Consider the following 115,343-nt stretch of genomic DNA (forward strand, 5'->3'; position numbering starts at 1 on the left):
CCCGCGAAGTCGGCGAGGGGGGCGAGGACGGGCATGGCGAGGGTGGCGTGGCCGGAGGTGGAGGGGATGAGGAAGGCCAGGGGGAGGTTGACCACGAAGACGAGGATGGCGAAGAGGCCGGCGGAGGCCCCGGAGACGGCGCCCTCGATGGAGTGGAGGACGGTGTCGGTGATGCGGGCGTTGTTCATGATGCAGGTGACGCCGCGGGCCAGGACGATGACGAGGGCGGGTGAGACGAAGTCCGCCACGCCCTGGACGAAGGTGGAGCTCAGGCGCTGCTCCCCCATCCGGGCCAGGCAGCCGACCAGGAGGGAGGCGGCCACGAACAGGGCCGCCAACTGGGGGAAGGACCAGCCGAGTTCGAAGGCGTAGGGCTGGGCGTCGGTCTTGCCGGTGAGGGCGCCGGACCACGGGATGACCGAGAAGATCATGAAGGCGAAGACGAGGACCACGGCGATCAGGACGAGTTGGTGGGTCCGGGTCAGCGGAGGCGGTTCGTCGGCGTTCTCGGGGGTCTGTGCGTGTTCGCGGTCGCCGGGGCGGAAGCCGGTCAGCGAGCGGGCCGGGTCGGCGCGGACGCGGCGGGCGTAGCGGATGACGTAGGCGATGGTGACGGCGGTGAGGACCAGCCACATCAGGACGCGGAGCATGATGCCGTCGCCGAGGGAGATGTCCGCGCCGGAGGAGGCCACACCGGTGGCGAAGGGGTTGACGGTGGAGCACAGGACGCCGACGCCGGCGCCGAGGATGATCGCTCCGGTGGCCACCAGCCGGTCGTAGCCGAGGGCGAGCATCAGGGGGACGACCAGTCCGTAGAAGCCGAGCGTCTCCTCGGCGAAGCCCTCGACCGTTCCCAGGAGCGAGAAGACGATCATCACCCCGGCGATCAGGAGGCCGCCGCGGTCGCGCAGGCGGTGGGCCAGGCGGCCGATGCCGCGGTCCAGGGCGCCGGTGGCGAAGACCACGGTGATGAAGGCGCCGATGGCGAGGATGAAGAGGAAGACGCCGGCGCTGCCGTAGAGTTCGCCGGTTTTGTCGGGGCCGACCTGGCCGGTGTGGTCCCGGATGCCGTACAGGCCGTTGACGGGGGCGAGGAAGAGTTCGCGCAGCCGGGTGAGAACGCTCTGGCCGCTCGGTTCGCGGTGGTAGGTGCCCTGTTCGGGCTTGCCCGCGGCGTCGCGTTCGTAGCTGCCGGACGGGACGAGGAAGGCCAGCAGCCAGACGACGAGGGTCACGACGACCAGGACGGTCAGCGCGCTGGGGAAGGTGAACCGGCGGCGGGTGGGGGTCTCGGGGGCCAGTGCAAACACCTCTCCGTGGCGCGGTGACGCCGGCGCGGGGACGTACGGGGCCGGGGCAGCATATAGGGCATAGAGGGGTGATTTGCCGCTATCGGGGTGCGGTTGACCCGTGAGGGGGATGTGGCGGAAGAACGCCAGAAGGGGGCGGGATATCTATACGACGACGGACGAGTCTGGTAGGAAAGCTTCCTAACGATTGGGGAATCGCCCTGAACTCCCCGACGGACCGCCCCCCTTTCAGGAGGACACCATGCGTGCCCGCACGATAGGCAAGACGCTCCGCACCCCGGTCACCGGCATCACCCTGGGCCTGGCCCTGCTGGCCGTCCCCGCGACCGCCGTCGCCACCGCCGCCCCCGGCCCGCAGGCCCCCGCCGCCGCCCAGGCCCCCCGTCCCGGCGCCACCATCCCCTTCGCGGCGCGGGCGGCCAAGGGCCTGGACGACCCGGCGAAGAAGGAGATCGCCATGAAGCTGGTCTCCAGCGCGGAGAACTCCTCGCTGGACTGGAAGGCGCAGTACGGCTACATCGAGGACATCAAGGACGGCCGCGGCTACACCGGCGGCATCATCGGCTTCACGTCCGGCACGCACGACATGCTGGAACTCGTCGAGCTCTACACCCAGCGCAAGCCCGGCAACGTCCTGGCCAAGTACCTGCCCGCGCTGCGCAAGGTGGACGGCACCGACTCGCACGCCGGGCTCGACCCCAACTACACCAAGGACTGGAAGAAGGCCGCCCAGGACCCCGTCTTCCAGCAGGCCCAGAACGACGAGCGCGACCGGGTGTACTTCAACCCCGCCGTCAAGCAGGGCAAGGCGGACGGCATCGGGGTGCTCGGCCAGTTCGCCTACTACGACGCGATCGTCATGCACGGGGACGGCTCGGACAAGGCGAGCTTCTCCAACATCCGCAAGCGGGCGCTTGCCAAGGCCAAGACGCCGGCCCAGGGCGGCGACGAGAAGACCTACCTGAACGCGTTCCTCGACGCCCGGGTGTGGGCGATGAAGCAGGAGGAGGCGCACGAGGACACCAGCCGGGTGGACACCGCCCAGCGCGTCTTCCTGAAGAAGGGCAACCTCAACCTGGACCCGCCGCTGGACTGGAAGGTCTACGGGGACTCGTACCACATCGGCGAGTGATCGGCTGATCGTCAGATCGGTCTGCGGGCCGGTCTCCGACGGGCGGTTCGTGCACGGCGGCGGGTCGTCGCGTGTGCGGGCCGTCCGTCTTTGTGTGCGGGCCGTCCGCCCTTGTCTGCGGGCCGCCCGCCCTTTTCTTCTCCTTCGTCGAACGGTCGTGTCTGCGACAGGCCCTCTGTTGAGAACGGATCGCCGACCCTTTTCCGGGGCGGCCCTTCTCCTGCTTCGCGCCACGGCACGCGTAGGCCCGACGGAACCGGCCGCCCCTCGGTTTCGCCGGGCTTTTGACGTTCCGGGGGCGGTTGCGGATGTGTTCGATGTTCCGGGGGCGGTTCCGGATGTGCTTGATGTTCCGGGGGCGGTTTCGGATGTGTCGTAAGCGGTCCCGGCCCCGGTGACATCCGAACGCCCGGGCGGCCCCGGGCCCACCACCCGTATCCCGGTGGCGCCCAGGGCCGGTCCCGTGAGCCGTCAGTGTGCCGGGGCCACCTCCGGTTCCGTCGCCCCGGGGCCCGGCTGGGGCGGCAGGGCGTCCACCTGCCCGCTGCTCTTGCGCTTGCCGAGGTGGTTGAAGGCGAGGTTGAGGAGGATGGCGACGACGCAGCCGGTGCTGATGCCGGAGTCCAGGACGACGAGCAGGTCCTTGGGGAAGTTGTGGTAGAACTCCGGCGCCGCGATGGGGATCAGGCCGATGCCCACCGCCGCCGCGACGATCAGCGCGTTCTCGCCCTTCTCCATGGCGGCCGTGGCGAGCGTCTGGATGCCGCTGGCGGCGACCGAGCCGAAGAGGACGATGCCCGCGCCGCCGAGCACCGGCAGCGGGACGAGGGAGATCACCGAGGCGGCGATCGGGCACAGGCCCAGCAGGATGAGGATGCCGCCGCCGACGGCGACGACGAAACGGCTGCGGACCTTGGTCATCGCGACCAGGCCGATGTTCTGGGCGAACGCGCTGCACGCGAAGCCGTTGAAGAGGGGGCTGATGGCGGTGCCGAGCGCGTCGGCGCGCAGGCCGCCCTCGATGGTGCGCTCGTCCGCCGGGCGGTCGACGATCTTGCCGAGGGCGAGCATGTCGGCCGTGGACTCGGTCATGCAGACGAGCATGACGATGGCCATGCTGATCATGGCGGCCACCTCGAACTGCGGCGGGCCGAAGTGGAAGGGTGTCGGGAAGCCGACGATGTCCGCGTTCGCCATCGCGCTGAAGTCGGTGATGCCGACCGGGATGGCGATGACCGTGCCGATGATCAGGCCGAGGAGGATCGAGATCTGCCGGAGGAAGCCGCGTAGCACACGCCGCAGGATCAGCACGATGACGAGCGTCAGCGCGGCCATGCCGATGTTGGTCAGCGAGCCGTAGTCGGGGGCTTTGGCGTTGCCGCCCTGGGACCAGTTGAACGCCACCGGGAGCAGGGAGACCCCGATCAGGGTGATCACGGTGCCGGTGACGACGGGCGGGAAGAAGCGGACGAGCCGGGAGAAGTACGGGGCGACGAGGAAGCCGAGGACACCGGCCACGATCACCGCGCCGAAGATGACCGGGAGCGCGTTCTCCGGGCTCTGGGCCTTGCCGATGGCGACCATCGGGGTCACGCCGGCGAAGGAGACGCCGTTGACGAAGGGCAGTTTGGCGCCGATCTTCCAGAAGCCGAGGGTCTGGAGGAGGGTGGCGATCCCCGCCGTGAAGAGGCTGGCGCCCATCAGGAAGGCGGTTTCGGTGGGACTCAGCCCGCAGGCCGGTCCGACGATCATGGGCGGGGCCACCACGCCCGCGTACATGGCGGCCACGTGTTGCAGGCCGCTGGTGAACATCTTGAACGGGGGGAGCGTTTCGTCGACCGGGTGCTTCCGGTCGGCCGCCGGCTTCAGCCGGGAGATTGCGGCCACTGCGGGCCTCCTGTCGATTTCTGGCGCCGCCGGGGTACGGGGGCGCCTCTGCTGTCACGGAGGTCGAGCCATGTGGTGCCGGTGCACAGAGCCGCGCTTGTGGTGCGGGTGCGGTAGAGGGGGTTTCCCTGGGTGTGCGGTGTGAGGGGGTCGCGTGGGTGGTGCGGTGAGGGGAGTCGCGCTGGTGGTGCGAAGGGGGTGGGTGTTGCGGTGGTGCGGGCCGGATGTGGGGGTCCGGTGGTGCCTGCCGGATGTGGGGTCCGGTGGTACGGATCCGGGCGGGCGCCCGGCCGTGCGAGAGGAGCGAATGCCCCGGTGGTGCCTGCCGGACGTGGGGGCCCGGTCGTACGAGGCGGGCGTGATGCCCGGTGGTGCCTGCCGGGCGTGGGGGCCCGGTCGTACGAGGCGGGCGTGATGCCCGGTGGTACGGATCCGGGCGTGGAACCCGGCGTTACGAACGAACCAGGCCCGAAGGCCCGGTCGTATGACGAACCGGACCCGAAGGCCCGGCAGTGCGAACCGGACCCGCGGGCCCGGTAGTCCATGGCGGACCCGGAGGCCCGTAAACCGCACCCGGGGGCGCGGGCGTGGTGCCCGCGCCCCCGGGGTCGGGCGCTCGTGGATCCCGCTCGGATCCACGAGCCCGGCCGGAAGCCGTCCCTTCCGACCGAGTTCGAGGGACCGGCCGTGGGCCGGGGTCAGCCCGCCGCGGCGGTGCGGGCGAGGCGCTGGGCCTCGGCGCGGGCGTTGCGGGCGATGGTGTCCTCGTCGACGCGGGTGAGGTGGTTGCCCTCGACCACCGGTCGGCCGTTGACCAGGGAGAGGGTGACCGGGGCCGCGGCGCCGAAGACGAGGGCGGTGACCGGGTCGGCGATGGTGGAGTGGCCGAGGCCGTCGAGCTTCCACAGCACCAGGTCGGCGAGCTTGCCGACCTCCAGGGAGCCGATCTCGTCGGCGCGGCCCAGGACGCGGGCGCCGCCGTACGTGCCCAGGCGCAGGGCCTGGCGGGCGGTGAGCGCCGACTCGCGGTGTGCGCCGAGGCGGTTGATCAGCAGGGCGTTGCGGAGTTCGGTGTGCAGTTCGCCGGACTCGTTGGACGCGGTGCCGTCCACGCCCAGGCCGACCGGGACGCCCGCCTTGAGCATGTCGGGGACGCGGGCGATGCCGGCGGCGAGGCGGGCGTTGGAGGAGGGGCAGTGGGCGACGCCGGTGCCGGTGCGGGCGAAGGCCTCGATGTCGGAGTCGTTCATGTGGACGCAGTGCGCCATCCACACGTCCTCGCCGAGCCAGCCGGTGGACTCGAAGTAGTCGGTCGGGCCCATGCCGAACAGCTCGTGGCAGAACTTCTCCTCCTCCACCGTCTCCGAGCCGTGGGTGTGCATCCGCACGCCCTTGCGGCGGGCCAGGGCGGCGCCCTCGCGCAGGAGTTCGGTGGATATGGAGAACGGGGAGCAGGGCGCGGCGGCGATGTGGACCATCGAGCCGAAGGAGGCGTCGTGGTACCGGTCGATGGCCTCCTCGGTGCCGAGCAGGGCGCCTTCGGTGGTCTCGACGGCGAAGTCCGGCGGCAGTCCGCCGTCCTTCTCGCTGCGGTCCATGGAGCCGCGGGCCAGCGTGAAGCGCACGCCGACCTCGGCGGCGGCGCGCACCTCCGCGCCCACCAGGTCGCCCGCCCCGCGGGGGAAGACGTAGTGGTGGTCGGAGGCGGTGGTGACGCCGCCGCGCGCCATCATGGCCAGCGATCCCTGGGCCGCCGCGTGGACCATGGGCTCGTCGATCCGCGCCCAGGTGGGGTACAGGGCGACGAGCCAGTTGAACAGGTTGTGGTCGGTGGCCAGACCCCGGGTGATCCACTGGTAGAAGTGGTGGTGGGTGTTGACCAGGCCGGGGGTGGCCAGGTGGCCCGTTCCGTCGATGCGGCGGACCACATTGGCCAGCCCGGTGGGGGCGGGTCCCGCCCCCACGGACTCGATGGTGTTGCCGGCGACGACGACGTGTCCGGTGGCGTACTCGGTGTCGTCGGCGTCGACGGTCGCGATGGCGCAGTTCTCGATGACGATGCGCTGCGTGCTCGCGCTGTCAGGGGTTGCCGATGCAGCCATGCTGCTTCCTCTTGCTTTCCTGCGGTTCGGGCACGGCAGGGCCCTACGGGATTTGAGTGCCGGAGCCGGACGAGGCGGCTGACAGTACCGCCGTCCGTGAGGTGCCCCGGGTGCCGAGGTGGTGGAAGAACAGGTTGAGGACGACCGCGACCAGCGCGCCGGCGCTGATGCCGGAGCCCAGGACGGTCTGGGCCCAGGCGGGGAAGTCCGCGTAGAAGGTCGGCGCGGCGAGCGGGATGATGCCCGCGCCCAGCGACACGGCGACCAGGATGATGTTGGAGCTGTCGTCGAGCCCGGCCTCGGAGAGGGTGCGGATGCCGCTGACCGCGATGGAGCCGAAGAGCACGATCCCGGCGCCGCCCAGGACGGGCATCGGGACGAGCGAGACCACGGCGCCCAGGACGGGGAACGCCCCGAGGACGATGAGGACGGCGCCCGCGACGGCCACGACGTAGCGGCTGCGCACCCGGGTCAGCGAGACGACGCCGACGTTCTGGGCGAAGGCGCTGGTGGGGAAGCCGCCGAAGACGGGGCCGATGAGGGTGGCGATGCCGTCGGTGCGCAGGCCGCGGGTGATGGTCTTGCCGGTGCACTCGCGGTCGCAGATCTCGCCGAGGGCCAGCATGCCGGCGGCGGACTCCGTCATCAGGACGAGCATGACGATGCACAGCGAGATCACCGCGGCGGGCTCGAACTCCGGCGGGCCGAACGCGAAGGGGCCGGGCAGCGCGGCGATCGGCGCGTCCCGCAGCGAGTCGAAGCTCGCCATGCCGAAGGGGATCGCGGCGAGGGTGCCGATGACCAGGCCGAGGAGGAGCGCGACCTGCTTGAGGAAGCCCTTGCCGAACCGCTGGATGAGCAGGATCACCACGAGGGTGAAGGCGGCCAGGGCCAGGTACTTCATGGCGCCGAAGTCGGCGGCCTCCTTGTCGCCGCCCTGCGCCCAGGCCACGGGGACGGGCATCAGCGTGACGCCGATCAGGGTGATGACCACACCGGTGACCAGGGGCGGGAAGAATCTCAGGAGCCGCCCGAAGAAGGGGCCGATGGCCAGGCAGAAGACGCCGGCGACCATCACCGCGCCGTAGATGGCGGGGAGTTGGTGCCCTTTGGCGCTGGTCTCGGCGATGGCGAGCATGGGGGTGATGCCCGCCGAGGACGCGGCGTTGACGAAGGGGAGGCGGTTTCCGACGAATTTGCGGATGCCGAGGGTCTGCAAAAGGGTGGCGATCCCGGCGATGAGCAGGCTGGCCGCGATCAGCCGGGTCTTTCCGGCGGTGTCCAGGCCGACGGCCTGGCCGATGATGAGCGGAGGGGTGACCACGCCGGCGTACATGGCGGCGATGTGCTGGAGAGCGGCGGGGACGAGCCGCTTGGGTGCCAGCTTTTCGTCCACCGGGTGGACGGGGTGTTTCTCGACGTGCGATTGCTGTGCCATGGGTCGTTCCCCTCAAGAATTCGCGTCCCCCTCCCCACATCTGTGCGGGGAGGGGGAGGCGGGGCACGGCGCGGCGTGAGCCTGTCGTATCAGTAATTCAGCAAGGCGTCGGCATGACCGGAATCAGCGTCAGTTGCCGGAATCAGAGGTTCGTCAGATCCACCGGGATCTCGGGCTCCACACCGTCGCGCAGGACAGTGGCTTCGATGAGGCCGTACGGGCGGTCCGCCGCGAAGTACACCTCATTGTCGTTCTTCAGACCGAACGGCTCCAGGTCCACCAGGAAGTGGTGCTTGTTCGGCAGGGAGAACCGCACCTCGTCGATCTCGGCGCGGTTGTTGATGATGCGCGACCCCATTTGGTACAGGGTCTGCTGCAGCGAGAGGCTGTAGGTCTCCGCGAACGCGTGCAGCATGTGCTTCTTGACCTGTTCGTACGAGCGCTCCCAGTTGGGCATGCGCTGCTCGTCGTCGGTCCAGTTGAAGCGCCACCGGCCGGCGACCTGGGTGGCCAGGATGCGGTCGTATGCCTCCTGGAGGGTCGTGTACTTGTCCTTGACGTAGCCCCAGAACTCCGAGTTGGTGGAGTTCATCACGACGAGGTCCTTCAGGCCGGAGATGACCTGCCACTTCTCACCGTCGTAGGTGATCTCGGTGAGGCGGGTCTCCTGGCCCTTGCGGACGAAGGAGTGCTTGACCTCTTCGGCGCCGATGAACTTGGAATTGGCGTCGGAGGTCTCGATGCGCTCCCAGGCGTATTCCTCGATGCGGATGCGCGCCCGGTGGATCGGCTCCTGGCTGGTGACGAAATGCCGGGCCAGGTGGATGCCGAACTGCTCGGCCGACTCGATCCCGTATTCCTTCGCGAAGGCGTACACGGTGTTCTTGGTCGTGTCGGTCGGCAGGACGTTGGCGTTGGAGCCCGAGAGGTGGACCTCCTCCATGTCGCCGGAGAGGGCGACGGAGACGTTGAGGTCCTTGATGTGGTGCGTGTCGCCGTCTCGGGTGATCTTTACGACGCGGTTTTCCGCCTTGCCGTACTGGTTCTGGCCGAGAATCGTGGGCATGTCGGTGCTAGCTCCCTCGGTATACGGAGTAGCCGAACGGGTTGAGCAGCAGCGGTACGTGGTAGTGCTCGCCCGGCTTGACGGCAAAGGTGATTGCCACCTCCGGGAAGAAAGCTCCGCTGTCCCTTACGCGGGGGGCGTCCTGCTGTTCCTCGGCTTGCTTGTCGGACACATTCGAGAAGTACGCCTCGGTCTCGAATTCCAGGCGTACGTGGGTGGTTCCCTCCGGCAGGGCCGGAAGGTCCTTGCAACGTCCGTCCGCGTCCGTCTTCGAGGACCCGTGCAGGGACCACTCGCCCGCGCTGCCGGAGCGCGCGGAGAGCGTGAGGGCGACGCCCTCGGCGGGGCGGCCCACGCTGGTGTCCAGGATGTGCGTGGACACCGAGGTCGGCGTGCCGGCCGGCTCGCTGCTCATGCGGTGGCTCCTTCACTGGCGAACTCCGCCGCGAGGCGGGTGAGACGAATACGGTTGATCTTGCCCAGCTCGGTCCGGACGATCTCGCGTTCCTGGTCCGGCGTGTTGCCGATCCGGGCGCGCACCGCGTCCCGCATCTGCTCGCCGGTCAGACCGGTGGCGCAGATCAGGAACACGTGTCCGAACTTCTCCTGGTAGGCCAGGTTCAGTTCGAGCATCTCGGCCTTGAGTTCCTCCGAGGCGTCGGCCATGCCGCGCTGTTCGCGGGAGGAGGTGGGGTCCCCGGGCTTGGGCCGTCCGATGGGCGGGTGCCCCGCCATCGCCTCGGCGAGGTCCGCCGCGGTGAGCTCCGCCATGGCGGCGTCGCTCGCGGCGAGCAGGGCTTCGGCGGAATCGTACGGCCGTTGTTCGAGGATCCTGGCCCCCCACGCCTGGCTGGCACACGCTTCGTGCAGTGCGGCTCGCGCCTCACCGGCGTCGGCGGTGTTGAACCGGGTGAGCCCCGGCGTTGAACTCGAAGACACGGGAAAGCCTCCGTGGCCTGGTACTGGGTCGGGCGCTGCTTGGCTGGAAACAGCTAAGACCTCCGGCAACACGACGTCAACACTTTGTTGAAAACTCGGCAACACAAAAGCCGCCGCCCGTACGAACGGACGACGGCTTGTCCTATTTGCCCAACGCAGCAAGGGCTGTTGACGATCAGTCGTGAGTCTTCGCGGCGTTTTCCCGGTTGAGGTAGTTGTAAACGGTGAAGCGGCTGACACCGAGCGCGGAGGCCACCGTCTCCACGCCGTGCCGCACCGAGAACGCGCCACGTGTCTCCAGGATGCGCACCACCGACTGCTTGGTCTTGCGGTCCAGCTCCGGCAGCGGCATCCCGTGCCGTCGCTCCAGCTCGGCGAGTATGTGATCGAGGGAGTCCGACAGGTGCGGCAGCCGCACCGCGACCCGGTCCTCGCCCTCCCAGGCCAGCACCACGTCGTCGCCCTGCGCCAGCTCGGGCGCCACCATCCGGGCGCCCATGGCGTCCACGAGCGGCTTGATCGCCTGGACGAATGGATGATCGGCGGACTCGGTCACGTCTGCTCCCCCTCGGGCTCCGTGATCACATTGACCTGCAGGGAGACCCGGGTGGCCCCGGCCTCCAGCGATCCGCGCAGCAGCTCCGCCACCACGTCGAGCACCTTGTCGGCCTCGCCGTCGGCCGTGTTGCCGAACGGGCCGACGTCGACGGCGTCCAGGGCAGCGCCCAGGACGATCTCGCGCGCCGCGACCGCGTGGGCCGGCGCCTCGTCCAGGTCGAACGGCTCTGTCGTGAACTCCACTCTCAATCGCACACCGGCCAACCTACTGCGCACGTCGGGCGCGCCACCAGAAATTGCCCCCGGCCCCCCTTGACAGCTCCCGAGATCCTTCGGCAGTCTTCCACGCAGTAGAAATTAAGTTCCGCAATACGGAAGGGGCGCTCACCCCTCATGGGCCTCACGGACACCCGCTTCAACGTCAACCTGTCCATCCTGTTCACCGAGCTCCCGCTCCTGGAGCGCCCCGCCGCCGCCGCGGCGGCCGGCTTCACGGCGGTCGAGCTGTGGTGGCCCTGGGTCGACGCCCCGGTGCCCGAGCAGGCCGAGCTGGACGCCCTCCGGGACGCGCTGAACGCGGCCGGCACCCAACTGGTGGGCCTGAACTTCTACGCGGGGCAGCTTCCCGGCCCGGACCGCGGCGCGCTGTCCATCCCCGGCGAGGAGTCGGAGAAGTTCCGCGCCAACATCGACGTGGCCGCCGACTTCGCCCAATCCCTGGGCTGCACCGCGCTGAACGCCCTGTACGGCAACCGCGTCGAGGGCGTGGACCCCGAGGTCCAGGACGAGCTCGCGCTGGAGAACCTGGTCCTGGCGGCCCGTGCCGCCGACCGGATCGGCGCGATCCTCCTGATCGAGGCGCTGAACAAGCCCGAGTCGCCCGCCTGCCCGATCGTCAGCGCCCCCAAGGCCGTCGAGATCGTGGACAAGGTCAACGAGGCCACCGGCCTGGGCAACGCCAAGTTCCTGATGGACCTGTACCACCTGTCCATGAACGGTGAGGACCTGCACCAGGTCATCGACGCGTACACCGCCAAGACGGGCCACGTGCAGATCGCCGACAACCCCGGCCGCGGCGCGCCGGGCACCGGCGACCTGGACTTCACCGACCTGATCGACCGCCTGAAGAAGAACGGCTACGAGGGCTGGATCGGCCTGGAGTACAAGCCCGGCGACCGCCCGAGCGCCGGCGCCTTCGAGTGGCTGCCCGCCCCGCTGCGCGCCGCCCAGCACTGATCCCCCGGACCCGCGGACTGATCCCCCGCCCCACGGCACGAGAGGTACGAGTACCCCGATGAGCACCCTCCCCAAGATCGCTTGGATCGGCCTCGGCATCATGGGCTCCCCCATGGCCGAGAACCTGATCAAGGCCGGCTACTCCGTCACCGGCTTCACCCTGGAGCAGGAGAAGCTGGACCGGCTCGCCGCCAACGGCGGCACCGCCGCCGGCTCGATCGCCGAGGCCGTCAAGGACGCCGACGTCATCGTCACGATGGTGCCCGCCTCCCCGCAGGTCGAGGCCATCGCCTACGGCCCCGACGGCATCCTGGAGAACGCCAGGTCCGGCGCCCTCCTGATCGACATGTCCTCGATCACCCCGCAGACCTCCATCGACCTGGCCAAGAACGCCAAGGAGAAGGGCATCCGCGTGCTGGACGCCCCCGTCTCCGGCGGCGAGGCCGGCGCCATCGAGGCCGTGCTCTCCATCATGGTCGGCGGCGAGCAGGCCGACTTCGACGCCGCCCGCCCCGTGCTGGAGGCCCTCGGCAAGACCATCGTCCTGTGCGGCCCGCACGGGTCGGGCCAGACGGTCAAGGCCGCCAACCAGCTCATCGTCGCCATCAACATCCAGGCCTGCGCCGAAGCCGTCGTCTTCCTGGAGAAGTCCGGCGTCGACCTCACCGCCGCCCTCGACGTCCTCAACGGCGGCCTGGCCGGCTCCACCGTCCTGACCCGCAAGAAGGACAACTTCCTCCAGCGGGACTACAAGCCGGGCTTCCGCATCGACCTGCACCACAAGGACATGGGCATCGTCACCGACGCCGCCCGCACCGTCGGCGCCGCCCTGCCCGTCGGCTCCGTGGTCGCCAACCTCGTCGCCTCGCTCCGCGCGCAGGGCGACGGCGGCCTGGACCACTCCGCCCTGCTGCGCGGCGTGCAGCGGCTGTCCGGGCAGTCGGTCGAGGGCTGAGCCCGGTGGCGGCGCGGCGCGTCCCCGCCGTCCGGACGGCCGTCGAGACCATGAAGGACGAGGGCGTGCACCACGTCTTCGGATGCGCCGGCCCCACCGGCCCCGCGCTGAGCGCGGCGGTCGAACGGGCCGCGGGCATCGACCTCCTGCGGGTGCGCTCCGTACAGGGCGCCACCCACATGGCCGGCGGCTGGGCCCGGACCCTCGGGACGCCCGGCGTCGCCCTGGTGCCCTCCGGCCCGGAGGCGCTCCACCTGCTCGGCGGCCTGTACGCGGCGCGGGCGGACGCGGTGCCGCTGGTCTGCGTGACCGAGCACCCGGCGCCCGTCACCACCCGGTCGTCCGAGCACGCCGACACGTGCGCGGACTGCTCCGGCCCCGCGCCGGACGGTCCGCCCCCGGTGGACACCGTCGAACTCGCCCGCCCGGTCACCAAGTGGGCCGTACGGATCGAGGACGCGGACCGGGTCCCCGGGGTCTTCCGCAAGGCGTTCCGGATCGCCCGCCAGGGGTGCCCGGGGCCCGTGCTGATCGACCTTCCGGCCTCCGTGGCGGGGCGGGAGATCGCGTGGCGGGAGACCGTGCGGGGGGACATCGCGCGAGGGGATGCTGCCGGTGACCGACCGCCGGTTGCGTTCTCGTCCGGTGCGCCGGTTCCGTTCTCGTCCTCTGTGTCGTCTGCGTCCTGTGTGTCGCCTGCGTTCTGTGTGTCGTCCGCATCCGGTGCGCCGCGTGCGTCCCCGTCCTCCGGGGACGGGGCACTGGCCGCCGCGCCGGGTCTCCCGGTGACCGCCGCGTGGCTGCACCGGGATCTGGCGGAGCTGTTCGGTCCGGACGCGTACGTCGTCGCCGAGTCCCACCGGCAGCCGCCCGACCGCACAGGCCGTCAGGCCCGGACGGGCCATCAGGTCCACGCGGCCCGTCAGGTCCGCGGCCGGTCGGGGGTGCCCGGCTGGGAGCTCCCGGCCGCCGCCGGGGTCCGTGTGGCTCTGGGGACGCGGGAGGCCGAGGTGGTCGCCGTCGTCGACGGCCACGGCCTCCGGCACGGCGCCGACGCGCTGGCGGTCGCGGTGCGCTACGGACTGCCGTACGTCCTGGTCGTGCTCAACGGCGTCGCGGGCCCCGCTCCGGCGCGCGGCCGGCACGTGGACGACCTGGCGGAGGACGCGTACGGCACCGACCACCTCCGGCTCGCGGCGGCCCACGGCTGCCCGGGCCGCCGGGTGGCCGACCCGGCCGAGCTGCGCGCGGCCCTCCTGTGGGCCCGTAAGGAAGCCGTCTCCGTGCGGCGGCCGGTGGTGATCGAGCTCCTGTGAGACCGGTCAACGCCACGATCCCGTAGGCCGCCCGGCCGACGGACCGCACCACCGGGGGACCCGTCCCCCACCCCCCTGACGAGGGGTTTTCACCCCCGTCCACAGACTTCCGGCGGCGGCGCCGACACCTGTCCTGTCGCGCCCAGGCGCCGCCGTCGGAGGACCATCAGCCACTTTTCAACAAAGTGTTGACGTTTGGCTGGAGCGCTCCCTACGCTCCATAGCGCTCCAGCATGCGGAAGTCGACTTCCGCGCTCTCGTACGGAAGGTCACCATGTCGAAGCCCACGCCGACGACGCGCCACCTCACCACGGAGGCGGGCGCACCGGTCGCCGACAACCAGAACTCCGCCACCGCCGGCGTCGGCGGTCCGGTCCTCCTCCAGGACCAGCACCTCCTGGAGAAGCTCGCCCGCTTCAACCGGGAGCGCATCCCGGAGCGCGTCGTCCACGCCCGCGGCTCCGGCGCGTACGGCTACTTCGAGGTGACCGACGACGTCACCGCGTACACCCGCGCCAACTTCCTGAACACGGTCGGCAAGCGGACCGAGCTGTTCATCCGCTTCTCGACGGTGGCCGACAACCTCGGTGGCCCGGACGCCGCCCGCGACCCGCGCGGTTTCGCGGTGAAGTTCTACACCGAGGAGGGCAACTACGACCTCGTCGGCAACAACACCCCGGTCTTCTTCATCAAGGACCCGCTGAAGTTCCCCGACTTCATCCACTCCCAGAAGCGCGACCCCTTCACGGGCAAGCAGGAGCCGGACAACGTCTGGGACTTCTGGGCGCACGCCCCCGAGGCCACCCACCAGGTCACCTGGCTCATGGGCGACCGCGGCATCCCCGCGTCCTACCGCCACATGAACGGCTACGGTTCGCACACCTACCAGTGGACCAACGCCCAGGGTGAGGCGTTCTTCGTCAAGTACCACTTCAAGACCAACCAGGGCATCCGCTGCCTGAGCGCCGAGCAGGGCGCCGAGCTGGCCGGCAAGGACCCCAACAGCCACCAGACCGACCTGCTCCAGTCCATCGAGCGCGGCGTGTACCCCTCCTGGACCCTGTACGTGCAGGTCATGCCGGCGGCCGAGGCGGCGGACTACCGCTTCAACCCGTTCGACCTCACCAAGGTGTGGCCGCACGCGGACTACCCGCTCCAGCGCGTGGGCCGCCTGGTCCTGGACCGCAACCCCGACAACGTCTTCGCCGAGGTCGAGCAGGCCGCGTTCTCCCCGAACAACTTCGTGCCCGGCATCGGCCCCTCCCCGGACAAGATGCTCCAGGGCCGCCTGTTCGCCTACGCGGACGCGCAGCGCTACCGCCTGGGCGTCAACCACACCCAGCTCCCGGTCAACGCCCCCAAGGCGACCAAGGCCAACAACTACGGCCGGGACGGCCTGATGGCCTCCAACGCCTACGACCGGCACGCGAAGAACTACGAGCCGAACTCGTACGACGGCCCGGTGGAGACCGGTCTCCCCCTCTCCGCCCCGCTCGCCGTCAACGGCCACGTCGGCACCCACGAGGCGCCCGCGCACACCAAGGACGACGACTTCTTCCAGGCCGGTGAGCTCTACCGCCTGATGTCCGAGGACGAGAAGAACCGCCTGGTGGCCAACATCGCCGGCGGCCTCGCGCAGGTCAGCCGCGAGGACGTCATCGAGAAGAACATCGCGCACTTCGCCGCCGCCGACCCTGACTACGGCAAGCGCGTCGAGGCCAAGGTCCGCGAGCTCCGCGAGGACTGAGCCCTCTTCGGAGGCCGCCTCCGCCCGTGAGGGCGGGGGCCCACCGACTGCGCGAGGACTGACGGGAGGTCGGTTCCCTCGCGCTCCGTACCGGCCGGTTCGCTGAGGGGTGGCCGGCCGGTACGGACAGGTAGCGCGGAGCTCCGCGGCACTGGGGAGAAGCCAGTGCGGTGGCAGTGCCCGCCCCGGCAAGGAGGGGCGAGCCGTCTCCCGGCCGCGGAGCCCGCGTCCTGTACCGATTCCCTCACCGCCCCGCACCGATTTCCTCACCAGGACTCCGTCCTCACCACAACTCCGTCCGGCGGCGCGAAGTCCCGTCGCGCCCATTTCCTCGTGCTGCCGGACGGCGCAAGCACACGGAGGGCCCGGAATCCGTTACGGTCGCGGATTCCGGGCCCTCCGTGGCGTTCCGGCCCGGCCCGCGGTGCGTTCCCGGCTCCTGTTCGCAGGCCGTTGGCGGACGGGCCCGCAGGGCGTTGGCGGAGGCGCCCGCAGGATGTCGGCGGAGGCGCCCGCCTCGTGACGCGGTGCCGGTCTCGGCGTAAACCCCCTCCCCGAACGCGCTCTTCGAGCAGAATATGGACGGCAGAGGCAGCGCCGATCGGTCTGCCGGTCCACTTCGCCAGGAGCCCACCATGGCCGAGAGCGTGCCGGTGCGATGCCCGACGTGCCGCCGCGAGAACGCCTTCACGCCGCCCACCTTCCCGTGCGCGTGCGGCGCTCCTCTGACCCTCCCCGTCCTGCGCGGCGGCGTACCCGCTGAGATCCTGCACCGCACCTGGCGGTCCTCGTGGGTCGAGGTCCGCTGTGAGACCTGTGGCCGACGGGATCAGTGGCCCGCGCCGGAGTCCGGCTGCGTGTGCGGCACGGTGGTCAGGGTGCCCACCACGCCCGTGCCGCCGGAGCCGGAGGGCGCCCCCGCCGGCTCCGTCACGGCCGCGACCGCCCGCCGGACCCCGCCCCGCGTGCCGCTCGTCCGGCCCGCCTTCCGCCCCGTCACCATCCGCACGGCCCGGGACTGCGTCACGGCGGCGGCCCAGTATCTGAAGTGGCTCGGTTTCACGGACGTCGAGTGCACCCAGGAGCCCCCCGGCGCCGGGGTGGACCTGCGCGGGAAGGGCGTGGTGGCGCAGGTCGATCCGACGACGCACGGGACGCTGCTGCGGGACATCGAGTGCGCCTGGCTCAACGGGCTCCACGACTCGGCCCTCACGGTCTTCTTCTCCCTGGCCGGTTACGCCCGTGACGCCCGGGCCCGCGCCGACGCCCTGCATGTGCCGCTCTTCGTCATGGACCTCACGGGGACGCCGCAGCCGGTGAACGATCCGGCGGATGAGCTGATTCGGTACGGGTCGGTGTCGTAGGGGGAGTGCGGTTTCCCTGGGCTGCCCGCTCCTCTGGCCGGTCCGCTCGCCTGGGCTGCCCGCTCGTCTGGCCGGTCCGCTCCTCTCGTCTCTCGTCGGTCGCATCCCTTTTCGCCGGTCGGTCCCGTCCTCCTTCTCCGGTCGGTCTCGTCTTTCTGCTCCGCTCGGTCGCTCGAAATCCGGCTGCTGTCGCGCTCGTGGGCTGCGACGATGCGCGCATGAACGTTCAGCTCGCCGCCGACCGCGACCCGCGCCCCTCCCCCGTCCGCATCCGACCCGCCACCGAGCGGGAGTTGCCGGCGCTCCAAGCCATCGAGCGGGCGGCGGGTGAGCCCTTCCGGTCTCTCGGGATGGATGCCATCGCGGATGACGAACCGCCCACCCTGGAGGAACTGGTCGGCTACCAGCGCGCGGGCCGGGCCTTGGTCGTGTGCGTCGGGGATGACGACGTTCCGGTCGGTTACCTGCTGTGGGAGCCGGTCGATGGCCTGGCGCATATCGAGCAGGTGTCGGTGCGTCCGGACGTGTCGCGGCGCGGGCTCGGGCGCGCGCTCATCGAGCGGGTCGCCCGGGACAGCGGCCTGCCCGGCCTGACGCTCACGACCTTCCGTGACGTTCCGTGGAACGCGCCTTATTACGCGCGGCTGGGGTTCCGCGTTCTGGCCGCCGACGAAGTGACTCCCGGGCTGCGTGCCGTTCGGGAGCACGAGGCGGCCATCGGGCTGGACCGGTGGCCTCGGGTGTGCATGCGGCGGTGAGTGCGTGCCGGGGTTGATCTGTCGCGTCGTCGGGCCCGGCCCTCCGTCCGCCTGAACGGGTCCGGTGCGGCCCGGCCGGTTTTCCGCCGCCGTTCGTCTCGCCTGGACGGGCCGATTCCCCATCCCGGTCCGAACGGCCGCTTGCCGCGTCCCGGACCGGTCGAGACGATCGCTCGATGACGCCACCTCCCTCGTCCCAGCCCTCCTCTCCCACGCCCGTCCGCCCTCCTGCGCAGGGGACCCACCGGCGGAACGGGGACGCTGGAGCGCGCCCGGCCGTCTTCCGGACCGTCGGAGTCGTGGTGCTCTCCGCGCTCGCCGTCCTCGTCACGGTGCTCGGCCTGAGATACGCCGGCTGGGACACCGGGGAGGCGCGATTACCCGGTGACGTGGCCACCGCGCTGCTGCGGGCGGTCCTGCTGGCGGCGCTCTGTCTGCACGTGGGCGAGTTGGCCACGGCGCGGATGGCACGGGCCGTGCCGTTGACACCGCGGCCCGAGCCGCGGAGCTGGGCCCGGGGCGCCGCGTGGATCGGGGTGGGAGCTGCGGTGGGGCAGCTCGTGCTGCTGGCCGGGACCGGTTCGCTGGTCGACGGTCTGACGTCGCCGGATCTTGAGGAGACGTACGGCACGCGGCCGGGTGCGCTGGCCCTCCTGGAGGCCAACGGTTTTCTGCTCGCGGCCGTGTGTGCGGCGGGGCGCCGGCCGGGGTGGGCGGCCGTTCCGCTGGCGGCCGTGATTCTCGGGGAGGCGCTGCGGGCGCATCCGGAGACGGATACCCCGGAGATCGGGACGGCGTTGACGGTGGTGCACCTTACGGCCTCCGCGTTGTGGGCCGGGGGGTTGGTGCATGTCCTGCGGACCATGCGCGTGTGGCGTCGGACGCCTGGGGCGGGGCGGGCGTTGCTGTTGCGGTATGCGCGGGTGGCGGTGGTGTTGCTGGTCGCCGTCAGCGTGACGGGGACGTTCAGTACGTTACGGCGGTTGCCGTTGTCGGTGGTTTTCGATTCCGCTTACGGGCGGACGTTGTTGGTCAAGCTGGGCTTGATGGTGGTGGTGTGTGCGTTGGCGCTGGTCGCGCGGATGCGGCTTGCGCGGGATCGGCGGGATGCGAGGTCCGCTGCGCGTCCTGCGCGGGCGGAGGTTGTTGTTCTGGTGGTGGTGCTTCTCGTTTCGGCCGTTTTGACGGCTGTGCCGGTGCCGGTGGGGTTGGCGGGGTGAGATGTGGGTGCGGGGGCGTTTGGGGGCGGTGGCGGGTGTGTGTGGGTGCCGGTGAACGCCGGATGCGTTGTCCTCAATCGCCGGACGGGCTGGGATTTGCGGGTCGGCCGCGTCGCAGCCGGGAATGCCTGGTCGGCCGGGTGCCGGGGGGGCCGAGGGCCGGGTGCCGGGTGGGGGCCGAGGGTCGGATGCCGGGTGAGTATGGGGCCCGGTGAACGCCGGGGGCGTTGTCCTCAATCGCCGGACGGGCTTGATTTTGCCGCCCGACGACCTTGGTTTCAGGCACCAAAGGCCGGAGTTTTCGTGAGGCGGGCCGGGATTGGCGGACAGCGGGCCGGATTTGTCGGGCAACGGGCCGGAGTTTCCGCGCGAAGGGCGGGAATTGGCGGGCAGCGGCCGGAATATCCGTGCGACGGAACGGAATTGGCGGACAACGGGCTGAAATGTGCAGGCCGGCCATCCCGCTGGCGGAAATGGCGTGGATAGGCGCAGACGCTGGGGGCAGGTGCCGGAAGTGTGTGGGGGCCGGTGAACGCCGGGGGCGTTGTCCTCAAACGCCGGACGGGCTGGAATTTGCCACCCGACGACCTTGTCTTCAGGGACCAAGGGGTGGAATTTTTCCCGGCGTTCACCGGCACCTGTCGTTCAGCTTCCCCGTGTCACGACCGCACCGCGTCCGCGGCTGGTGTCGGTGCCGGGCGGGGGGAGGGCGGGGTGTTCGTGGTTGCCGTGAGTTCCGTTGCCAGTTGTTCGCGGAGTTCGATTTTGCGGACCTTGCCGCTGACGGTCATGGGGAAAGCGTCGAAGATCCGCAGGTAGCGGGGGATCTTGTAGTGGGCCAGGCGGGAGCGGCAGAAGCGGGAGAGTTCGTCGCGGCTGAGGGTGGAGTCGGGGTCGCGGAGGATGACGCAGGCGGCGATCTCCTCGCCGTATTTCTCGTCGGGCACGCCGACCACCTGGACGTCGGCGATTTTGGGGTGGGAGTAGAGGAATTCCTCGATCTCGCGGGGATAGACGTTCTCGCCGCCTCGGATGATCATGTCCTTGATGCGGCCGACGATGCGCACGTAACCGTCGTCGTTCATGACGGCCAGGTCGCCGGTGTGCATCCAGCGGTCGGGGTCGACGACCTCGGCGGTGCGGTCGGGATCGTCCCAGTAGCCGAGCATCACGCTGTAGCCGCGGGTGCACAGTTCGCCGGGTTCGCCGCGCGGGACCGTGCGGCCGGTGTCCGGGTCGACGACCTTGACCTCGATGTGCGGCAGTACACGGCCGACGGTGGCGGTGCGGTGCTCCAGGTCGTCCTCGCGGCGGGTCTGGGTGGACACCGGGGAGGTCTCCGTCATGCCGTAGCAGATGGACACCTCCGTCATGTTCATTTCGGAGACCACCCGACGCATCACCTCTTCCGGGCAGGGCGACCCGGCCATGATGCCCGTCCGCAGCGAGGAGAGGTCGTACGTGGGGAACTCCGGGTGCTCCAGCTCCGCGATGAACATCGTCGGAACGCCGTAGAGCGAGGTGCAGCGCTCGTCCTGGACGGCGCGGAGCGTGGCTGCGGCCTCGAACGAGGGGGCCGGGATGACGATGCAGGCGCCGTGCGAGGTGGCCGCGAGGTTGCCCATCACCATGCCGAAGCAGTGGTAGAAGGGCACCGGCAGGCAGATCCGGTCCTCTTCGGTGTAGTCGATCGTCTCGCCCACCCAGTAGCCGTTGTTGAGGATGTTGCGGTGGGAGAGGGTGGCGCCCTTGGGGAAGCCGGTGGTGCCGGAGGTGTACTGGATGTTGACCGGGTCCTCGGCCCCGACCCGCGCCTCGGCGGCGGCGAGCCGGTCGTGCGGGACGGTGGCGCCCGCCGCGAGCAGCCCGTCCCAGGTCCGGTCGCCGATGTAGACCACGTCGCGGAGCGCCGGGCTCCCGGAGCGGACCTGCTCCACCATCCGGCGGTAGTCGCTGGTCTTGTGGTGCAGCGCGGAGACCAGGACGTGCAGCCCGGCCTGCTTGAGCACGTACGCCAACTCGTGCACCCGGTAGGCGGGGTTGATGTTGACGAGGATGGCGCCGATGCGCGCGGTGGCGTACTGGACCAGCACCCATTCGGCGCAGTTGGGCGCCCAGATGCCGACCCGGTCACCCTTGCCCACCCCCTTGGCGAGCAGGCCGCGAGCCACCTCCTCCACGGCCCGGCCCAGTTCCGCGTACGTCCAGCGGCGTCCGGTGGGCACGTCCACCAGCGCCTCGCGGTCACCGAACCGCTCGATGGCGCGGGCCAGATCGGCGCCGATGGTGTGCTCGTACAGGGGGCGGTCCCGCCGTCCCGCGGCGTAGGAGAGTTCCCCCTCGTTGTGCGGGTCCCCCTCGTTGTGCGGGACCCCCTCGTTGTGCGGGAATCCCTCCCGTTCCGCCGCTCCCCCGTTGTCCTGGTGCGGTGCGGGCGCCCCGTCCGCACGCTCTGGTCGCTCGCCGGTCACCGTCGTCGGCTCCGCGTGTCGCGGTGTCCGCAGCCCCTTGTCCGTCACTGTCGTCGGCCCCTCGTCCCTCGTCGTCCTCGGCCTGTCGCACGCGGGCGCTCACGGTCCCGCGCGGACGCACAGTCTCTCGCGTGCCCGGCACCGGCCGCCGCCCTTGGTGCGTCGCTGTGGGTGATGGTTCGCCCATGCGGGCACCAGCACGGTTTACTTGCCCGAGCCCGCCGCACCGGCGGACCCGTACGCGGCCCGCCGCCGGCTCAGCGGAGGTCCTCCTCGCGGTACTCCGCGTCCGAGCCGCCCGGGGCGGCGGTGCGTTCGCGCAGCTCGATGCGGCGGATCTTGCCCGACACCGTCTTGGGCAGCTCGGCGAACTCCAGTCGGCGCACGCGCTTGTAGGGCGCCAGCACCCGGCGCGAGTGCGCGAAAAGGGCGGCGGCGGTCTCCGGGCCCGGCTCCCACCCGGCCGCCAGGACGACGTACGCCTTCGGGACGGCCAGCCGCAGCGGGTCGGGCGCGGGCACCACGGCGGCCTCGGCCACCGCCTCGTGCTCCAGCAGCGCGCTCTCCAGCTCGAACGGGGAGATCTTGTAGTCGGACGCCTTGAAGACGTCGTCGGAGCGGCCGATGTAGGTGAGGTAGCCGTCGGCGTCCCGGGAGCCGATGTCGCCAGTCCTGTAGTAGCCGCCGGCCATCGCCTCGGCCGTGCGCTCCGGGTCGCCCTCGTACCTGGTCAGCAGGCCCACCGGGCGGGCCGACAGGTCGAGGGCGATCTCGCCCTCGTCGGCGGGCTCGCCGGTCACCGGGTCCAGCAGGACGACCTCGAACCCCGGGGTGGGGCGGCCCATGGAGCCGGGTTTGAGGGGCTGGCCGGGGGTGTTGGCGATCTGGACGGCGGTCTCGGTCTGGCCGAAGCCGTCCCGGATGGTGACGCCCCACGCCTGGCGGACCCGCTCGATGATCTCCGGGTTGAGGGGTTCGCCGGCGGCGACGATCTCGCGGGGTGGGGTCTTCAGCAGCGACAGGTCCGCCTGGATGAGCATCCGCCACACGGTGGGCGGCGCGCAGAAGCTGGTGACGCCGGCCCGGTCCATCTCGGCCATCAGGCGGGCCGGGTCGAAGCGGGTGTAGTTGTGCAGGAACACCGTCGCCTCGGCGTTCCAGGGGGCGAAGAGGTTGGACCAGGCGTGCTTGGCCCAGCCCGGCGAGGAGATGTTCAGGTGCACGTCGCCGGGGCGCAGGCCGATCCAGTACATCGTCGCGAGGTGGCCGATGGGGTACGAGGCGTGGGTGTGCTCGACGAGCTTGGGGCGGGCGGTGGTGCCGGAGGTGAAGTAGAGCATCAGGGGTGCGTCGGCGGGGGTGGGACCGTCGGGCTCGAAGGTGTCGGGGACGCGCTGTGCTCCCTGTGTCGCCTGTGTGCCCTGTGCGCCCTGTGCGTCGTCCTCCGCGTCCCGGTGGGCGTCGTCCGCCGCTCCCTGGTGCGCGTCTTCGTGCGCTCCCCGGTGCGCGTCTTCGTACGCGAGCCAGCCCTCGTCCGCGCCGCCCACCGCGATCCGGGTGTAGTCGCCGGGCACGGACGCGAACTTCTCCCGGTCGGCGGACCGGACCAGGACGTGCCGGGCCCGGCCGCGTTCGATCCGGTCGGCGAGGTCCGCGGGGCCGAGGAGCGGGGTGGCGGGGATGACGACGGCGCGCAGTTTCATGGCGGCCAGGGCGGTTTCCCACAGTTCGGGCTGATTGCCCAGCATGACGACGATGCGGTCTCCGGGCCGTACCCCGTGTGCGCGCAGCCAGTTGGCGACGCGGTTGGAGCGGCGGCGCATCGCGTCGAAGGTGCGGCGGACCTCGGTGCCGTCCTCCTCGACGATGTGCAGGGCGGTGCGGTCGTTGCCGAGCGCGATGCGGTCGAACCAGTCCAGCGCCCAGTTGAAGTACGCGGGCCGGGGCCAGGCGAACGCGGCGCGGGCGGCGGCGTAGTCCTCGCGGTGCCGCAGCAGGAGGTCACGGGCGGCCCGGAACTCGTCGGTGGGGGACGGCGCGGACGCGGTCCCGGCGCGCGCCACGGCGTCCGTGCCGCCCGAGCCGCCCGTGCCGTGGGGGTGCCGCCGTGCCGCATCCGTGCCCGGGGCCGTGCTCTTGGCCGCGTCCGCCATGTGTCCTCCGTAGCCGCTCCCCGCCGCACTCGCGTGCGACTTCCTGCCCACAGTGTGCGGTCATCAGTGGAGCAGGTGCTACTGGTGGGAGCGTGCGTTCCGCTTCGTGGACAGGTGGACTGTCCACGCGCCGGGTTCTACTGATGGGGCGTCACTGTGTGTACAGGTAGGCGGGCGGGGCGGTCCCTGGTCCTCCCGCGTCACCAGCCTGCTCAGCGCCGCCCCTCCCCCGGCCCGGAGAAGAAGTCCCGGACGCGGGAGCGGCGGCGTCCCCCGGCGTCGCGGCGGCCCCGGTCGTCGCGGCGGTAGTGGTCCTCGTCGTCGTTGCCGTCCGGGTGGTTGGTCACCGTCCAGCTCACGGCGGAGACGGCGGGTTCGAGGGAGAGTCTGCTGACGGCCTCTTCGAGGAGGCTGTCGTCGCGGCGTTCGGTGGTCAGTTCGGCGGCGACGGTGACCATGCCGCGGGTGTCCGCGTCCCTGCTGTGCACGGCCCGCAGCCGGAAGCCGGGGCGGCTGACGGCCTGCACCACGAGCGCGCGGACCGGGGCCTCTTCGGGTTTGGTGCACACGGCCTCGAAGTAGTAGTCGGTGGCGACCTCGGCGCCGCCGCCCGGCTCGCGGTCCAGCCGCCGCCCCAGAGGGCGCAGCACCAGGTTGGCGCCGACCACCCCGAGCGTGCCGAGCGTGGCGACGACGTAGAGCCCGGTCCCGGCCAGCGCTCCGACGGCGGCCGAGCACCACAGGGTGGCGGCGGTGTTCAGGCCGCGGACGCTGAGCCCGTCGCGCATGATGACGCCCGCGCCCAGGAAGCCGATGCCGGAGACGATCTGCGCGGCGACCCGCGAGCCGTCGTAACCGGTGGTGCTGGTGGCCGCCGCGAAGCCGTACTGGGAGAGCAGGACGAACAGCGCGGCGCCGGCCGCGACCAGCGCGTTCGTGCGCAGGCCGGCCATCCGGGCGCGCCACTGGCGCTCCAGGCCGATGACCGCGCCGAAGCCGAGCCCGGCGGCGATGTTGCCCGCGAGCTGCCACTCGTTCACCATGTTCCGCCCTTTTCGCCCGCGCCTGCCGGAAGGCGGCGGTGGCGACGCCCCTTCCTTGATCCGTTTCTCCTCCACCGGATCTATCGGCGGGTGGGGCGGAAGTGTTGAACGGGGAGGGTGGAGCGGACGGAAAGGTGGAGCGGGTGGAGGGGGCCGCCCCGGGGCCGCGCGCGTCCGGGCTACCGGGCCGCTCTCACGCCACCGACCCGATCCGGTCCACCGTGGACGTCACGTCGTGGTGGATGGGCGTGTGCGCGCCGGTCAGCGGGACGCCCGTGCCGCCGCGCCGGTTGGCGACGATCTCGGCGGCGATGGACAGCGCGGTCTCCTCGGGCGTGCGGGCGCCCAGGTCCAGGCCGATGGGCGAGCGCAGCCGGTTGAGCTCGATCTCGGTGAGGCCGATGGAGCGCAGCCGCTCCAGGCGGTCCAGGTGGGTGCGGCGGGAGCCCATGGCGCCGACGTAGGCGACGGGGAGGCGCAGGGCCCGCTCCAGCAGCGGCACGTCGAACTTGGCGTCGTGGGTGAGGACGCACAGGACCGTGCGGGTGTCCAGCAGGCCCGCCGCCTCCTGGGCCTCCAGGTAGCGGTGCGGCCAGTCGACCACGATCTCGTCGGCGTCGGGGAAGCGTGCCTTGGTGGCGAAGACCGGGCGGGCGTCGCAGACGGTGACGTGGTAGTTGAGGAACCTGCCGACGCGGACCAGCGCCGAGGCGAAGTCGATGGCCCCGAAGACGATCATGCGGGGGGCGGGGACCGAGGACTCCACGAGGAGGACGACAGGGTCCCCGCACCGGCTGCCGGTGCGCTCGGTGTCCGTGTCCGTTTCCGTGGCCGTGTCTGTTTCCGCGTCCGTGTCCGTGCCCGTGGCCGTATCCGTGCCCGTGGCCGTATCCGTGCCCGTGGCCGTGTCCGTTTCCGCGCCCCTGTCCGTTTCCGCGCCCGTGCCCGTGGCCGTGTCCGTTTCCGCGCTCCCTCCCCCGGCCGGGCCGCCGCCCTGCGCCCCGAAGCCCGCGCCGCCCCCTGTGCCGCTCCCCGTGCCGATCTCCACCGTCCCGGTGCGCCCCGCGTCCAGCAGGGCGGCGGTCTCCTCGGTGGCGACGCGGTCCAGCTCGGGGTGTCCGCCGAGGGTTCCGGTGCGCTCGCCGCCGGGGCGGACGAGCAGCGCCCGGCCGAGCAGTCCGGCCGGGCCGCGGACGACCCGGGCGAGCGCCATCGGTTCGCCCTGGGCGGTGGCGGCGATCGCGGCGATCAGCGTCCGGGAGGCGCCGTGGCCGGCGTCGGACGGAGGCTGAACGGCCGGAGCCGCCTCGTCCGAATCCGCTTCCCCCGCCGCCCCGGCGCCCGCCAAGGAGCCGAGGGAGGCGGCGAGGCCGAAAGAGGCGGGGGAAGCGGTCGGGGTGGCGGGCGCCGGAGGAACGGCGCCCGCCCGTACCGGGGTGATGAGGATGTCGATGACGCCGCCGCAGGTCAGGCCCACGGCGAAGGCGTCGTCGTCGCTGTACCCGAAGCGCTCCAGCACCGTTTCTCCGGTGCGCAGCGCCTCCTGGCACAGCTCGTACACCGCTCCTTCGACGCAGCCGCCGGAGACCGACCCGATCGCCGTGCCGTCCGTGTCGACGGCGAGGGCGGCTCCGGGCTGCCGGGGCGCGCTGCCGCTGGTGGCCACGACGGTGGCGACCGCGAAGTCGCGTCCCTGCTCGACCCACCGGTGCAGCTCTTCGGCGATGTCCAGCATGTCGGTCTCCTTACGGTTGCGTGCCGCGGGGCGGCGTTACTTGACGCCGAGCCAGTGCTCGATCGGGGTGAGGGCGAGGTAGACGACGAAGATGGCGGTCAGCGCCCACATGAAGGCGCCGATCTCCCGCCACTTCCCCTGTACCGCCTTGATGGCGGTGTATGCGATCACGCCGGCGCCGACGCCGGCGGTGATGTTGTACGTGAACGGCATCAGCGCCACGGTCAGGAAGACCGGGATGGACACCGAGCGGTCGCTCCAGTCGACGTGCTTGGCGGCACTCATCATCATCGAGCCGATGACGACCAGCGCGGCGGCGGCCACCTGGGCGGGCACGAGCTGGGTCAGCGGGGTGAAGAAGAGGCAGGCCGCGAAGAAGAGGCCGGTGATCACGGAGGACAGGCCGGTGCGGGCCCCCTCGCCGACGCCGCTGGCGGATTCGATGAAGACGGTCTGCCCGGAGGCACCGGCCACGCCGCCGACCACGCCGCCCGCGCCGTCGACGAACAGCGCCTTGGACAGCCCGGGCATCCGGCCCTTGTCGTCGGCCAGCTTGGCTTCGGTGCCGACGCCGATGATGGTGGCCATCGCGTCGAAGAACCCGGCCAGCACCAGCGTGAAGACGATCATGCCGACGGTGATGCCGCCGATCTGCTCCCAGCCGCCGAACTCGACCTTGCCGAAGAGCGAGAAGTCGGGCATGGAGACCGCGCTGCCGTGCAGGTCGGGGGTGGCGCCGCCCCAGTCCTTGTCGGTCAGCCCGCCGATCTTGGTGACGGCGAAGGACAGGATCGTGCCGGCCACGATGCCGATCAGGATCGCGCCGGGCACCTTGCGCGCCTGGAGCATGAAGATCAGGAGGAGGGTGACGCAGAAGAAGAAGACCGGCCAGCCGGCGAGCTGCCCGCCCACGCCGAGGGTGACGGGGCCGCCGGTGCCCTTGCCGACGAACCCGGCCTTCACCAGGCCGAGCAGCGCCACGAACATGCCGATGCCCATCGTGATCGCGTGCTTGAGGGCGAGTGGGATCGCGTTCATGATCATTTCGCGCAGGCCGGTGACCACCAGCAGCATGATCACCACGCCGTACAGCACGCACATGCCCATCGCCTGCGGCCAGGTCATGTACGGGACGACCTGCGAGGTCAGGGCCGCGGAGACGTTCAGGCCGGCGGCCAGCGCCAGCGGCACCTTGCCGATGAAGCCCATGAGGAGGGTGCTCACCGCCGCCGCGAAGGCGGTCGCCGTGACCAGGCCCGCGTGGGCGAGGGTGCTCTTCTCGACGTCGGGCGTGCCGAGGATCAGGGGGTTGAGCAGGAGGATGTAACACATCGCCATGAAGGTGGTGATGCCGCCGCGCACCTCGCGCGCGACCGTCGATCCTCGTTCGGATATGTGGAAGTACCGGTCGAGCCAAGACCGGCCGGCGGGCTGGCGCGTCCCCGCGCCGGCGTCTTCCGCCGTGGTGCTCGGCTGGATGGACTGCTGGGTCATGGTGCCTGACTCCCAAGGTTCATAGGGGCACTCGCGTCACGCTGATCACGCTGATCACGCCGCGAGATTTGGGATGGAACTTCGGCTGCACGACCCGGGGGACGGCCCGAGGACAAGGCACACGGCGGTGCCACGGTGCTGCACGGGAGGAACTCTGTGGTGCCGGTAGTGCCGGTGGTGCGTTCGGCGTGCGGTCCCGTCGGGGGTACGGGGGCCGCGGGTGGAGCGGTTCGGGGAGTACGGAGAGGAAGTTCAGGGGGCGGACACGGGCCGTGGGACACGGCATCGGTCCGCGGGGTGCACGGAGCCGCGAGGTGCGCGGGACCGCCAGGCGAGGGGCGGGCCCGACCGGCGTGGGGTGACCGGCGGGGTGACCGGGGCATCGAGGCCGCAGCCCGTAAAGATGCCGGGCCGGGAGCGGGCCCGCCCGTGTGCGGACGGGACGGACCCGTGCGGGGGCGCCCGAGAAGGGCGAGCGGCCGGTGCCCCCGCCAGGGGTCTCCGGGCGGTGCGGTGAGGAGGACGGACAGGGACACCCCTTGCCCGCACCGCCCGGAGGGATCAGGTACCGGTGATGTGCTCGGGGCGCACCGGTACGCGCGGCAGTTCCAGCCCGGTCGCCGCCCGGATGGCGGAGAGCACCGCCGGGGTGGACGAGAGGGTGGGCGCCTCGCCGATGCCGCGCAGCCCGTAGGGGGCGTGCTCGTCGGCGAGTTCCAGGACGTCGACCGGGATGGTCGGGGTGTCCAGGATGGTGGGGATGAGGTAGTCGGTGAAGGAGGGGTTGCGGACCTTCGCCTCCTTGGAGACGACGATCTCCTCCATCACCGCCAGGCCCAGGCCCTGCGTCGTCCCGCCCTGGATCTGGCCGACGACGGACAGCGGGTTGAGCGCCTTGCCGACGTCCTGGGCACAGGCCAGCTCGATGACCTTGACGAGGCCCAGTTCGGTGTCCACCTCGACCACGGCGCGGTGCGCGGCGAAGGAGTACTGGACGTGGCCGTTGCCCTGGCCGGTGCGCAGGTCGAAGGGCTCGGTGGGGCGGTGCCGCCACTCCAGCTCCAGGTCGATCGCCTCGTCGCCGAGGACGTCGGCCAGGTCGGCCAGCACCTCGCCGCCGTCGGTGACGACCTTGCCGCCCTCCAGGAGGAGTTCGGCGGTGGCCCACGCGGGGTGGTAGGTGCCGAACTTGGCGCGGCCCCTCTCCAGGACCTTTTCGCGGACGGCCTCGCAGGCGTTCTTGACCGCGCCGCCGGTGACGTAGGTCTGGCGGGAGGCGGAGGTGGAGCCCGCCGAGCCGACCTGGGTGTCGGCCGGGTGGATGGTGACCTGCTGGACGCCGAGCTCGGTACGGGCGATCTGGGCGTGGACGGTGACGCCGCCCTGCCCGACCTCGGCCATCGCGGTGTGCACGGTGGCGACCGGCTCGCCGCCGACGACCTCCATGCGGACCCGGGCGGTGGAGTAGTCGTCGAAGCCCTCCGAGAACCCGACGTTCTTGATGCCGACGGCGTAGCCGACGCCGCGCACCACGCCCTCGCCGTGGGTGGTGTTGGACAGGCCACCGGGCAGCGCCCGCACGTCGGCCGCGTCGCCGGCGCTCTCCCACTGCTTCTCGGGCGGCAGCGGCATCGCCTTGACCCGGCGCAGCAGTTCGGCGACCGGCGCCGGGGAGTCCACGACCTGGCCGGTGGGCATGATCGTGCCCTGTTCCATGGCGTTGAGCTGCCGGAACTCCACCGGGTCCATCCCCAGCTTGGCGGCCAGCTTGTCCATCTGGGACTCGTACGCAAAGCACGCCTGGACCGCGCCGAAGCCGCGCATCGCGCCGCAGGGCGGGTTGTTGGTGTAGAGGGCGATCGCCTCGATCTCCACGTCGTCGATGACGTACGGGCCCACCGACAGGGACGAGGCGTTGCCGACCACGGCCGGGGAGGCGGAGGCGTAGGCGCCGCCGTCCAGCACGATCCGGCACTTCATGTGGGTGAGCTTGCCGTCCTTGGTGGCGCCGTGCTCGTACCAGAGCTTGGCGGGGTGCCGGTGGACGTGCCCGAAGAAGGACTCGAACCGGTTGTAGACGATCTTGACGGGCTTGCCGGTGCGCAGCGCCAGCAGGCAGGCGTGGATCTGCATCGACAGGTCCTCGCGCCCGCCGAACGCGCCGCCGACGCCGGAGAGCGTCATGCGGACCTTCTCCTCCGGCAGGCCCAGCACCGGCGCGATCTGCCGCAGGTCGGAGTGCAGCCACTGGGTGGCGATGTAGAGGTCCACGCCGCCGTCCTCGGCGGGCACCGCGAGCCCGGACTCCGGGCCCAGGAACGCCTGGTCCTGCATGCCGACCACGTACTCGCCGGAGACGATGACGTCGGCGCGCTTGGCGGCCTCGTCCGCGTCGCCGCGGACGATCGGCTGGCGGTGGACGATGTTCGGGTGCGGGACGTGCGCGGCGTGGTGGTCGTCGCGGTCCGGGTGCAGCAGCGGGGCGCCGTCGGCGGTCGCGGACTCCTCGTCGTGGACGACGGGCAGCTCGGCGTAGTCCACCTTGATCTTGGCGGCGGCGCGGCGGGCGGTCTCCGGGTGGTCGGCGGCGACCAGCGCCACCGGCTCGCCGTGGTGCCGGACCCGGCCGTGCGCGAGAACCGGGGTGTCCTGGATCTCCAGGCCGTAGTTCTTCACCTCGGTCGGCAGGTCGTCGTAGGTGAGGACGGCGTACACCCCGGCCTGCGCCAGCGCCTCGGAGGTGTCGATGGAACGTATCTCCGCGTGCGCGTGCGGGCTGCGCAGGGTGAAGCCCCACAGCATGTCCTCGTGCCACATGTCCGAGGAGTACGCGAACTCGCCGGTGACCTTCAGCGTGCCGTCCGGGCGCAGCGTGGACTCGCCGATACCGGCCTTCGTCTTGCCGCCCTGGGTGAGGTTGGTGGGCGTGCGGGTGACTCCCATGTGCTCAGACCCCCTGTCCGGCGGTGCGGGACTCGCCGCGGGCGGCGGCCAGCCGTACCGCGTCGAGGATCTTCTCGTAGCCCGTGCAGCGGCACAGGTTGCCCGACAGCGCCTCGCGGATGTCGGCGTCCGACGGGTCGGCGTTGCGCTCCAGCAGCTCGTCCGCGGCCACCAGCAGGCCCGGCGTGCAAAAGCCGCACTGGACGGCGCCCGCGTCGATGAACGCCTGCTGGATGGGGGCGAGTTCGGCGGCCTCGCCGGTCTGCCCGTCGGCGGGCTTGGCCTGCCAGGCGCGGGCCGCGTCCACGTCGGTGCCCTCAAAGGCGCCCCCGGCGCGGTGCCTGGCGTGGTCGGCCAGGCCCTCGACGGTGACGACCTCGCGGCCCTCGACCTGACCGGCGGCCACCAGGCAGGAACACACCGGCACGCCGTCCAGGCGGACCGTGCACGAGCCGCACTCGCCCTGCTCGCAGGCGTTCTTGGAGCCGGGCAGGCCCATCCGCTCGCGCAGCACGTACAGCAGGCTCTCGCCCTCCCAGACGTCGTCGGCCTGCTGCTCCCTGCCGTTGACGGTGAACTTCACGCGCACTGGGCGCTCCTCTCCTTGCCGCGGTAGGACTCCCAGGTCCAGCCCAGGGTGCGGCGGGCCATGATGCCCACCGCGTGGCGGCGGTACGTGGCGCTGCCGCGCACGTCGTCGATGGGGTTGCAGGCGCCGGTGGCGAGCTGCGCGAACTGCTTGGCGATGGAGGGCGGGATGGTCTTGCCCGAGTCCCACAGCCCCTCCTCCTCCAGCGCGGCGGCGAGGAACTCCTCGGCCGCCTTGGCGCGGACGGGGGTCGGCGCGGCGGAGCCGATGCCGGTGCGCACCGTGCGGGTCTCCGGGTGCAGCGCCAGGCCGAAGGCGCACACCGCGATCACCATGGCGTTGCGGGTGCCGACCTTGGAGAACTGCTGCGGGCCGTCCGCCTTGGGCAGGTGCACGGCGCGGATCAGCTCGTCCGGCTCCAGGGCGTTGCGCTTGACGCCGAGGTAGAACTCGTCGATCGGGATCATGCGGGTGCCGCGCACCGACGCCACCTCGACCTCGCAGCCGGAGGCCAGCAGCGCGGGGTGGGCGTCGCCGGCCGGGGAGGCGGTGCCCAGGTTGCCGCCCACGCCGCCGCGGTTGCGTATCTGGGGGGAGGCGACGGTGTGCGAGGCGAGCGCCAGGCCCGGCAGCTCGGCCCGCAGGTGCTCCATGATCTGCGTGTACGGTACGGAAGCGCCCAGCCGTACGGTCTTCTCGCCGACCTCCCACTCCCGCAGGTCGTCGATGCGGTTGAGGTCGAGCAGGTAGTCGGGGCGCCGGTGGTCGAAGTTGATCTCGACCATCACGTCCGTGCCGCCCGCGATGGGTACGGCGGTGGGGTGCTCGGCCTTGGCGGCGAGCGCCTCCTCCCAGCCGGCGGGGCGAAGGAAGTCCATCCGTGGCTCTCTTCTGCTTCTGCGTGCGTGGGTCTCCCCGGCGGGCGTGCGGGCCGCCGGGGAGGTTTGGTCTTGCGCGCCCACGAAAACCGGGTCCTTCGTGGGCGGAACAGGGACCTTCGGCCCTGTCCGGATCTTGCGGTCGGTGTCTCGTTCACGCGGTTGGGCCAAGTGAACGCGTCCCGGGCGGGTGCTGTGCAGACACCGAAACCATGAAGCGGTTGGCTGGCCAGGGCACACGTCTTGTAGATTCGAACGAAAGGTGGAGCCCAGAAACCTCGCGGCATTCCACCGACACCATCAGACGGATACCGGCACCACGGACAGAAAGATCGGCGGGCGAGTTCATGCGGCTCCGCGCACTCCTGGACACCGACACCCTGGGCCTGCGCCTGCTCGGGGGCGAGGACGAGCTGGACCGCACCGTACGCGGCGTGATGACCACCGACCTCCGCGACCCGAGCCGCTACCTCTCCGGCGGCGAACTGGTGCTGACGGGCCTGGCCTGGCGGCGCGAGCCCGCCGACTCCGAGCGGTTCGTCCGCATCCTGGCCACCGCCGGCGTCGCCGGGCTCGCGGCCGGCGAGGCGGAGCTCGGCTCGGTCCCGGACGACCTGGTGGCGGCCTGCGCCCGGCACCGGCTGCCGCTGTTCTCCGTCGTCGAGGACGTCTCGTTCGCCTCGATCACGGAGTACGTCGTCCGGCAGGTCTCGGGCGAACGCGCCGGGGACCTGGCCGCCGTGGTCGACCGGCACCGGCGCCTGATGACCTCCGGCCCGGCCGGCGGCGGCCCCGAGGTCGTCCTCGACCTGCTGGGCTCGGACCTGGACCTGCGCGCGTGGGTACTCTCCCCCGCCGGCCGCCGGATCGCCGGGTCCAGCGTCCCCGGGTCCACCCCCGAACTCCCCGCCGACCTGTCCGCCCGGCTCGCCGGCGAGCACCTGGCCGCGTCGCGCGCCGGCCGCCCCGGCCCGTACCGCGTCACCCAGGCCGGGACGACGTACTCCCTCTTCCCCATCCGCAGCGGCGGCCGGGACCTGCGCGAAACGGTCCTCTCGGACTGGCTGCTGGCCGTCGAGGCGGACGCCGGCGACTGGCCCGCGGAACGGCTGGACCTCCTCGACGGCGTCACCCAGCTCATCGCCGTCGAACGCGACCGGCGCGACGCCGCCCGCACGGTCCGCCGCCGGCTCGCCCAGGAAGTCCTCGAACTCGTCCAGACCGGCGCCCCGCCCGCCGAGACCGCCGCCCGGCTGCGCGTCGCCGCCCCCGTGCTGCTGCCCGGCCTGGGCACCGCGCCGCACTGGCAGGTCGTGGTGGCCCGCGTCGAATGGGACGGCGGCGAGGTACCCGGCGGGCCGGTGGCCCAGACGCTGCTGGAAGAGGTCCTGGTCGACCCGGGCGCCTTCGGGCCCGACCCCTCCGACCGGATCGCCGTCGCGCACACCGGTGACGAGGCCGTCGCCCTCGTCCCGCTGCCCGCCGTGCCCGACGAGACCGGCGGCACCTCCGCCAACGGGCTGCGCGCCGCCGACCTGCTCGGCGTCATCCAGGAACCGCTGTCCCGCGGCCTGGACGGCGACGGCCGCCTCACCCTCGGCGTCAGCGCCTCCGTGCACTCCGCCGAAGGGCTGCGCGGCGCGCTGGAGGAGGCCCGGCACGCCCGCCGCGTCGCCGCCGCCCGCCCCGGCCGGGTCTGCGCCGCCGGACACGAGGAACTGGCCTCGCACGTCCTGCTGCTGCCCTTCGTGCCCGACGACGTGCGGCGCGCCTTCACCGCCCGCCTCCTGGACCCGCTGCGCGACTACGACCGGCGGCACCGGGCCGAGCTGATTCCGACGCTGGAAGCCTTCCTGGACTGCGACGGCTCCTGGACGCGCTGCGCGACCCGCCTCCACCTGCACGTCAACACGCTGCGGTACCGGGTGGGGCGCATCGAGCAGCTCACGGGGCGGGACCTGTCGCGGCTGGAGGACAAGCTGGACTTCTTCTTGGCGTTGCGGATGAGCTGAGCGGACTTCTGCTTGGCGTTCGGATGAGTTGAGCGGGCGGGGTGTTCGGCTCGGTGGGCGCCCGTCCCCGGGTTACGGCATCACCACCCGGGTGAACGCCCCGCCCCGCGCCGCCAGTTCGGCCCACGTCCCCTCCTCCGCCACGCGGCCGGACTCCAGCACGGCGATGCGGTCGGCGCGGGCGATGGTGGCCGGGCGGTGGGCGATCACCAGGGTGGCGCGGGTGGCGGAGGACGCGGCGAGGGCGGCGGCCAGTTCGGCGTCACCGGCGGTGTCCAGGTGGGCGGTCGTCTCGTCCAGCACCAGCACGCGCGGGTCGGCGAGCAGCGCGCGGGCCAGGGCGACGCGCGCCCGCTGACCGCCGGAGAGGGTGGCGCCGCGCTCGCCGACAGGGGTGTCCAGGTCCGCCGCGAACCGGTCGATGCCGCAGGCCGCGGCCACCTCCCGCAGCCGCGCCTCGCTCGCGTCCGGCGCGGCGAGACGCAGGTTGTCGGCGAGGGTGCCGTGGAAGAGGGGCGCCTCCTGGCCCACCACGGACACCGCCCGGCGCAGCTCCGCGTCCGCCAGGTCCCTCACGTCCACCGGCGGCGCGCCGTCCGCGGGCAGCAGTTCCACCGCGCCCTGTGACGGGTCCCAGAAGCGGGCCAGGAGGTGGGCGCAGGTGGACTTGCCCGCCCCCGAGGTCCCGACGAGGGCGACCGTCTCGCCCGCCCGGACGGTCAGGTCCACGCCGTCCAGCACGGACACGCCCCCGTAGTCGAAGCGCACCCCGCGCAACCGGATGCCCAGGGGCCCGTCCGGCAGCGGGCGCGGGGCGGCCGGTTCCGGGGCGCCGGCGGGAGCCCGGACGGCGGCGCCGACGCGGCCCGCGGCGGCCCGCAGCCCGCCCGCCTGGCCCAGCGCGGCGGCCGAGTCGGCGACCGGGGCCAGCACCCCGAGGGCGAGCGCCATCGCGCCCGGCGCCCACGCGCCGCCCAGCCGCCCGCCGGCCACGGCGTGCGCGGCGACCGCCACCACCCCGACCACGGCGGCCACCACCAGCAGGTCCCGCACCGCCGCCGCGCCCGCCTCCCACGACTGCTCGGCCCGCTGGCGGCGGCCCACCTCCCGCCCGGAGGCGGCCAATCGGTCGCGGCGGCGGCCGAGCGCACCGAAGGCGACGAGTTCCCGCAGGCCGTCCACCGTCTCCACGGCCTCGGCGGACAGCACGGCGGCGGCCTCGCGGGTACGGGCCGCGCGGACCGCCCGCCCCCGCCCCTCCAGCAGCGGCGCGAGCACCAGCAGCCCCGCCACCGGCAGCACGACGACCGGCAGCCACGGCTCCACCACGGCCAGCAGCACCACCCCCGCCCCGAACACCGCGCCGGACGCGAGGAGTTGGGCCACCGCGTGCGCGTAGAAGAACTCCAGCGCCTCCACGTCCCCCATCGCGGTCGCGGCCAGGTCCCCGCTCCGGCGCCCGGCGATCCGCGCGGGCGCGCTGCGGGCCAGCCCGTCGAAGACCCGCACCCGCAGCTCCGCCAGCACCCGGTAGGCCAGGTCGTGCGAGAGGTCCATCTCCCGCCAGGTGGCCACCGCCCGCAGCAGGACGAGCCCCAGCAGCACCGCCACCGTCCCCGGCGTGGGGGCCGCCCCCTCGATGACCGCCGCGCCGACGGTGTACGCGGCGAGCGTGACCAGGGCCACCAGCGCCGCCTGGTCCACCAGGGCGGCGGCACAGGTGCGGACGACCATCGCGCGGTGGGGTCGGAGAGCGGGGAGGAGGGAGCGGAGGGGGCCTCGGGGGGCGGGGGCGGCCGTGCGGTGTTTTTGCGGGGGTTCCGGAGGGAGTTCCTGGCGGGGCTGCTGGTGGGTGGTCATGGGGCTCATGGGCTCTTTCGGGGTGGGTCGTCGGGCCTGGCGGTGGTGGAGTGGAGGCCGGGGATCATGCGGCGGTGTCCGAGTACGCCCCTGGGTCGGTACGTCCCGCCGCGACCAGGGACGCGTAGACACCGTCTTCGGCGAGCAGGCCCGCGTGGTCGCCGACCGCGTCGACGCGTCCGCCGTCCAGGACGACGATCCGGTCGGCGTGCCGTACGGAGGCCAGGCGGTGCGCGACCACCAGACACGTCCGCCCGCGCACGGCCTGCGCCAGTTCGCGTCCGATCCGGGTCTCGCGGTGCTCGTCCACCGCGCTCGTCGCCTCGTCCAGCACCAGGACGGGCGCGTCGGCGAGCAGCGCGCGGGCGAGCGCCAGGCGCTGGCGCTGGCCGCCGGAGAGGGTGCCGCCGCGCTCGCCGACCACCGTGGCGTAACCGTCCGGCAGCCGCTCGATCTCCTCGTGCACGCCGGCGGTGCGGGCCGCCGCGCGGAGTTCGGCGTCGGTGGCGTCCGGGCGGCCCAGCCGCAGGTTCTCGGCGACGGTGGCGTGGAAGAGGTAGGTCTCCTGGGAGACGACGGCGATGCCGCGCCGCAGGGACTCCAGGGTGTACGCGGCGGCGTCCACGCCGTCGAGCAGCACCCGCCCGCGCTGCGGGTCGCGGTGCCGCAGCAGCAGGGCGAGCAGCGTGGACTTGCCCGCGCCGGACGGCCCCACGACGGCCGTGGTGCGCCCCGCCTCGGCCGTGAAGCTCACCCCGGCCAGCGCGGGCCGGTCCGCGCCGGGATAGCGGAAGTGCACGTTCTCGAAGCGGATTTCGGGGGCGGTGGGGGGTGGGGACGACTCCAGGGGAGCGAACGTCGAGGACGAACCTGGGGGCGCGATCGCCGAGCGTGAAGCCGGGGAGACGGTCACCGAGGACGAACCCGGGGGCGCGGTCACCGAAGACGAGGCCGTCCCCGACGCGGCCGGGGGTGCCCAAGGGGCGTTCAGCGTCCCCTCGTCCGGGACCTCCCCCTCGGCGGTGCGGAGTGCGGCGATCCCGTCCGCCGCCGAGACCCCGAGGTACCCCGCGTGCCACTCCCGCGACAGGTCGCGGATCGGGCGGAAGCATTCCGACGCCAGCATGAGCAGCAGATACGTGCCGGTGGCGGAGGTGCGGCCGGACGCCGCGGAGGCGACCGCGAGCAGCGCGGCGGCGGCCGTGCCGCCCTGCACGGCGAGGTCGGTGAGGCCGGTGTCCACCAGGGAGACGCGCAGCTTGGCGACGGTGGCGCGGTGCAGCGCGGCCGAACGCCGCTCCAGCCGCTCCCGCGTACGCCGCACCGCCCCGGCCGCCCTGAGGGCGGGCATCCCCTGCAGGGCCTCCAAGTAGTCGGCCGCCAGGGCTTCGTACGTATCCCAGTGGTCCCGCCCGCGCCGGGTCAGCAACCGGTCCCACCAGCGCGGCGCGAGCAGCGCGAGGAGCAGCGCGGGCACCAGGACGAGCAGCGCGTACGGCTGCACGGCGGCGACCGCGACGAGCAGCAGCGGCGGGACGACGCAGGTGATCACCAATTGCGGCAGGTAGCGGGAGACGTAGGCGTCCACGCCCTCCACCCCGTCCACGAGGGTGGCGCGGACGGCGCCGGCCCGTTGCCGCCGGTCTGCCGGGGGTTCGGTGGTGCGGGGGGCTGTTTGCGCGGTGTCCGGGGCTGTTCGTGCGGTGCCTGACGCCGTTTGTGCGGCGGCCGGAGCCGCTTGTGCGGTGTCCGAAGCTGTTCGTGCGGTGCCCAAAGCTGTTTGTGCGGTGCCCAGAGCTGTTTGTGCGGCGTCCGGGGACGGTTTCGTGGAGCCCGGGGACGCTTTCGTGGAGCCCGGGCCGAGGGAGCCGAGCGCGCCGATCCGCCCCAGGTGTTCCACCAGCGCGTCCCGCAACCGGACCCGCACCGTCGCACCGGCCCGCACCGCCACCCGCCGCTGCCACCGGCTCAGCAGCGCCCGCGCGACGACGACCGCGAGCACGGCCCCCAGCAGCCGGGGCAGCCGGTCGGTCTCGCCCCGGGCGACGGCGGCGAGCGCGGTGGCGAGCAGCACCGCCTGCGCCAGGTGGGTCACGGCGACGGCGGCGAGCCCGCCGGTGGCGCCGAGCAGCGGCCCGCGCGCGATCCGCGCGGCCCGGAGGAGTTCGGGGTGCAGCATCATCGCGGGGCGGCCTGCCTTTCGGTGCCTTCGGTGCGGCGCGGGGGGCGGGGGGCCGTGTTCCGGGGGGCCGCCTGCCGGAGGCTCGTCTTCCGGGGGCCTGTCGGCCGGAGGCTCGTCTGCCGGAGGCCCGTTTCCTGGAGGGCCGTCTGCCGGAGGTCCGTCTCCTGAGGGCACGTCTTCCGGACGCCCATGTGCCGAACGCCGATCTCTTGGGGGGCCGTCTGCCGGAGGCCCGTTTCCTGGAGGGCCGTCTGCCGGAGGGCCCTCTCCTGAGGGCACGTCTTCCGGAGGCTCGTCTTCCGCCTGTCGTCCGCCGTCCCGGCCTCTTCCCTGCCGACTTCCACGTCCATCTCCGTCTTCTGCGCTCCCATCGCGAGCGCGTGAACGATCCAGTCCCGGCCCGGCGTCCCGCCCAGCGCGGCCCCCAGGTCGGCCCGCTGCCAGGAACCGACCGCCCGGGTGCGCAGGCCGAGCGCGGTCGCGGCGGTCTGCGCGACGCCGACGGCGTAACCGGCGGTGAGGTGGGCCTCCCGTACCTCTGCGGGCCCCGCGTCCTCCGGGCAGCCGTACGCGAGCAGGACGGCGCCTGCCTCGGCGAGCCAGCCCTGACCGGCCGCCCACACGGCGAGGGTGGGGCGCGCGTCTCCGGAGGCCAGGGTGCGGAGGCGGGGGGCCTCCGTATCGTTCACGGTCGGCTTCGGCAGCGCGGGACGGGTGGCCTGGTGCGCGCCGGTCTCCAGCAGTGCCATCCGGTCCGCGTCGAGTTCCGCCACCGCCGGCCGGGTGTCCCGGTCCGCGTCGAGTTCCGGCACCGCCGGTCGGGTGTCCCGGTGCCCATTGACTGCCGGCAGCGCCGATCGGGCGGCCTGCTCCCCGTCGAGCTCCAGCAGTTCCGGCCGGTCGCCCCCCACCGCCACGCACCACCGCACCCCGCCGGGCCACGCGCGCGCGGCCACGGCCAGGACCTCGGCGAGCGCGCGCCGGGAGGGCTCACCCGTCAGCGGTGGCGGCGCACTGCGGCGGGACAGCAGCACGTTCTCCGGCCAGGGTTGTGAGCGGGTGACGGGACGGAGGGGGCGCCACGTCATGGTGGACGGCGGGGTGGCCCCCAGAGCCGTCAGCAGCTGCCAGGTCTCGCGCAACGCCTCCGGCCCACCTCCCGGTTCCCCGGCGACGGGGCCGTTCCCCGGAGGGCCGTCCGGCACCACCGGCGGTGCGGCCTGCCCGTACGTGGCCCACAGGCGCAGGCCCCACGCCGGAACGCGGCCCCGTTCCGGCCCCGTGTCCGGCCCCACCCACACCGCCGCCACCGGGTGCGCGGGCTCGGCGCCGGGCCAGATCCCGCCGTAGTGCGCGGGGTGCGGGAGCCCGGCAGCGGCGGCGAGCGTGGCACCGTCCGCGTCCGGGCACGCCGCCGTCGCACCGGCCGACGCCAGCGCGGCGACCGCGTGCCCGGCGTCGAGCAGCAGCAGCGGCCAGGCGCGGTGCCCGTAGTGGGCGACGGTGCGCCGGGCGGTGACCGTGAGGACGATCAGCGTCCCGGTGGGCGCGCCCGGCGGGGCGGGCCCGCGCCGGTGGACGCGGTGCGCCCGCGCGTCGTACGCGTACCGCCCGGGCGGCGGCCCGCAACCGGGGCCGACCAGCAGGTGCGCGTCCACCGGGTGCAGCGCCCCCGCCGAGGGCGCTGGGCGCAGCCGCCCGCCGGAACCGGGGGCCGCCGCCAGCGCCAGCCGCAGGACCCGGCCGAGCGGCACGAGACCGTCCCGCTCGGGGAGTTCCAGGGGCGGTGACGCCCAGAGGGGCGCCCGGCCGCCCGGGATGTCCGGACCCGGCACCAGCTCCGAGCGAACCCGCGCGAGGCCGGCGCGCACCAGTTGGGCAGGGGATGCGTGGGAGTACGTCACGGCGGCCTCACATGTGCGGCGGCGGCGCGAGGGTGAAGTCGTCCGGCGTGCTGGGAGCGCGGGTCCGCCAGCCCCGGGCCACCGCCGCCTCGGCGAACCGTGGTGCCCCGAAGTACCCGAAGGCGGCGGGGGCGTTCGGGATCAGGCCGGAGACCAGGACGCGGGCCACGCGCAACGGCGTCTCGGCGACGTCCTCGGTCGTCAGGTCGAAGGTCAGGACCCGGTGGCCGCCGGCCGCGAGCCGTTCCTCCAGTGCGGCACGGTTGCCGGGCGGCACGGCGTCGATGCCGGTCACGCCGTCGCGCGGGGCGGTGAACCGCCGGGCCAGCGGCGCCGTGCGCGGATCCAGCCACACCTGGACGTGCGCGCCGAGGTCGCGGACGGCGGCGAAGTCCGGCCCGCAGTCGTCGAGGTACCGGCGGTCGGGCCGGTGGTCGAGGTAGAGGCCGCGGGCCAGCATCCCGGCCTCGATCGCCCGGAACACCCACCCGTCGGCGTCCACCGCGCCCTGCGTGAACACCCAGGTGTGCACGGCCTCCAGCACCGCCTTGCGGGCCGCCTCCGCCGGGTCGTACCGGCAGGCGAACCCCGCCGCGTGGATGCCGCGCTCCGCGTCGTACACCAGCGCCGCCATGCAGGGCGCGAACTCCGACGGCATCTCGACGATCCACACCTCCAGCCCCGAACCCGCCAGGTCCGCCGCCAGCCCGGGCACGCTCGCCGGGTCGATGCCCCGGGTGGGGCCGTCCAGGTGCCACCACAGTTCCAGCGCGTCGCGTTCGACGATCTCCAGGAGCGCGCGCTCCACGGCGTCGTCCAGGCCCTGGCCGGTCGCGATACCGGCGTAGTTGAGGTGGTGGGTGCGCGGGAGGTGACGCAGGTGGGCCTGGCGCCAGTTGAGGTGCGTGAGGGCGACGGGGGCCCAGCAGGGGGCGCCCGTGCCGTGCTCGGTGCCGCGTGCCCACAGGGCCGGGGTGTCCGCGTCGAAGGGGCGGTACGGGAAACCGTCCCGCTCGTACTGCCAGGCGGCGTAGCGCGGCAGGTCCCCCGGGCCGTACAACGCCGCTCCCTCGGCGGCCAGTTCGGCGGCGGTGGCCGGGCGTGGGGCGCCGGGGTGGCCGGCCGGGGGCAGCCGGTTGCCGCAGTAGCGCTCGACGGCCTCCGCGATGGCGGCCACCCGCGCGCCCTCCGGGTCGCCGAAGGTCGTCCCCAGCGCGACCCGGTCGGCGGGCCAGGCCCCGAACCGCCGCGCGTCGGCGACCTCCGCCGTCATGGCGACGTACCGGGGCGGGGCCCCCTCAGGGTGCGCCACCGGCTCGACGCCGCGCACGATCCCGCACACGGGGTCGACCAGCGCTTCGAGCGGCAGGGCTTCGAGCGGCAGAGCTTCGGACGACAGCGCTTCGGGCGGCGGGACTTCGGACGGCAGGGCGGCGGCGGGCCGGGCCTCCACGTCCGGCGGTCCCTCCCCTCGTGTCCGACGGCCGGCGTCCCCGCCGGGCCGCTCCTCGCGTTCCGCGCGTATGGGGCTGATGGTCGTCACCTGCAGATCTCCTGTACGGGGTCGACGGCGCCGGCGGCGAACGCGCGCGGCGGGACAACGGGCAGCAGCAGCGCGCCACCCGCCATGAGGACGGTGCGGCGCGAGGGCAGCAGCCGGGTGGCGGTCACGGGGTCCTCGCCCGTGTGCGGGTTGCGGGCGTGGGCGGGGAAGTGGTGCCCGGCGATCTCGACACGCAGCCGGGTGCCCGCGGGCAGCCGGCGCGCCAGGCAGCCGAGCCGGACGGTCACCCGGGCCTCCTCGCCCGCCGGGTCGGCGCGCCGGGTGATGCCGATGGCCAACGGCGTGGCGTGGCCCGCCGGATCGAGCGCGATCACCCGCACCGCCCAGTCGGCGCACGGGGTGGACGCCACGGCGCGGAAGCGCACCGCCGCGTCACCGAACAGGTCCAGCGGGCGGGGCAGCGGCGGGGTCACCATCAGGCACCGGTCGGCCGCCTCACCGGGGCCCGGGACCGGCACCGCCAGGTCGTCCGAACGCACCGGCCGGTCGGGGTCCGCCACGAAATCCGCACCGTGGACGACGCGCGGACCACCGCGTTCCCCGAACGGGTACTCCGTCACGGGCCCGGCCTCCGCCAGCGGAGCCGCGGCGACCCATTGGCCGGGCCGACCGGTGTCATGGGTCTCATCGGTCCGGGGGGTCCCATCGGTCTCACCGGTCGGGGCGGTCCGGGTGGCCTCACCAGTCCGGCCGGTCCCATCGGTCTCACCGGTCCGGGCGGTCGGGGTGGTCCGGGCAGTCCGGGCAGTCCGGGCAGTCCGGGCAGTCTCACCAGCCCGGGCAGCCCGATCGGTCCCGCCAGCCCCGTCAGACCCACCGGCCCGCCCGATCCGCTCCGTCCCGGCGACGGCCACCGCGCCCCGCCGCCCGCGCAGCGTCCGGCCCGCGCCCGCGCCCGCCGCGCCACCTGGCAGCGCGGCCCGCGCCCACAGGTCGTACAACGCGCCGATTCCGATGGGGAGTTCGCTGCTCCCCGGCGTGACGAGGCGGTGCCCCCACGGGCCCATCAACAGGCGGGCCGGTCCGCCCCAGCGGCGCCACAGCGCCACGGTGTCCGCCGCGAACGGGTCGCGGTGGCCGCCCACGGCCAGCAGCGGCACCCGCGCGCGTTCGGCGCGCAGCACCAGGCGGTCCCGGCGGCACTCCCGCCAGACGTCCGGCCAGGAGGGCAGGTCCCGGCCGAGCCGCGTGGGCACGTCCGTGACGGGCAGGTGGGCCAGGAGGTTGGGGTCGCGGGCGAGGGCCGCGTCGAGCGCGCCCTCGTCCGAGTCGGGCCGGTCGCCGTGTGCGGCCCACCATCCCGTACGGGCCCACAGCCGCTCGGGGCCGGTGGGTTCGCGCGCGGTCTCGGCGAGGCCCAGCGCGGGGACGGCGGCGATCACCGCGTCCGGACGCTCGTCCGCGTTCGCGTCCTCGCTGAGCGCCGTCGTCAGCGCGCAGTACGCCGCGTACGAGGCTCCGCAGGCGAGCACCCGGCCGTCGCTCCACGCCTGGGCGCGCACCCAGCGGATCGCCGCCGCGCCGTCGTCCTCCTCCCGCTCGTATGGGCGCCACGCCCCCTCCGAGGCGTACCGTCCGCGCACGTCCTGGGCCAGCGCGGCGTAACCGCGCGCCGCCCAGGCCCGCAGTTCGGCCCGGTGCCGCCGCCGGTCGTAGGGCGTCCGGATCAGTACGGCGGGGACGACGCCGCGCCCGGCCGCCGTCCGCTCCGGCAGGCACAGGTCCGTCGCCAGCCGCGCGCCGTCGGGCATGACGACCCGTACGGTCCGCACGTCCGGGACCACGCCCGCCCGGGGGCCGGGCACCGTCCGCGTGAGGTTGCCGCCTGCGGGCGGGGGCACACGATCCGGCCTCGGGGGCTGGGGGACGGAGCCCGTCCGGACGGGCCGGGGGATGCCGTCCGGCTTCGCGGAACCGTTCCCCGCCGCCCTCTCGCCGACCTGCCGCCCGGACGGCAGCGCCCGGCCGCTCATCGCGCCTCCCCCGTCCGCGGCCCGCCGAGCGGCGCGACCCGTGGCACCGGGAGGACGGGGTGCTCGGTGATCGTCATGTCCCGCACGTCGACGCGCCGCAGGCGGCGCCGCGCGGGCAGCCGTCCGCCTCCAGGGTCGCTCCCCGCGGCCCAGGCCACCAGGTCGCCGAGGAGCAGTCCCGCGATCAGGCCCGCCGAGCCGGGTCCGCTGGGCCGCACCCGCTCCGGGGTGCGCGATCCCTCCCAGTAGGCGGCGAGTTCGCGGTGCGCGGCGGTGGCGGCGAGGCGACGCAGCCGCACGTGGGCGGAGGTGACGTCGCCCGGCGCCGCGGCGAACGGTTCGAGCCACGCCTGCCGGCCCTCCCGATGGCAGCGCAGCCAGCCCACGCCCCGGCCGGGCAACCCGTCGGCGGCGTCCCACAAACCGGGCGGGACCGGCGCGTCCAGGCACCACACCACCGCCGTCCGCGCCGCGTCCGCCGTCCGTGCCACATCCCCCGTCTGCGCCGCGTCCGCCGACCGCTCGGCCTTCGCCGACCGCGCCGCCCCCGCCGACCGCTCGGCCTCCGCGCCGTTCGCCAACTCCGCGACCCGCTCGGCGGACACCTCCCGCACCTCGGCCCCGGCCGCCTCGGCGCCGCGCGCCAATGGACGGGTGATCTCGTCGGCACCAAGGACGAGGACCGTCCGCCCTGCCAGCGGCGCACCGTGCCGGAGAGCGGCCCGGTCGCCCGTCCGCCCCTCCCCGTCCGCACGGACCGCGTACCCGGCGTCGACGAACGCCCCGACGAGCCGGGCCAGTTCACCGTCCTGAGGGGAATTAGTCCGCGCCCCCTCCGCCCCCAAGAGCCCGTCGATCAGTGACTCGGGAGGCACCCCGCCCGTCTCGACGCGCAGGAACTCCCCTTCCGGTGTCCGTACCGCGAGCCCCCGCCCGGGGACGGTGACGAGCTCGACGCCGGGGGTGAGGTGGTGGCGGATCACGGGCGGGCCTCCTGGGGCGGGAAACGGGAATCGCTGGGGTGGAACGGGCGCGGGCCCGTCCGGACGAGACCGGACGAGCCCGCGTGGCGCTGCTTACTCGTCGCCGTCGGCGGCGGTCTCCACGGCGTCGTCGAAGGGGTTCTCGACGAGGGCGTTGGAGTGGGTGGCCGACAGGTGCGCGAGCTGGCTCTGGTCGGCGATCGGGCTGAACACCTTGTTGTTCTCCATGAGGAACTCCGTTCACATCGGGTAACCGCGGCAGCCGATCGGCGCCGCACGACAGACACTAATGAATATGATTGTCATTCCGCAGTACTTTTCGAGAGCCATTGATCAGTTCGAGAGATCCGCTGATCGATGCGGCGCGGTTCCCCTCCGGTCGGGGAGGGCGCGGGGCCTCCTCTGATTCCGGTCAGGGCAGGCGCGGCACCTCCTCCGGCCAGGGCAGGCGCGGCCTCCCCCGGTCAGCCCGGCGTGACTTCTTCCGATCAGTACGGGCCCGACCTCTTCCGATCAGCGCGGGCTCGGCCTCCTCCGGTCAGCGCGGCGCGACGTCCTCGGCCGACAGCGGACGATCCGGGTAGCACACCGGCCACCCGCCCACCGGATCGCGCCCCACCCGCCCGACCACGCCCAGCACGTCGGCCAGCAACCGCGGCGTCACCACGTCGGCCGGCGGCCCGTCGGCGACCACCCGGCCACCTCGCAACGCCACCAGCCGTTCGGCGAACCGGGCCGCGTGCCCCAGGTCGTGCAGGACCATCACCACGGTCAGCGCGCGCTCCCCCCGCAGCCGCACGACGGTTTGCAGGACCTGGAGTTGGTGCCGCAGATCCAGGTAGGTGATGGGCTCGTCCAGCAGCAGGACGCGGGTGTCCTGTGCCAGCGCCATCGCCAGCCGGACGCGCTGCCGCTCGCCGCCCGAGAGCGCGTCCACCGGCCGGTCGGCCCACTCGGTCACGCCGGCGTCCGCCAGCGCCCGCGCGCAGACCGCGTCGTCGCCCTCCCTGAGCATCCCGAGCGGGCCGCGCGTCGCGTACCGGCCCTGGCGGACGAGCTGACGCACCGTCATACCGGGTACGGGTGGCGAGGCTTGGTGCAGCAGCGCCACCCGGCGCGCGGCGGCCCGCCGCGAGAGGCGGGCGAGATCGTCACCGTCCAGCGACACCCGGCCCCCTGACGGGCGCAGCAGCCCCGCCGCCAGCCTCAGCAAGGTGCTTTTGCCGCAGCCGTTGAGCCCGACCAGGGCCACGCACTCCCCCGCGGCCACCCGCAGATCCACCCCGCGCAGCACTTCCCGCCCCGGATAACCGAATCGCACGCCGTCGAAGCGGATCGCGGACGGCGGGCCGCCTGGGGGAGCCTGCGCCGCGTCCGCCGACTCCACCGCCGCTTTCCGTTCCACCGTGTCGCCCGGCGGCACCGCGCCCCCCTGCGTCACCGTGTCGCCCGGCTTCACCGCGTCGTCCACGCCCTCCGGCTTCACCGCGCCCTCCGGCTCCGCCGCGTCCGAAGACCGTGCCGCGTCCATGGCCCCCGGTGGTGCCCCCGACCCCGTACCCAGTCCCTTCACCTCTGCTCCTCTCCGTCCTCCGTCGCCCCGCCGAACCGCTCGGCGGGCCCGCCCAGCACGCGGCACCCCGGCCCGGGGCGGGCGTCAACCCGCCCCGGGCCGGGGGCCATCCGTCCGTTCCGACCGCCGCACCTCACCCCCGCCCCGCCACCGCCCCCTGCCGCCGGGCCACGATCAGCAGCAGGGCCGCGCCCACGCACGTCGTGAGGGCGCCCACCGGCACGGTCAGCCGGTCGGCGTCCAGGGCGTACGCCAGGAAGCGGGAGAGGAACTGGGCCGCCGCGTCGGCCCCGCACACCACCACCGCGCCGATCAGCGCGGCGCCGGGCAGCGTGACGCGCAGGTCCGCGCCGAACACCGCGAACGCCAGGTGCGGCACGAGCAGCCCGACGAAACCGAGCGCCCCCACCGCCGACACCGCGCCCGCGGTCAGCGCGACCGCGCACACCAGGGCCGCGCCGCGCGCCCGGCCGGTGGCCAGTCCGGCCGCCGCGGCCTCGTCGTCGCCGCACCGCAGCAACGTCAGCGGCCCGGCCAGCGCGCACGCCGCGACCAGCCACACCGCGGCCCACGGCCACAGCAGCGCCCAGTGCTGCCACACCCGGCCCTCCGTGGACCCCACGAGCCACTGCACCACGCTGCCCAGTTCCCCCGGCGCGACCAGCAGCACCATCGCCGTCAGCCCGGCGAGGACGCCGGAGACGAGGACCCCGTGGACGGCCACCCGTTCGGGGTCGCTCTGGTCGCGGCCGGCCAGCAGCCACAGCAGCCCCGCCCCGGCGAAGCCGCCGAGGCAGGCGGCGGCGACCACGGCGGCCGGGGACTCCCATCCCGCGAGGCCCAGCCCCGTCGCGGTGACCGCGCCCAGTACGGCGCCGGGTGTGACGCCGGTGACCTCGGGACCGGCGAGCGGGTTGCGCAGCGCGGACTGCAGCACCGTCCCGGCCGTCCCCAGGCAGGCACCGGCGGCCAGGGCCACCAGGGCGCGGGGGAGCCGCAGCTGCAGCACGATGTGCCGGGCCGCCGCGTCGCCGCCGCCCGTCAGCACCTCCCAGACCCCCGAGGGCGACGGCGCCCGCCCGGCCACCAGAGCCGCGCACCCGACCACCGCCACCAACACGAGCAGCAACCCCAGCCGCGCACCGGGGCCGAGCTGTCGCCCCCGCCCCCGTCCGCGCGCCACGACGGGCGCCCGCAGCCGCCCTCGCACGGGCTCCCGCTCCCGCACGGCCCTACCGCTCATCAGCCGAGCGCCCATCTGCCGCCCTCTCCCTCCCCTTGGACGTTCCGCGCCCCACGCGCCACAACAGCACCCCCGCCGGCACGCCCAGCAGCGCCGTCCACGCGCCGACCGGCGTCTCGACCGGCGCCAGCGCGAGGCGGGCCGGCTGGTCGGCGCACAGGACCGCGAGACCGCCCCACAACGACGCCCACGGCAGCAGCCGCGCCGCCTCGGCGCCGGGCCGCAACCGGCGCGCCAGGTGCGGCGCGAGGAAGCCGACCCATGCGACCGGCCCGCACACCGCGACCACCGGCGCGATCAGGACCACGACGATGGCCAGCGCCGCGAGCCTGGCCCGCCGCACCCGTACGCCCAGCGCCCGCGCGTCGTCGTCACCGAGCCGCAGCACCCCGAGCACCGGCGCGCACAGCACCAGCGCGGGCACCGCCACGACCAGCCACGGCCACAGGCCCGTCACGTCGTCCCAGGTACGGGCGGACAGGCTGCCCAGCAGATAGCGGTAGATGAGCTGGAGGTCAAGCTGATCGGCGAGCACCATGAGCACCAGCAGCCCCGCCTGCAACGCCGCCGCCACCGCCGCCCCCGTCAGCAGCACCGCCGACGGGCTGCGCCCGAACCCGGCCGCCAGCAACGTCAGGACGCCGCCGAGCGCCGCGCCCGCCAGCGCGAGCAGCGGCGCCACCACGGCGGGCACCGCCCAGGCCAGCACCAGCGGCGCGGCCACCCCCAGCGCGGCGCCCGAGGAGACACCGAGCATCTCCGGGACGGCCAACGGATTGCGCAGCGCCTCCTGGAGGACGAGCCCGGCCGCCCCCAGGCAGGCGCCCGCCACCAGCCCGAGCACGGCCCGCGGCAGCCGCAGTTCGCCGACGATCACCGCCGTCAGCTCCCCGTCACCGCCGCCCGCCGTCCCCCCGGCGAGCCCGTCGAGCAGCCGGTGCGGCGCCACGAACGGCGTCCCCAGGGAGAGGGCGCAGAACAGCGCCACCACCAACATGACGGCTGCCGCGACCAGTTGCCTTACCGCGGCAGCCCCCTTCGGCCGGATCCTCACCGCAGCGCGGCCATCGCCTCGTCGAGGACCAGGCCGAGCGACCGGGTACCGCGCCCCTTGGCCCACACCTCGGAGTCCACCTCGACGACCTTGCCGTTCTTGACGGCGGGGATACGAGCCCACAGGGGGTTCCGGGCGAGCTTGTCGGAGAGCTTGCCGGCGGGCGCGCCCTTGAAGGAGAGCGATTCGACGAACAGCACGTCCACGTTCCGGGCGAGGATCTCCTCCAGGCTGTAACTGCCCTCGACGCCCCGGCCCTGCCACGGATAGCGGGAGATCCCCGGGAAGAGGCCGGCGGCCACGTCGCTCTTGGGCGTCGCCACGCCGAAGTTCTCGTCACTACCGAAGATCACCAGCGCGGTCTTGTCCGTGCGCCGCTCCCGCGCCCGCGCGAGCTTCTCCCGGAACCGCTTCTCCGCCGCCTCCGCCTGCTGCGTGCGACCGGTCAGCGCCGCCAGATCGCGCAGGTAACGGACGCTGTCCTCCCAGGTGGCGGGCTGCACCGCCCAGAAGGTCGTGGCGCCCTTCAGCGCGGGGGCGAGCTTGCCGTGCGTGTCCTGGAGGCCGATGACGAGGTCCGGCCGGTGCGACAGGATCGCCTCCGGCTCGGGGCTCAGGAAGCCCCCCGGCAGCACGGCGACCTCGCCGCCCCGCTCGGCGCCGAGGAACTTCGGGTGCGTCAGCAGCCGCGAATTGCTGGCCACCGGCGCCATTCCCAGCTCCACGAGCATGTCGTCGCAGAGGGCGACCAGACAGACGACGCGACGGGGCGGCCGTTCCGGCGCCACGGACACCCCTCGGACGTCGGTGATCCGCCGTGCGGCCTCGATGGGCCGGACCTCCGTGGACACGCGGGGGCCGCCGGCCCCCTCCCCCTCGTCGGCGGGGCGCGCGGCCGTGCCGCATCCCGCCAGCACGGCACCCACGGCCGCGAGCGCGACCCAACGGCGCCAACGGCGCGGCACTGCTGTCACTTTGCGCGACATGACTGTTTCTCGGTTCCTCTCAACGATCTCTTCGATCTCTTCGATCTCTTGGGTGTCTTCGGTGTCTTGGGTGTCTTGGGTGTCTTCGGTTCGGCGTACGGGGCGGGCGGGGGCGTTACGCCGCCTGGCGCCCTCGTACGGTCTTCGGCCCCGGGCGCCCCGCGAGCCCGTGGCGCCCTCCGCGAGCCCGTGGAGACCTCCGCACTTCCTGGCACACGGCGTTTCCGCCCTGCGGTCTCCCGCGCCGTTCCGGACCCTCGCCTGACTGCCATCCGACTGGCCGTATGCCGCGCTTTCAGGCGCCTTTCAGGCGCCTTTCAGACGCGCGTCGCGCGGTTCCGGCCACCGGTCGTACGCTCCCGGCCACCGATCGCGCGGTTCCGGCCACCGGTCACGCTTCCGGCCACCGGTTGCACACTTCCGGACACCAGTCGCACGGTTCGGGACACCGGTCGCGCGCTCCCGGCCACCAGTCGCGTGGTTCCAGCCACCAGCGGCATCGAGCACCCCAGCGGCATGGGGCACCCCGGAGACACCGGGCACCGACTGCCACCGGCACCCGGCCAGGGGCCGACTCGAACATTCAGTCATGATAATCATTGTCGAATCAAGTCCTGATGTTCGACGGCTCCCGAGAGCCCCGTCACTCCCGCCCGGGAACCCGGCGCCGTTCCCCGCTCCGACCCGTAACAACTTCCCGCCCCTCTCTGGAGGCCCTGTGACCGCGCCCCTTCCCCCACGCCTGCTCGTCGCCGACCACGTAGCCGGCTTCCTCCACGCGGTGGACCTGCCGGACGGCTCACCCGTCGCCCGGCTGGAAGGCCGCCACCTCGCCGAGCACGCCGGTTTCCTCGCGCTGCCCGGCTCCCGCGCCACCTTCGTCGACGACCGGGCCGGTGAGTTGCTGGTGCTGGACGTGTACGGGCCCGAGGCCGGCCGCCCGTTCGTCGAGGCCCGGGTGCCGGTGGCGGTGCCCGCCGAACACCTCGCCGCCGACCCCACCGGCAGGCACCTCGCCGTCACGACCGGGCTGGGCCGCAACTGGTCGGCGTGGAGTGATCAGTTGACGGCGATCGACCTCGCGGCCCCAGGTGGCCCCGACGCCGTCCGCGTGCGCACCCGGACGGGCGAGCCGGGCGTCACCGTCCTCGGCCCGCCCATGGGCAACGCCACGCGTCCGCCCGCGCGCGCGGAAACGGACACCGAACCCAGGACGGCCGGCCGGAACCCGCACGACCACGGACCCCTCGTCGTCCTGCGGCACCGCGAGCCCGGCGCGCTCACCGCCTACCGCCACCACGACCTGATGGCCGCCGCCCCGTCCTGCCCTCCTGCCGAGCCGGTGGCCCACCTCCCCCTCCCGGATGACGACGGGCACGGGGACGCCTACGACCCGCGCGCGGGACGGCTGTTCGCCGCCGCCGGTTCCGGGGTGCACCGGGCGCGCCGCGCCTGGGGCGGCGCGTTGGTCGCCGAGCCGCCGCTGTCCTGGTCGGTGGGGGGACGCGCGGGCGGACGCGGGTACTACCTGCGGCTCGACCCGGTGCGCCGCACCCTCTGGTCCTGCGTGCGCGGCGGCCCCGACGAACCGGAGCGCTGGCCGGAGTGGACCAACGACGCCTGGTGGCACCGGCTCGACGCGGAATCCGGCGGACCGGAAGTCGGCGCGCCGGAGGTCCGCGCCCAGAAGGCCGACGGGCCGGAAACCGGCGACGGCCGGCACCGCGCACCGGACGACGCGCGCTCGGGCCGCCTCGAACTGGGCCCCGGCCTCGTCTTCCGCCTCGCGGTGACCGCCCGGCACGTCGCCTACGCCCGGGTGCACCCCGACGGGGACGAACTGATCCTCGTCGCGGCCGGGACGGACGGCGCCTCCACCGACCCGGCCCCGCCCGCGCCCACCCCCTCAGCCAACCGGGCCACCCCCACCCCGTCCCGCTCCGACCACCCCCGGACCACCGCCCGGCTGCCCCTGCCCGCGATGCGCGGAGCGCCGCGGCGCGGCGGTACGCCGTGGGACGGGGTGCAGCGCCGGGCCGTCGCCGCCTCGCCCGGGGCGTCGCTGGTGGCCGTGTCGCGGGGCGGGCACGGCGAGGTGTACGTCTTCGACGCGGACCGGGCCGAACTCGTCACCGTGGTGCGGATGCCCTCCCCGCTCGACGAGGGCGGCCATCTGGCGCTGCTGTCCCCGGGGGACGCCGCCCACCACGACCCTGTGGGGCGCTGAGCCGGACGGAGGAACCCGGTCCGGTTGTGTACGCCGTTCACCCGGCTCACGTCTCCACCAAGTCCCTCGATCGGGCGGCGTTCACGTGTGCCCTGAGCGGTCGTTCGCCTCTCCTTACTGGGTGCGGTGACCTGGCAGGCCCCTGAGGAAGGGCCCATTTCCCGCCCGATGGCACTCACGGAGGTTTGTGAAATCATTCACCCGCCCCCTTGGCCCCGCATCGGAATTCGTGCTGAGATTCGCCCACGGCATCCAGTTCCAGCTCAAAGGCGCGCTTGGGAGGGCAATGTGGCGGATACCGCCATGTCAGGTTCTGCGCGATTTGCACGGCCGGTGAAGGCTTCGGCAGGGACGTCGGCGGAGACCTCGGTGGGGGCATCGACCGGAACCCCCATCGGGACATCGACCGGAACGTCGATCGGAACGCCAATCGAGACGTCGACGGGGACATCGGCAGGGACGACGGGAACGACCGGGACGTCGACAAGGACGTCGACCGGGTCATCAATCGGGACGTCCATCGGAACACCGGCCGGTGCGCCGGCCGTCGAGGCTTCGGTGAAGGGGGCGGCGGTGTCGGGGGCGCCGGGGACCGGTTCGGAGGCGGCACGGGAAGCGCTGGAGGGTGCCGTGTGGCGGCTGCGCTCCCGGGGGTGCTGGGACGACGCGGCGGCCCTTCTGGAGCCGCACGCCGCCCACCACGCGCCCGCCGCCCTGCGGCGGGCCGCCCTTTTGGTGGAGCGCTGCATGTTCACCGCCACCGGGTGGGCCGCCGCCGAGGACGCCCTGCGCACCGCCGAGGCGCTGGCCGCCGACGACGAGGAGCGCGGCGCGGCGGCCTGCGAGCGGGGCTATCTCGCGTACGCCGCCACGGTGTTGGGCGTGCGCGACCGGGCGGACGAGGCACGGTCCGCCCTCGGGCGCGCGGCGGCGCTGCTGGCCCCGACCTCCTCCGGGCGTGCGTTGCTGGACTTCCGGCGCGGGCTGGTGGCCGAGCACCTGGCCGACAGTCCGCAGGCGGCGCGGGCCGCGTACCGCCGCGCGCACGCGGGCGCCACCGCGCACGGCCAGGAGCTGCTGCTGTCCTTCACCTGGCGGCACTTGGCGGGACTGGCGCTGCGGGACGGGGAGGTGGCCGAGGCGCGGCACGGCTTCGCCGAGTCCCTGCGCATCCGGGAGGAGCTGGGCTTCCTCATCGGTACGGCGCCGGCGCTGGCGGCGCTGGCGGACGCCGCTCCCGAGCCGGAGGCCGAGCGGCTGCGCGTGGAGGCCGCCCGCCTGTTCCGCCTGATGGGCGGCGTCCCCACCTGGCTCGCCGACCACCTCACCACCGCCCCCACGGCCCCATAGGGCCCCGCCTCCCGCTCACCGAGGGCGAACCGGGCGGCCGTCCCCGCCCGGGCCCCGCCCGGGACCCCCTCGGGACCCGCCCGGAGCCCGTCCGGGAACCTCTCCCGGTCTGCCCGTGCACCTCCCCGAAACCGGCCGGAAACCACCCCGACAACCGACCGCCGTCACAAAAATGGCCACAAGTCGGACTGTCCGCCCGTGACGCTGCCAAGGATGCTTGACCGGCACCAGCCGACACCCATCCATGGCAGCGCCACTCAGGAGGTCACCTTGGCAACGGGGACTACTCACACAACGGCCGGTTCGGACTGGGGCAAAGCGGATTTCGAAGCCATCTACAACTGCCCCGACCCCCGGCAGTACTTCACCACCTTGCAACCGCTGGACTACCAGATACCGCACCACGGCCAGGCCGTCTTCCGCACCCTGGCGGACGCGCTGCGCGGGCTGCGCCCGGACCGCGCCCCCTTGAAGGTGCTGGACCTGTGCTGCTCCTACGGGGTCAACGCCGCCCTGCTGAACCACCGCCTCGACCTCACCGACCTCTACGCCCGGTACGCTCCCCCGTCCGCCCCGGACGGGGCGGCCCCGGAGCCCGGCTCCACCGCCACGTCCGGCCCGGCCCCGGCATCCGCCCCCTCCGTCTCGTCCGGCTCGTCCGGCTCGTCCCGCCCGGCCCCGATCCCCAACGCCAACGGCCTGGGGCCCCGCCAACTCGCCGACTCCGACCGGGGGTTCTACGCCGGCCGGCGACGCGAGCACGCCGTGCGGATGGTCGGGCTGGACGCGGCACACCGCGCGGTGGAGTACGCGCGCGAGGTCGGCCTGCTGGAGGCCGGGTTCGCGGAGAACCTGGAGGTCGACGAGCCCACCGGCGGGCTGCGGCGCACCGTGCGGGACACCGACCTGATCACCGTCACCGGCGGCGTCGGCTACATCTCCGAGCTGACCTTCGACCGGCTGCTCGGCTGCATGCCGTCCCCGCCGTGGGTCGCCGCCTTCGTCCTGCGCACGGTGTCCTACGAGCCGGTCACCGCACTCCTCACCAAGGCGGGCCTCCAGACGGAGAAGATCACCGCGCGCACCTTCCGGCAGCGGCGGTTCGCCGACGCGGGCGAGCGGCAGGCCGCGTTCGGCGCGCTGGCCGCGCACGGCGTGGACGTCGAAGGCACCGAGACGGACGGCTTCTACCACGCCGACCTGTACCTCTCCCGGCCCGCCGCGGACGTGGCGGCGCTCCCCTTGGAGCGTCTGCTGCCGGACGTGGTCTGAGCGCCGACCCGTCACCCGGAGCGGGGGAGGGCGGGGCCGCCGAGCGCGGCGGGCCCGCCCACCCGGACGTCAATACACACAACCGGCCATATCTCCGCACTTCCCCCTGTTCCCCCGCGCAACTACCGGCCTCTCCTGTACTCCTCCACACCACCGCCACCCCTCTCTCCCGCCCCAAAGGCCCGACCGACACCCCGGCGATCCCTCCGTGGCGTGACGGATAACGACGGGTGGGACGCGAGGCCATGTAGGCGCTCTCCTCAGCAGTACGTCACACAGGAGGGGCAACGGGACAGTGCGCGCCCCTTCTCCGGGCGACACCGCGCGACACCGTGCGGAAACGGAAGGGGATCGGCGAGGTGGGCGCCCAGCGCTCCGCCGCGCGGCGGGGCGACGAGGTTCCCCTCAGTACGACGCCGCGCGGCAACGGAAAGGGACCGGCACGGCGGACGCCCGGCGCGACGCCGCCCGGTGGGGGCAACGGTCCGGTGGACGGGCTCCTCTCGCGTCCCTCTCAGTGCGGCGCCGCCCGGCGGAGGCAACAGCCCCGTGGACGGGCCCCTCCCCCGTCCCTCTCAGTGCGACGCCGCCCGGCGGGCCGGGGAGAGGTGCTCGCGGGCGATGCGTTCGGCGACCGCGTGTTCCTGGGCGATGAGGGCGTCGAGCAGGGCGGCGTGTTCGGAGGCGTCGGCGAGCAGGGCGGCGGTGCGGACCGTGGGGCCGCCGCCGAGGGGCCAGTGGGTGCGCCGGTGCAGGTCGTCGGTGACGAGGAGGAGTTGGCGGTTGCCGGTCAGGGCGATGAGCGCGTGGTGGAACGCCCGGTCCGCCTCGGCGTAGCCGACGCAGTCGCCGTGCGCGGCGGCGGCCACCGTCGCCGCGGCGAGGGGGCGCAGTTCCTCCCAGCGCTCGGGGGGCAGCGCGCAGGCCAGCCGCAGTACCGCGGGAATTTCGAGCATGGCGCGTACTTCGGCAAGTTCCGCGAGGTCGCGGGGGCTGCGCTGGGCCACCCGGAAGCCCCGGTTGGGCACCACCTCGACGGCGCCCTCCCCCGCGAGCTGCTGCATCGCCTCCCGTACGGGGGTGGGCGAGACGCCGAACCGCTCGGCGAGCGCGGGCGCCGAGTACACCTCTCCGGGAATCAGGTCGCCGGCGACCAGGGCGTCCCGCAGCGCGGAGAGGACCTGGCCGCGGACGGAGTGGCGGCGCGGGCGCTTGTCGAGGGGCACGGGGCGGGGCGTTACGGCCGTCTGGCCGGACGCGCGGGTGGCGGCGCCCTCCCGGACGCCACCTCGCAGGAGGGCCTGGCCCACGGTCGCGTGTTCGTGGACGACGGGCTCGTCCGGCACCGGGTGCGTAGTGCCCCGCGCGGACACGCACGCGCGCGCCATGGGCGCTCTTCCCGCGCTGCCCTGTTCCATCCGGTTCCTCCTGACGTCCCTGTGCACGATAAGCGCCTCCCGCGACAGTTCAAACCTCAATGGCACCGGCTCCAGCTTCCGGGTAAGGTAAGGCTTACCTGCCAACGATCCGATTCGGTGGTGCTCCGCCATGTCCGCTGTCCTCGACACTCCCCTGCTCCTGCGCCCCTTCACCGGCGCCTACGCCCGGCTGACCGAGGTGTTCCCCGGCCTGCGGGTGAGCGAGTGGGAGACGACGCCGCCGACCGGCCCGGAGTGGGTGGGCGCGGCCGAGCTGGCGGCCGGCGGCGCCGCGCTGGACGCGTTCCTCGCGCAGGACGACGCGGACGCCTTCGCCCGGTACGGGCAGCGGGCCCGCCCCGACGTCGTCGCCACCTTCGGACTCCACCGCTACGCCTGGCCCGCCTGCCTGCTGATCACCATCCCCTGGTTCCTGCACCGCCGGGTGCCGCGACTGTCGGTCGAGGACGTGTACTTCGACCGCGCGGCGGGCCGGATGGCCGTCCGCGTCCGCTCCTTCGCGTGCCTGCCCGGCGACCCGGCCGCGGGGCTGCCCGGCGCCCGCGTGGTGGCGGACGAGGAGACGCTGCGCGCCGCGGTGCGCGAGGCGGTGGCCGAGCACCTGGGGCCCCTTCTGGAGGGCTTCCGCTCCCGGCTGCGGCGCGGCCCGCGCGCCCTGTGGGGCACTGCGACGGACGAGATCGTCGAGGGCCTGTGGTACGTGGGCCACCTGCTGGGCGAGGAATCCCGCGCCATGGCCGAACTCGCGCGGCTGCTCCCCGGCGACACCGCCCCGTACCTCAAGGGCGCCGCGTTCCGCGAACTGACCGGCCCGAAGGGCGAGGCGCTGACCACCCGCGACCGCGCGAGCTGCTGCATGTACTACACGCTGCGCCCCGAGGACACCTGCGTCACCTGCCCGCGCACCTGCGACACGGAGCGCGTCGCGCGGCTGACCGCGGGGGGCTGAGCCTCCTCACGCGTCGCCTCCTCACTCGTCGCGCGGGCGCCCACACGGGGCCCGCGCTCCCCGGCATCGCGCGGCTCACTGTGGCCGGGCCGAGTTCCCCCCGTCGCGCGGCCCTGCCCGCCCCTTCCCGAGCGGGCAACGTTTCGCACGTACGTCAGTGCGCCCGGCCGGTGGTTCGAAGAGCTGTACACGTCTGCCTCGGTCTTTGCACCCCTTGGCGTTCTCTTGGCCGGAAACCCTCAGCGGAGCGATCGCTTTCCGCCAGCATGGCGCGGAAACGCATACCTCGGCAGGAGGGGTTCCCGGATGAAAACGACCGATATACCGCTGCATTGGCTGATTCCGCTGGCGCTGCTGGGCATCGGCGTGCTCGCGGCCGTGGCGGTGATCGTGTACGGCAAGAGGACGACGGCCGCCGCCGTCGGTGACGACGCCCCCGATCGCGAGGAGGAACGCCGCCGGCGCAAGGAAGCCGTCTACGGCAGCGCCTCGTACCTGCTGCTCTTCTGCTGTGCGGCCGTCGCCGCCGCGCTCTCCTTCCACGGCCTGGTCGGCTTCGGCGTGACCAACCTCGACCTCTCCGGGGGCTGGGAGTACCTGGTGCCGTTCGGGCTCGACGGTGCGGCGATGTTCTGCTCGGTGCTGGCCGTGCGGGAGGCCAGCCACGGTGACGCGGCGCTCGGCTCGCGCCTGCTGGTGTGGACGTTCGCCGGGGCCGCCGCCTGGTTCAACTGGGTGCACGCGCCGCGCGGCACGGAACACGTCGGGGCCCCACAGTTCTTCGCGGGCATGTCGCTGTCCGCCGCCGTCCTCTTCGACCGGGCGCTCAAGCAGACCCGCCGGGCCGCGCTGCGCGAACAGGGCCTCGTCCCCCGGCCGCTGCCGCAGATCCGGGTCGTCCGCTGGATGCGCGCCCCACGGGAGACGTACGGCGCCTGGTCGCTGATGCTGCTGGAGGGCGTACGGACGCTGGAGGAGGCGGTCGAGGAGGTACGGGAGGACCGCCGCCTGAAGGACCGCGACCGCCACCGCCGGCGCGAGCGGGACCGCCTGGAACGGGCACGCCTGAAGGCCCTGGCCCGGCAGCACCGCTTGTGGCGGCCCGGTCCCGGAACCCGGCGCGCGGAGGTGACACGGGGAGCGCCGCCGGCGCACGCGGGGAGCGCCGAGCCCGCCCTCGCCGCCGACGCGGCGCCGGAACCGCTGCCGGCCGCGGGGCCGGTCCTCCCTGTGGAGTCCACGTCCCTGTCGGCGGGCTCGTCGGGGCCCGTCGACGCGTTCGAGGGCTCCGTCCCGGTCGCTTCGTCCTCGTCCGCTCCCTCGGCCGCGTCGGGCACGGAAGCGGCCCGTGGGGCGGAGGCCGGGACCGGGCCGGAGGCCGAGCCGTTGTCCTCCTCCCCCGGACGGCCGCCGCTCCGGCCGCGCCCGACGCTGCGGGCCGTTCTGGGCAGCGAACCCGAATCACCGGGCGGCCCGCATCAGCGGACCGTGGACCTCACCGCCGAGGACGACGCCCAGGCGCTGCCCCGCCTGGACTCCTTGGAGGAGAAGCTCGCCGCGATCGAGCGACGCTTCGGCTGAGGGGTCGCGGAAGGGAAGGTCCACGAGGGCCGGCGTCACCGCGCCGGCCCTCTTCAGTGCGGGTCGACCGGCGCGACCGCACGTCAACCGGCGCTACGACCGGCCACCGTCGACGGCAGGCACCGTCGACGGCAGGCACCGCCCCGTCAGGCCGCTCCCCGGCCCAGTTCGAACCAGACGCACTTGCCCACCCCGTGGGAGCGCACCCCCCACGCGTCCGCGAGGGAGTGCACCAGCATCAGGCCCCTTCCCGACGTGCCGTCCGAGGACGGGGGGCGCATCTTCGGGCGCCGGGAGACGAAGTCGCGCACTTCGACGCGCAGCCGGTCGGTGACCTTGGCCGTCACGATCGCGCCCCCGTTGGTGTGCACGAGGGCGTTGGTGACGAGTTCGCTGGTGAGCAGTTCGGCGATGTCCGACCGCCCCGAATCCCCCCAACTGCGCAAGAGGTTGCGCAGTTCGCTGCGTATCTCCGCGACCGCCGTCAAGTCCGCGTGCCGTAATTTGCGCTCCAGTACCCCCGATCGCCGCGCACCGGCCCGGACATCCTCACGTCCGCCGCTCCGCTCGTGCTTTTCCTCGCGCCGCGCAGACTGACGCTTCATCTTCCCCGCCCCGTACGCTCTACGTCCCTCTCCCTCATACAGCTTCACGAACATGCTTTCCCATCGGGTCCGCCACCATGCTTGGCTCTTCCGGTCCGCACGGCGCGCTCACGGGGCTGCCCCGGACCCGCACAACCGGAGGGTGGCCTGCGCCCACGCCGCCGTCAGGGCATTCGCGGGACGCGGCGGCGACGGTCCCACCCGGCCTCGCCCACCTGATGCTCGCCAACGGTTCCCCAAGTTCCCCCGAATACGGGGAATGTTGCGCAAATTGGCCCCGACCGTCTCCGGCATTCGGCCCATACGCCCGCCGGGAACGACCGCGTCCGCCGAAGCGCGAAACCGCTCGGAATTCAACGGCGCAATCGAGCGTGGCGAAGCATGGCCAAGTGCCCCGACGGCTCGGCGACCGGGCGGGGCGCGTGGTGGCGTCATCGGTGTGCGCGGGTCAGGTGTCCCACACCGCCGCGGCCGTACGGTCCTTGGCGTGGCCATCGGCCTTCTGTGCCACGTCGGCGAGGAACTCCGCGAAATCCGGCGGCTCCTTGGCGGCCCACCTGACGGCCAAGCGGTCGGCGAACACCGGGTCCTCGCGCAGCGGCTCGGCGAGCCCCGCGCTGCACAGCAACAGCGTGTCCCCGGGACGGGCCACGGAGGCCCGGAAGAGGAACGGGTCAGGCTGCGGGGCCGGATCGGCGAGCGGGGGACGGCGGTCGGCGTCCGAGGTGGTGCGGGGGGCGGTGCCTTCGGTGGGACGGGGGTCGGTGTCCTCGGTGGGGTGACGCGCGGAGGTGAGGTCCGGAATGACGGCGCCGTGTGGCTCAAACGTGCCGGTTCCGTACGACGGCGCACCGATCCCGCCCGACGACGTGCCGAAACCGCCGGGCTGTGCGGAACCGGCCTCGGCCGGCCCGGGAGTGTCGGTTTCGTACGGCCTGCCAGTGCCGGTTCCGTATGGCGGCGCACTGATTCCGCCTGGCTGTGCGGAACCGGCCGCATCCGGACCGGGCGTGTCGGTTTCGTACGACCTGGCAGCGCCGGTTCCATACGGCGGCGCACCGATCCCGCCCGACGACGCACCGATCCCGCCAGACCGCGCGGAACCGGTCTCGGCCGGACCGGGAGTGTCGGTTTCGTACGACCTGGCAGTGTCGATTCCGTACGGCCTGACGGTGCCCGTCCGGTACGACCTGGTGGCACCGGTCCCGTACGGCCGGGCGGTGCCGCCGCCGACGGCCGGGGCGTCCATCGGTGGCTCCGGTGACGGCGGGGCGGGTTCGAGGTCCTGCCAGTGGCCGTCCCTCAGCCGGTAGAGGCCGCCGGCGCCGATGCCGAAGAAGACACGGGTCCGGCAGTCGGGGTCGACCGGGAGCAACAGGCAGCGCAGCGCCATGCCCCGGCACGCCACGCCGTCCGGGGACGGGTATCGCGGGTCGGTCGTCGCTGAGGCGGCGTTCGCCTCCGATGCGGCCACGCGGGCGCGCAGCCCGCCGTAGCCCCGGTCGGTGAGCCGGTGGAGCCCCGACTTCAGCGCCCAGCGGTCACCCGTACGGACGTCCTCGGCCAGCCGGGCGTAACTGCGCCCGACGGCGCGGGCCATCCAGACGCAGGCGTCATGGGCGGCACGGTGGGCGTCACCACTGCCGACGACGCAGCTGGCCATGGCGACCAGGACGAGGGCCTGCCTCCCCGTGCCGAACCTCGCGGTGAGCAACGCGTCCCGACGGGGTTCCGCCCGGTGCCGGGCCGCGTCGCCGCGCAGGGAGGCGACGCGGAGGGTGAGGGCGCCGTAATGGAGCCCGTCGATTTCCGTGTCGGGAATGAGGTCGTCCAACGCGGTCAGGTCGGCGACGGGGAGCCCGATGACCTCGGAGGCGAGGGGGTCGGGCGGCGGTGGGGCGGAATCCGCGTCCACGAGCGTGTCGCGTGGCGGGGAGTCCAGTGGGGGGTTCGGTGAGGCGCTGGGGTCTGAGAGGTCTGGGGTGTCCGGCGCGTCCTGTGCATCCAGTGCGTCTGGTGCGTCTGGCGCGTTCGATGTGTCCCGGGCGGCGGTGCCCGGGGGTTCGGGGACTGGGTCCGGGAGCGGGTGCCGGGGAGTCTGGGCCGGTGCCGGGGCGGGGCCGTCGGGGGAAGTGCCGCTGGGGATGGGGGAATCGAGGTCCGGGAGTCCTGTGCGCTGGGGGCGCGGTGGGGGGACGCGGTTCGGGGTGCGATGCGGGATCTGTGGTCCGCTGTCGGGTTCGGTGTCCGGAGGCCGGGGCTTGGCGGGCCGGGCCTTCGCGGGCCGGGGCCTCGGGGGTCGCCGGAGGGAGAGCGTGGGAAGTGAGGGGGCGGTGGAGGGCCGATCGGGTGGGGCGGCGGGGACGTCGGCGGATGCGTCCGGCGGGACGAAGTCATCCGGCTCCGACCGCGAGTCGTCCGACTTGGACGGCGAATCCTCAGGTGGGAGGAAGCCATTCGGCTCGGACGGCGATCCCTCGGGCGCGAGGACGTCATCCGGCTTGGACGGCGAGCCCTCGGGCGGGTCGAAGGCAACCGGCTCGGACGGTGAGTCCTCCGGCCGGTCGAAGGCGACCGGCGGGCCTGGGGCGTCCGGCTCGGGCGGTGTCCGAAGGCCGCGTCCTTCGGGCGGGACCTGGGGTGGCGGGGTGACAGACGGGCCCAATCGTTTCGCCTGTTCGGGTGGGGGCGGCGGGGGGACGGCGGGCGGCCGAGACCCGTCCCGTGATGGGGGGACGACAGGCGGCCGGGATTCGTCCGGTGACGGGGAGACGTCAGGCGGCCGGGGGCCGTCTGATGGCGGAGGGACGACAGGCGGCCGGGACCCGCCCGGTGGTGACGCCCCGGCCGGCCGGGGCCGCCTCGGAAGTGGTGGTAGGGCGGCCTGGCCCAGCCCGTCCGGTGGTGGTGGCTGGGGTGGTACGGCGCGTGGGCGGACCGCTCGGAAGGCGGAGTCCACCCTGTCGTCGAACGACTCCGCCGAGGGGGCGGGCCCGGTGTCCCAGGTGCCGCCACTGTCGTTCCCGTACAACTGCCGCCACCAGTCGTCCTCGTGACCGGACTGGCCGGGTCGCTGCCCCTGCTGGCTCATGGCCGTATTGTCCATGCATGTGCCCCCCGGAGACAGGGCACGGGAGGGCACGGAAGGGTGTCGTCCGACCACCTGTTCCCTTCTCCATCCGTTGACTCCCTTCCGACTCCGCGAGGCCCCTCGCGGCCTCGTTCGATCTCCGTCCGTGTGCTCCGCCGGCCACCCCGTCTCGTCTCGTCGTCCCGTCGTCTCATGCCGTCGTCTCCGTGCGTGCGATCCACCGGCCGCCCGTTCCCGTCCCGCCTCCGCCCACCCGTCCCTCCGGCACGCGATCCTCCGGTTGCCGTTCTCGTCCGTATCCACAGGACGCCACAGTCGTCGGCCGTCCCGCCGGCACCGTCTCGCGGCCCCTCCGGGTGGGCCCGGCAAGCGGTTCCCGGCGGCTTCCGGCAGGGTGGGGCCATGGGCGTGTGGCAGTTGCTCGCGGTCGGGCTCGTCATGCTGCTCGGTCTGCTCGGCGTACTCGTCCCGGGGGTGCCGGGGGCGCCGATCGTCTGGGCGGCCGTGCTGTGGTGGGCCCTGACGGCGCCCACCACGCCTGCTTGGGCGGTCCTCATCGGCGCCACGGCGCTGCTGCTGCTCAACCAGGCGCTCAAGTGGGTGCTGCCGGCCCGCGACCTGCGGGGGGCGGGTGCCCCGTGCCGCACCCTGTTCCTGTCCGGGGCGGCCGGGATCGTGGGGTTCTTCGTGGTGCCGGTGGTGGGGGCGGTGATCGGTTCCGTCGGCACGCTCTATCTGCTGGAACGCGTACGGCTGGGCAGCCACGGTGACGCGGCGGCGTCCACCCGGACGGTGATGCGCGCGACCGGGCTGAGCGTCCTCGTCGAACTCTTCGCCTGTCTGCTGGTCGTGGGCGCCTGGATCTGCGTGGTCGTCCTCGGGCCGTGAGGACCACGAGGGCCGTAAGGGAGGACGTAAGGACCGCGAGGACCATAAGGGCCACGAGGGCCACGAGGACGGAGCCTCCGGCAGCGCCCCGGCTCCCCGGCCGGGCGCGCCGTCCTCCTATGCCGCCAGCAGAGCCCGTCCCCCGTCCGCCGCCGCGCCCGCGTACTCGTAGACGCCGTCCCCCATGCCCCACTCCCCCGCTGCCACGATCCCGGCGGCCCACAGATGGTGCATCGCGTAGGAGCGCCACGGGCGCCAGGCGTCCCGTTCGCCCGGCCGTCCCACGTCCGGGTCGCCGAGCGCGCGCATCCGGATGTACGCGGCGGCGGCCGGGCCCACTCCGGGGAGCGCGCTCAGTGCCCGCTCGGCGGCGTCGCGGTCGGCGCCCGCGTCCAGCGTGATCGCGCCCTCGGCGAGCGCCGTGGACAGCGCGCGCACCGGCTCGCCGACCCCCGCGGCCTCCGCCAGCGCCGCCGGTTCGGGGAACAGGTGGGTGAGCGCGCCGTCCGGCGCGTCCAGCGGCTTCCCGTAGGCCCGGACGAGCGCCGCCACGCGCTCCGGCGATCCGCCGAGCACCACGCGGACGGCCAGTTCGTCGGCGTCGGCGGTACCCGGCGACCGCAGTCCGGGGCGGCGCGCGACGAGCGGGCCGAGCAGCGGGTCCGTGCCCAGGCGCTCCGCGACGGCGACGGGATCGGCGTCCAGGTCGAACAGGTCGCGCGTCCGCTGGACGGCGGTGGACAGGTCCCGGAGGTCACTCAGGTGCAGCCGGCACTCCAGCCAGCCGCCGGTGGCGCCCTTCGCGGCCGGGCAGACCAGTCCGGCGCGGGGGCGGCGCCCGGACTTCCGCCCGGTGTGCTCGTCCACCTCGGCGACGCCCGTCCCGTACGCGAGCCGCAGCGTGCGGCGGTACGTGCGGGCGCCGCGCGCACCGCGCACCTCCTCGACGCCGGGCACCGCCCGCGCCTGGAGGAAGTCGAAGATCTCGGCCGCGGCGTACGGGCCCCGGTAGGCGAGCCGCAGCGGGATGCCGGCGGGCGCGTCCTGCTCGGCGGCACCGGCGGTCCGGCCCGGCCTGCCGCCCCGGACCGCCGCCCGCAGCTCGCTCGGAGTGCTCGCGTAGATCTCCCGCATCGTGTCGTTGAACTGACGGATGCTGGCGAAGCCGGAGGCGAAGGCGAGTTCGGTGACGGGCAGGGCGGTCGTCTGGAGCAGGACGCGGGCGGTGTGCGCGCGGCGGGCGCGGGCGAGCGCGACCGGGCCCGCGCCGAGTTCCGCGACGAGCTGCCGCTGCACCTGGCGGGCGCTGTAGCCGAGCCGCCGGGCGAGCCCGGCGACGCCCTCCCGGTCCACCACGCCGTCGCCGATGAACCGCATGGCCCGGCCGACCAGGTCCGCCCGCACGTTCCACTCCGCCGATCCCGGAACGGCGTCCGGGCGGCAGCGCCGGCAGGCCCGGAACCCGGCGCCCTGGGCCGCCGCCGCGGACGGGAAGAACCGCACGTTGGCCCGCTTTGGGGTGACCGCCGGGCAGCTCGGCCGGCAGTAGATGCCGGTCGTCACCACGGCGAAGAAGAACTCCCCGTCGAAGCGAGCGTCACGGCTGGTCACCGCCTCGTACCTGGTCTCGTCGTCCATCACGGGATCCAGTGTGCGCGATCGGGACGGACGTCCTCTGGCGGTTTTCGGACGCGACGTTCGGACGCGCGAGAGCACGACGCTCGGGAGCCCGAGGGTGCGACGCCCGCCCGCACGCACGAGAACGCGACGCCCGGAGGCGCGAGGACGCGACGCCCGGAGGCCCGAGGAGGCGACGCCCGCCCGCACGCACGAGAACGCGACGCCCGGAGGCGCGAGAACGCGACGCCCGAAAACATGAGAGCGCGACGCCCGGCCCCGCGAGAACACGGCACCCGCCCGCACAAGAACACGGCGTCGGCGGGACGGCCGACCGCCAGGGCGAGGAGGCCCGCCACCAAGGCAAGGAGGCCCGCCACCAGGCCAGGAACCCTCCCCGCCCCGGCGACGAACCCCCTCACCTCACCGCCGCTGACCGCCCCCGCCGCGCTTGCGCTCCATCATGTGGCGGCCCAGCATCTGCTGCTGCTTCCAGGTGCGGCGCATCTCCGCGCGCAGCCGGGCGTCGGTCTTCGCCACGATGCGCTGGTTCTCGCGCAGCAGCTTGCGGTAGCTGTCCAGCCGCCGCTGGGCGAGCACGCCGTGCTCGACGGCCTCCAGCACCGCGCACCCCGGCTCCGCCTCGTGCGCGCAGTCGTGGAACCGGCACTCCGCCGCCAGTTCCTCGATGTCGGAGAACGTCCGCGTCAGCCCGGATTCGGCGTCCCACATCCCGACGCCGCGCAGCCCCGGGGTGTCGATCAGCACCCCGCCGCCCGGGAGCGGCAGCAGGTCGCGGGTGGTCGTGGTGTGCCGGCCCTTGCCGTCCTGGTCGCGGGTGGCGCGCACGTCCTGCACGTCCGTGCCGACCAGGGCGTTGGCCAGGGTGGACTTGCCCGCGCCGGACTGCCCGAGGAGGACGGCGGTACCGCCCGCCAGGACGGCGGCCAGCACCTCCAGCCCCTCGCCCGTCGCGGCGCTGACGGCCAGCACCTGGACGCCGGGCGCGGTGGACTGGGTGTCCTCCACCAGGTGCGAGAGCGTGACCGGATCACCGACGAGGTCGGCCTTGGTCAGCACGATCAGCGGCTGCGCCCCGCTCTCCCAGGAGAGCGTGACGAACCGCTCCACGCGTCCGAGGTCCAGCTCCACGGCGAGCGAGACCGCGATCACCGCGTGATCGACGTTGGCCGCGAGGATCTGCCCCTCGGACCGCTTGGAGGAGGTGGACCGGACGAAGGCCGTACGGCGCGGCAGCGTGGCCCGCACGACCCCGCCGCCCGGCCCGTTGACCAGGTCGACGGCCGCCCAGTCGCCGGTGCACGGCACCCGCGTCGGGTCGCTGGTGGCCACCAGGGCGGTGTCCGCGAGGACGGTCGTGACGCCGTCACCGTCCGGTACGACGGCGTCCACACGCCCGCGGTCCACGCGGACGATACGGCCGGGCAGGAACCCCTGCTCGGCGAAGGGGGCGAAGCTCTCCGCGTAGCCGGCGTCCCAGCCGTAGGACGACGCCAGCGGGTGTGCGGCGGAGAGCTGTTCCAGGTTGAACACCTTGGACAAAGCGGGATGACCCTTCACAAGGGTGGTCCCGACACGGGTACGAGGGCGCGCGGGAACGCGCCGGGCGGCCGACGGATCGGCCGCGACCGCTCAGCGAGCGGCTCGGTCGGAGACCACGGAGGTGGGAATGACGAACTTCCGGACTCGGGCAGCGCCCATCGCAACGACGGCCATCGGGACGTCACCTCCTGGTCTCACATCTGCGCGCACGACACGGCACGCACGGCGGGAACGGCGGCTGGGGCCGCCGGTCTGACGGTGGGGATGGTAGCGAGGGGAAGGGAGACGGGGCCACGGATTTTTCCGGGGCCGGGCCCGGCTCGCGGCGGGTACGAGGACTGCTTGCGGCCGACACGAGCGCCGCGGGCCGGGGATGGGGACATACACCCCCATTCGCCGCCCTCCATCCCCCGCGGTTACCCTGACATCTGCGGCACCCCCGGGCAGCCGCTCGGCGGTGGGGCTCGCCGGAACGAACCGCGGTGATGGTGCCGCCAACGGTCCCTGCTTGTGACGGTATGCGCCCTGGTGTCCATCGGGCGCCGTGCGAGTGGGAGACGTGGTTCGTGGGAGCTTTTCCGAGTCGGCCGGTGGCCGAGGCCGCCGATATCGATCCTGATCTCGAAGCGCCCGCGCGGCGGCCCCGGCCCCTGAGCGGCCAGTGGTCCACCGTGGGCGTGGTGGCGCTCGGGGGTGGCATCGGGGCGACCGCGCGGTACGCGGCCTCGGTGGTCTGGCCGGTCGGGCCGTACGGGTTCCCGTGGACGACGCTGTGCGTGAACGTCGTCGGGTGCGCGGTGATCGGCGTGTTCATGGTGCTGATCAACGAGGTGTGGCGGGCGCACCGGCTGGTGCGGCCGTTCTTCGGGACCGGGGTCCTGGGCGGGTTCACGACCTTCTCCACGTACGCGGTGGACATCCAGCGGCTGATCGAGGCGCGGGAGCCGGTGCGCGGGCTGGCGTACCTGGTGGTGACGCTGATCGCGGCGCTGGGGGCGGTGTGGCTGGCGGTGCGCGGGACGCGGTCCGCGGTGCGGCGGTGGGGCCGGTGACGCGGGGGACGCGCGGCGGGACGTGTACGGCGGGTGGCGGTCCGGTCGGCCGTGATGACGAGAGTGGGAGTGCGGGCGCGTGAACTGGCTGCTGGTGTTCGTCGGGGCGGCGGTCGGGGCGCCGCTGCGGTTCCTGACCGACCGGGCGGTGCAGGCCCGGCACGACACGGTGTTCCCGTGGGGCACCCTCACCGTGAATGTCGTGGGATGCCTCGTCCTGGGCGGGCTGACGGGCGCGGTCACCGCCGGAGCGGCGTCCTCACAGGTGCAGATGCTGGTGGGGACGGGGCTGTGCGGGGCGCTGACGACGTACTCGACGTTCTCCTACGAGACGCTGCGGCTGGCGGAGGACGGCGCCCGGTTCCACGCCGTGGCCAACGCGGTGGTGAGCGTGGTGGCCGGGTTGGGAGCGGTGTTCCTGGGCGTCGCGTTCGCAAACGCATGGACGGGGTGAGCCGGGGTCCGAGCCGGGGTCGGCCGGTGCGTTCGGGGCGGGTCGCGCCGCCCGGAAGGGCCCCGTTCGGGCCGTCGACCACAAGAGCCCCGTTCGAGCCGTCGGCCGCAAGGGCTCCCTTCGGATCACCGGCCGCGAGAGCACCCCTCCGGTCCGGCGAGGCGAACCCCGCCCCCGCTCAGCCCCTGCGCTCCGGACCCGTGCCCCCGCCCGCCAGAGCCCCGCTCCGGCCGTCGGCCGCGTGAGCGCCCCCGTACGGCGAACGCCCCTCGGGTGACGCCCCTCCGCCGACAGAGGCACCACCCGGCACGCCACCACCAACCGTGGCGCCACCCCGCGCACCCCCACCCGCCACCACCTCGGCGGCCCGTGGCCGTCCGGCTTTCAGGCGCACGGGCAGCCGGCGGTGCACGGGCAGCCGGCCCCGTACGTCCTCGGGTGGCAGGAAGCGTGCCCAGCGCTCGGGGTACTCCGAGGGGACGTGCCCGTCGTCCTCGCCCTCGTCCCCGTCCCCGTCGTCGTCAGGATCCTCGTCCACGCCACGGAAACCGTCCCCCGGACCCGCGTCCTCGGCACCGCCCCCGTCCCCCTCCTCCCGCAGCCGCTCCCGCTCCGCCGCCGCGCGCTTGCGGGCGCGCTCCGCGCGGGCGGCGGCGGTGGTGACGGAGGGCCAGATGTGGTCGATGGCCGCGTTCACGGCGGCGCCGACCAGGACGGCGAAGGCGGACACGCCGATCCACAGGAGGACGGCGACGGGGGCGGCCAGTGAGCCGTAGACCGTGGGGCCCTCGACCGTGCGGGTGAGGTACACGCGCAGCAGCGCGCTGCCCAGCAGCCACATGGCCAGGGCGACCACGGCGCCCGGGATGTCCTCGGCCCACGGCGAGCGGACCGGCACCGACACGTGGTACAGCGTCGTGAGGAAGGCGATGGACAGGAGCACCACGACCGGCCAGTACAGGACGCGGACGGCGGTCTCGCTGGACGGCAGCCAGCCGACCACCGCCTCCGGACCGGCCACCATCAGGGGCAGCGCGACGGCGCCCAGGCTCAGTGCGGCGAGGTAGAGCAGGAAGGCCAGCAGCCGGGTCTTGACGATGCCGCGCCGCCCGTCGAGCCCGTACATGATCGTGATGGTGTCGACGAAGACGTTCACGGCGCGCGAGCCGGACCACAGGGCGATGGCGAAGCCGAGGGAGATGACGTCCGGTCTGCGGCCGGTGAAGACGTCGTCCAGCAGCGGGCGGGCGATCTCGTCGACGCCCTGGCGGGAGAGGACGGTCTGCGAGACGGAGAGGATGTGGCGGCGGACGCCGTCGATGGTGTCCGCGCCGATCCACGGCTCCATGTAGCCGAGCAGCCCGATCAGGCCGAGCAGCAGGGGCGGCAGCGACAGCAGGCAGAAGAACGCGGCCTCCGCGGCGAGCCCGGTGACACGGTTGTCCATGCAGGACTTGACGGTGTCTTTGAGGAGCAGCCAGGCGAGTCGGCGTTTGGAAACGTTGCGGTACAGGACGCGGGCCCTGTGCAAGCGGCCCGAGGACCGCTCGGCTGGTTCTTTTGCTGGCTGCACCTCCCTACCGTATCTGCCATGGAACCCCCCACTCACATGGTCACGAACCAGCCTCCGCCGCTGGTCGGACACGATGTCTTCACCTCCGACCCGGCGCTCGTGGAGGGCGTCGCGCGGCACGTCTCGCCCGGTTCGCGGGACACCGTGCACGGGGAGCTGAGCGATCTGGGACGGGCGGCCGGTTCGGCGCAGGCGCAGCGCTGGGGCGCCCTGGCGAACGAGAACCCGCCCGTGCTGCGCACCCACGACCGGTACGGCCACCGGGTGGACGAGGTGGAGTTCCACCCGGCCTGGCACCGGCTGCTCGGGCACGCCGTCTCCTCCGGGCTGACCGACGCCTGGTCGCGTCCGGACGGCCATCTGCGGCGGACCGCGTCCTTCCTGGTGTGGACCCAGGTCGAGGCGGGCCACGCCTGTCCCCTGTCGATGACCCACGCGGCGGTGCCGGCGCTGCGGACCGATCCGGAGCTGGCGGCCGAGTGGGAGCCGCGGCTGACGTCCCGGGTGTACGACGCGCAGTTGCGGCCGGCGGCGGAGAAGCCCGGTGTGCTGGCCGGGATGGCGATGACGGAGAAGCAGGCCGGCAGCGACGTGAGGGCGATCACCACCCGCGCCGAGCCGCTGGCCGAGGCGGGCACGTACGCGCTGACCGGGCACAAGTGGTTCTGTTCGGCGCCGATGTCGGACGTGTTCCTGGTGCTGGCGCGGGCACCCGGCGGGCTCACCTGCTTCCTGCTGCCCCGGGTGCTGCCGGACGGCGGACGCAACTCCTTCCGGCTCCAGCGGCTCAAGGACAAGCTCGGCAACCGGTCCAACGCCTCCGCCGAGGTCGAGTTCGACGGGCGGACCTGGGCGCGGCGGGTGGGCGAGGAGGGGCGCGGCATCGCCACGATCATGGGGATGGTGGCGGCGACCCGGCTGGACTGCGTGACCGCGTCGGCGGCCGTGATGCGGCAGGCGGTGGCGCAGGCGCTGCACCATACGGCGTACCGGGAGGCGTTCGGCCGTCCGCTGGACGAGCAGCCGCTGATGCGCAACGTGCTGGCCGACCTCGCGGTGGAGTCGGAGGCGGCGACCGCGCTCGCGCTGCGGCTGGCGGCGGCGTGCGACGCGGACGGCGCGGCGGACCGGCACTTCCTGCGGCTCGCGGTGCCGGCCGCCAAGTACTGGGTGGCCAAGCGCTGCACGCCGGTGGTCGCCGAGGCGCTGGAGTGCCTGGGCGGCAACGGGTACGTGGAGGAGTCCGGGCTGCCGCGGCTGCTGCGCGAGGCACCGCTGAACTCCGTCTGGGAGGGCTCGGGCAACGTCCAGGCGCTGGACGCGGTGCGGGCGCTGCGGAACGAGCCGGAGGCGCTGCACGCCTTCCTGGTGGAGATCGGCGCGGCGCGCGGCGCGGACCACCGGCTGGACGCGGCGATCAAGGCCCTGCTGACCGAGCTGGCCGATCTGGAGGGGATCGAGGCGCGGGCGCGGCGGGTGGCGGAGCGGATGGCGCTGGTATTGCAGGGCTCGTTGCTGGTGCGGTACGCGCCGCCGGAGGTGGCGGACGCGTTCTGCGCCTCGCGGCTGGGCGGGGACCGGGGCGCGGCGTTCGGCACCCTGCCGCACACGCTGGACCTGCGCGCGATCGTGTGGCGGGCGCGGCCGGTGGCGGGGTAGCGCGGAGGTGACGCGGGTGAGGAGGGGCGCCCGCGGAAGGTGATCGGTGCGGCAGCGGAACCGGCCCGCAATGGGGGGTGGCCGAGGGCCGGTCTTCCGCTGCCGCACCCGTCGAAGAGCGACGCCGCGCCGACGCGGCGCCGCTCCCTGCTCGGGCCCGTCACCTCGTGGGGGACACGTGCGGTGGACGGGACCGGCCCCGGCGGTGGGGGGCGACGGCAAACAGTTTGCTCTCGCCGGTTGTTCACAACAACAGTTGCAACTAGTTGCAAAGGATGCGGCCAACTCCCCCGTACGGCGGCGCGGGACGGCACCATGGGCGTCGGCCACGGGGGCAGCCCACAACCGGAGAGCAGCGTGAGCGACAGAGCGATCGACATGGGTATCTGGTCCGCGCAGGAAGCGCGCCAGACCGCGCGGCGGCTCGCGTCGGCACGCGAGGCCGTGCTCTCGGGCGGCGCGCCGCTCACCACCGCTCGTACCGTCATCAGCGAATCCTGGCGCCGGGTGCTGAGCACGGGCCTGGACCCGGACCGGGACCGGCAGCAGATCCTGCTGACCGACGAGGACCTGGCCCGCCGCCGGCAGGACTCCGCGCTGGCGGACGTGCTGACGGTGTTCCGCAACGGCCTGCTGCCCGCCGTGGACGGGGCCCGGCAGATCATGGTGGTGACGGACGCCGAGGGCGTGGTGCTGTGGCGGGAGGGCTCGCCGCCGGTCCGGCGGATGGCCGACCGCCTCGGGTTCGGCCAGGGTGCCGACTGGTCGGAGGACATGGTGGGCACCAACGGCATCGGCACGGCCCTGGTGGCGCGGCAGCCCGTCCTGGTGCACTCCGCGGAGCACTTCGTGCGCACCCACCACCAGTGGACGTGTGCCGCGGCGCCCGTGCACGATCCGCGCGACGGGCGGCTGCTGGGGGTGGTGGACGTCAGCGGACCGGCCCACGGGTTCCATCCCGCGACCCTCTCGCTGGTCTCGGCGATGGCCCGGGTGGCGGAGGGGGAGCTGCGGGTCCGGCACCAGGCGGCCCTGGGGCGGCTGCGGGCCAGCGCGGCGCCCGTGCTGGCGCGGATCCGCGGGCGGGCGCTGGCCGTCGACCCGCACGGCTGGACGGCGGCGGTCACCGGCATGGCGCCGCCGGACCGGGTGGCGCTGCCCAAGTCCCCGACGGCCGGGACGCGCTGGCTGCCCCGGTACGGGATGTGCTCCCTGGAGCCGCTGCCCGGGGGCTGGCTGGTCCGCGTGGGGGATCCCGACGAGTCCCCCGGGCCCAGCCACGTCACGCTGGACGTCAGCGACCGCTCGCGCTGGGCGATCACCGTCACCGGCCCGGCGGGCGGCTGGTCCCACGATCTGAGCCCGCGCCACGCCGAGTTGCTGTTCGTCCTGGCGGCGCACCGCGAGGGGCGCACCGCGGCCGAACTGTCGCAGGACCTGTTCGGCGACCGGTCCCGCACCGTCACGGTGCGCGCCGAGTTGTCCCGGCTGCGCCGCTACCTGGCGAGCGTGCTGGCCCACCGGCCGTACCGTTTCGCCGACAGCGTGGAGGTGGAACTGCGCCGCCCTCCCTGCCCGGGGGACCTGCTGCCGCACTCGACGGCGCCGGCGGTGCTGGCGGCTCGGGCGGGGTGAGGGGGCCGCGCGGGGCGCGGGGGCGGAAAAGGGCGTGCGCACGCACGTTCGCGCGGGGTACCGTGATCTTGCTTCGAACACAGCTCCCCAGGAGGACGTCGCAGAACGGGAGCGGCCGACGCGTGTGTCCGCGTGCGGTCAGGAGAGCGGGCGACACGACCGTGTGATCACCGCTGCCCTCCTGGAGGTTCCTTCATGTCCGTCGGTCTCGGCCTTCCCATCGCCGCCCCGGAGCAGTTGCCCACCTGGGCCCGGCGCGCCGACGCCTCTCCCTTCTCCACCCTCGCCCTGCTCGACCGCTTGGTGTACGCCAACCCCGAACCACTCGTCACGCTGGCCACCCTGGTCGGCACGACGGAGCGCGTCCGCCTGCAGACCGAGGTGCTGCTCGCCCCGCTGCACCGCACCGCGCTGCTCGCCAAGCAGGCCGCGACCCTGGACCTGCTGTCGGGCGGCCGGTTCACGCTCGGTATCGGCATCGGCGGGCGCCCGGACGACTACCTGGCCGCCGGTATCGAGCAGCGCACCCGGGGGCGGCGGCTGGACGACCAGATGGCGCGGATGCGCCGCATGTGGAACGGCCAACCGCTCGGCGACGAGGTCGGCCCGGTCGGTCCCGCTCCGGCCCGGCCCGGCGGACCCGAGGTGCTGTTCGGCGGGTTCGTGCCGGCGGTGATGAACCGGGTGGCGCGCTGGGGTGACGGGTTCCTGGGGGCCGCGCTGCCGCCCGCACACATGGACAGGCTGTTCCGGGACGTGGAAGCCGCCTGGGCCAAGCAGGGCCGCGCCGGTCGGCCCCGGTTGGTCGCGCAGGTGAACGCGGCGCTCGGCCCGGAGGAGACCGTGGCGGCGGCCCGGCGCGAGGCCCACGCCTACTACCACCCGTCGCCGTTCGCCGATCACGTCGCCGAGGGAATCCTGACCACGCCGCGGGCCGTCCGTGACGCGGTGGCCGCGTTCCGGGCGATCGGCGCCGACGAGGTGATGCTCTACTGCTGGGCGCCGGACCCGGAGCAGGTGGAGCGGATGGCCGACGCGGTGTTCTGATCCCCGCGGGAACCCGACGCGCGGGAACCGACGGCCGGGGTCCCCACCGGGCCCCGACCGATCGGTTCCCGGCCGAACTCCCCACCCCGTGTTTACCTGTCCCCCATGAACACCATCGACGTCACCACCTGGACCCTGGAACAGACCTCCCCCGACGATCTCTCCCCCTCCCCCGCGCCGCCGGACGAGCAGGGCGTGCGGATCACGAGGGCCGGCATACCCTCGCCCGAGTTCAACCGTTTCCTCTACACGGCGGTCGGCGGGGACGTCCTGTGGACCGACCGGCTGGGCTGGAGCTACGCCCAGTGGGAGGAGTACCTGAGCCGTCCGGGATTCGAGACGTGGGTGGCGTACGAGGACGGGACGCCCGCCGGGTACATCGAGTTGGAGGCGCAGCCCGAAGGCGTGGTGCAGATCGCGTACTTCGGGCTGCTGCCCGCCTTCCGGGGGCGGCGGATCGGCGGGCACCTGCTCTCGTACGGCACGGCCCGCGCCTGGGATCTGGCCACCCGGTGGCCGGGGCGTCCGCGGACGAAGCGGGTGTGGGTGCACACCTGCTCCCTTGACGGTCCGCACGCGCGGGCCAACTACGAGCGCCGGGGCTTCCGCGTGTGTGAGACGACGGTGACGCGGGAGCCGGATCGGGCGCAGCCGGGGCCGTGGCCGGGGGCGCGTCCTTCCCACTGAGCGGCGGCCTGGGGCTCGTCCGTCTTACTGAGCGGCGGCCTGGGCGCGTCCGTCTTACTGAGCGGCGGCCTGGGCGCGTCCGTCTTACTGAGCGGCGGCCTGGGCGCGTCCGTCCCATTGAGCGGCGGGCCGGTGGCGCGTCCGTCGCGCTGAGCCTCCGTCCAGGGGCGCGTCCGTCCCGCCGCACGGCGCGCGCGTGATCCACGACACACTGTCCCGTATAGCGGGACAGTGTTGTCCACATTCCGGATGACGGTGGACTGTCTCAAGAGCGCCGTGACACGCTTCCGCCATGTCTCCAGCTGGAATTCCCTTGGTGAGTCGGCGGCACGTCGACCTCGGCCGCATGTCCAGCGCCATCTGTCCGGCGAGCTGACAGCCACAGCACCGCCGCGCTTCTCGCCGTCCCCATCGTCGCGGACGAGCGGGCACCCCTGACTCCCGAAACGCTCGGACACCCACCCAACTCCCGCGTACCGACACGCCGTTGTGTGGCGTGTCCGCTCGGGCCCAGCGGGTCCGCCCTGCCCGTTTCCGCTCTCCCAGCCGCCCCGAAGGACACAGCCATGGCCGCCTCCCCGCCGGAACGCCCCACCGCCGCCCCGAACCGCCGCAAGGCCGGCCGCCACCGCGGTGAGGGCCAGTGGGCCGTTGGCCATTTCACGCCCCTCAACGGCAACGAGCAGTTCAAGAAGGAAGACGACGGTCTCAATGTGCGGACACGCATTGAGACGATCTACTCCAAGACCGGTTTCGACGGCATCGACCCCAACGACCTCCGGGGCCGGATGCGCTGGTGGGGCCTGTACACCCAGCGCAAGCCCGGGATCGACGGCGGCAAGACCGCGGTCCTGGCGCCGGAGGAGCTGGACGACTCCTACTTCATGCTGCGGGTGCGCATCGACGGTGGCCGGCTGACCACCGAGCAGCTGCGGGTGATCGGCGAGATCTCCCAGGAGTTCGCGCGCGGCACCGCGGACATCACCGACCGGCAGAACGTGCAGTACCACTGGATCCGCATCGAGGACGTGCCGGAGATCTGGCGGCGGCTGGAGGCCGTGGGCCTGTCCACCACCGAGGCGTGCGGCGACACCCCGCGCGTGATCCTCGGGTCGCCGGTGGCAGGCGTCGCCGAGGAGGAGATCATCGACGGCACCCCGGCGATCGAGGAGATCCACCGCCGGGTCGTCGGCAACCCCGCGTACTCCAACCTGCCGCGCAAGTTCAAGACGGCGATCTCCGGGTCGCCGCTGCTGGACGTGGCGCACGAGATCAACGACGTGTCCTTCGTCGGCGTCCGCCACCCCGAGCACGGGCCGGGCTTCGACGTGTGGGTCGGCGGCGGCCTGTCCACCAACCCCAAGTTCGGCGTCCGGCTGGGCGCGTGGGTGCCGCTGGAGGACGTGCCGGACGTCCACGAGGGCGTCGTCTCGATCTTCCGGGACTACGGCTACCGGCGGCTGCGCAACCGCGCCCGCCTGAAGTTCCTGGTCGCGGACTGGGGCCCGGAGAAGTTCCGGCAGGTGCTGGAGGAGGAGTACCTCCGGCGCAAGCTCGTCGACGGGCCGGCGCCCGAGGAGCCCGCGCAGCGGTGGCGCGACCACGTCGGGGTGCACCGCCAGAAGGACGGCCGCTTCTACGTGGGCTTCGCGCCGCGTGTGGGCCGGGTGGACGGGGCGACCCTGACGAAGATCGCCGATCTCGCCGCGGCGCACGGCTCCGGCCGGCTGCGCACCACCGCCGAGCAGAAGATGATCGTGCTGGACGTCGAGGAGGGCCAGGTCGAGTCGCTGGTGGCCGGGCTGGAGGCGCTGGACCTGCGGGTCACGCCGTCCCCGTTCCGGCGCGGCACGATGGCCTGCACCGGCATCGAGTTCTGCAAGCTGGCCATCGTCGAGACCAAGGGCCGCGGCGCCTGGCTCATCGACGAACTGGAGCGCCGCCTCCCGGACTTCCAGGAGCCGGTCACCATCAACCTCAACGGCTGCCCGAACGCGTGCGCCCGTATCCAGGTGGCGGACATCGGTCTCAAGGGGCAGCTGGTCCTGGACGACGACGGCAACCAGGTCGAGGGCTACCAGGTGCACCTGGGCGGCGCGCTGGGCCTGGACCCCGGTTTCGGCCGCAAGGTCCGCGGCCTGAAGGTGACCGCCGACGAGCTGCCCGACTACGTCGAGCGGCTGCTGCGCGCCTTCCAGGAGCAGCGCGCCGACGGCGAGCGGTTCGCGCAGTGGGCGGCGCGCGCGGACGAGGGGGCCCTGAAGTGAGCGAGCGCGCCGCGCCGTTCCACTGCCCGTACTGCGGGGACGAGGACCTGCGGCCCTCCGAGGAGGGCCACGGCGCGTGGGAGTGCCACGCGTGCAACCGCGCCTTCCGCCTGACGTTCCTGGGCCTGCTCACCCGGGGGCTGACCGAGCGGTCCCCCCACGAGACATCCGACGGAGGTGCGTCGTGACCACCGCGACCGAACTGCGAGAGCTCGCCGAACGCGCGGGCCGCGACCTGGAGGACGCGTCCCCGCTGGACATCCTGACGTGGGCGGCCGAGACCTTCGGCCCCCGGTTCTGCGTCACCTCCTCCATGGAGGACGCGGTCGTCGCCCACCTGGCGTCCCGGGCGATGCCGGGCGTGGACGTGGTCTTCCTGGACACCGGCTACCACTTCCCGGAGACCATCGGGACGCGGGACGCGGTGGCGGCGGTGATGGACGTCAACGTCATCACCCTCACCCCGCGGCAGACGGTCGCCGAGCAGGACGCCGAGTACGGGCCCAAACTCCACGACCGCGACCCGGACCGGTGCTGCGCGCTGCGCAAGGTCAAGCCGCTGGAAGAGGGCCTGGCGGGCTACGACGCGTGGGCCACCGGCCTGCGCCGGGACGAGTCGCCGACCCGCGCGAACACGCCGGTGGTCGGCTGGGACGCCAGGCGCGGCAAGGTCAAGGTCTCGCCGATCGCCCGGTGGACGCAGGACGACGTGGACGCGTACGTCACCGAGCACGGGGTGCTGACCAACCCGCTGCTGATGGACGGGTACGCCTCGGTGGGCTGCGCGCCGTGCACCCGGCGGGTGCTGGAGGGCGAGGACGCGCGGGCCGGCCGCTGGGCGGGGCTGAGCAAGACCGAGTGCGGGCTGCACCTGTGACGGCCGCGGCGGACGCACGGCAGGACGAACGGGACGTACCGGAAGCCGACGGCTCCGGGAAGGTTGGGGAGAGAAGCATGACGGGCGCCACGGTGTGGCTCACCGGCCTGCCCAGCGCGGGCAAGACCACCATCGCGTACGCGCTGGCCGAGCGGCTGCGCGGCGAGGGCCGGCGGGTGGAGGTGCTGGACGGGGACGAGATCCGCGAGTTCCTCACCGCCGGGCTCGGCTTCTCCCGCGAGGACCGGCACACCAACGTGCAGCGCATCGGCTTCGTCGCCGAGCTGCTGGCCAGCAACGGCGTGACCGTGCTGGTCCCGGTGATCGCGCCGTACGCGGACTCCCGCGACGCGGTGCGCAAGCGCCACCAGGAGGCGGACACCCCGTACCTGGAGGTGCACGTGGCCACACCGGTGGAGGTGTGCTCCGAGCGCGACGTGAAGGGCCTGTACGCCAGGCAGGCGGCCGGCGAGATCTCCGGCCTGACCGGCGTGGACGACCCGTACGAGGAGCCCGTCGCCCCCGACCTGCGCATCGAGTCGCACACCCAGACCGTGGCCGAGTCCGCGGCGGCGCTGCACGCGCTGCTCGTCGAAAGGGGACTGGCATGACGACGGCCGCCGCCGTGAACGCGACCGGCGCCCACCCGGAGGGCGGGGACCCGTACGCGCTGACGCACCTGGACGTGCTGGAGTCCGAGGCGGTGCACATCTTCCGCGAGGTGGCGGGGGAGTTCGAGCGACCGGTGATCCTCTTCTCCGGCGGCAAGGACTCCATCGTCATGCTGCACCTGGCGCTCAAGGCGTTCGCGCCCGCGCCGGTGCCGTTCGCGCTGTTGCACGTGGACACCGGGCACAACTTCCCCGAGGTGCTGGAGTACCGCGACCGCGTCGTCAAGGAGCACGGGCTGCGGCTGCACGTCGCCTCGGTCCAGGAGTTCATCGACGACGGGCGGCTGCGCGAGCGCCCGGACGGCACCCGCAACCCGCTCCAGACCGTGCCGCTGCTGCACGCCATCGAGACCAACCGCTTCGACGCGGTCTTCGGCGGCGGGCGGCGGGACGAGGAGAAGGCCCGCGCCAAGGAGCGCGTCTTCTCGCTGCGGGACGAGTTCGGCGGCTGGGACCCGCGCCGCCAGCGCCCCGAGCTGTGGCAGCTCTACAACGGCCGGCACGCCCCCGGCGAGCACGTCCGCGTCTTCCCGCTGTCCAACTGGACCGAGCTGGACGTGTGGCAGTACATCGGCCGCGAGGGCATCGAGCTGCCCTCCATCTACTACGCGCACGAGCGCGAGGTCTTCGCCCGCGGCGGCATGTGGCTGGCCCCCGGCGAGTGGGGCGGCCCCAAGGACGGCGAGCGTGTGGAGCGGCGCCGGGTGCGCTACCGCACGGTCGGCGACATGTCCTGCACCGGCGCGGTCGACTCGGACGCGGCCACCATCGAGGCGGTGATCGCGGAGATCGCCGCGTCCCGGCTCACCGAGCGCGGCGCCACCCGGGCCGACGACCAGCTCTCCGAGGCCGCCATGGAAGACCGCAAGCGCGAGGGGTACTTCTGATCATGAGCACCACGACCCAGACCGTTCCCTCCGGCACCGAGGCCGACGCGGCGACCTCCCTGCTGCGGTTCGCCACCGCCGGATCGGTGGACGACGGCAAGTCCACCCTCGTCGGACGGCTGCTGCACGACTCCAAGTCGGTGCTGGCCGACCAGCTCGAAGCCGTCGAGCGGGCCTCCCTGACCCGCGGCCAGCAGGCGCCCGACCTGGCGCTGCTCACCGACGGGCTGCGCGCCGAGCGCGAGCAGGGCATCACCATCGACGTCGCCTACCGCTACTTCGCCACGCCCCGGCGCCGGTTCATCCTGGCCGACACCCCCGGCCACGTGCAGTACACCCGCAACATGGTCACCGGCGCCTCCACCGCCGAACTGGCCCTCGTCCTGGTGGACGCCCGGCACGGCGTGGTCGAGCAGACCCGCCGGCACGCCGCGGTGGCCGCCCTGCTGCGCGTCCCGCACCTGGTGCTGGCCGTCAACAAGATGGACCTGGTGGACTACGCCGAGCCCGTCTTCGCCGCCATCGCGCAGGAGTTCACCGCCTACGCGGCGTCCCTGGGGGTGCCCGAGGTGACCACCATCCCGATCTCCGCGCTCGCCGGGGACAACGTGGTGACCGCCTCCGCGCACATGGACTGGTACGCCGGACCGACCGTGCTGGAGCACCTGGAGACCGTGCCGGTGCACACCGACCCGGCCGCCGAGCCCGCGCGCTTCCCCGTCCAGTACGTCATCCGCCCGCAGAGCGCCGAACACCCCGACTACCGCGGCTACGCGGGCCAGATCGGCTCCGGCGTGCTGCGCGTGGGCGACCCCGTCACCGTCCTGCCCTCCGGCCGGGCCAGCACGATCACCGCGATCGACGCGCTGGGCCGGTCCGTGGAGACCGCGTGGGCGCCGCAGTCGGTGACCGTGCGGCTCGCCGACGACCTGGACATCTCGCGCGGCGACCTGATCGCGCCCACCGAGGGCGCCCCGGCCCCGTCCCAGGACCTGACGGCCACCGTGTGCCACGTCGCGGACCGGCCGCTGGCCGTCGGCGACCGGGTGCTGCTCAAGCACACCACCCGCACCGTCAAGGCCATCGTCAAGGACATCCCCTCGCGGCTGACGCTGGACGACCTCTCGCACCACCCGGCCCCCGGGCGGCTGGCGGCCAACGACATCGGGCGGGTGACGGTGCGCACCGCCGAGCCGCTGGCCCTGGACGCGTACGCGGACTCGCGCCGCACCGGCGCGTTCCTGCTGATCGACCCGGCCGACGGCACCACGCTCACCGCCGGCATGGCGGGCGACGCGTTCGCCGGAACGGCGTCGGCGAAGGCGGCGCAGGACGACGAGGGATGGGACTTCTGATGACGATCGCGCTCTCTCCCGCGCCCGTGGTGGGTGCCGTGTTCCTGGACGTCTTCTCGACCTTCGCCAAGGAAGGCGGGCGGGTCGGCGGCGGCACGCTCGGCACCGGGCGGGGCGGAGTCGGGCGATGTGCGTGCCGATGACGCCCCCGCCCGCGTGTTGTCCGCGCCCCTTCCGAAGACCCACCGCCCCGCCGGGCGCGCCGTAGACCGGTCGCCCCGGCCCGACGAGAGGACCCCCTCCCGTGCCTGCCGTACGACTCCGCCTTCTGGCGGCCGTCACCGCCGTCCCCCTGCTGATCGGGGTGCTGGGCGCCTGCGGTTACGGTTCCCAGGCCAAGAAGGACGATCAGGGCCGGGTCGCGCCGAAGGGCGCGAAGATCGACGGGCTGGAGGAGGTGAAGGTCGGCTACTTCGCGAACACCACGCACGCCACCGCGCTGGTCGGTGACAAGAAGGGCCTGTTCCAAAAGGAGCTGGGCGGGACGAGGTTCTCGCCCTCGATCTTCAACGCGGGCCCCGCCGAGCTGGAGGCCCTGAACTCGGGGGCCATCGACATCGGCTGGATCGGCCCCTCCCCCGCCATCAACGGCTGGACGAAGTCCCACGGCAAGAGCCTGAAGATCGTCGCCGGGTCCGCCTCCGGCGGCGTCTTCCTCGTCGTCAACCCCAAGAAGATCAAGAGCCTGGACGATCTCAAGGGCAAGACGATCGCCACCCCGCAGCTGGGCAACACCCAGGACGTGGCGCTCCTGCACTACCTGCGCGAACGCGGCTACACGGTCGACGCGACCACCGGCAAGGGTGACGTCACCGTCCAGCGCACCGAGAACAAGGTCACCCCGATCGCCTTCAAGCAGGGCAGCATCGACGCCGCCTGGGTGCCCGAGCCCACCGCCTCCAAGCTGGTCGCGGACGGCGGCCGGGTGCTGCTGGACGAGCGGAAGCTGTGGAAGGACGGCGAGTTCGTCATCACGAACGTGATCGTCTCGCAGCGGTTCCTCAAGGAGCACCCGAAGGTGGTCGAGGCGGTGCTGCGCGGCTCCGTCCGGACCAACGCGTGGATCAAGACCCACCCGGCCGAGGCCAAGAAGGCGCTGAACGACAAGCTCGCCGAGCCCGGCGTCTCCGGCAAGCGGCTGCCCGACGCGATCATCGACCCGGCCTTCGAGAACGTCGACCTCACCGACGACCCGCTCGCCGCCACCCTCCAACAGGAAGCGGACCACGCCGTCGACGCCGGGCTGCTCAAGCGGCCCGAGCTGAAGGGCATCTACGACCTCACGCTGCTGAACCGGGTGCTCAAGGCCGAGGGCAAGGCCCCGGTCGACGACGCCGGTCTCGGCGGCTAGGGCGGGCCGCCGCGTGCCGCGCACCGCCGCCCGCCCTTCGGGCGGACCACGCCCCGCCCCCGCCCTCCCCGGCTCCACCCCGTCGCACCGCACTCCCAGGAGGTGACACCGATGACGACCCCCACCCTCACCCAGCCCGCCGCACCGGGGAGCCAGGGTGACCCGACCGCGCTCGCCGCTCGTATCGACCACGTCTCCAAGTCGTTCGGCCGTCCCGGCGCGCAGCAGCACGTCCTGGACGACATCAGCATCGACGTCGCCCCCGGCGAGTTCGTCTGCCTCCTGGGCGCCTCCGGCTGCGGCAAGTCCACCCTGCTCAACCTGGTGGCCGGGCTGGACGCGCCCTCGTCGGGCAGCATCGAGACGCCCGGCGGGCGGCCCGCCCTGATGTTCCAGGAGCACGCGCTGTTCCCCTGGCTCACCGCGGGCCGCAACATCGAACTCGCGCTCCGGCTGCGCGGGGTGCCGCGCGCCGAGCGGCGCCAGGAGGCCGAACGGCTGCTGGAACTCGTCCGCCTCAAGGGCGCGTACGGCAAGCGGGTGCACGAACTGTCCGGCGGCATGCGGCAGCGGGTGGCGATGGCCCGCGCGCTCGCCCAGGACAGCCAACTCCTCCTGATGGACGAGCCGTTCGCGGCCCTGGACGCCATCACCCGCGACGTGCTGCACGGCGAACTGACCCGCATCTGGGAGGAGAGCGGGCTGTCCGTCCTGTTCGTCACGCACAACGTGCGCGAGGCGGTCCGGCTCGCCCAGCGGGTCGTCCTCCTGTCCTCCAAGCCGGGCCGGATCGCCCGCGAATGGCGGGTGGACATCCCCCAGCCGCGGCGGATCGAGGACTCCGCCGTCGCCGACCTTTCCATCGAGATCACCGAACAGCTCCGCGGGGAGATCCGCCGACATGGCCAGCATTGACACCAAGGACCCGGCGGACGCCTCCGGCGAGCCGGGACCGTCCGCCCCGACCGCGTCCGGCGCACCCGGCACCGCCACCGGCACGAAGCCGGCCCCCGCGCCGGGCGGGAAGGCCACGGGTGACCTGGCCGGGCTCGAAGCGGGACTGGACGCGCTCGACACCGCCGTGGTCCAGCGCCAGCCGTGGCTGCGGACCCTGGCCTCCAAGGCCGGTCCGCCGCTGGCCGCCGTCGCCATCGTCCTGGTGCTGTGGCAGCTCGCCTACCACTTCCAGCTCAAGGACCACTACCTCCTGCCGAGCCCGGTGGACGTCTACCGCTCGCTCCAGCAGAAGTGGCTGGACGGCACGCTGCTGGGCTACGTGTGGACCAGCGTCTCGCGCGGCGCGCTCGGCTTCGTGGCGTCGGTGATCATCGGCACCCCGCTCGGCCTGATCGTCGCCCGGGTCAAGGTGGTCCGCGCCGCCATCGGCCCCATCCTCAGCGGCCTCCAGTCGCTGCCGTCGGTGGCGTGGGTGCCGGCCGCGATCATCTGGTTCGGGCTGAGCGACGCCACCATCTACGCGGTGGTGCTGCTGGGCGCCGTCCCCTCCATCGCCAACGGCCTGGTGGCCGGCGTCGACCAGATCTCCCCGATCTACCTGCGCGCCGGCCGCACCATCGGCGCCCGCGGCCTGACCGGCGTGCGGCACATCCTGCTGCCCGCCGCGCTCCCCGGCTACCTCGCCGGCCTCAAGCAGGGCTGGGCCTTCTCCTGGCGCTCCCTGATGGCCGCCGAACTCATCGTCAACGCCGCCGACCTGGGCACCGGCCTCGGCCAGCTCCTCGAACAGGGCCGCGAACTCCAGGACATGTCCTGGGTGCTGTCCGCGATCCTGCTCATCCTCATCGTCGGCATCGGCATCGAACTGCTGATCTTCGCCCCGCTCGAACGGCGCGTGCTGCGCAGCCGGGGCCTGCTGGGCAAGAGCTGAGAGCGCGGAGCGGGAACGGGAGCGGGGAACGGTCGTGAGGGTGTACGGGGCGGTGTACGAGTCGGTGTATGAGTCTGTGTACGAGTCGCAGGTCGGGCCGACGGTGGGTGGCGGGGGGACCGCCGTGCTGCCGACGGTGGGGGGCGGGAGCGCGGTCCCGTCCCGCGCCGCCGGGGACGCCGCCAGGCCCCCGGTCCGGCCCTCCCCCGCGCTCCTCGTCGTCGCCCACGGCAGCCGGGACCCGCGCCACGCGGCCACCGTCTCCGCCCTGGCCGCCCACGTACGGGCCGAGCGGCCGGACGTGCGCGTGGAAGTCGGCTACCTCGACTTCAACGCGCCGAGCGTGCCGCACGCCCTGGAACGGCTGGCCGCGGACGGCGTGCGGGAGGTGGTGGCCCTGCCCCTCCTCCTCACCCGCGCCTTCCACGCCAAGTCCGACATCCCCGCCGTCCTGCGCGAGGCCGCCGCCCGGCTGCCGGGCCTGGCCGTCCGCCAGGCCGAGGTGCTGGGCCCGTCCCCCCTCCTGACCGCCGCCCTGGAACGGCGGCTGTACGAAGCCGGGCTGCGCCCCGGCGACCACCGCTCGACCGGGGTCGTCCTGGCCTCGGCGGGCTCCTCCGACCCGGAGGCGATCGCAGTGATCGCTGAAATCGCGCGGGAGTGGCGGCGTACCCGTCGTTGGTATGCCGTGCGGCCTGCGTTCGCCTCCGCTTCCCTTCCCCGCACCGAGGACGCCGTCCGCGCCCTGCGGGCGGACGGCGCCGCCCGCGTGGCCGTCGCGCCGTACGTCATCGCCCCGGGCTTCCTCCCGGACCGCATCGCCCGCGGCGCCCGCGAGGCCGGCGCGGACGTCCTCGCGGACGCGCTGGGCGCCTGCCCGGAGGTGGTGCGGGTGCTGGTGGAGAGGTACGAGGGGGCTGTGGTGGGGAGCGGGGTGCGGTAGCGCTCTGCCAGGTGGCCCGGGGCCGCGTTCGTGCCGGGTGGCCCGGGATCGGGTTCGTGCCGGGTGGCCCGGGACCGCGTTCGGGGGATTCGTGGGGCGGTGGCGCTCGCCGGGTGACGCGGACACGTCGGACCCGTGCCGCGAGGCGGTCCGGGCCGGCTGACACACTGGCCGTCACACAGCACCACCAGGAGGCCCCCATGACCGAAGACCCCGGCGTCACCCCCTTCGCGCCCTTCACCGAAGCCCGGGCGCGGGACGTGCTGGCCGCCGCCGGGCGGCCGGAGATGGCGGCCGAGGCGCGGCTCCTGTCGCTCGGGGAGAACGCGGTGTTCGCCATGGGGGACACCGGGCCCGTGGTGCGGGTGGGCCGCAGCGCCGAGCTGCTGGAGCGGGCCGAGCGGGAGGTCCGCGTGGCCGGGTGGCTGGAGGCGGAGGGCGTGCCCGCGGTGCGGGTCGCCGAGCCCGAGGCGCGGCTGGTGGACGGGCACCCGGTGACCTGCTGGCGGCGGCTGCCCGAGGCGGTGCGGCCCGCCGAGCCCGGGGACCTGGCCGCCCTGCTGCGGCTGGTGCACGCGCTGCCCGAGCCGCCGTTCGCGCTGCCCCGGCGGGAACTGCTGGGCGGGGTGGAGCGGTGGCTGCGGCTGGCCGGGGACGCGGTGTCGCGGGAGGACGCGGAGTACCTGCGCGGCCGGCGGGACGCCTTCGCCGCCGCCGCGACCGCGCTGGAACCCCACCTGCCGCGCGGCCCGGTGCACGGGGACGCGCTGACCCGCAACGTGCACATCGGCCCGGACGGCCCGGTCCTGGTGGACCTGGAGACCTTCTCCTGCGACCTGCGCGAACACGACCTCGTGGTGATGGCCCTGAGCCGGGACCGCTACGGCCTGGACCCGGCCGCGTACGACACCTTCGTCAAGGTCTACGGCTGGGACGTGCGCGACTGGGAGGGGTGCGCGGTGCTGCGCGGCTCGCGGGAGACGGCGAGCTGCGCGTGGGTCTCGCAGCACGCGCCCGGGAACCCGGCGGCCCTGAAGGAGTTCCGGCGCCGCATCGCGTCCCTGCGGGAGGGGGACGCGACGGTGCGGTGGTATCCGTTCTGAGGGGCGGCCTTGGCTCGGCCGGGGCTCGTTCCCGTTGGGTCCGGCTTCCGTCGGTCCTTCCCGGGCTCAGTCCCGTTCGCACAGGGCCGTGTCGAGGGCGGTGAGCATCGCCCGCGCGGCGGCGTCCGTGTCCGGGGTCTGGTTGACGACGAGGGTCGCCCGGCGGCCGTCGGGGGCGACCGCGGCGACGCTGTGGTGGCCGGCGCGGGTGGAACCGGTGTGACCCGTCCACCGGCCGCCGCACGACAGGGGTGAGGTGATGAGCCCGAGCCCGTAGCGGCCGTCCGGCCCCAGGCGGTCCGGGTCCCCCGGCACCGTCCGGCGCATCTCGGCCAGCCGCGGCGCGGACAGCAGCCGGCCGGACAGGAGCGCGCCGAAGAAGCGGTTGACGTCGGCGGGCGTGGAGATCAGCGCGCCGCCGGTGCCACCGGCCGACGCGTTCCACTCGGTGCCGTCCACGCGGACCGCGGTCCCGTTCCGCTCCTCGGTGAAGTAGCTGCGGGAGTGCGGGCCGCGGATCCGTGCGGAGCGGCCGGGCCAGTAGGTGTCGCGCAGGCGCAGGGGCCGGATGATCCGGCGGGTGATCTCCTTTTCGGCCGGGCGGCCGGTGACCTGCTCGATCACCAGACCGGCCAGGAGGTAGTTGGTGGTCGAGTAGTGCCAGCGGCCCGTGGGGTGGGGCAGGAGCAGGGCGCGCCGGACCAGTTCCCGGGGCTCGAAGTGGTGGTGCCGGAGGTGGTCGGTGTCCTCGTCGGCGAGCGCGGCACTGTGGTCGGGCAGTCCGCCGGTGTGCTGGAGGAGCTGCCGTACGGAGATCGCGCGGCCGTCGTAGCCGTTGCCCCGCACGAGACCGGGGAGGTAGCGGTCCACGGGCGCGTCGAGCCGGAGCCGGCCCTCGTCGGCGAGCTGGAGGACGACGGTGGCGGTGAAGGTCTTGGTGACGCTGCCGATCCGCAGCCGGTCCCGGGCGTTCATCGGGCGGCCGGTGCGCAGGTCGGCGGTGCCGTCGGCCCGGGACCAGCGTCCGCAGTACGGGTCGGCGACCGCGACGGCGGCTCCGGCCAGGCCGTGTTCACGGGTGAGCCGTGCCAGGGCGCGGTCCGTCGCCCGGTGGCCGCAGCCGGGGCGCGCGGCGGTGGTCGGGGCGGCGGCGCGCGCGGGGGCCGTGGTGGCGGGGACGGTGGCGCGCGTGGGGGCCGTGGTGGCGGGCCCGGGGACGGTGGCGGCTCCCGCGGGTGCGGCGGTGGCGACGACGGAGGCCAGGGCGGAGCCGAGGGCCACGAGTAAGGCGCGGAGCTTCATGGGCGCGACGCTAACGAGGGAAGTGGCGCTTCTCACTCCGGACGGCCCCCGGCCCACTGGTGGGGGCAGCACCACCAGGCGGGAAGAACTCGGCGGGCGCACTCGCAACCGGGGGCGACGCGGGTTCGTCTGGGTGTCAGGAATGGACAGAGGGAGTGCGATGGAGTTCCGGCTGCTGGGTACGGTCGCGGTCGAGACGGAGGGCGGCACGCTGCCGCTCGGTCCGGCCAAGCGGCGCAGCCTGCTCGCGGCGCTGTTGCTGACGCCGAACAAGCCGGTGCCCGTGCCGGCGCTGGGCAGGGCGCTGTGGACGGAGGAACCGCCGGTCCGCGCGCGTTCGGTGGTCCAGGGGCACGTGTCGCACCTGCGCGCGGTGTTCGGCGGGTGCGGGCGGGCGGCGTACGGCGTCGACCTGATCACCCATCACGGCGCGTACGAGCTGCGCACCCCGCCCGCCCGCATCGACAGCGTCCGCTTCCGGGACCTGGTGGAGCGGGCCCGTCGGCACGAGGAGCCGCGCGAGGCGGTCTGCCTGCTGCGGGACGCCCTGGCGCTGTGGCGGGGGCCCGCGCTGACCGGTGCGGCACCGGGTCCGCTGCTGCTGGACGCGGCGCGCGCCCTGGAGGAGGCCCGTATCGACGCGGTGGAGCGGCTGGCCGCCGCGTACGGCGCGTTGGGCGAGCACGCGCGGGCGGCGGCGGAGCTCCAGGCGGAGGCGTCCGCCCACCCGCTGCGGGAGTCGCTGACGGCGGCCCTGGTCCTGGCCCTGTACCGCTCGGGGCGGCAGTCGGAGGCGATGGAACGGTTCCACCTGACCCGCCGGTTGCTGGACGAGGAGCTGGGGGTCGGCCCCGGGCGCGCGCTCACCGAGGCGTACGAGGTGGTACTGCGCGGCGAACGGCGGGCCGCCCGGAATCCGGAACCGGGCGCAGCATCGCGCCGGGCGTCCGCCGCCGTCGGCGGGGGGCCGGACGGGGCGGGGAGTCGGGAGGCTGGTGGGGCGTCACATGGGGTGGCGGCTCGGGGTGCGTCTGTGGCCGGTGCTTCCGTGCCGGGGAGTTCCGGAGGCGGCCCTACCGCGTCCGAAGCGGGGGCGAGGGGTGCCGGGCGGTCGCCGTCCGCGGCGGATGGCTGGTCGGAGACGGGGGTGGCCACACGGCCGGACTCGGTTGGCGTCGGCGAGTCCGGGGCGGCGGGCACCGAGCGACTGGGGATGGCAGTTTCGGCTCGGCCGGGGTCCGCAGGCGTGGCTGGATCGGGGATGACAGGCCCGGTCCTGCCAGGAGTGGCCGGATCGGGACCGGCGCCCGGCCCGGTTCTGCCAGGGGTGGCCGGATCGAGACCAGTGCCCGGCACGGTTCTGCCAGGGGTGGCCGGATCGAGACCAGTGCCCGGCACGGTCCTGCCAGGGGTGGCCGAATCGGAACCGGCGCCCGGCACGGTCCTGCCAAGGGTGGCCGAATCGGAACCGGCGCCCGGCACGGTCCTGCCAGAGATGACCGAATCGGAACCGGCACCCGGCACGGTCCTGCCAGGAGTGACCGAATCGGAACCGGCACCCGGCACGGTCCTGCCAGAGATGACCGGATCGAGACCGGTGGGCGCCGGCCGACTGGGGTCGCCGGCCGCCGAGCGACCCGTGACGGTCGAGCCGGAACACTCCCGCCTGGCCGGAAGCATGCGCCCCGTGTCCGTATCCGTGCGACGGCCCGCCCCGGCGGGTGATGGCGTGACCGCTGTCGGTGCCGAACGGGCGCACCCCACGGGTTGCGAACAGCTCGTGCTGCCGCGTCCCCCGGGTGGTTTCACCGGCCGTACCGGGCAGCTCGCCGCGCTGCGCCGGGCGGCGACCGGCGACGCCCCGCTGTGCCTGGTCACCGGACCGGCCGGGGTCGGCAAGACCTCCCTCGTCGTGCACTGGGCGCACCAGCAGGCGGACGCCTTCCCGGACGGCCGGCTGTTCGCGAACCTGCGCGGTTTCTCTCCGCAGGGGCCCGCCGAACCGCATCTGGTGCTCCAGGAGTTTCTGAGCGCGCTGGGGGTGCCCACGCCGCGGATACCGGAGTCGCTGGACACCGCCGCCGCGCTCTACCGCCGGTTGACCAACGACCGCCGGATGGCGGTCATCCTGGACGACGCGCGCTCCTCCGCCCAGGTCCGGCCGCTGCTGCCGGCCGGACCCGCGTGCGTCACCGTCGTCACCTCGCGCGACCGGCTGCCCGGGCTGGTGGTCTCCGAGGCCGCGCGGCCCATCGCGGTGGACGTGCTGGACGAGGGGGACTCCGCGGCGCTGCTCGGCGCGGTCATCGGCGAACGGCGGGTCGCCGCCGAACCGGTCGCCGCCCAGCGGCTGGCCCGGCTGTGCGGCGGGCTGCCGCTGGCCCTGCGGGTGGTGGCGGCCCGCCTCACCTACCGGCCGGACACCCCTCTGGAGCGGATGGCGGACGAGATGACCGACGAGCGGCGCCGGCTGGCCCTGCTCTCGGTCGAGGACCAGGGACCGGCCGCCGCCCTGGAGATGTCGGTCCGGCACATCGACCCCGGCGCGCGGCGGATGCTGCACGCGCTCGCCCACCACCCCGGAGGCCTGATCGACGGCTACGCGGCGGCGGCGCTGGCCGACGCGTCGATGGACGAGACCCTGCGGGCGCTGGACGCGCTGGCCTGCGCCCACCTCGTCACCGAAGTGCAGGACGGCCGCTGGTCGCTGCACGACCTGGTCCGCCTGTACGCCCGCCAGGCGGCGCCCCAGCGGGTCGAGGCGGAACCGTCCGCTTCCCGGCGTCCCCGGGAGCACGCCGATCCGGCCGGGCAGCGTCGGGACGGCGCCGGGCCACAACGAGACGGTGCCGCGCCGCGTCGGGACGGTGCCGGGACGCATCGGGACGATGCCGGGACACATCGGCTCGCCGACCGGCTGTCGGTGGCCGCGGCGGAAGGCGCCGGGCTGCCACCGACCGCTGCGGAGGGTGCCGAGGCGCAGGGCTCCGGGCAGGCCCCGGCCGGCAAGGGCCCGCTGCGCCGTGTCGTGGACCTGCTGCTGCGGACCGCCCTCGCCGCCACGGCGGCGGCGGAACCCGAGGGCCAGCCGTGCTGTTCCCTGCCCTCGGACACCTGGGCGCCGGGCGAACGGGAGGAGTTCGGCTCGCGGGCGGCGGCCCTGGAGTGGTACGCCGAACAGCGCGACCTGCTCGCCCGTACCGTCACCGCCGCCCGCGCCGCCGGGCTGCACGCGCAGGCGTGGCGGCTGGGCATCCTCCAGTGGCCGTGGCTGGTGCTGCGTCCGCGCGACGGGTGGGTGCCGCTGCTGTCGGACACGCTGGACTCCGTCCGCCGCGACCCGGAGGGCGCGGGCGGCGACCCCGAGTCGCGGGTGCGGGCGCTGCTCGGCTGGGTCCTCACCGAGCAGGGGGAGCTCGCCGAGGCGCTGACCCACCTGGAATTGGCGCCCACCCTGGCCACCGACCTGGTCTCCCGGGCCACGGCCCGGATCAACCTCGCGGTGGCCCACGCCGACAGCGGGAATCCGGCGCTCGCCCGTCAGGAGTGCCTGCGCGCCCACGAGCTGGCCATCCGCAGCGGACACGTCCAGACGCAGCGGCTCGCCCTCCAGCACCTGTCCCGCATCGCGCTGGACGACCACCAGCCGGTCCAGGCGCTGGACCACGCCCGGCGCGGGCTGGCCCTCGCGCACACCCCGGAGGCGACCCCCGGCCGGGTGCTGCTGCGGGTGCACGCCGGGGAGGCGCTGCTGGCCCTCGGGGACACCGCCGAGGCCGTCGCGGAGTGGGAGGACGCCGCGAACGAGGCGGAGAGGGAGGGCTTCGACGAGGGCGCCGCGCGGGCCCTGGCCCTGCTCTCCCGTACGACGGGCGCCGAGGACCACCGGCGCCGCCACGCCCTGGCCACCTCCCGGATCACCGCGAGCCGCGGTGTCACCTCGTGAGGGACAAGCAGGCCGCCGGCAGAGAGGGGACACCGCCGCTGATGACGCACCGTCAGAGCCGCCGCACCGTGACAGGAGCGCCAGGCCGGAGGTCACGCCCGGACCGGGGGCCTCTCCTCCCGGACGGGCGCGTCACACCTTGAGCGGTATCAGCGGCCAGGCCGACTCCACCGTCGCCAGCGGATCACCGGCGCGGCGCAGGTAGCGCTGGAACGAGGCGGCCTGCTCGGCCGCCGCCCGCTCCTGCAGGGCGTGCAGTTCCTGAAGCGCCGTTTCGGCCACGCGCGGATACCGCTCGCCTATGCGCCGCGCCACACCGGCCGCGGCCACCGCGTCGGCCCCGGCGTCGTGGGCCCCGTCCAGCGGCACGCCGTAATGGGCGCAGAGGGCCTGGAGGGTCCGCCGGCCCTTGCGGTAGCGGTCGACATGCTTGTCCAGCACCAGCGGGTCGATGACCGGCGCGGGGCGGCGGCCCAGCCGCTCCGCCGGCGTCGGCAGGCCGTACCTGCGGCACTCGCGGTCCAGCAGCGAGAGGTCGTACCGCGCGTTCATCACGACCAGCGGTATCCGCTCGGTCAGCGCGGCGGTCAGCGCGGCGGCGATCTCCTCGACGCCGGTCGCCGGATCCTGGCCGTGCTCGCGGGCGAACTCCGTGGTCACCCCGTGAATGGCCGCCGCCTCGGCGGGGATCGGGACGCCCGGGTCGAGCAGCCACGTCCGCCGCTCGGCCTCGCCGCCGTCCGCTTCCAGCCTTATCAGCGCGGCGGTGACGATGCGGTCGCGGTCCACGTCCGTGCCCGTCGTCTCCAAGTCGAAGCTGACCAGCAGCTCCTGATGCCAGCCCATCACGGCCTCCTTCGGTGGTGCTCCCCCGTGGAGTTCTTACTCTCCCACGCACCACTGACAATGCCCCGGCACCCGCGTTCCGCGGCGTCCCGACCGGCCGATGCGGGTGACGCACGGCACACCGGTGGCCCGTTCCCTCGTCCGGCGCGGGCAGGTGACGGAGGATGCGACGAAGCGGACGGTGCCCCACTCCCGGTCGCATCAGACCGAACTTGTCCGAATCAACACGAGCGAATGACCGAAGAACGGCAGCACTTGGTCGAGGAAAGTCCGCCGACGAGGGCCGGGTCGCTCGACCGGCCGGAACGGCCGAGCCTGCCCCACCCCACCCCCTCATCCGATCGGAAGGACCCCCGTGGGCGAGAACAAGCGACGCATGCTGGCCGGTGACTGGTACCTCCCCGACGACCCCGAGCTCCAGGCGGACACCGAACGCCGGATCGCGCTGTGCGCCGCCTACAACGCGCAGGGCGAGTCCGTGCCCGGCCCCGCCGAGCGCCGGGCGATCCTGGAGAAGCTGCTCGGGTCGGTGGGCGAGGACGTGCGGATCCGCCCGCCCTTCCACTGCGACTTCGGCTACAACATCCGCGTCGGCGCCCGGACCTTCGTCAACTTCGGCGCGGTCATGCTCGACACCGGGCCCATCACCATCGGGGCCGACGTCCAGATCGGCCCGAACGTCCAGTTGCTGACGCCGCTGCACGAGCTGGGCGCGGAGCGCCGCCGGGCCGGGTGGGAGAAGGCGGTCCCCGTGCGGATCGGCGACAACGTGTGGCTGGGCGGCGGGGTGATCGTCTGCCCCGGGGTCACCATCGGCGAGAACACCGTGGTCGGCGCCGGTTCCGTGGCCGTCAGGGACCTGCCCGCCGGCGTGCTGGCGGTCGGGAACCCGGCGCGCGTCGTACGGACCCTGGAGGAGTAGCCGGGCCGGGAGAAGAGGCGGCCGGGTCGAGGGAGAGACCGCCGGGCCCGGGTGAGAGACCGCCGGGCCCGGCGGACAGGCACCCGCACCCGGGGGACGAGGCGGCCGGCCACCCGATCCGCCACACACCGCCCCGGCGACGACGGCCGCCCCACCCCGCCCCTACGCACCGTCCCGGCAAGGAAGGCCCGGCCCCACCCCGCCTCCGCACCCCCTCACGACACCGGCCGCGAATCCGCCCACATGTGCTCGAACTCCTCGCGGTAGATCTCGAACAGCCCGTACTCGCCGTCGTCCCCGCCCGCTCCCTGGCGGACGACCTCCCGGCCGCCGCCGCGCAGCACCAGGACCGGTGACTCCATGCCCCGGCTCTTGCGCAGGTAGGTCTGGACGACGGCGACGCCGTCCGGGCCGTCGCCGTCCACCAGGTAGGCCGTGAAGCGCGGGGTCTCGTCGAAGACCTGGATCTCGAAGGCGCCGGGGTCCCGCAGCCGGGCGCGGACCCGCCGCAGGTGCAGGATGTTCATCTCGATGGACCGGCTCATCTCGCCCTTCTTGAGCCCGATCTCCCGTTCGCGGCGCCGTACGGCGCTGCTGGCGGGGTTCAGGAACAGCAGGCGGATGCGGCAGCCGGTCTCGGCGAGCCGGACCAGGCGGCGTCCGGAGTAGTTCTGGACAAGGAGGTTCAGGCCGATGCCGACGGCGTCCAGCCGGCGGGCGCCGCCGAACAGGTCCTCGGCGGGGAGCTGGCGCTGGAGGCGGACGCGGTCGGAGTGCACCCCCACCACGTCCGCGTACCGGTCGCCGACCAGGTCCTCGACGGCGTCGATGGGCAGCCGTCCCGCCGTCCGGGTGCCGATGCCGGAGCCCAGTATGTCCAGCAGGCGGGCGGAGGCGCGTTCGGCCTGGGCGAGGACGGTGGTGGACAGGGCGCGGTTGCGGGAGACGATGTTGCGCGCGACCTCCAGCTCGTCCAGGGCCAGCTCCACCTCCCGCCGGTCGTCGAAGTACGGCTCGAAGCAGGGCCAGTGCTGGACCATCAGCTCGCGGAGCTGAGGCAGGGTCAGGAAGCTGATGATGTTGTCGTCGGCCGGGTCGAGGAGGTAGCCCTTGCGGCGGCTGACCTCTCGGACGGCGACCGCCCGCTGGACCCACTCCTGACCGGTGGGACCGGCGGCGGCGATGACCCACTCGTCGCCGTGCACCGGCTCGTAGACGGGGGTCAGCACGGCGGCGACCACCGCCCGCAGCCGCTGTTCGACCAGGTTCAGCCAGATGTAGGCGCGCCCGGCGCGGCGGGCGCGGGTGCGGACCTCCGCCCAGGCCTCGGGGCCCCAGTCCAGCTCCGCCCCGATCTCCAGCGGTCGCGCCACGGGCACCGCGCCGGGCGGTGTGCCGTCGGAGCCGCCGTCCTGGCCCTCGTGACCGTCCTGCCCTTCGTCACCAGGGGGCAACTCCAGCCCGCCCGAGCTCACCCGCACACCGCCTTCCGAACCCCCGTGCCAACGATCAAGGCAGACTACTGCGGGTCCGGGAGGCGGTGCAGCAGGACGGTCCGAGTCCTCTACCAACTCCCCTTGTCAGTACTGACCATTGTGATGGGACAGCGCGGGGGGAGTGAGCGGATTCATAGCGGTGACGTCACGCGGGGAGAGCTGGAAGCCCTGCCAGTGGACCGGCATGGGCTCCTGGTCCTCGTCCCGGGCGACGTGGTGGAACCCGACGTTCACCCAGGTGATGGGGTTCTTCAGGGCCTGACCGTTGACCCATTTGTCCACACTGTTCCCCACGCCGGGTCCGCAGTTGGCCAGGTTGTTGCTGGCGAACTGCTGGCAGTTGTAGTACTGGGTGAAGTAGATGTCGTGCTTGGTGAACCCGCGGCCGGTGTACTTGTCGGTGCGGCCCGGCACGATCTCGTACGAGCGCGGGTGGCCGTCCTTGTTCTTGCCGATGTCGCTCACCACCCGCCACCAGCGCATCGGGCCGGCGTCCCCGGCCAGCTCCTTGGTGACCGCCTTGCGGGTGGTCTTGGTCGTGGGGGTGCGCCCGTTGGGCTGGGTGGTGATCTTCGAGTCGTACTGTTCGACCTTGTTGGTGGAGGAACCGTCCAGACCGAAGTTCAGGCGCCAGAAGACGTTGTGGCTGTGGCTGGTGGCGTAGTCCTTGGCGCCCTTGCCGATCGGCCAGCCGCGGCCGTCGCCGGCGTCGTAGTCGCCCGGTGAGAGGGTGCCGGTCGCGCCGACCTGCGTGTTGATGGTGCCGTCGGAGGAGAACCGCCACTCGGTGATGTACTCGTACCAGCCGGTCTTGTTCACGGCGTAGACCAGCAGGTCCTTGCCCTGGCCCTGGTAGGTCGCGCCGGCCTCCCCCGGGTACTTGCCCAGCCGGTAGGCGTGGCCGCGGGCGCGGGTGGTGGCGCACAGGCCGTTGACGGTGGCGTGCGCGGGGTCCCAGGCTCCGGGCACCTTGACGGGCTTGATCGTGCCGCCGGGACACTCGGCCGGGAGCATCTCCTGCAGGCCCTGGGCGAAGCCCTGACCGGTGATGTCGTCGTACTCGTTGCCGCCGTCGTCGTAGGGGACGTGGATCTGGGCGAGCTTGGCGGTGGTGAGCACCTTGATGGGGGCGGGCTCGCCCTTGGGCTGGTAGGAGATGTCGTCCAGGACGAGTCCGGCGTTGCCCTCGTAGTGCCAGCACATCCGCCAGGTGGTGCCGCCGTCGAGGGTCTGGGTGATGCGGTAGGCGGCGCTGCAGTTCTGGACGGGCGGCGGGGCCGGGGCGGCGGGCGCGGCCTGCGCCGCGGGGCCGACCGCCAGGGCGGTGGTGCCCAGCAGCAGGGGGGCGGCGAGCGCCGCGGGGCGCCGGAGGCGGGCGCGGCGGGCGAATCTCTCACGCATGGGAAAGGCTCCTGTGAGGATGCGGGAAGCGGGCACGGCCGCCGGGGCGCGTGCTCCGCGCGGGATGGTCCGGGGCGACCGGGAGCCGGTCGCGGGGCGGCATGGCGTCGGGCCCGTCCAGCTCCCCTGCGAACGGGGGAAGGAACGGGCGGCGGGGCGGCTCGCCGTCAGGTCAGCCGGTTGACGGTGCCGGCGCTCAGGTCGATCACGAACTTCCGGGTGTCGATCCAGGGACCCCCGTCGCGGACCTTCGTGAACAGCCGGACGCAGCGATGCCGGCCGCATTCGCGCAGGTCGCCGGGTGCGGGGCCCTCCGCCAGGCCCCGGTAGACGAAACCGGTCACCGTGAGCTGGCCGGGCCCGGTGAGCGGCTTGCCCATGGCGTGCCGGTAGTCGCTCTTGACGTCCTTGCCGTGCGGTGAGGCGATCAGCAGCTCGGCCGCGCGGACGGCCTCGTTGTGGCTGGGCGGCGGCTGGACGCCGCGCTGGACGTCCGTCTTCTCGACCTCCCCGGAGCCGAGATTGACGATTTTTGTGACGAAGGTGTCGTTCTTGTAGTCGTACAGGGTGACCTGCGCCCGGCGGGGCGGGTCGGCGCGGTGCGCCTCGTCGGGGCCGAGTTCGGCCAGCTCGGTCAGCAGCCGCTCCGGGCCCCGGTCCCCCTTGACGTCCTCGCTGTTGTTCCGGAACGTACGGGGCAGCGCGAGGTCCTGCGCGCGCCGGAGTTCGTCGTCCGTGAGGGGGTCCCGGCCGGTGCCCGTCTTCCCCTGCTCCGGGGCGCGCTCGACCACACCGGGTTGGGCCCGCTGTCCCTGGGCGCCCTGCTCCCGCGCGTCCGCGCCCTGGCCCCCCTGCCCGTCCGCCCCGTTCCCGCCCGTCGAGCCGTTCCCGCCGGAGGCCGCCGCCGCGTTGCGCGGGTCCGCGGCCGAACCGGCGGCACCGGCGTCGCCGGGCAGCGTCACGGCGACCATCGCCGCGGTCGCGGCAGCCGCGATGGCCGCGCCCGCCACCACCTTGCCCAGGTGGCGGCGCACTAACTTCTGCACATTTCCCCCCTACTGCCGTATCGCTCATCAATGTCATCGGTCGTTCAGTAGGACGATCGGACATCAGTACGGGTTGCCCGCCATTTGGCGACCTTCTCGCCAAAATCCCGCACTGGCGACCGAGTTGGGGAAGTATTCCGGTTCGGCCCGCGACCGAAGGGTCATCCGACACGTCACCGAGGCAAGTCATCGGCACCATCAGCGAGGCGTCGCGGCGCCCTACGAGGAAGTGGAAGAGTCGACGCATGCAGGTCTGGCCGGGTCAGATGTATCCCCTGGGTGCCACGTACGACGGCGTGGGCACCAACTTCGCGGTCTTCTCCGAGGCCGCGGACCGTATCGAACTGTGTCTGCTGCACGACGACGGTTCGGAGACCGCCGTGGAACTCCGTGAGAACGACGCGTTCGTACGGCACGCGTACCTGCCGGGCATCATGCCCGGCCAGCGGTACGGCTTCCGGGCGCACGGCGCGTACCGGCCCGAGCAAGGGCTGCGCTGCAACTCCGCCAAGCTGCTCCTGGACCCCTACGCACGGGCGGTCAGCGGCACCATCGACTGGGACGAGGCGGTCTACGGCTACCCCTTCGGCAAACCGGACGCGCGCAACGACCGGGACTCCGCGCCGCACACCATGGCGTCCGTCGTGGTCAACCCGTACTTCGACTGGGGGGACGACCGGGCTCCCCGCACCGCGTACCACGAGACGGTCCTGTACGAGGCGCACGTCAAGGGCCTCACGATGCTCCATCCCGATCTGCCGGACGACCTGCGCGGCAGCTATGCGGCGCTGGCCCACCCCGCCGTCATCGACCACCTGACGGAGCTGGGCGTCACGGCGCTGGAGCTGATGCCCGTCCACCAGTTCGTCCACGACCACCGGCTGGTGGACGCCGGAATGGCGAACTACTGGGGCTACAACACCATCGGCTTCTTCGCCCCGCACAACGCGTACGCGTCCTGGGGCGACCGGGGGCAGCAGGTCCTGGAGTTCAAGTCGGCGGTGCGGGCGCTTCACCAGGCCGGGATCGAGGTCATCCTCGACGTGGTCTACAACCACACCGCCGAGGGCAACCACCTCGGGCCGACGCTCTCCTTCCGGGGCCTGGACAACGCCTCGTACTACCGGCTGGCCGACGACCCCCGGTACTACATGGACACCACGGGCACCGGGAACTCCCTGCTCATGCGCAGCCCGCACGTCCTCCAGCTGATCATGGACTCGCTGCGCTACTGGGTGCAGGAGATGCGCGTGGACGGGTTCCGCTTCGACCTGGCGGCCACGCTCGCCCGGCAGTTCCACGAGGTGGACCGGCTGTCGTCCTTCTTCGACCTGGTGCAGCAGGACCCGGTGGTCAGCCAGGTCAAGCTGATCGCCGAGCCGTGGGACGTCGGCGAGGGCGGCTACCAGGTGGGCAACTTCCCGCCGCTGTGGACCGAGTGGAACGGGAAGTTCCGGGACACCGTGCGCGACCTGTGGCGCGGCGAACCGCGCACGCTGGCCGAATTCGGCTCCCGGCTGACCGGCTCCTCCGACCTCTACCAGGGCGACGGCCGCCGCCCGCTGGCCTCCGTCAACTTCGTCACCTGCCACGACGGCTTCACCCTGCGCGACCTGGTCTCGTACAACGAGAAGCACAACGAGGCCAACGGCGAGGACAACCAGGACGGCGAGAGCTTCAACCGCTCCTGGAACTGCGGCGCGGAGGGGCCGACCGACGACCCCGAGGTGCGCGAGCTGCGGCTCCGGCAGATGCGCAACTTCATCGCCACGCTGATGCTGTCCCAGGGCGTGCCGATGCTCAGCCACGGCGACGAGTTCGGCCGCACCCAGCACGGCAACAACAACGCGTACTGCCAGGACACCGAGCTGTCCTGGGTGCGCTGGCCGGGCGCGGAACCGCCCGCCGGCCCGGCCGGCGAGCCGGGCCGCGCGCCGGGCGCCGCCGTGGGCGCCCGGCCCGCGGGCGCCCGGCCCGCGGGCGCGGCGGCCGAGCCGGCGGCGGGCGGGGTGGCGCAGGCCGAGGCCGAGGGAGCCGAGGAGAGGGCCGCGGACGACGAGGAGGCCCGGGAGCTGCTGGCGTTCGTCCGGCAGATGGTCTGGCTGCGGCGGGACCACCCGGTCTTCCGGCGCCGCCGCTTCTTCCACGGCCGCCCCGTCGAGGGCACCCACGACGACCTGTCGGACATCGCGTGGTTCACGCCCGAGGGCGAGGAGATGCGGCAGCGCGACTGGCAGGCGGCGCACGCCAAGTCGCTGAGCGTCTTCCTCAACGGCAACGCGATCACCGAGCCCGGGCCGCGCGGCGAGCCCATCACCGACGACTCGTTCCTGCTGATGTTCAACGCGCACGACGAGGAGAAGGAGTTCACGGTGCCGGTCAACCACGGGCGGCAGTGGCAGGCGGTGGTGGACACCGCCCGTCCGCAGTCGGTGGCGGACGGCGGCGGCGCGAAGGCGCAGGCCGGGGACCGGCTGTCGGTGATGGCCCGCAGCCTGCTGGTGTTGCAGCGGCCGGCGTAAGGGGCGGGCGAGGCGGGACCGGGGCCGCGTGGGTGCCGGGCGGGGCGGAACGCGGCCGGGGCCGGGCGGGACCGGGGCCGCGCGCCGCCGGGTGAGCTGAGGAGCGCCCGGGGCCGGGCCGGGCTCGCCCGGCCCCTTCGCCGGTCGCCCCCTCAGCTCACCGCCTGCTTCACGAGCGCGGCGATCCGCTCCTCCACCTCGGGCGTCACCTCGGTCAGGGCGAAACCAGCCGCCCACATCGTGCCCTCGTCCAGGTTCGCCTGGTCGCTGAACCCGAGCGTGGCGTAGCGCGTCTTGAACTTGGCCGCGCTCTGGAAGAAGCAGACGACCTTGCCGTCCCGCGCGTAGGCGGGCATCCCGTACCAGAGCTTCGGGGCCAGGACCGGGGCGTGGGCCTTGACGACGGCGTGGATGCGCTCGGCCATGATCCGGTCCGCGTCCGGCATGTCGGCGATCTTCGCGAGCACGTCCCGCTCCGCCTCCGCCTCCTTGTCCGCGCGCGAGCGGCGGCGCGCCGCCGTCTTTTGCTCCTGGGCGTGCTCCTTCATCGCGGCCCGCTCCTCGGCCGTGAATCCCTCGTACGCGCTGTTCTCGGTGCCGCTCATGACCGTTCTCCCCCGTGAGGATTCCGAAGTGCCTGATCTTGGAAGGGACCCTACCCGGGGGCACTGACAACGGGCCCGGCGCGCCCGTCCGTTCGAGGTCGTGCGGGTTCCGGCCGTGCCGTCGAGCGTCCGCCCGCCGGGCACGGGCGACGGGCCCGGCACGCCCCGAACGCGCGCCGGGGAGGGGCTGCCGCGGACGGCCCCGGCGGTCAGTGCCCCGATCGCCCCTCCCCCGAGGCGGCGGGCGCCGGTGAGGGCGCCGCGGCCGGCCCCGGCTCCGCCGGGCGCCCCGCGCCCCGGGCGGCCAGCGCGAGGACGAGGACCACAACGGCGGCCCCCACGGCGACCGCGAACGCGGCGGCCGGCCCGTACGCCTCGGCCAGCCGTCCCGAGGCCGCCAGCGCCAGGGCCTGGCCGCCCACGATCGCGCTGGTCAGGAAGGCCATGGACTCGGCCAGCCGGGCGGGCGGCACCACCCGTTCGGTGAGGCCGAAGATGGTGATCAGGTGGGGCGCGAAGGCCACACCCAGGACGATGACGACGAGGTAGAGCATCCCGAGGGACGCGACGAACAGCAGCGGCGCGGCCAGCGCCACCAGTCCCGCGGCGGCCACCCGCCGGCGCACCGGCAGCCCGATCCGGGCCGGCACCGCGGCCATCGCCAGCCCGGCGACGGCGCTCATGACGCCCATCGCGGCGTAGATGAGCCCGGCCTGTTCGGGCCGGCCCCACCGCTCGGTCAGGGCGGTGATCCCGGCCTGGCACGCCCCGAACATCGCCCCCTGGAGCGCCATGGAGACCCGCAGCGCGTGCACCGCCCGCGGCATCCGGGCACGGGCGCGACGGCGTGTCCGTACCGGACCGCGCCGCGTACGCGCCCCGTCCCTCCGCCCGCGCGACCGGCCCTCCCCGGTGTCCGCCCGCCCCGCCACCGCCGTCCGGTGCAGCGCGAAGGCCGTGCCGCAGCCGGCCAGCAGCGCCGCCGCCAGGAGCAGCGCCGCCGCCGGGTGGGCGACGGCGGCGGCCAGGCCCACCAGGGCGGGGCCCAGCACGAAGGACACCTCGTCCAGCGTCCCCTCCCAGGAGAGCGCCGTGGTGATCAGGCGCTCGTCCCCGCCCGCCCGGCGGGCCAGCGCGACCGTCCGGGTGCGGGCCAGCGGCCCGATCTGCGGCACACTCGCGCCCGCCAGCAGGCCGAGCAGCGCCAGCGGCGCCAGGGGGAGGCGGGCGAGGGCGGCCAGGACGAGCGCGGATACCGCCACCGCGTTGAGCCAGCAGGCGGCCAGGACGACCGGCCGCTGGCCGTGCCGGTCGGCGAGCCGTCCGATCAGCGGCCCGGCGACCGTCTGTCCGGCCGCCAGGGCGCCCCCCACCAGGCCGGCCGTGGCCAGACTGCCACTGGTCTTCGTCACCAGCAGCAAACTGCCAAGTTGGCACATGGCGGTCGGCAGCCGGCCGAAAAAGGACACGGCGGGCAGCAACGGCCCGCCCAGCGCGATCACCTTGCGGTAGGTGGCCAGTGCGGCGGTCATCATACGAACGTACTGGCGTGTGCCATGACCGTCGTACACACCGTACGTACGAACCCGCTCTTACGGACGGCGTCGCGGCTCGGAGGAAGCAACAAGCCGCCCGGCGGGTACGTCTGTTCCCATGACGGACGAATCCAGTGCGCCACCCACCGCCACCTACCGGCTCCAGCTCCAGCCGGGCCAGCCCTTCGCCGCCGCCGAGAAGGCGGTCCCGCACCTCGCCGCGCTGGGTGTCTCGCACCTCCACCTCTCCCCCGTCCTGGAGGCGGTGCCCGGATCCCTCCACGGGTACGACGTCGTCGACCACACCGCGATCCGCGCCGAACTCGGCGGCGAGGAAGGGCTGCGCGCGCTGTCCGCCACGGCCCGGGCGCACGGCCTGGGACTGGTGGTGGACATCGTGCCCAACCACATGGCGGTCCCGGCCCCGGAGTCGCTGAACGGGCCGCTGTGGGAGGTACTGCGCGACGGCCCGTCCTCCCCGTACGCCCGGTGGTTCGACATCGACTGGAACGCCGGGCACGGCGGCCGGGTCCTGCTGCCCGTCCTCGGCGGACGGCTGGGCGACGAACTCGGCAGCCTCCGCGTCGACGGGGACGTGCTGCGCTACCACGACCACGCCTTCCCCCTCCGGCCCGGCACCGGGAAGCTGCCGCTGCCCGAACTGCTGGCGGCCCAGTGGTACCGCCTGGCCTGGTGGCGGCTGGCCCGCAGCGAGCTGAACTACCGGCGCTTCTTCACCATCTCCGACCTGATCGGGCTGCGCGTGGAGGACCCGGAGGTCTTCGAGGCCACCCACGCCACGGTGCTGCGCCTGGTCCGCGAGGGCGTCGTCGACGGGCTGCGGGTGGACCACCCGGACGGGCTGGCCGACCCCGGCGGCTACCTGGCCCGGCTGCGCGCGGCCACCGGCGGGCGCTGGACGGTGGTGGAGAAGATCCTCACCGGCCGGGAACGGCTGCCCCAGGGGTGGGAGTGCGCCGGGACGACCGGATACGACGCGCTGCGGCACCTGGACGGCCTCTTCGTCTGCCCCCTGGGAGACGGCCAGCTCTTCTCCGTCTACAGGGACTTCGTGGCGCCGCTCGCCGACAGCGGCGGCGACTGGGAGGAGACGGTGCGCCGGTCCGCCTACGAAGTCGTCACCCACGACCTGGCCGCCGAGGTCGAGCGCCTGGTGCGCACGGCGGGCCGGATCGGCGATCGCCCGCCCTACCAGGGCGACCACGCGCCCTGGGCGCTGCGCACCGCGATCCGCGAACTCCTCGTCCGGCTGCCCGTCTACCGCCCCTACGCCGCCGATCCCACCCGCGCCGAGCACGACGCGGCGATGCTGGCCGGGGCGGCGGCCCGGGCACGTACGGTCTTCCGGGTGCCGGAGGAGGCGCGCGCCGTGGACCTGGTGCGGGACCTGGCGCTCGGGCTGTTCGGGGACGGGGAGGAGTGCGCCGAGTTCAGCGCGCGGTTCGCGCAGACCGCCTCCGCGCTGCGCGCCAAGTCCGTGGAGGACACCGCCTTCTACCGGTACGTGCCCCTGCTGTCGGCCTGCGAGGTCGGCGGGGACCCGGGGGCACCCGCCGTGGGCGTGGACACCTTCCACGCCTTCTGCGCCCGCCTGCACCGCGACTGGCCGCTGACCGGAACGGTCCTGTCCACCCACGACACCAAACGCAGCGCGGACGTCCGGGCCCGGATCGCCACGCTCACCGAGTGCCCGGAACGGTGGCGGGACGTCCTGATGGAGGTCACCGCGCGCACCGCCGGCGGCGAGGACGCCCGCGCGCCGGACCGGCAGGTCGCCTGGACCGCCTGGCAGACCGCCTTCGGGCTGGGACGCCCGTCCGCCGAGCGGCTGATCCCCTCGGTCCTGAAAGCCGTGCGCGAGGCGGGCCTGTACACCTCCTGGACCGAGCGGGACCCCGCCTACGAGGACGCCGTCACCGACTTCCTGCGCGCGGGCCCCTGCGGACCGGCCGCCGCCGCGCTGCGCGCGCTCGCCGACGACCTCGCCCCGTTCGTCCGCGCCAATGTCCTGGGGGCGGCGCTGCTGCACCTGACGATGCCCGGCGTCCCCGACCTCTACCAGGGCACCGAACGGGAGTACTCCGCCCTGGTCGACCCGGACAACCGCCGCCCGGTCCGCTTCCGGCCCGACCTGCTCGCCGCGCTGGACGGCGGCGCCCCGCCGCACGACCTGTCCGGCGAGAAACTGCTGATCACGGCGGCGGCGCTGCGACTGCGCCGGGCGCATCCGGAATGGTTCGGCCCGGAGGGCACGTACACCGCCCTGCACGCGGAGGGCCCGGCGGCCGGGCACTGCGTGGCGTTCGCCCGCGCGGGCCGGATGGTGACGGTGGCGACCCGGCTCTCCCTGAGGCTCGCCGACGAGGGCGGCTGGGGCGGCACGGAACTGCCACTGCCGGGGGACGGGGTGTGGCGGGATGCGCTCACGGGGCGTGAGGTACGGGGCCACACGGCGCGGTTGGAGGATCTGCTCGGGCGGTATCCGGTGGCGTTGCTGGTGGCGGCAGCATGAGTGCGCCTGGCGGGATTCCCGCCAGGCGTCCTTACCGCAGCAGCTCCACGAACTCCGCCGCCGCCCCCGTGAGTGCCACCCGCGAGAACGCGGTGATCTCACGGCGGTACGGCGGGTCGGTGGGAACGGCCGCGCAGTCCAGGCCGGTCAGCTCGTGCGAGGCCGTGAGCAGCACGCCGACCCCGGCCGCCGCCATCCGGACCGCCGTGGAGGTGTGCTGCGTACGGACCGCCGTACGGGGCGCGAAGCCCGCCCGTTCGCACGCGATGTCCAGCCACAGCCGGCCGTCGAGGACCGGCTCCAGCGCGCAGCGCACCCAGGGCCGGTCCGCCAGGTCCTTGAGGGTCACGAACGCGCGGGCGGCCAGCGGGTCGTCGCGCGGCACGACGAGCACCAGCTCCTCCTCCCTCAGAACGGTGACCGGCCCCTGCCACTCCTTGGGCGGCGGCCCGACGGCCACGTCCGCGACCCCGCGCTCCATGCGCTCGTACAGCTCCTGGTCGGTGGCGAACTCGTGGAGCACCAGGCGCACGCCCGGATGCTCCCGCCGCCAGCGCAGGCAGGCTTCGGGGAGCACCCCGATGGCGTGCGCGTGGACGGTGGCGATGTGCAGCTCGCCGCTCTCGGCGCCGGCCGCCGCCATCGCCGCGCGGCGGGCCTGCTCGGCGCTGCGCACGGCGAGTTCGGCGTGCGGGAAGTAGGCCCGGCCCATGGGCGTGAGCCGCACCCCGCGCGTCATCCGCTCCAGCAGCGGGCCGCCGACCTCCCGTTCCAGCGCCTTGATCTGGTGCGACAGCGCGGACTGCGTGACGTGCAGGACCTCGGCCGCCCGGGTGAAGGATTCCTCCTCGACCACCGCGACCAGGTACTCCATCTGCCGCAGACTCATCCGCGTCCCCCTCGGTTCCGTCGTTCGCCGCCCTGAAAGGCCCCTGGGAGGCCCCCTGAGAGGCGCGCTGAAAAGCCCCCTGAGAAGCCGCTCGGAAGCTCTTGAGCAGCCCGCTCACCAGCGCACATGCAGAGTGCTCATCACCTCCATGGAAACATTGCCTTGGACGCGTCACCGCAGGCGGGCGCAGGCTGACCGGCATGAACAGCACTCCTTTCACCGCGGTCGAAGCCCCCGTCACCCCCGCCTCCGGCACCGCTCCCGAAGAGACCGACGTCATCGTCATCGGCGGCGGCACGGGCGGGTACGGCACCGCCCTGCGCGCCGCGGCGCTCGGCCTGCGCGTGGTGCTCGCCGAACGCGACCTGGTGGGCGGCACCTGCCTGCACCGCGGCTGCGTCCCCAGCAAGGCGATGCTGCACGCCGCGGAGCTGGTGGACGGGATCGCGGAGGCGCGCGAGCGGTGGGGCGTCAAGGCCACCGTGGACGCCGTGGACTGGCCGGCCCTGGTCGCCACCCGGGGCGACATCGTCGCCCGCAACCACAAGGGCGTGGAGGGCCACCTCGCCCGCGCCGGGGTGCGGGTGGCGCGCGGCACGGCGCGGCTGACCGGGACGCGCACGGTCGTCGTCGAGGGCGAGGGCGGCGGGGCGTTCACGGCCCGGCGCGGGATCGTGCTGGCCACCGGTTCGCGGCCCCGGCTGCTGCCGGGCCTGGTGCCGGACGGCCGGCGGGTGGTCACCAGTGACGACGCGCTCTTCGCGCCCGGACTGCCGGAGTCCGTACTGGTCCTGGGCGGTGGCGCCATCGGCGTCGAGTACGCCTCCTTCCACCGCTCCATGGGCGCCGAGGTCACCATCGTCGAGGCCGCGGACCGGCTGCTGCCCCTGGAGGACGAGGACGTCAGCCGCCACCTGACGCGCGGTCTGAAGAAGCGCGGCATCCAAGTGCGGACGGGGTCCCTGCTGACCGATACGAAACTGCCAACCAACGGCGTTCGGGCCACCGTCCGCACACCCAAGGGCGACGAGGTCGTGCTGACCGCCGAACGACTGCTGGTGGCCGTCGGGCGGACGCCGGTCACGGACGGGCTGGGCCTGGAGGCGGCCGGGCTCTCGACGGACGAGCGGGGCTTCGTGCCGCCCGCCGACTGGTCGCGGCTGGAGACCGCCGTACCCGGCATCCACGTGGTGGGCGACCTGCTCCCGCCGCCGTCGCTGGGGCTGGCGCACGCCTCGTTCGCCGAGGGGCTGCTGGTCGCCGAGACGCTGGCGGGCATCCCGTCCCGCCCGGTGGACTACGCCGCCGTGCCCCGCGTGACGTACTCCAGCCCGCAGACCGCCTCCGTCGGGCTCACGGAGGCCGAGGCGCGGGCGCGGGGCATCGAGGTGAAGGTCAACTCCATGCCGCTGACGGCCGTGGCCAAGGGCATGGTGCACGGGCAGGGCGGCATCGTGAAGGTCGTCGCGGCGGCGGACGGGGCGGGCGGCGAGGCCACCGGCGCGGTGCTGGGCGTCCACCTGGTGGGACCGCACGTCTCCGAGATGATCGCGGAGAGCCAGCTCATCGTGGCCTGGGACGCCGAGCCCAGCGACGTGGCCCAGCACGTCCACGCGCACCCGACGCTCTCGGAGGCGGTCGGCGAGACGTTCCTGACGCTGGCGGGGCGGGGGCTGCATCAGCACTGAGGGCGGTCAACGGGAGGCCGGGCGGGCGGGACGCGCGGGACGGTGAGGACCACCGCGGTCCCGGCCGCGTCCGGTGCTCGACCTCGAAGCGCCCGGGGCGACGGCCCCGACCGGCCCGACCGACACGCCCGGCCCGCGGCCCGCGCAGCGCTCGGCCCGACCGATCCGTCCGGCTCGCCCCATCCGCGCCCGGCCCGCCCGGCCCTCATCCGGTCCCCTGACGCGGAAATTCGCTTGCACGGTCGGCGTACGCACCTGGCAGCATGGGCCCGTACGGCGCGTACGCCCGTACGGATGGCGACACGCCCGCGCGCATTCAGACAGTCCCCGTACGCGATCCCCCCCATTCCAGCCAGGCAGGAGCAGACATGCGGCGATTCCTCGGAACCCTCCAGCGCCCTTACCGGACGACGATTTCCGAGGTCCCGACCCGCCATGCACTCCACCACCCGGCCCACCTCTGGGCCCGCCCTTAGCCCTGCCGCCCCGCGGACCGACCGCGGACCCCGCCGACCGTCGCCCGTCCCCGTACGGCGCACGGTCAGCATCGGCATCCTCGCCCACGTGGACGCCGGCAAGACCAGCCTGACCGAGCGGCTGCTGTACGACACCGGCGCCATCGCCCGCCTGGGCAGCGTGGACGGCGGCGACACCCGCACGGACACCGGCGCCATCGAGCGGCAGCGCGGGATCACCATCCGTTCGGCCGTCGTGTCCTTCACCGTCGGCGACGTGCGGGTGAACCTGATCGACACCCCGGGCCACGGCGACTTCATCGCCGAGGTCGAACGCGCCCTCGGGGTCCTGGACGGCGCGGTCCTGCTGCTGTCCGCCGTCGAAGGCGTGCAGGCGCGCACCCGGGTGCTGATGAAGACGCTGCGCCGGCTGCGGCTGCCGACGCTGTTCTTCGTCAACAAGATCGACCGGTCCGGCGCCCGCGGCGACGACCTGCTCGCCGACATCCGCCGCACCCTCGCGCCCGCCGTCCTGCCCCTGACGGCCGTACGCGACGCGGGCACGCCGGCCGCCCGCGCGGTCCCCCTGGATCTGGCGGACCGGGACGTGCGGGAGCGGGCCACCGAGATCCTCGCGGAGGCGGACGAGACGATCCTCGCCCGTGCCGTCGACGGCCCGCCGCCCACGCCCGACGACCTGCGGCGGGCGCTCGCCGCCCGCACCGCCGACGGCAGCCTGCACCCGCTCTGGTTCGGTTCCGCCCTCACCGGCGAGGGCGTGGCCGCGCTCGTCGAGGGGATGACCCGGCTGATCCCGTCACCGCCCCCGGGCGCGGACGGTGCCGGGGCCGCTGCCGGGCCGCGCGGCACGGTGTTCGCCGTGGAGCACGGCCCCCAGGGGGACAAGCGCGCCTACCTGCGCCTGTACGAGGGCGAGCTGGCGCCCCGCCGGCAGATCGTCCTGGCCCGCCGTGAACCGGACGGGGCGACGTCCCGTCTGGAGGGCCGGATCTCCGCGCTGGAGGTGGTGGGACGGCCGGCGAACGACCGCGGCCCGCTGATGGCGGGCGACATCGCCGTCGTCCGCGGCCTCCCCGGCATCCGCGTCGGCGACCACCTGGGCGAGGCCCCGCCCGCCTCCCCCGACGCGCTGTTCTCCCGCCCGACGCTGGAGACCGTCGTACGCCCCCGGGACCCGGCGGCGGCCGGCGCCCTGCACGCCGCCCTGCGGGCCATGGCCGAGCGGGACCCGCTGCTGCACGCCCGTCCCGCACCCGGCGGCGCCACGTCGGTGCTCCTGTACGGGGAGGTGCAGAAGGAGGTCATCGCGGCGACGCTCGCCGCGGACCACGGCATCGAGGCCGAGTTCGCGCCGAGCCGCGTCGTGTGCGTCGAACGGCCGGTGGGCACCGGCGAGGCGTACGAGGAGATCGCCCGGCACGACCACGTCGGCTTCTGGGCCACCGTCGGCCTGCGCGTCGAGCCGGGGCCGAGGGGGTCGGGCGTGACCTTCGGTTACGAGACCGAACTCGGGGCGCTCCCGCACGGATTCCACCAGGCCATCGAGGACACCGTGCGCCGGACGCTGCTGGACGGACCGCGGGGCTGGGCGGTGACGGACTGCCGCGTCACCCTCACCCGCTCCGGCTACGCCAGCCCCGTCAGCACCGGGACCGACTTCCGGGGCGTGACCCCGGTCGTCCTGCGGCGGGCCCTCCAACAGGCGGGGACCCGGGTCTACGAGCCGTACCACGTCTTCGAGGCGGAGGTCCCGCTCGACGCCATGGCCCCGGTGGCCGGACAGTTGGCCGCCCTCGGGGCGGAGCTGCGGGAGACGACGGGCGGGCGCACCTCCTGGCTCCTCACCGGCACCCTCGCCGCCCGCCATGTCGCGACGGCCGAGCAGCGGCTGCCCGGGCTGACCCGCGGCGAGGGCGTGTGGATGTCCCACCCGGCCGGCCCGGCGGGCGACCGACCGCTGCGGGAGTGGGTGTAGCGGGTCTCAGGGTGCCTCACGTGCCGCCCTACCGGTCCCCGGACACGGGCCGCCCTCCTCCGGGGACCGGTAGGACGACAGGCTCACCGATGGGTCAGGCGGTAATCCACGTGCCCGAAGGTGACCTGGTCACCGGGCCGGACGATGACCTCGCCCACCACCCGCCGCCCGTTGAGGCAGGTGCCGTTCGTGGAGCCGAGGTCGCGCAGCACCCAGCCGTCGTCCGTGGCGCGCAGTTCGGCGTGCAGCCGGGACACCGTCTCGTGGTTGAGCCGCAGCCCCGCGCCGGGCGCCCGCCCTATCAGCAACGGCACCGGTCCCGGCGCGGGCAGCAGCAGCTTGGGCAGCCGCTCCGCGTGCCAGGCCCCGCGGATCTTGAGAGTGAACGCCGAGAGCTTGCCCACCGCCCGCAGCACCGCGGCCTGGACCTTGCCGCGCGACGCCAGGTCCTCCGTCGCGGCGAGGAGCTCGGAGCGGTGCCGCGCGGACAGGACGAGTTCCAGCCGTCGCATGAAGGTGTCCTGGGACAGCCGTCCCTGGGCCACGCCCTCGCGCAGCAGTTCCAGGGCTCGTTCCCGGTCGGCTTCCGAGGGGCGCGCCGGCAGCGCCGGGAACTCAAGGGAGGTCATGCACCGGATTGTCCGGCGCCGCTGTTCCGCTGTCCAGCCGCGATGCCTGTGACCGGCGGGAACGTGGCTGTGGCGGGGGCGGCGGCAGTCCTGACGGCGTGGCAGGACCAGCGCGTTGGCCGGCACCTTGGCAGCCACATCGCAAGCATGCTGCCACGGTGGGGGTGTCAACGTTCCCGACGGGGCATCAGGAAGCACCGTGGCTGACACGTTGGCAGCCACACCGCAAGCATCCCGCCACAGCGAGGATGGCAGCATCCCTGATGGCGCACCACGACCTGCCATGACTGACGCCTTGGCAGCCACACCGCAAGCATCCTGCCACGGTGGGGATGACAACAGCCTTGACGGTGAGGCAGGACAGCAACGCGGCCGACGCCCTGTCAGCCACACCGCAAGTGTCCTGCCACAGCGGGGCGCCAATACTCCCGATGGACCGCCAGGGCGCAGCACCGTGACTGACACGTTGGCAGCCACACCGCAAGCACCCTGCCACAGCGGAGCGCCAACACTCCCGACGGACCGCCAGGGCAGCACCGTCACTGACACGCTGGCAGCCACATCGCAAGCATCCCGCCACCCGCCCCACCGGACGGCCCAATGATGGCGGTATCCGTCGAGCCGGGCTGTCCCCCGGCGCGGGAGCGTGCTTTCTTCGTTGAACCCACGGACAACCCGACTCGGGCGAGCCGATACAGACGAGCCGATACAGACAAACCGGCCCCAGGGGAGCCGGCGCAGACAGGCGAGTGAGCGATCAAGGAGGACCGTGCCGTGTTCTTCGAGGTGTGGGCGCCGGACGCCGAACGGGTCGCGCTGTGGTGGCGGCGCCACGGCCAGGAGGGCGCGGCGGGCACGACCGTTCCCATGGAGCCCGATCCGCGTCGCCCGGGGTGGTGGCGGGGCGAGGCCCCGGCCGGCCACCACGACCGCTACGCCTTCCGGCTGGACGACGGCCCGCCGCTCCCCGACCCGCGCGCGGCCCGCCTCCCGGAGGGGCCCGACGGCCCGGGCGCGGTCGTCGAACACGACCGCTTCACCTGGCGGCACCGGTGGACCGGCCGCCCGCTGCCCGGCGCCGTCCTGTACGAGCTGCACATCGGCACGTTCACGCCGGACGGCACCTTCGACGCCGCCGCCGCGCGCCTGCCCCACCTCGCCGACCTGGGGATCACCCACGTCTCCCTAATGCCGGTGTGTCCCTTCCCCGGGGTGCACGGCTGGGGGTACGACGGGGTCGCCCCCTGGGCGGTGCACGAGCCGTACGGCGGGCCGGAGGGGCTCAAGCGGTTCGTGGACGCGGCGCACGGCCACGGGCTGGGCGTCGTCCTGGACGTCGTCCACAACCACCTCGGCCCGTCTGGCAACCACCTGCCCGCCTACGGGCCGTACTTCACCGAGACGCACCACACCCCCTGGGGCGCCGCGGTCAACCTGGACGCGCCCGGCTCCGACGAGGTCCGCGCCTACCTCGTCGGCAGCACGCTCGCCTGGCTGCGGGACTACCGGATCGACGGCCTGCGGCTGGACGCCGTGCACGCGCTGCACGACACCCGCGCCCGCCACTTCCTGGCGGACCTCTCGTACGAGGTGGACGCGCTCGCCGCCCATCTGGGACGGCCCCTCTTCCTGATCGCCGAGTCCGACCTCAACGACCCCCGCACCACCGCGCCCCGCGCCCACCACGGCCACGGCGTGCACGCCCAGTGGAACGACGACTTCCACCACGCCCTGCACACCGCCCTCACCGGCGAGTCCCAGGGGTACTACGCCGACTTCGCGCGCGCCCCGATGGCCGCCCTCGCCAAGACGCTGCGCGGCGGCTTCTTCCACGACGGCACGTACTCCAGCTTCCGCGGCCGGTCCCACGGCCGCCCGCTGGACCCGCGCACCGTGCCCGCCCACCGGCTGCTCGCCTACGCCCAGACCCACGACCAGATCGGCAACCGCGCCCTGGGCGACCGGCTCGCCGCGCACCTGTCCCCCGGCCTGCTCGCCTGCGCCGCCGCGCTCGTCCTGTGCGCCCCGTACACGCCAATGCTGTTCATGGGCGAGGAGTGGGCCGCGGGCACGCCCTGGCAGTACTTCACCGACCACCCCGATCCGGAGTTGGGCGAGGCGGTGCGCACCGGCCGGCGCCGCGAGTTCGCCGCCCACGGGTGGCGGGCGGAGGACATCCCCGACCCGCAGGATCCGGCCACCTGGGAACGTTCCTGCCTGGACTGGTCCGAACCGGCCCGCGCCCCCCACGCCGCCCTGCTCGCCTGGTACCGCACGCTCATCGCCCTGCGTCGCACGCTCCCCGCGCTCACCGACCCGGACCTGTCCCGCGTCGCGGTCACCTACGACGAGGGCGCCCGCCATCTGTGCCTGCGCCGCGGCCCCGTACGGCTGGCGGTCAACCTCCATCGGGACCGCGCGGCGCGACTCCCCCTCGTGTCCGGATCGGCGCGCCTTCTGGCGGCCTGGCCGCCTTCCGACGGGGACGGGCCGGTCGTGACCCCAGGGGGTACGGTCCGGCTGCCGCCGGAGTCTGTCGCCGTCCTGGTCACGGAGGACGAGAACGCGGAGCACGCGGACGAGAACGCGGAGCACGGGAACACGGAGGACGGGAACCGGCCCGACGGCCCTGGCCCGGCGCGCGCTTGAAAGGGCACAGCGGCATGAGGACGCCCCGCCCGGAAGCGAATGTCCCGGGCGGGGCGTCCACCGTCGTCCCGCGTCACCGCCGCCTCGCGCATCCCGACCTGACGGGACTCCGGACTTCCCCGTGCCCTACTTCCGGAACTCCGGAACGAAGGTCTCGCAGAACACCTTCAGGTCGTCCGGCTTGCGGCTGGTGATCAGCGTGTTCGGGCCGTTCTTGTCGACCTTGACCTGTTCGTCGACCCATGTCGCGCCCGCGTTGCGCAGGTCCGTCTGCAGGCTCGGCCAGGAGGTCATCGTCCGTCCGCGCACCACGTCCGCCTCGATCAGCGTCCACGGCGCGTGACAGATCGCCGCCACCGGCTTGCCCGCCGAGAAGAAGCCCTTCGCGAAGGCGACCGCCTTGGGGTTCAGGCGCAGCGCGTCAGGGTTGGCCACGCCGCCCGGGAGCACCAGCCCGTCGAACTCGTCCACCGACGCCTGCTCCACGGTCTGGTCCACCGGGAAGGTGTCGGCCTTGTCGAGGTGGTTGAAGGCCTGTACGCGGCCGGAGTCGGTGGAGATCAGCTTCGGCGAGCCGCCGGCGTCGATCACCGCCTGCCAGGGCTCGGTCAGCTCGACCTGCTCGATGCCTTCCATCGCCACGAGAAACGCCACCTGCATACCGCTCACGTCCTTCCGTTACGTCTCGTTGCGTCGTGTTCCGTTTCGCTACGTTGCGTTTCGGTCCGGTGTCGCCGATTCCCCTTTCCCCGCGCCCGGGGCCGGTCGTCCCGGTGGGCCGGTGGGACCGGTGGGCCGGTGGGACCGGTGGGCCGGTCGACCCTGGGAGCCGATGGGGACGAGCACCACGTGCCCACGGGCTCCCCCGGCACCCCTACGGGTTCCCGCCCACCGGCTTCCCATTTCGGAGAAACGTTCGGTTTTTCTCGCGCCTCAGCAACCGGTGCCCCGTCCACCGACGCCCCAAAACACCCGGACGCCCCAAATCCCACGCCATGTGACGACGCCCCTCCGCGATGGGCCGGCATTCTCCCCACCGTCCACCCTCCGTCCACCTCATGGACACTGTGTCCATGCCCCTGCGAATCGCCGACCTCCTCGCCCGCCCCGGCCTCCACCTCGCGGCGGCCTACGAGTTTCCGGCCGGGCTGCTGGACCGCACCATCCAGGCCGCGGCCGTGTCGGACCTGCCGCGGCCCGGCAAGTGGCTCCAGGGCGGCGAGCTCCTGATGACCACCGGCCTCCTGCTGCCCATGGAGCCCGCGGCCTGCCGGGCGTACGTGCGCGATGTCGCCGAGGGCGGCGCCGTCTGCCTCGCCCTCGGGCTCGGGCAGGGGCTGCCCTGCCAGGACGCGCCGCGGCCGCTGGTCGAGGCGGCGCGCGCGGCGGGGCTGCCGCTCCTCACGGTGCCGGACGGGGTGCCCTTCATCGCCGTCACCAAGGCGGTCTTCGACGCGCGGGCCGACGAGCAGCGCGCGGCGCTGCACCGCGCCTTCGCCACCCAGCGGCGGCTGACGGCCGCCGCGGCGGACGGTGGGCTGCGGCCCACGCTGGCGGAGTGGACGGCCGCCACCGGCGTCGGCGCCACCGTCCTCGATCCGCTCGGCCGCCTGCTCGCCACCGGAGACGGGAACGGGAACGGAGACGGGGACAGGGACGAGGACGCCCCACCCGCCGCGGCCCGCGACCTCATCGAACGGGTGGCCGCCCACGGACTGCGCGGCAGCGCGTCCGGAACGGCCGGCGGCCGGTACCTGGAGGTCCAGCCGCTGGGCGCCCGGCGGCTGCGCGGCCTGCTGCTGCTCACCGGGCGCCCGGACGCGGCGGCCCGGCCCGTCGTACCGGGCCTGGTCTCGCTCCTCTCCCTGGAGCTGGAACGCCGCCATCTGATGGACGAACCCGAGCGCCGCCGCCGCTCCGCCCTCGTCTCCGACCTCCTCACGGCCGACTCCCCCGAACACTGCCAGCACATCCTGACCTCGGCCGGACTGTCGGCAGAGCGGGTGCGGGCGGTGGTCGTGGAGGTGGCGGGGGACCGGACGGAGCGGGCGCCGAAGCCGGAAAGGCCCGACGCCGGACCGGAACGCGACCGCCCCGGCGACCGCCCCGGCACCGGCCGCGGCACGGAAGCCGCTGCCCACGAGACCGCCGCCGACCTGGCGCTCGCGCTCCCCGGCGGGCTGGTGCGGGTGGCGGACGGCCGGGTGGAGGCCGTGGTGGGCGAAGGGCTGGACGTCCGGGAGATCCTCGGCCGCTTCGCCCCGGGGTGCCCGGCGGGCATCGGGCCGCTCACCGCCCCCGAGACCGTACGGGTCTCGCTGCGCCAGGCCGCCGGACTGCTCGCCGTCAGCCGGACCCGCGGCGAGCCGGTGGAGGCCCGGCAGAGCCACTCCGGCCGCCTGCTGCTGGACCTGGGCGACCGCCGCACCCTGCACGGCTACGCCGACGCGGTACTGGGCCCGCTGGACCTCGCCGACCACGGCGAGGACCTGGTGACAACCCTGGCGGTATGGCTGGAGACCGGCGGCTCCTGGGACACCACCAGCCGCCGCCTCGCCGTCCACCGCCACACCGTCCGCAACCGCCTGGACAAGGCGATGGCCCTCACCGGCCGCCGCCTGGACGACCCCGACGACCGCTTCGACCTGTGGCTGGCGACCCGCATCCGTGGAGGCGGGGACACTGGAGGTGCGTGAAGGCAGCCCGGTTCCGGCCCACGCCCCGGCGGTCCCGCCGCTTGCTCGTCTATACGGACACGACATGCACGTCGGGCGGGTTCAGGACATCGAGGTACGCCTGAAGATCGCTGGGGTCACTGGTGAAAATTATGGCGCCATCGTGTTTGGCCGCCGCGAACGCCACCCAGGCAGCCACCGCGTCCGGCCTCTTCTTGCCCTCCAGGCTCACCGCCCCCAAGGCCGTACCCACTCGTCGCCAGTCGGCGAGATCCGGCCCTGTGGCGCAGGTGAGGCACTCAGGCACACCCGCCCCCGTCTCCCGCATCGGGCGCGGACCGCTCCGCGCCTGCGGAACGCAGCAGTCCCTCAGGATTCCGGCCAGGGCGTGGACCACCGACGGACGGGGACGCCCGACCCGCGCGAGCACCGGGCCCAAGACGAGGGCCCGGTGCGGATGCGCACGGAGGTCCTTGTGAATGCGCACCGCCTTCGGTTTCCTGTCGGCA

General features: G+C 73.8%; 88 protein-coding genes (2 of these 88 running past the window's edge). 42 read left to right on the plus strand and 46 right to left on the minus strand.

All coding sequences use genetic code 11. From position 1 onward, the window contains the following. A protein-coding gene (locus tag ABZX96_RS05625; protein ID WP_355538321.1) for a YfcC family protein crosses the window boundary here: on the minus strand, positions 1-1,310 show its 5' portion. Its footprint begins 205 nt before the window's first position; 1,310 of the gene's 1,515 nt are visible here — the first part of the coding sequence; it begins with the start codon at positions 1,308-1,310; its stop codon lies beyond the left edge, outside the window. A gap of 241 nt (positions 1,311-1,551) precedes the next feature. Here ABZX96_RS05625 and ABZX96_RS05630 point away from each other — a divergent pair, with 241 nt between their 5' ends. Further along, positions 1,552-2,442, plus strand: a complete 891-nt coding sequence (locus ABZX96_RS05630) for a chitosanase (RefSeq protein WP_355538324.1) — start codon at positions 1,552-1,554, stop codon at positions 2,440-2,442. 471 nt (positions 2,443-2,913) lie between these two features. On the opposite strand, the gene ABZX96_RS05635 is transcribed toward ABZX96_RS05630, so the two are convergent. The 8 genes from ABZX96_RS05635 to ABZX96_RS05670 form a co-directional block, all read right to left on the minus strand. Then, on the minus strand, positions 2,914-4,329 hold the full coding sequence (locus ABZX96_RS05635) for a nucleobase:cation symporter-2 family protein (protein ID WP_355538327.1): 1,416 nt from the start codon (positions 4,327-4,329) through the stop codon (positions 2,914-2,916). Positions 4,330-5,027: 698 nt separating this feature from the next. Next, on the minus strand, positions 5,028-6,431 hold the full coding sequence (locus tag ABZX96_RS05640) for an 8-oxoguanine deaminase (protein WP_355538330.1): 1,404 nt from the start codon (positions 6,429-6,431) through the stop codon (positions 5,028-5,030). Between the two features lie 43 nt (positions 6,432-6,474). Next, positions 6,475-7,869 (minus strand): nucleobase:cation symporter-2 family protein, encoded by a 1,395-nt coding sequence (locus ABZX96_RS05645; protein ID WP_355538333.1) that lies wholly within the window; start codon positions 7,867-7,869, stop codon positions 6,475-6,477. 142 nt (positions 7,870-8,011) lie between these two features. Beyond that, positions 8,012-8,935: a factor-independent urate hydroxylase gene (gene pucL / locus ABZX96_RS05650; RefSeq protein WP_355538336.1), complete on the minus strand. Its 924-nt coding sequence runs from the start codon at positions 8,933-8,935 to the stop codon at positions 8,012-8,014. 7 nt (positions 8,936-8,942) lie between these two features. Further along, a complete protein-coding gene (uraH, locus tag ABZX96_RS05655; protein WP_355538339.1) occupies positions 8,943-9,350 on the minus strand; it encodes a hydroxyisourate hydrolase in 408 nt (135 codons plus the stop codon). After that, positions 9,347-9,874 carry a 2-oxo-4-hydroxy-4-carboxy-5-ureidoimidazoline decarboxylase gene (uraD, locus tag ABZX96_RS05660; protein ID WP_355538342.1) on the minus strand — a complete coding sequence of 176 codons (528 nt, stop codon included), beginning with the start codon at positions 9,872-9,874 and terminating at the stop codon, positions 9,347-9,349. The genes uraH and uraD overlap by 4 nt, the downstream gene beginning before the upstream one ends. Before the next feature lie 175 nt (positions 9,875-10,049). Then, a complete protein-coding gene (locus ABZX96_RS05665) occupies positions 10,050-10,430 on the minus strand; it encodes a helix-turn-helix domain-containing protein (protein ID WP_355538345.1) in 381 nt (126 codons plus the stop codon). Then, complete coding sequence (locus ABZX96_RS05670; protein ID WP_355538348.1) at positions 10,427-10,687, minus strand: thiamine-binding protein; 261 nt, start codon at positions 10,685-10,687, stop codon at positions 10,427-10,429. The genes ABZX96_RS05665 and ABZX96_RS05670 overlap by 4 nt, the downstream gene beginning before the upstream one ends. 138 nt (positions 10,688-10,825) lie before the next feature. Between ABZX96_RS05670 and ABZX96_RS05675 the strand changes: the two genes are divergently transcribed. From ABZX96_RS05675 to ABZX96_RS05705, 7 genes are all read left to right on the plus strand, one after another. Then, the gene (locus ABZX96_RS05675) at positions 10,826-11,668 is read left to right on the plus strand and encodes a TIM barrel protein (protein ID WP_355538351.1); all 843 of its coding nucleotides are present in this window, start codon (positions 10,826-10,828) and stop codon (positions 11,666-11,668) included. Positions 11,669-11,726: 58 nt separating this feature from the next. Further along, positions 11,727-12,623 carry a 2-hydroxy-3-oxopropionate reductase gene (locus tag ABZX96_RS05680; RefSeq protein ID WP_355538354.1) on the plus strand — a complete coding sequence of 299 codons (897 nt, stop codon included), beginning with the start codon at positions 11,727-11,729 and terminating at the stop codon, positions 12,621-12,623. A gap of 5 nt (positions 12,624-12,628) precedes the next feature. Next, positions 12,629-13,939 (plus strand): thiamine pyrophosphate-binding protein, encoded by a 1,311-nt coding sequence (locus ABZX96_RS05685; RefSeq protein WP_355538357.1) that lies wholly within the window; start codon positions 12,629-12,631, stop codon positions 13,937-13,939. 274 nt (positions 13,940-14,213) lie between these two features. Then, a complete protein-coding gene (locus tag ABZX96_RS05690; RefSeq protein WP_355538361.1) occupies positions 14,214-15,686 on the plus strand; it encodes a catalase in 1,473 nt (490 codons plus the stop codon). 635 nt (positions 15,687-16,321) lie between these two features. Then, positions 16,322-17,050 (plus strand): hypothetical protein, encoded by a 729-nt coding sequence (locus ABZX96_RS05695; RefSeq protein WP_355538364.1) that lies wholly within the window; start codon positions 16,322-16,324, stop codon positions 17,048-17,050. Between the two features lie 218 nt (positions 17,051-17,268). Further along, complete coding sequence (locus tag ABZX96_RS05700; protein WP_355538367.1) at positions 17,269-17,808, plus strand: GNAT family N-acetyltransferase; 540 nt, start codon at positions 17,269-17,271, stop codon at positions 17,806-17,808. A 299-nt stretch (positions 17,809-18,107) separates the two neighbouring features. Beyond that, a complete protein-coding gene (locus ABZX96_RS05705) occupies positions 18,108-19,028 on the plus strand; it encodes a CopD family protein (RefSeq protein WP_355538370.1) in 921 nt (306 codons plus the stop codon). A 659-nt stretch (positions 19,029-19,687) separates the two neighbouring features. On the opposite strand, the gene ABZX96_RS05710 is transcribed toward ABZX96_RS05705, so the two are convergent. The 8 genes from ABZX96_RS05710 to ABZX96_RS05745 all read right to left on the minus strand — a co-directional run bounded on the left by ABZX96_RS05710 (position 19,688) and on the right by ABZX96_RS05745 (position 32,334). Further along, positions 19,688-21,328 (minus strand): AMP-binding protein, encoded by a 1,641-nt coding sequence (locus tag ABZX96_RS05710; RefSeq protein ID WP_355538636.1) that lies wholly within the window; start codon positions 21,326-21,328, stop codon positions 19,688-19,690. 428 nt (positions 21,329-21,756) lie between these two features. Beyond that, on the minus strand, positions 21,757-23,652 hold the full coding sequence (locus ABZX96_RS05715) for an AMP-binding protein (RefSeq protein WP_355538373.1): 1,896 nt from the start codon (positions 23,650-23,652) through the stop codon (positions 21,757-21,759). Positions 23,653-23,864: 212 nt separating this feature from the next. Beyond that, the gene (locus ABZX96_RS05720) at positions 23,865-24,695 is read right to left on the minus strand and encodes an MgtC/SapB family protein (protein WP_355538376.1); all 831 of its coding nucleotides are present in this window, start codon (positions 24,693-24,695) and stop codon (positions 23,865-23,867) included. Between the two features lie 193 nt (positions 24,696-24,888). Next, entirely contained in the window at positions 24,889-26,430 is a 1,542-nt protein-coding gene (locus tag ABZX96_RS05725) for an XdhC family protein (RefSeq protein ID WP_355538379.1), read from the minus strand. Positions 26,431-26,466: 36 nt separating this feature from the next. Continuing rightward, positions 26,467-27,924 carry an NCS2 family permease gene (locus tag ABZX96_RS05730; protein WP_355538382.1) on the minus strand — a complete coding sequence of 486 codons (1,458 nt, stop codon included), beginning with the start codon at positions 27,922-27,924 and terminating at the stop codon, positions 26,467-26,469. Between the two features lie 561 nt (positions 27,925-28,485). Further along, positions 28,486-30,867 (minus strand): xanthine dehydrogenase subunit D, encoded by a 2,382-nt coding sequence (pucD, locus tag ABZX96_RS05735; protein ID WP_355538385.1) that lies wholly within the window; start codon positions 30,865-30,867, stop codon positions 28,486-28,488. Positions 30,868-30,871: 4 nt separating this feature from the next. Continuing rightward, positions 30,872-31,456 (minus strand): (2Fe-2S)-binding protein, encoded by a 585-nt coding sequence (locus ABZX96_RS05740; RefSeq protein ID WP_355538388.1) that lies wholly within the window; start codon positions 31,454-31,456, stop codon positions 30,872-30,874. Beyond that, positions 31,447-32,334 carry a xanthine dehydrogenase family protein subunit M gene (locus ABZX96_RS05745; RefSeq protein ID WP_355538391.1) on the minus strand — a complete coding sequence of 296 codons (888 nt, stop codon included), beginning with the start codon at positions 32,332-32,334 and terminating at the stop codon, positions 31,447-31,449. Before ABZX96_RS05745 ends, ABZX96_RS05740 begins: the two co-directional genes overlap by 10 nt. A gap of 347 nt (positions 32,335-32,681) precedes the next feature. On the opposite strand from ABZX96_RS05745, the gene ABZX96_RS05750 reads away from it, so the two are divergent. Continuing rightward, on the plus strand, positions 32,682-34,346 hold the full coding sequence (locus ABZX96_RS05750) for a PucR family transcriptional regulator ligand-binding domain-containing protein (protein WP_355538394.1): 1,665 nt from the start codon (positions 32,682-32,684) through the stop codon (positions 34,344-34,346). Positions 34,347-34,418: 72 nt separating this feature from the next. Here ABZX96_RS05750 and ABZX96_RS05755 read toward each other — a convergent pair whose 3' ends face one another. The 11 genes from ABZX96_RS05755 to ABZX96_RS05805 all read right to left on the minus strand — a co-directional run bounded on the left by ABZX96_RS05755 (position 34,419) and on the right by ABZX96_RS05805 (position 49,647). After that, entirely contained in the window at positions 34,419-36,215 is a 1,797-nt protein-coding gene (locus tag ABZX96_RS05755) for an ABC transporter ATP-binding protein (protein ID WP_355538397.1), read from the minus strand. A 55-nt stretch (positions 36,216-36,270) separates the two neighbouring features. Continuing rightward, complete coding sequence (locus ABZX96_RS05760) at positions 36,271-38,388, minus strand: ABC transporter ATP-binding protein (RefSeq protein WP_355538400.1); 2,118 nt, start codon at positions 38,386-38,388, stop codon at positions 36,271-36,273. Beyond that, a complete protein-coding gene (locus tag ABZX96_RS05765) occupies positions 38,385-40,292 on the minus strand; it encodes a hypothetical protein (RefSeq protein WP_355538403.1) in 1,908 nt (635 codons plus the stop codon). The genes ABZX96_RS05760 and ABZX96_RS05765 overlap by 4 nt, the downstream gene beginning before the upstream one ends. 7 nt (positions 40,293-40,299) lie before the next feature. Then, on the minus strand, positions 40,300-41,676 hold the full coding sequence (locus ABZX96_RS05770; RefSeq protein ID WP_355538639.1) for a YcaO-like family protein: 1,377 nt from the start codon (positions 41,674-41,676) through the stop codon (positions 40,300-40,302). A gap of 155 nt (positions 41,677-41,831) precedes the next feature. Continuing rightward, entirely contained in the window at positions 41,832-43,607 is a 1,776-nt protein-coding gene (locus tag ABZX96_RS05775; protein WP_355538642.1) for a CocE/NonD family hydrolase, read from the minus strand. Between the two features lie 218 nt (positions 43,608-43,825). Beyond that, positions 43,826-44,812, minus strand: coding sequence for a hypothetical protein (locus ABZX96_RS05780; RefSeq protein WP_355538406.1), 987 nt, complete (start codon positions 44,810-44,812; stop codon positions 43,826-43,828). Between the two features lie 93 nt (positions 44,813-44,905). Further along, positions 44,906-45,040, minus strand: a complete 135-nt coding sequence (gene amiA / locus ABZX96_RS05785; protein WP_355538409.1) for a streptamidine family RiPP — start codon at positions 45,038-45,040, stop codon at positions 44,906-44,908. A gap of 310 nt (positions 45,041-45,350) precedes the next feature. Next, entirely contained in the window at positions 45,351-46,343 is a 993-nt protein-coding gene (locus tag ABZX96_RS05790; protein WP_355538412.1) for an ABC transporter ATP-binding protein, read from the minus strand. 175 nt (positions 46,344-46,518) lie between these two features. Continuing rightward, the gene (locus tag ABZX96_RS05795) at positions 46,519-47,643 is read right to left on the minus strand and encodes an iron ABC transporter permease (protein ID WP_355538415.1); all 1,125 of its coding nucleotides are present in this window, start codon (positions 47,641-47,643) and stop codon (positions 46,519-46,521) included. Further along, positions 47,618-48,625, minus strand: coding sequence for an iron ABC transporter permease (locus ABZX96_RS05800; RefSeq protein WP_355538645.1), 1,008 nt, complete (start codon positions 48,623-48,625; stop codon positions 47,618-47,620). The genes ABZX96_RS05795 and ABZX96_RS05800 overlap by 26 nt, the downstream gene beginning before the upstream one ends. A gap of 53 nt (positions 48,626-48,678) precedes the next feature. Further along, the gene (locus ABZX96_RS05805) at positions 48,679-49,647 is read right to left on the minus strand and encodes an ABC transporter substrate-binding protein (RefSeq protein ID WP_355538648.1); all 969 of its coding nucleotides are present in this window, start codon (positions 49,645-49,647) and stop codon (positions 48,679-48,681) included. 739 nt (positions 49,648-50,386) lie between these two features. On the opposite strand from ABZX96_RS05805, the gene ABZX96_RS05810 reads away from it, so the two are divergent. After that, a complete protein-coding gene (locus tag ABZX96_RS05810) occupies positions 50,387-51,895 on the plus strand; it encodes a hypothetical protein (RefSeq protein ID WP_355538418.1) in 1,509 nt (502 codons plus the stop codon). A gap of 263 nt (positions 51,896-52,158) precedes the next feature. Here ABZX96_RS05810 and ABZX96_RS05815 read toward each other — a convergent pair whose 3' ends face one another. Beyond that, complete coding sequence (locus ABZX96_RS05815; RefSeq protein ID WP_355538421.1) at positions 52,159-52,416, minus strand: hypothetical protein; 258 nt, start codon at positions 52,414-52,416, stop codon at positions 52,159-52,161. Positions 52,417-52,468: 52 nt separating this feature from the next. Between ABZX96_RS05815 and ABZX96_RS05820 the strand changes: the two genes are divergently transcribed. Both ABZX96_RS05820 and ABZX96_RS05825 read left to right on the plus strand, forming a co-directional pair. Next, entirely contained in the window at positions 52,469-53,245 is a 777-nt protein-coding gene (locus tag ABZX96_RS05820; RefSeq protein WP_355538424.1) for a hypothetical protein, read from the plus strand. Positions 53,246-53,515: 270 nt separating this feature from the next. Beyond that, the gene (locus ABZX96_RS05825) at positions 53,516-54,517 is read left to right on the plus strand and encodes a hypothetical protein (protein WP_355538427.1); all 1,002 of its coding nucleotides are present in this window, start codon (positions 53,516-53,518) and stop codon (positions 54,515-54,517) included. A gap of 575 nt (positions 54,518-55,092) precedes the next feature. Here ABZX96_RS05825 and ABZX96_RS05830 read toward each other — a convergent pair. After that, entirely contained in the window at positions 55,093-55,935 is an 843-nt protein-coding gene (locus tag ABZX96_RS05830; protein WP_355538430.1) for a GntR family transcriptional regulator, read from the minus strand. Between the two features lie 130 nt (positions 55,936-56,065). On the opposite strand from ABZX96_RS05830, the gene ABZX96_RS05835 reads away from it, so the two are divergent. Together ABZX96_RS05835 and ABZX96_RS05840 are read left to right on the plus strand one after the other, a co-directional pair. Beyond that, the gene (locus ABZX96_RS05835; protein ID WP_355538433.1) at positions 56,066-56,905 is read left to right on the plus strand and encodes a (2Fe-2S)-binding protein; all 840 of its coding nucleotides are present in this window, start codon (positions 56,066-56,068) and stop codon (positions 56,903-56,905) included. 306 nt (positions 56,906-57,211) lie between these two features. Beyond that, a complete protein-coding gene (locus ABZX96_RS05840) occupies positions 57,212-58,486 on the plus strand; it encodes a DUF2637 domain-containing protein (RefSeq protein ID WP_355538436.1) in 1,275 nt (424 codons plus the stop codon). Between the two features lie 146 nt (positions 58,487-58,632). Here ABZX96_RS05840 and ABZX96_RS05845 read toward each other — a convergent pair whose 3' ends face one another. Together ABZX96_RS05845 and ABZX96_RS05850 are read right to left on the minus strand one after the other, a co-directional pair. Then, complete coding sequence (locus ABZX96_RS05845; protein WP_355538439.1) at positions 58,633-59,091, minus strand: ATP-binding protein; 459 nt, start codon at positions 59,089-59,091, stop codon at positions 58,633-58,635. Positions 59,092-59,539: 448 nt separating this feature from the next. Further along, positions 59,540-61,006, minus strand: coding sequence for a hypothetical protein (locus ABZX96_RS05850; protein WP_355538442.1), 1,467 nt, complete (start codon positions 61,004-61,006; stop codon positions 59,540-59,542). A 1,578-nt stretch (positions 61,007-62,584) separates the two neighbouring features. Between ABZX96_RS05850 and ABZX96_RS05855 the strand changes: the two genes are divergently transcribed. Continuing rightward, positions 62,585-63,070: a DUF456 domain-containing protein gene (locus ABZX96_RS05855; protein ID WP_355538445.1), complete on the plus strand. Its 486-nt coding sequence runs from the start codon at positions 62,585-62,587 to the stop codon at positions 63,068-63,070. 117 nt (positions 63,071-63,187) lie between these two features. Here ABZX96_RS05855 and ABZX96_RS05860 read toward each other — a convergent pair whose 3' ends face one another. Both ABZX96_RS05860 and rsgA read right to left on the minus strand, forming a co-directional pair. Then, positions 63,188-64,708, minus strand: a complete 1,521-nt coding sequence (locus ABZX96_RS05860; protein ID WP_355538651.1) for an AlkA N-terminal domain-containing protein — start codon at positions 64,706-64,708, stop codon at positions 63,188-63,190. Positions 64,709-65,110: 402 nt separating this feature from the next. Then, positions 65,111-66,241 carry a ribosome small subunit-dependent GTPase A gene (gene rsgA, locus ABZX96_RS05865; RefSeq protein WP_355538654.1) on the minus strand — a complete coding sequence of 377 codons (1,131 nt, stop codon included), beginning with the start codon at positions 66,239-66,241 and terminating at the stop codon, positions 65,111-65,113. 659 nt (positions 66,242-66,900) lie between these two features. Between rsgA and crcB (ABZX96_RS05870) the strand changes: the two genes are divergently transcribed. Both crcB (ABZX96_RS05870) and crcB (ABZX96_RS05875) read left to right on the plus strand, forming a co-directional pair. Further along, complete coding sequence (crcB, locus tag ABZX96_RS05870) at positions 66,901-67,302, plus strand: fluoride efflux transporter CrcB (protein WP_355538657.1); 402 nt, start codon at positions 66,901-66,903, stop codon at positions 67,300-67,302. 79 nt (positions 67,303-67,381) lie between these two features. Beyond that, positions 67,382-67,756, plus strand: coding sequence for a fluoride efflux transporter CrcB (gene crcB / locus ABZX96_RS05875; RefSeq protein WP_355538448.1), 375 nt, complete (start codon positions 67,382-67,384; stop codon positions 67,754-67,756). A gap of 178 nt (positions 67,757-67,934) precedes the next feature. Here crcB (ABZX96_RS05875) and ABZX96_RS05880 read toward each other — a convergent pair whose 3' ends face one another. Beyond that, entirely contained in the window at positions 67,935-69,329 is a 1,395-nt protein-coding gene (locus tag ABZX96_RS05880; protein ID WP_355538451.1) for a YihY/virulence factor BrkB family protein, read from the minus strand. 18 nt (positions 69,330-69,347) lie between these two features. Here ABZX96_RS05880 and ABZX96_RS05885 point away from each other — a divergent pair, with 18 nt between their 5' ends. The 17 genes from ABZX96_RS05885 (at position 69,348) to ABZX96_RS05965 (ending at position 85,699) form a co-directional block, all read left to right on the plus strand. Beyond that, positions 69,348-70,988 carry an acyl-CoA dehydrogenase family protein gene (locus tag ABZX96_RS05885; RefSeq protein ID WP_355538454.1) on the plus strand — a complete coding sequence of 547 codons (1,641 nt, stop codon included), beginning with the start codon at positions 69,348-69,350 and terminating at the stop codon, positions 70,986-70,988. A gap of 357 nt (positions 70,989-71,345) precedes the next feature. After that, entirely contained in the window at positions 71,346-72,623 is a 1,278-nt protein-coding gene (locus ABZX96_RS05890) for a GAF domain-containing protein (RefSeq protein ID WP_355538457.1), read from the plus strand. Between the two features lie 195 nt (positions 72,624-72,818). Beyond that, positions 72,819-73,670: an LLM class flavin-dependent oxidoreductase gene (locus ABZX96_RS05895; RefSeq protein ID WP_355538460.1), complete on the plus strand. Its 852-nt coding sequence runs from the start codon at positions 72,819-72,821 to the stop codon at positions 73,668-73,670. Between the two features lie 105 nt (positions 73,671-73,775). After that, positions 73,776-74,357, plus strand: a complete 582-nt coding sequence (locus tag ABZX96_RS05900; RefSeq protein ID WP_355538463.1) for a GNAT family N-acetyltransferase — start codon at positions 73,776-73,778, stop codon at positions 74,355-74,357. Positions 74,358-74,649: 292 nt separating this feature from the next. Next, the gene (locus ABZX96_RS05905) at positions 74,650-74,733 is read left to right on the plus strand and encodes a putative leader peptide (protein ID WP_355538660.1); all 84 of its coding nucleotides are present in this window, start codon (positions 74,650-74,652) and stop codon (positions 74,731-74,733) included. 190 nt (positions 74,734-74,923) lie between these two features. Beyond that, entirely contained in the window at positions 74,924-76,624 is a 1,701-nt protein-coding gene (locus ABZX96_RS05910; RefSeq protein ID WP_355538466.1) for a nitrite/sulfite reductase, read from the plus strand. Then, complete coding sequence (locus tag ABZX96_RS05915) at positions 76,621-76,812, plus strand: hypothetical protein (RefSeq protein ID WP_355538469.1); 192 nt, start codon at positions 76,621-76,623, stop codon at positions 76,810-76,812. The genes ABZX96_RS05910 and ABZX96_RS05915 overlap by 4 nt, the downstream gene beginning before the upstream one ends. Next, a complete protein-coding gene (locus ABZX96_RS05920; RefSeq protein WP_355538472.1) occupies positions 76,809-77,501 on the plus strand; it encodes a phosphoadenylyl-sulfate reductase in 693 nt (230 codons plus the stop codon). Before ABZX96_RS05915 ends, ABZX96_RS05920 begins: the two co-directional genes overlap by 4 nt. Before the next feature lie 77 nt (positions 77,502-77,578). Further along, positions 77,579-78,112, plus strand: coding sequence for an adenylyl-sulfate kinase (gene cysC / locus ABZX96_RS05925; RefSeq protein WP_355538475.1), 534 nt, complete (start codon positions 77,579-77,581; stop codon positions 78,110-78,112). Then, positions 78,109-79,059: a sulfate adenylyltransferase subunit CysD gene (gene cysD / locus ABZX96_RS05930; RefSeq protein WP_355538478.1), complete on the plus strand. Its 951-nt coding sequence runs from the start codon at positions 78,109-78,111 to the stop codon at positions 79,057-79,059. Before cysC ends, cysD begins: the two co-directional genes overlap by 4 nt. A 2-nt stretch (positions 79,060-79,061) precedes the next feature. Beyond that, positions 79,062-80,414, plus strand: a complete 1,353-nt coding sequence (locus tag ABZX96_RS05935; RefSeq protein ID WP_355538481.1) for a GTP-binding protein — start codon at positions 79,062-79,064, stop codon at positions 80,412-80,414. Then, on the plus strand, positions 80,414-80,557 hold the full coding sequence (locus ABZX96_RS05940; RefSeq protein WP_355538484.1) for a hypothetical protein: 144 nt from the start codon (positions 80,414-80,416) through the stop codon (positions 80,555-80,557). Before ABZX96_RS05935 ends, ABZX96_RS05940 begins: the two co-directional genes overlap by 1 nt. Before the next feature lie 101 nt (positions 80,558-80,658). Further along, positions 80,659-81,765, plus strand: a complete 1,107-nt coding sequence (locus ABZX96_RS05945; RefSeq protein ID WP_355538488.1) for an aliphatic sulfonate ABC transporter substrate-binding protein — start codon at positions 80,659-80,661, stop codon at positions 81,763-81,765. Positions 81,766-81,876: 111 nt separating this feature from the next. Next, a complete protein-coding gene (locus ABZX96_RS05950) occupies positions 81,877-82,680 on the plus strand; it encodes an ABC transporter ATP-binding protein (RefSeq protein WP_355538491.1) in 804 nt (267 codons plus the stop codon). Then, positions 82,667-83,653: an ABC transporter permease gene (locus tag ABZX96_RS05955; RefSeq protein ID WP_355538494.1), complete on the plus strand. Its 987-nt coding sequence runs from the start codon at positions 82,667-82,669 to the stop codon at positions 83,651-83,653. Before ABZX96_RS05950 ends, ABZX96_RS05955 begins: the two co-directional genes overlap by 14 nt. A gap of 136 nt (positions 83,654-83,789) precedes the next feature. Then, on the plus strand, positions 83,790-84,596 hold the full coding sequence (locus tag ABZX96_RS05960) for a sirohydrochlorin chelatase (protein WP_355538663.1): 807 nt from the start codon (positions 83,790-83,792) through the stop codon (positions 84,594-84,596). A 200-nt stretch (positions 84,597-84,796) separates the two neighbouring features. After that, the gene (locus ABZX96_RS05965) at positions 84,797-85,699 is read left to right on the plus strand and encodes an aminoglycoside phosphotransferase family protein (protein WP_355538497.1); all 903 of its coding nucleotides are present in this window, start codon (positions 84,797-84,799) and stop codon (positions 85,697-85,699) included. Between the two features lie 66 nt (positions 85,700-85,765). On the opposite strand, the gene ABZX96_RS05970 is transcribed toward ABZX96_RS05965, so the two are convergent. Beyond that, complete coding sequence (locus ABZX96_RS05970; protein ID WP_355538500.1) at positions 85,766-87,001, minus strand: serine hydrolase domain-containing protein; 1,236 nt, start codon at positions 86,999-87,001, stop codon at positions 85,766-85,768. A 160-nt stretch (positions 87,002-87,161) separates the two neighbouring features. Here ABZX96_RS05970 and ABZX96_RS05975 point away from each other — a divergent pair, with 160 nt between their 5' ends. Continuing rightward, positions 87,162-90,947 (plus strand): BTAD domain-containing putative transcriptional regulator, encoded by a 3,786-nt coding sequence (locus ABZX96_RS05975; RefSeq protein ID WP_355538666.1) that lies wholly within the window; start codon positions 87,162-87,164, stop codon positions 90,945-90,947. A 132-nt stretch (positions 90,948-91,079) separates the two neighbouring features. Here ABZX96_RS05975 and ABZX96_RS05980 read toward each other — a convergent pair whose 3' ends face one another. Beyond that, positions 91,080-91,793, minus strand: coding sequence for an exonuclease domain-containing protein (locus ABZX96_RS05980; RefSeq protein ID WP_355538503.1), 714 nt, complete (start codon positions 91,791-91,793; stop codon positions 91,080-91,082). A 355-nt stretch (positions 91,794-92,148) separates the two neighbouring features. Between ABZX96_RS05980 and ABZX96_RS05985 the strand changes: the two genes are divergently transcribed. Beyond that, positions 92,149-92,715 carry a sugar O-acetyltransferase gene (locus ABZX96_RS05985; protein ID WP_355538506.1) on the plus strand — a complete coding sequence of 189 codons (567 nt, stop codon included), beginning with the start codon at positions 92,149-92,151 and terminating at the stop codon, positions 92,713-92,715. Between the two features lie 215 nt (positions 92,716-92,930). Here the strand turns inward: ABZX96_RS05985 and ABZX96_RS05990 are convergent, their stop codons facing one another. The 3 genes from ABZX96_RS05990 to ABZX96_RS06000 form a co-directional block, all read right to left on the minus strand. After that, positions 92,931-94,190 carry an SAV2148 family HEPN domain-containing protein gene (locus ABZX96_RS05990; protein WP_355538509.1) on the minus strand — a complete coding sequence of 420 codons (1,260 nt, stop codon included), beginning with the start codon at positions 94,188-94,190 and terminating at the stop codon, positions 92,931-92,933. A gap of 105 nt (positions 94,191-94,295) precedes the next feature. Then, on the minus strand, positions 94,296-95,612 hold the full coding sequence (locus tag ABZX96_RS05995; RefSeq protein ID WP_355538512.1) for a copper amine oxidase: 1,317 nt from the start codon (positions 95,610-95,612) through the stop codon (positions 94,296-94,298). Positions 95,613-95,779: 167 nt separating this feature from the next. Beyond that, positions 95,780-96,658, minus strand: coding sequence for a Tat pathway signal sequence domain protein (locus ABZX96_RS06000; RefSeq protein WP_355538515.1), 879 nt, complete (start codon positions 96,656-96,658; stop codon positions 95,780-95,782). Between the two features lie 245 nt (positions 96,659-96,903). Between ABZX96_RS06000 and glgX the strand changes: the two genes are divergently transcribed. Then, the gene (glgX, locus tag ABZX96_RS06005; protein ID WP_355538518.1) at positions 96,904-99,180 is read left to right on the plus strand and encodes a glycogen debranching protein GlgX; all 2,277 of its coding nucleotides are present in this window, start codon (positions 96,904-96,906) and stop codon (positions 99,178-99,180) included. 152 nt (positions 99,181-99,332) lie between these two features. On the opposite strand, the gene ABZX96_RS06010 is transcribed toward glgX, so the two are convergent. Together ABZX96_RS06010 and ABZX96_RS06015 are read right to left on the minus strand one after the other, a co-directional pair. Beyond that, a complete protein-coding gene (locus ABZX96_RS06010) occupies positions 99,333-99,785 on the minus strand; it encodes a DUF1801 domain-containing protein (protein WP_355538521.1) in 453 nt (150 codons plus the stop codon). A 209-nt stretch (positions 99,786-99,994) separates the two neighbouring features. Continuing rightward, on the minus strand, positions 99,995-101,317 hold the full coding sequence (locus ABZX96_RS06015) for an MFS transporter (RefSeq protein WP_355538524.1): 1,323 nt from the start codon (positions 101,315-101,317) through the stop codon (positions 99,995-99,997). Positions 101,318-101,438: 121 nt separating this feature from the next. On the opposite strand from ABZX96_RS06015, the gene treY reads away from it, so the two are divergent. Further along, positions 101,439-103,853: a malto-oligosyltrehalose synthase gene (treY, locus tag ABZX96_RS06020; protein ID WP_355538527.1), complete on the plus strand. Its 2,415-nt coding sequence runs from the start codon at positions 101,439-101,441 to the stop codon at positions 103,851-103,853. A 31-nt stretch (positions 103,854-103,884) separates the two neighbouring features. On the opposite strand, the gene ABZX96_RS06025 is transcribed toward treY, so the two are convergent. Next, positions 103,885-104,742, minus strand: a complete 858-nt coding sequence (locus ABZX96_RS06025; RefSeq protein ID WP_355538530.1) for a LysR family transcriptional regulator — start codon at positions 104,740-104,742, stop codon at positions 103,885-103,887. Between the two features lie 200 nt (positions 104,743-104,942). On the opposite strand from ABZX96_RS06025, the gene lpdA reads away from it, so the two are divergent. Together lpdA and otr(A) are read left to right on the plus strand one after the other, a co-directional pair. After that, on the plus strand, positions 104,943-106,430 hold the full coding sequence (lpdA, locus tag ABZX96_RS06030) for a dihydrolipoyl dehydrogenase (protein WP_355538533.1): 1,488 nt from the start codon (positions 104,943-104,945) through the stop codon (positions 106,428-106,430). A 546-nt stretch (positions 106,431-106,976) separates the two neighbouring features. Beyond that, positions 106,977-108,881, plus strand: a complete 1,905-nt coding sequence (gene otr(A) / locus ABZX96_RS06035; protein WP_355538669.1) for a tetracycline resistance ribosomal protection protein Otr(A) — start codon at positions 106,977-106,979, stop codon at positions 108,879-108,881. Positions 108,882-108,964: 83 nt separating this feature from the next. Here the strand turns inward: otr(A) and ABZX96_RS06040 are convergent, their stop codons facing one another. Beyond that, positions 108,965-109,510, minus strand: a complete 546-nt coding sequence (locus ABZX96_RS06040) for a DUF1707 and FHA domain-containing protein (RefSeq protein ID WP_355538536.1) — start codon at positions 109,508-109,510, stop codon at positions 108,965-108,967. Between the two features lie 774 nt (positions 109,511-110,284). Here ABZX96_RS06040 and treZ point away from each other — a divergent pair. Then, positions 110,285-112,159, plus strand: coding sequence for a malto-oligosyltrehalose trehalohydrolase (gene treZ, locus ABZX96_RS06045; RefSeq protein WP_355538539.1), 1,875 nt, complete (start codon positions 110,285-110,287; stop codon positions 112,157-112,159). Positions 112,160-112,285: 126 nt separating this feature from the next. On the opposite strand, the gene ABZX96_RS06050 is transcribed toward treZ, so the two are convergent. Further along, complete coding sequence (locus ABZX96_RS06050; RefSeq protein ID WP_355538672.1) at positions 112,286-112,819, minus strand: type 1 glutamine amidotransferase domain-containing protein; 534 nt, start codon at positions 112,817-112,819, stop codon at positions 112,286-112,288. 413 nt (positions 112,820-113,232) lie between these two features. Here ABZX96_RS06050 and ABZX96_RS06055 point away from each other — a divergent pair, with 413 nt between their 5' ends. Further along, complete coding sequence (locus ABZX96_RS06055) at positions 113,233-114,855, plus strand: PucR family transcriptional regulator (protein ID WP_355538542.1); 1,623 nt, start codon at positions 113,233-113,235, stop codon at positions 114,853-114,855. Between the two features lie 49 nt (positions 114,856-114,904). Here the strand turns inward: ABZX96_RS06055 and ABZX96_RS06060 are convergent, their stop codons facing one another. Beyond that, positions 114,905-115,343: the 3' portion of a hypothetical protein gene (locus tag ABZX96_RS06060; RefSeq protein ID WP_355538545.1), read on the minus strand. 14 nt of this gene lie beyond the right edge of the window; 439 of the gene's 453 nt are visible here — the last part of the coding sequence; the start codon falls outside the window, past its right edge; it ends in the stop codon at positions 114,905-114,907.

This window comes from Streptomyces sp. NPDC003077, assembly GCF_040611095.1.
Lineage (GTDB): Bacteria > Actinomycetota > Actinomycetes > Streptomycetales > Streptomycetaceae > Streptomyces.

What these genes read in the sequence shown, in the direction of transcription:
- uraH (WP_355538339.1), bottom strand. Translation starts at nt 9,350, where the DNA reads ATGAGCAGCGAGCCGGCCGGCACGCCGACCTCGGTGTCCACGCACATC.
- ABZX96_RS05755 (WP_355538397.1), bottom strand. Translation starts at nt 36,215, where the DNA reads ATGAGCCCCATGACCACCCACCAGCAGCCCCGCCAGGAACTCCCTCCG.
- ABZX96_RS05815 (WP_355538421.1), bottom strand. Translation starts at nt 52,416, where the DNA reads ATGGACGTCCCGATTGATGACCCGGTCGACGTCCTTGTCGACGTCCCG.
- cysD (WP_355538478.1), top strand. Translation starts at nt 78,109, where the DNA reads ATGACGACGGCCGCCGCCGTGAACGCGACCGGCGCCCACCCGGAGGGC.
- ABZX96_RS05725 (WP_355538379.1), bottom strand. Translation starts at nt 26,430, where the DNA reads ATGCTGGACATCGCCGAAGAGCTGCACCGGTGGGTCGAGCAGGGACGC.
- ABZX96_RS05680 (WP_355538354.1), top strand. Translation starts at nt 11,727, where the DNA reads ATGAGCACCCTCCCCAAGATCGCTTGGATCGGCCTCGGCATCATGGGC.
- ABZX96_RS06055 (WP_355538542.1), top strand. Translation starts at nt 113,233, where the DNA reads ATGCCCCTGCGAATCGCCGACCTCCTCGCCCGCCCCGGCCTCCACCTC.
- ABZX96_RS05995 (WP_355538512.1), bottom strand. Translation starts at nt 95,612, where the DNA reads ATGCGTGAGAGATTCGCCCGCCGCGCCCGCCTCCGGCGCCCCGCGGCG.
- ABZX96_RS05840 (WP_355538436.1), top strand. Translation starts at nt 57,212, where the DNA reads ATGAAAACGACCGATATACCGCTGCATTGGCTGATTCCGCTGGCGCTG.
- ABZX96_RS05790 (WP_355538412.1), bottom strand. Translation starts at nt 46,343, where the DNA reads ATGGACGCGGCACGGTCTTCGGACGCGGCGGAGCCGGAGGGCGCGGTG.
- ABZX96_RS05895 (WP_355538460.1), top strand. Translation starts at nt 72,819, where the DNA reads ATGTCCGTCGGTCTCGGCCTTCCCATCGCCGCCCCGGAGCAGTTGCCC.
- ABZX96_RS05940 (WP_355538484.1), top strand. Translation starts at nt 80,414, where the DNA reads ATGACGATCGCGCTCTCTCCCGCGCCCGTGGTGGGTGCCGTGTTCCTG.
- ABZX96_RS05950 (WP_355538491.1), top strand. Translation starts at nt 81,877, where the DNA reads ATGACGACCCCCACCCTCACCCAGCCCGCCGCACCGGGGAGCCAGGGT.
- ABZX96_RS05800 (WP_355538645.1), bottom strand. Translation starts at nt 48,625, where the DNA reads ATGTTGGTGGTGGCGCTGTTCTGCGCCCTCTCCCTGGGGACGCCGTTC.
- ABZX96_RS05745 (WP_355538391.1), bottom strand. Translation starts at nt 32,334, where the DNA reads ATGGACTTCCTTCGCCCCGCCGGCTGGGAGGAGGCGCTCGCCGCCAAG.
- ABZX96_RS05645 (WP_355538333.1), bottom strand. Translation starts at nt 7,869, where the DNA reads ATGGCACAGCAATCGCACGTCGAGAAACACCCCGTCCACCCGGTGGAC.
- pucL (WP_355538336.1), bottom strand. Translation starts at nt 8,935, where the DNA reads ATGCCCACGATTCTCGGCCAGAACCAGTACGGCAAGGCGGAAAACCGC.
- treY (WP_355538527.1), top strand. Translation starts at nt 101,439, where the DNA reads ATGACGGACGAATCCAGTGCGCCACCCACCGCCACCTACCGGCTCCAG.
- amiA (WP_355538409.1), bottom strand. Translation starts at nt 45,040, where the DNA reads ATGGAGAACAACAAGGTGTTCAGCCCGATCGCCGACCAGAGCCAGCTC.
- ABZX96_RS05720 (WP_355538376.1), bottom strand. Translation starts at nt 24,695, where the DNA reads ATGGTGAACGAGTGGCAGCTCGCGGGCAACATCGCCGCCGGGCTCGGC.
- glgX (WP_355538518.1), top strand. Translation starts at nt 96,904, where the DNA reads ATGCAGGTCTGGCCGGGTCAGATGTATCCCCTGGGTGCCACGTACGAC.
- ABZX96_RS05750 (WP_355538394.1), top strand. Translation starts at nt 32,682, where the DNA reads ATGCGGCTCCGCGCACTCCTGGACACCGACACCCTGGGCCTGCGCCTG.
- ABZX96_RS06050 (WP_355538672.1), bottom strand. Translation starts at nt 112,819, where the DNA reads ATGCAGGTGGCGTTTCTCGTGGCGATGGAAGGCATCGAGCAGGTCGAG.
- ABZX96_RS05965 (WP_355538497.1), top strand. Translation starts at nt 84,797, where the DNA reads ATGACCGAAGACCCCGGCGTCACCCCCTTCGCGCCCTTCACCGAAGCC.
- ABZX96_RS05980 (WP_355538503.1), bottom strand. Translation starts at nt 91,793, where the DNA reads ATGGGCTGGCATCAGGAGCTGCTGGTCAGCTTCGACTTGGAGACGACG.
- ABZX96_RS05905 (WP_355538660.1), top strand. Translation starts at nt 74,650, where the DNA reads ATGTCTCCAGCTGGAATTCCCTTGGTGAGTCGGCGGCACGTCGACCTC.
- ABZX96_RS05700 (WP_355538367.1), top strand. Translation starts at nt 17,269, where the DNA reads ATGAACGTTCAGCTCGCCGCCGACCGCGACCCGCGCCCCTCCCCCGTC.
- ABZX96_RS05690 (WP_355538361.1), top strand. Translation starts at nt 14,214, where the DNA reads ATGTCGAAGCCCACGCCGACGACGCGCCACCTCACCACGGAGGCGGGC.
- ABZX96_RS05795 (WP_355538415.1), bottom strand. Translation starts at nt 47,643, where the DNA reads ATGGGCGCTCGGCTGATGAGCGGTAGGGCCGTGCGGGAGCGGGAGCCC.
- ABZX96_RS05885 (WP_355538454.1), top strand. Translation starts at nt 69,348, where the DNA reads ATGGAACCCCCCACTCACATGGTCACGAACCAGCCTCCGCCGCTGGTC.
- ABZX96_RS05845 (WP_355538439.1), bottom strand. Translation starts at nt 59,091, where the DNA reads ATGAAGCGTCAGTCTGCGCGGCGCGAGGAAAAGCACGAGCGGAGCGGC.
- ABZX96_RS06025 (WP_355538530.1), bottom strand. Translation starts at nt 104,742, where the DNA reads ATGAGTCTGCGGCAGATGGAGTACCTGGTCGCGGTGGTCGAGGAGGAA.
- ABZX96_RS05860 (WP_355538651.1), bottom strand. Translation starts at nt 64,708, where the DNA reads ATGGACGACGAGACCAGGTACGAGGCGGTGACCAGCCGTGACGCTCGC.
- ABZX96_RS05830 (WP_355538430.1), bottom strand. Translation starts at nt 55,935, where the DNA reads ATGGAACAGGGCAGCGCGGGAAGAGCGCCCATGGCGCGCGCGTGCGTG.
- ABZX96_RS06040 (WP_355538536.1), bottom strand. Translation starts at nt 109,510, where the DNA reads ATGACCTCCCTTGAGTTCCCGGCGCTGCCGGCGCGCCCCTCGGAAGCC.
- ABZX96_RS06015 (WP_355538524.1), bottom strand. Translation starts at nt 101,317, where the DNA reads ATGACCGCCGCACTGGCCACCTACCGCAAGGTGATCGCGCTGGGCGGG.
- ABZX96_RS05910 (WP_355538466.1), top strand. Translation starts at nt 74,924, where the DNA reads ATGGCCGCCTCCCCGCCGGAACGCCCCACCGCCGCCCCGAACCGCCGC.
- ABZX96_RS05935 (WP_355538481.1), top strand. Translation starts at nt 79,062, where the DNA reads ATGAGCACCACGACCCAGACCGTTCCCTCCGGCACCGAGGCCGACGCG.
- ABZX96_RS05675 (WP_355538351.1), top strand. Translation starts at nt 10,826, where the DNA reads ATGGGCCTCACGGACACCCGCTTCAACGTCAACCTGTCCATCCTGTTC.
- ABZX96_RS05775 (WP_355538642.1), bottom strand. Translation starts at nt 43,607, where the DNA reads ATGCCCGACGGCGCGCGGCTGGCGACGGACCTGTGCCTGCCGGAGCGG.
- ABZX96_RS05855 (WP_355538445.1), top strand. Translation starts at nt 62,585, where the DNA reads ATGGGCGTGTGGCAGTTGCTCGCGGTCGGGCTCGTCATGCTGCTCGGT.
- ABZX96_RS05695 (WP_355538364.1), top strand. Translation starts at nt 16,322, where the DNA reads ATGGCCGAGAGCGTGCCGGTGCGATGCCCGACGTGCCGCCGCGAGAAC.
- lpdA (WP_355538533.1), top strand. Translation starts at nt 104,943, where the DNA reads ATGAACAGCACTCCTTTCACCGCGGTCGAAGCCCCCGTCACCCCCGCC.
- ABZX96_RS05975 (WP_355538666.1), top strand. Translation starts at nt 87,162, where the DNA reads ATGGAGTTCCGGCTGCTGGGTACGGTCGCGGTCGAGACGGAGGGCGGC.
- ABZX96_RS05715 (WP_355538373.1), bottom strand. Translation starts at nt 23,652, where the DNA reads ATGGCGGACGCGGCCAAGAGCACGGCCCCGGGCACGGATGCGGCACGG.
- ABZX96_RS05900 (WP_355538463.1), top strand. Translation starts at nt 73,776, where the DNA reads ATGAACACCATCGACGTCACCACCTGGACCCTGGAACAGACCTCCCCC.
- pucD (WP_355538385.1), bottom strand. Translation starts at nt 30,867, where the DNA reads ATGGGAGTCACCCGCACGCCCACCAACCTCACCCAGGGCGGCAAGACG.
- ABZX96_RS05970 (WP_355538500.1), bottom strand. Translation starts at nt 87,001, where the DNA reads ATGAAGCTCCGCGCCTTACTCGTGGCCCTCGGCTCCGCCCTGGCCTCC.
- ABZX96_RS05640 (WP_355538330.1), bottom strand. Translation starts at nt 6,431, where the DNA reads ATGGCTGCATCGGCAACCCCTGACAGCGCGAGCACGCAGCGCATCGTC.
- ABZX96_RS05730 (WP_355538382.1), bottom strand. Translation starts at nt 27,924, where the DNA reads ATGACCCAGCAGTCCATCCAGCCGAGCACCACGGCGGAAGACGCCGGC.
- cysC (WP_355538475.1), top strand. Translation starts at nt 77,579, where the DNA reads ATGACGGGCGCCACGGTGTGGCTCACCGGCCTGCCCAGCGCGGGCAAG.
- ABZX96_RS05630 (WP_355538324.1), top strand. Translation starts at nt 1,552, where the DNA reads ATGCGTGCCCGCACGATAGGCAAGACGCTCCGCACCCCGGTCACCGGC.
- ABZX96_RS05760 (WP_355538400.1), bottom strand. Translation starts at nt 38,388, where the DNA reads ATGATGCTGCACCCCGAACTCCTCCGGGCCGCGCGGATCGCGCGCGGG.
- ABZX96_RS05835 (WP_355538433.1), top strand. Translation starts at nt 56,066, where the DNA reads ATGTCCGCTGTCCTCGACACTCCCCTGCTCCTGCGCCCCTTCACCGGC.
- ABZX96_RS05955 (WP_355538494.1), top strand. Translation starts at nt 82,667, where the DNA reads ATGGCCAGCATTGACACCAAGGACCCGGCGGACGCCTCCGGCGAGCCG.
- ABZX96_RS06010 (WP_355538521.1), bottom strand. Translation starts at nt 99,785, where the DNA reads ATGAGCGGCACCGAGAACAGCGCGTACGAGGGATTCACGGCCGAGGAG.